We start from the raw sequence: 112,048 nt of genomic DNA, 5'->3' as shown, positions 1-112,048 counted from the left end.
TGAATACCGAATCGGCGCCCGCCTCCCAGGCAAGGAGCAGAGCGATGGCAAGAGAAAATGACCTGACGGACGCCCAAAAGCGCGCGTACAAGGAGAACGCTGCCGCCCTCGGCAAGGCCGAGGAGCACCTCCGGACGACCCAACAGGAGGCCCGTGCGAGGCTGAAGGAAGTGGGCATCGATGATGGCCCCACCTCGTGCATGAGTTGCGGATGTACGGCATACGTGTCGACACCCCACCAACCCGACGCCCCTTGCCCCAGAGAATTCTGCGGGCACGGCAAACTCTCGCATCAAGCGTGATAGAGGAGCCCCGCCGTGGGTCGCGAAGTGGAGAGCCTGATTTTTTATCTGGACCGAGAACGGCGGCGAGCTCGAAGCGCGTGGTCGAAGCGGTCTGCTTCGCTGCATCGTCCGCTTGGACCGGGTGGTACCTGTACTCAGTGAAGCGGACGACCCTGAGTACGGGCACCGCCTGCACGAGATGGCTCGCCTTTTCCCTCCTAAGACTCCGTCACCGGTGGAAACGCTGAGGCCGGGGTCTTCGCGTTTGTACCCGATGTTTCCGCAGGGGCGTCAGCCGGCGTCCGGCCATCGCTCGGGAGGCAGAGGCGGCTCCGGTTTGCTCTGGCGTTCTGTCTGCCGGGCGTTCTCCCTTCGCAGAATGGTCAACCACGGCCACAGGTCCGGCAGAGGCTGTTCCGGGCAACCGAGACGGTGCTCGATACGACACCGCTGGGACTGATCCGGCGGACACACCCCATAGACCGTCACCCGTCCGTCGGACAGCTCGATCCACCGGTACTCCGCCGGCACCGTGTGGGCCAGTGGATTCATGTCGGGCTCCAGCAGCACCCAGTCCTGCTCAAGCGTCGCCACCCGATCTTGCAGCAGTCCGCAGTACGGGCAGCGGGACTTCCCGCTCGGCAGACGACGCGGCCTCTCCTCCAAAACCCCCATACGGTGAGGGTCGCCAGCGCGTCCGTCCAGGCGTAGAGCGAAACCGGACGGAACACCTGAGGCAGGTGTCCATCATTGAGGCGAAACACGACGCGGCAGGTGCAGTCGGCAACCACCGGCCCTCCGCACTCGGCCGAGATGCGACGAAGCCCCCAACCCAGCGGGCTGAGGACCCTTGCGGTTGACGCTCACTCTCGTCCCGTCCGTCGATGCATTTCGCGTATCGCCCCCAGCAGGACCTCCAGACCCATTGCCCGCGCTTTGCGCGGGCACGCGCCGCCTCGGGGCCGGGCTCGCGTAGGGCCTGTCCGGCGTGTGCCCGCTCAGGTGGCGGGGCGTTCGCCGGACGGGTCGGCGACCATGATGCGGATGTGCGGGGGCGCGTACGTGCGGGCCTTGGTGACCATCTTCTGCAGGCTGAACTTCTCGCGCTGCACGGCGATGTGGACCGGCGCCGGCATGGCGGGGTGGTGCGGTGTGCCCGTGCCGGCGGGTACCTGGGCTCCGGGGTGGAGGCGGGCGCCTATCAGGGCCTTGCTCTCGTCGGGGGGTGTCGCCACGACGAACTCCGTGATGTCCGTCCACGGCAGCAGCACCTGTCCGAAGCGGACGCCTGCCGCGTCGAACTGGAAGGCGGTGCGGCGGTTCTCGAACCACGAGACGATGAAGGGCATCGCCAGGACGATCACGACGCCGCCCTTCATGTCGAGCGCCCAGCCGAGCAGGACGGCCAGCGCGACGACGCCGATGAGCGCGCCCCAGAGCCCGGCGAGGTCCTTCGGGGAGAACGGGTGGGTGACCCGGTAGCGCTCCCAGCGTCCGCGGCGGCCGTTCGGCCGGGGGACGGCGGTGCGGTTCCGCTGGTCGGTCATGGTGGGGTTTCCCTTCGTACGGGCATGACGTTTCGGTCGCACCCGAGAACCTGGACGGCACGGGGCCGGGCGCGACTGACACACTGAACCGCGATGCTCTGCAAGGGCGATGAAATCTCGATGATGCGGGGGCATGGGGAATGGCCGGTGAGGCGCGGGGGCTTCACATCGACCTGCTCGGGCCGGCACGGGGCCGCCGCGACACCGAGCCCCTCGACCTCGGCCCCGTACGGCGCCAGGCGCTGCTCGCCGCGCTCCTGCTGCGGGCGGGGACCGTGGTCTCGCACGAGCAGCTGCTGCGTGATGTCTGGGGGGACCAGCCTCCGGGGACGGGGCGCCGGGTGCTGCCGAGTTACGTGTACGCCTTGCGCAAGGCCCTCGACGCGGACGGCACCCGACCCGCCGCGTCCGTGATCCGGGGCGAGCGTTCCGGGTACCGCTTCCTCGACGGCACGGCGTGGACGGACGTCGGTGAGTTGGCCGGGCTCGCCGCCGAGGCCCGGCGCCTGCCGGCCGACGGAGACCTCGCCCGGCTTCCGGACGTCTGCGACCGGGGCCTGGCCCTGTTCCGCGGTGAGCCGCTGTCCGGCCTGCCCGGACCGCTCGCCGCCGCCGAGCGGCACCGACTGGCCCAGCAGCGGCGCACGTTGCACCGGCAGCGGACGGAGGCCCTGATCGGCCTGGGCCGGTACACCGACGCCCTCGACGGCCTCGCGACAGCCGGGGCTCAGCCCGACGACGAGGCGTTCGCCGCACTGCACATGCGGGCGCTGTACGCCAGCGGGCGCCAGGCCGAGGCGCTCGCCGTCTTCCAGCGGACCCGGGCCCGTCTCGTCGACGAGCTGGGCGTGGAGCCGGGGGAGGAACTGCAGCGCGTGCACCGGGGCGTGCTGCGCCAGGACACCGCGCTGCTGCTCGGCGCGGCGCCGTCCCGTACGAGCCCGTCCCCTGCGAGTACGAGTACGAGCCTGTCCCCTGCGAGTACGAGTACGAGCCTGTCCCCTGCGAGTACGAGTACGAGCCCTTCCCGTACGAGCCCCCGTACCGGCCCTCGTGCGGTGGCCGATAGCGCGCCCGCGGACCCGCCCGCCGCCGACGCCCCCCGCCCGCGCATCGACCTGCCCGGCGACACCACCCGCCTCGTCGGCCGCGAGCGGGAACTCGCCGTGCTCACCTCCCACGTCCCCGCGGACGCCGTGTCGGTCGTGACCGTGGACGGCACGGCGGGCGTCGGCAAGAGCGCGCTGGTGGTGCGCGCGGCCTGGCAGCTCCACGAGCGGTACCCGGACGGCTGCCTGTTCATCGACCTGCACGCGCACGCGGCCGCCCACGGGGCCGTCGGCCCGCGGCGGGCCCTCTACCGGCTGCTGCGCGCGCTCACCGGATCCGACGACGACCTGCCGGACGAGCTGGACGAGCTGGTCGCCGCCTGGCGCGCGGCCACCAGCGCGCTGCGGCTGCTCGTGGTCGTGGACGACGCCCCCGGCACGGCGGAGGTCCGCCCCCTGCTGCCCGCGGGTCCGGGCAGCACCCTCATGGTGGCGAGCCGCCGCCATCTGGCCGGCCTCGACGCCGACGTACGGCTCACGGTGGAGCCCCTCGGGCCGGACTCCGCGGTCGGCCTGCTGCGGCAGCTCCTCGGCCCGGAGCGCGCGGACCGCGAGCCCGAGGCCGCCCGGGAACTCGCCCGGCGCTGCGGCGGACTGCCGCTGGCGCTGCGGATCGCCGGGGCCCGGCTGCAGCACCGCGCATCCTGGACGACGGCCCACCTGGTGGGCCGGATGTCGCACGACGAGAGCAGTCTGCGTGAACTGAGCGCCGGGGACCGCAGCGTGGAGGCCGCCTTCCGGCAGTCGTACGACCAGCTCACCGCCGACCTGCAGCGCTGCTTCCGGGCGACGGGGCTGTCCCCGACGGCAGAGTTCGACGGACTGACCCCGGCCGCGATGCTCGGCTGCTCCCGCGGCCACGCCGAGCATCTCCTGGAGCAGCTGGTCGACGCGAGCCTGCTCCGGCAGCCGGAGCCCGGCCGCTACCGGCTGCACGATCTCGTCCGGGTCCACGCCGGCCAACTCGCGGCGGCGGCGCCCGAACAGGCCGCCGCGGACCGCGCCGCCGTCCTCGAGCTGTACACGGCCGCGGGCCGGATCTCCGCCGAGTGGGGCCCGGACGGTTTCCCGACCGGCCCGGACGTCGACGCCGCCGCGTCGCCCTTCGCCGACTGGAAGGACGCGGAGGCGTGGCTGAACGCCGCGGGCGCGGGCCTGGTCGACGTCGTGGCGTACGCGGCCGCCGCCGGGATGCACGACCACGCCTGCTGGATCGCCGAGGGCCTGTCCGACCACCTGCTCCGGCAGGGCCGCCACCACGAGTGCCGGACGGCCCTGGAGCTGGCGCTCGGCTGCGCGGACACGGCCACGGACGGCCGGATGGCGCCCTCGCTGCGCAACTATCTGGGCATGGCCGCCGTGCATCAGGGGCGGTTCGAGCAGGCGCGCGCCTGGTTCACCGACGCGCTGCGGCTCGCGAGCGGTCAGGGCGACCCGCGGGACCGGGCCCGGGCGATCGCCGGCCTCGGTGTCGCGGGGTGGCCCCTGGGCCGCGTCGACGAGGCCGTCGGCCGGCTGCACGAGGCGACGCGGCTGGCGGCCCGGCTCGGCGACGACTGGCTGGCCATGGTGTCGGCCAGCAACATGGGCGCCCTCCACGGCCTGCAGGACCGGCACGAGCAGGCGCTGGAGCACTACGCCGACGCGCTCGTGTACGCGGAGAAGACCGGCCGGCCGGGCGTCATCGGCAAGGCCCTGTGCTTCGCGGCCGACGCCCAGGTGGCCCTCGGCCGCCACACGGAGGCGACGGACCTGCTGCGCCGGGCGGCCGAACTGGCCCGGGAGGCCGGGGACGTCGCCCTGCTCATGCTGACCCTGTCCTCGCACGCCCTCGCGGAGGAGGGCCGGGGCGACACGCCCCGGGCCGTCGCCCTCCACCAGGAGGCCGTCCGCCTCCTCACCGGCCACACGAGCACCTGGCTCCAGATGCTGATCCGCACCCGCCTCGGCACGGCCTACACCACGGCGGGCCGCCACACCGAGGCCCGGGAACAGTTCCGCACCGCCCTCGCCCTGCCCGGCGCGGAGGACCATCCGCGCGAGCATGCGACGGCGCTGCAGGGGCTGAGGGACTAGGAGTTGCCGGTGCGGCGCAGGACAGGAGTGGTGTGCGGGGCGGGCGTCGTGGCGGCCGGCCTCCTTGCCGGTCACGGGCTCGTGCCCCAGACGGCGGTGCGGGCGGGGAGCCTGCTGGAGACGTTCCTGCCGTGGGTGGGCCTGGCGGTTCCGGTACTCCTGGTCGTCGCCGCAATCGTCCGCTCGTGGACCGCCCTCGCCGCAGCGCTCGTGCCGGCGGTGGTGTGGGCGGTGCTGTTCGGGCCGCTGCTGCTGCCGGCGGCGGACGCGCGGGGCGCCGGTCTGGTCGTCGCGCAGCACAACGTGAGCGACGAGAACGCGGACCCCGCCGGGACGGCACGGGCGCTGCGGGACGCCGGTCCGGATCTCGTCGCGCTGGAGGAGCTGACACCCGCGGCGCTGCCGGTCTACGAGGCGACGCTGGCGGACACGTACCCGCACCACGCCGTGGACGGCTCCGTCGGCCTGTGGTCCCGCCACCCCCTCCGGGACGTACGGCCGGTGGACCTCCGCCCCGCGGGACTCTCCGACCCGGGCTGGCGGCGCGGGCTGCGGGCGACGGCGGCCACGCCGCACGGCGACGTCGCGGTGTACGTGGCCCACCTGCCGTCCGTACGGATCGGGGCGAGCGGCCTCCGCTCCGCGTGGCGCGACGAGAGCGCCCGCAGGCTCGGCCGGGTCCTCGCGGCGGAACCCCTGGAGCGCGTCGTCCTCGCCGGCGACCTCAACAGCACCCTGGACGACCGTGCCCTCTCCCCCGTCACCGACCGCCTCACCGGCCCCCGCACCGGCCTCGCCTTCAGCTGGCCGGCGTCCCTGCCCCTGGCCCGCATCGACCAGATCCTGTCCCGCGGCGGCACGATCACCGGCGTCCGCACGCTGCCGGCCACGGGCAGCGACCATCTGCCGGTTGTCGCCCGCGTCGCGTTCCGGCAGGTGCGTTCTGCTTGACGGTCCTGACAAGATGCCCCGCATGAGCGAAAACGGCGGTGGGTCCCGGGGATCGATTCTGTACGTCACCGACCTGGGGTACGAGGCGCGCGGGCGGCGGTACTGCGACGAGGACATCTGGCTGAGCGGGCGGTTGCGGGAGGGGTTCGACGTCGCGTTGTGCCATCCGCGGGACGCCGCCGCGCTCATGGGGCGGTTCGACGCGGTCGTGGTGCGGAACAGCGGGCCGGTGATCCACTACCGGGAGGTGTACGAGGGGTTCCGGGAGGCGGTGCGCTCCGCCGGGGTGCGGCTGTTCAATCCGTTGACCGGGAAGGGGGACATGAGCGGGAAGGAGTACCTGTTCTCGCTCTTCCGGGAGGGGTATCCCGTCATCCCCAGCGTGGGGCGGCGCGAGGACTTCGGTCTGCTGCCGGATGCCGACGAATACGTCGTGAAGCCGGTGCTCGGGGCCGACTCGCTCGGGCTGCGGTTCGTGGGGCGGGAGGAGCTGGCGGGCGTGGACCCCGCCGGGATGCTCGTGCAGCCGCGGATTCCGTTCACGTACGAGGTGTCGTTCTACTTCGTCGGGCGGAGCTTCCAGTACGCCCTGTACGCGCCGCACCCCGAGGCGCGGTGGGTGCTCGAGCCGTACGAGCCGACCGCCGCGGACCTGGAGTTCGCGCAGCGGTTCGTGGACTGGAACGACCTGCCGTACGGCATCCAGCGCGTCGACGCCTGCCGGGCTCCGGACGGCGAGCTGCTGCTGGTGGAGCTGGAGGACCTCAATCCGTATCTGTCCCTCGACCTGGTGGGCGAGCGGGAGCGGGAGGGGTTCGTCACAGCCATGGCCGCGTCGTTGCGGGAGGTGGTGGGGTCGCCGGCCGTACGGTGAGCGCCGCCGTCAGCGCCTTGCCGACCTCCGTGGCGTACTCCCCCGGGTTCTCGTGCGGGAGGAAGTGGCCGCCGTCCAGCGACACCGGGGTGAAGCGGGCCGTCGTCTCCTCGCGCCAGGCCGCCGCGTCCCGCTCCGTCACGTGGGGGTCCTTGGTGCCGGTGAGGGCGGTGACGGGGCAGGCCAGGCGCGGGGTGGGGCGGTGCGTGTAGGTCCGTACGGCGTCGAAGTCCGCCCTGAGGGACGGGAGGGCGTCCCTCAGGACGTCCGGGTGGTCCAGGGCGCTCGTGCCGGGGCCGTCCAGGCGGCGGACCAGGGCCAGGATCGCGTCGTCGTCCAGTGGCTCGTGGCGGGGCAGACGCGGGACCGAGGGGGCCCGGCAACCCGAGACGACCAGGGCCGCGGGCGCCCGACGGCGGGCCGCCTCGTAGGCGACCAGAGCGCCCATGCTGTGGCCGAGCAGCACCACCGGGAGGTCGTCGGACGCGTGGGCCGCGAGCTCCCGCACCACCGCCTCCGCCAGTGCCTCGATCGTCGTCAGCGGGGGTTCCCCGCAGCGGTCCTGGCGGCCTGGGTACTGGACCGAGACCACCTCCACGTCCGCGGCGGCCTCCGGCGGGAGGTCCCTCGTCATGAGGCGGAACGCGGCCGCCGAGCCACCCGCGTAGGGGAGGCAGACGAGGCGGGCCGCGGGGGTCTCGGGGGCGTGGAAGACGCGTAACCAGTCCGTGCTCACCACTCGGTGCCTCTCCTCGCTCGCGCTCGGGCGTGATCGCCTTGACCGGCGTGCCCGGACCGCCTTGACCGGCGTGCCCGGACCTCAAGCCTTCTCCTCATGCGCTTCGTTTGCGCGGGGTCGCCTTCTTGGCCGTTTTCTTCGCCGTCGTCTTCTTCGCCGTCGTCGTCTTCTTCGCCGCGGTCTTCTTCGTCGACGTCGACTTCTTCGGTTCGGCCGCCTTCTTCGCCCGGGCCGTCGCCGTGGACTTCTTCCCGCCCGTCTCCTTCGGCGTGCTCCGCGCCGGCGCCGCCCGCTTGCGGGCCGACAGGTCCGTGACCGACGCCGCCTCCTCGCCGCGGGCCTCCTTCGCCGCTCGGACGCTGCTCTCCAGGGCCGCCATCAGGTCGATGACCCGGCCGCCGCCCTCCTCCGCCGGCGCGGACGGTGCCACCGCCGCGCCGCCCTCCGCCTTGGCGGCGATCATCTCCTCGACCGCCTCCCGGTAGTCGTCGTGCAGCGAGGTGATGTCGACCTCGCCCAGCGTCGCCATCAGCGCGTCCGCCAGGTCGAGCTCGGCGTCCCGCACCGTCACCGGGGTCTCCGGGGCGACGCCCTCCGGTTCGCGGATCTCGTCCGGCCAGAGCAGGCCGTGCATGGCGATCACGTCGCCGACCACCCGCAGCATCCCCAGCCGCTCCCGCCCCCGCAGCGCGTACTTCGCCACCGCGACCTTCTCGCTGCGCTTCAGCGCCTCGCGCAGCAGCGTGTACGGCTTCGCGGCCGGCACCCCGTTGGCGGAGAGGTAGTACGCCGCGTCCATCTGCATCGGGTCGATCTCGCCGGCCGGCACGAACGCCACGATCTCGATCGTCTTCGCGGTCGGCAGCGGCAGCGCGGCCAGATCCTCGTCCGTGATCGGGATCATGGAGCCGTCGGCGTCCTCGTACGCCTTGCCGATGTCCGCCGCCGTGAGCTCCTCGCCGTCGAGCTCGCAGACCTTGCGGTAGCGGATCCGGCCACCGTCCTCCGTGTGGATCTGCCGGAACGACACGGACCTGCTCTCGGTGGCGTTCACGAGCTTGATCGGGATGCTGACCAGCCCGAACGAGATGGCACCGTTCCAAATGGATCGCACGTTCATCCCTTTCGACGGCATAAGCGGGGGTCACTGCCGGTTTCGTGGGATTCTCATCGTATGTCGCCTCTCACCGAGGTGGAGGGGCGTCGACTGGCCCTGAGCAATCTGGACAAGGTCCTCCACCCCGCCACCGGCACCACCAAGGGCGAGCTGCTGCACTACTACGCGACCACGGCCGCCGCGATGCTCCCCCATCTGCGGGACCGGCCGGTCTCCTTCCTGCGCTACCCCGACGGTCCCGAGGGCCAGCAGTTCTTCACCAAGAACCCGCCGCCCGGCACGCCCGCATGGGTGACGACCGCGCCTGTGCCCCGCTCCGAGGACCCCCGGGCCCGGCAGCCGGTGATCCAGGACCTGCCGTCGCTCGTCTGGGCGGCGAACCTCGTCGTGGAGTTCCACACCCACCAGTGGCGGATGGAGACCCCGGCCGTCGCCGACCGGCTCGTGTTCGACCTCGACCCCGGGCCGCCCGCCACCGTCGTGCAGTGCTGCGCCGTCGCGCTGCGGCTGCGGGAGCGGCTGGCGGCGGACGGCCTGGAGGCGTACGCCAAGACCTCCGGCGCGAAGGGGCTGCACCTGTTGGTACCGATCGTCCCGACGCCGTCGGAGCAGGTCTCGGCGTACGCGCGCCGGCTCGCCGTCGAGGCGGAGGCGGAGGCTCCGGCGCAGGTCGTGCACCGGATGGCGAAGGCGCTGCGGCCCGGCAAGGTCTTCGTCGACCACAGCCAGAACGCCGCCGCGAAGACCACGGCCGCGCCGTACACGCTGCGCGCCCGGACGCTGCCGACCGTCTCCGCGCCGGTCACCTGGGACGAGGTGGCGGAGTGCCGGGATCCGGAGGCGCTGGTGTTCCTGATGGACGACATCGCGCCACGTCTGGAGCGGTACGGGGAGCTGCTCGCGCCGCTGAACGAGGCGGGGCGGGGCGGGAGGCTGCCATGAGCCCGGAGGACGCCGGCGACCCGGCGACCGTCCCCGCCGGTCTCACCCCGCCCGTCCGCGTCGCGCTGGCCCGGCCCGTGGACCGGATGCCGCGCGGCTCCGGGCTCGCGTACGAGCCGAAGTTCGACGGGCACCGGATGGTGATCCTGCGGTACGCGGGCGAGAAGGTGCTGCTCCAGGCCCGTTCCGGGCGGATCGTCACCGCCGCGTTCCCCGACCTGGCGGAGGCGGCGCGGCGGCTGCCGCCCGGGACGGTGCTCGACGGCGAGGTCGTGGTCTGGCACGAGGGCCGGACCGATTTCGCCGCCGTACAGACGCGCGCGATGGCGACGCCCGCCCGGGCCCCCGCCCTCGCGCGCCGGCTGCCCGCCTCGTACGCCGCCTTCGACCTGCTCGCGGAGGGCGGCACCGACCTGCGCGGGAAGCGGTACGCGGTACGGCGCGAGCGGCTCGTCGCGGTGCTCGGGCCCCTCGGGCCGCCGCTCCAGCCGGTGCCGATGACGACCGACCCGGAGGAGGCGGCGACCTGGTACGAGACCCTGCCCGCGTCCGGGGTCGAGGGGCTGGTCGTGAAACGGCTCGACCACACGTACCGGGGCGGGGTCCGGCACTGGGAGAAGCTGCGGCACACCGACACCCGGGACGCGGTCGTCGTCGGCTACACCGGGCCGCCGCAGCGGCCGTCCGCGCTGGTCGTGGTGGTACCGGACGACGACACGCCCCTCCTGTCCCAACCGCTCGCGCCGGCGCTGCGGATCACGGCGGGGAAGGCGATCGGCGAGGTGCCCCGGGAGGGGGCGGAGGAGGGGACGGTCACCGGGGCGGGCGTCGGCGAGGTGCCGTACACGCGCCTGGCGCCGGAGCTGACCGCGGAGGTGTCCTGGGGAACCACCCGGCTGCACCACCTCGTCACCGTCCTGCGGCTGCGCGCCGCCGAGTGACGCGAGGCCGGCCGGGCGGGCCGGGCCCCCTCGCACGCCCCTCGCGCGCTCCCCGTGTGGCGCAAAGCGAGCGGCCCGCGGGGCCGCGGGGAACCACGGCCTGTCGTCGGGTCCTCCTCGCGGTTCGGGTGGTGCACACTTGCCCCCTAGCACAGCGCGCTCATGGGGAGGTGGGGGCATGTTGGCCGGGATCGATGAGGTCGACTGGGCCTCGTTGGGACATGCGTACGGCCCTGCCGACGACGTGCCGGCGCTGCTGCGCGGACTGGCCTCGCCCGACCCCGAGGTGCGGGAGTCCGCGCTCGACGGCCTCTACGGAGCGGTGCACCACCAGGGCGACGTGTACGACTCCACGCTCGCCTGCATCCCCTTTCTGCTCGAACTGGTCGCGGACCCGGCGGTCCAGGACCGCGGCGGCATCGTCGAGTTACTCACCAGCATCGGCGGGATCGACCTCGACGGTGACGACGAACTGGACGAACTCGGCCTGGACGCCGAGGAGTTCGAGGACGCGGCGAACTACGCGATGGCGGCGGCGGGGGTCGCCGCCGGTGCGGAGGTGTTCTTCGGCCTGGTCTTCGACGCCGACCCGGAGGTGCGGCTCGCCGCGCCGTGCGCCCTCGCGTCGCTGCACCCGGAGCCGGCCCGGGTGCTGACGCTGCTGCGGGAACGGCTCACCGTGGAGACGGACACGCAGGTGCGGCTCGCGCTGGTGGAGGCGGTCGGGCGGATCGCGCTGCGGCACGAGTCGCTGCACGAGGAGACGGTGGACTGGCTGGCCCTGGTGGCGCAGGCGGCCCGCGCGCCCGGTCTGCGGCTCGCGGCGCTCGCGCAGCTCGCCCGCTGCGCGCCGGACCGGCTGCCGCCGGACGTGGTGGTGACGGTGACCGGGCTCCTGGAGGAGGTCCGGCAGGAGGGCCGCGCCGAGGCGGCACGGGCGACGCGAAGCGATGGGGGTCCCCCCGGACGAAGTCTGGCGGAGGACCGGGCGCCGTTCGCGGCGTACGGGGAGGTGCCGGAGGCTTACGCGGGGTACGACGGACGACCCGACGCGTACGACGGTTTCGGCGCCGAGCGCGACGATCCGGGCGAGCCGGCCGGACGAGCGGACGTGCGGATCGACTTCGGCGTGGGCATCGGCATGGACGTGGACGTGAACGTGGGCCCGGACGTCGACGCCGACCTCGACGCGGGCTTCGAGGCCGACCTCGACGCGGACACGGGCGTCGACATGGACGTCGACATGGAGAGGGACGTGGATGTCGTCGGGCACCCCACCCTCCTCGGCTATCTGCGCGCCCTCGACGGCGAGCGGCGCGACGGCCACATCACCCCCTGGACCGACGAGCTGCTCCGCACCCTGCACGCCGCCCTGGACGACCGGGTCGACGACCGCATCGCCCTGGTCGTGGCCCAGTTGCGCAGCCCCGACTGGGGGCAGCGGGCCGACGCGATCTGGATGTGCGGCGGGCTGATACGGGTGTGGCGCGGGCGGTACGAAGAGGTGGTCCGGCTGGTCGGCGAGCAGTTGGCGGACCCGGAGCCGCGGGTGCGGGAGGCCGCGGCGCAGTGGCTGGAGGAGCTGTTCGAGCTGGCCTGTCCGGCGGGCGACGCGCTGGCGGCGCGGGTCGCGGAGGAGGACCGGCCGTGGGTGCGGGAACGCCTCGGCGGGCGGATCGGGCTGGGCAGCGCGCTGCTCGCGCTGGCCCGGTCGGGCGATGCGCGGGCCGTACCGGCCATCGCCCGGGCGCTGGAGCAGCCGGACGTGCGCGACCAACTCCTCTACACCGTGCCGCTGCTCGGCCCGGCCGCCGCGCCGCTCGCGCCCGCGCTGCGCCGCCGGCTGGGCGAGGTGGAGCTGGACGACGCGGTGTACGACCACGCGGCACCGCTGCTGTACGCGCTGACCGCGCTGCGGGCCGGGCAGGCGGCTCCGGAGGTGCTGCGGGTGCTGCGGGGCGCGCCGGCGTACCGGCGGGACTGGGTGCAGGAGTCGGCGCTGCGGGCCCTTGCGGCGTTCGGTCCTGCGGCGCAGGAGGCCGTACCGGACCTGCGGCGGCTCCTCGAGAGCGGTACGGCTCCGGTGGCGACGGAGGCGGCGCGGGCGCTGTGGTCGGTGACGGGCGAGGCGGCGGCGGTGCTGCCGGTGCTCGAAGGGTGGCTGGCGCCGGAGCGCGACGGCGCGGACCGGCGGGCGGCTGCCGCGGCGCTCGGGGCGATCGGCCCGGCGGCGGGCGGGGCCGCGGCCGCGCTGCGCAGGTGCCTGACGGCGCGTGACCTGTGGCTGCGGGTGGACGGGGCGGCGGCGCTGTGGCGGGTCGCGGGCGATGCGCAGGCCGCACTGCCGGTGCTGCTCACGGCGTGGGAGCAGAACCGTCACACCCGGGTGACGGTGGCCGAATGCCTCGCGGAGATGGGCCCGGCGGCGATCGCGGCGGCGCCGCTGATCCGCGCGGAGCTGGCGCGCCGGCGCCGCCACAACGTGGTGGCGGGCGGCACGGGCAGCCACGACGTCCACGAGGACGAGCGGCTCCTCACCTTCTGCCGGGCCGCCCTCGCCCGGATGGAGCGGGCGGAGGGCACGGCGGGGCGGGGCGCAGGGGGCGCCTGAGCTGAGCGGCCCGGGAGCCCTCCACGTATGGTCGGTCGGAGAACCCGCCCCCGAGGAGTCACTTGCCACCGCCCTTCCGCGCGTCCGTCCGCGTCCCTGGCCTGCTGCCGTTGTTCCTGGTGGCGGGCCTTTCGGTCGTGGGGCTTTCGGTCGTGGGGTGTGACGATCCGGGGCGGTTGCGCAGCGCCGGGGCCACGCCCGCGGCGAGCGGGCCGGTACGGCTGTGGCCCGAACTGCCGCCCGCCACCGATCCGCCCGTCGACTACGGCGAGAGCGACACCGAGCGGGTGCCCGGCGTCGTCGCGCCGCACGACGACGTGCACGGCGTCGACGCCCTCGGCGTCGTCCGGGCCGAGGCGGCCGCGCACCCCGACACGGTCCCCGCCGCGACGCTCGCCCGGATCCGGGGCTGCGAGACGAAGCCGGCCGGCTGTCCGGTCCTGCGGCCCTACTACCGCGACCTCACCGGCGACGGACGGGACGAACTCATCGTCGGGATCCGGATGCCCGGGCAGCAGGTCGCCGTACTCGTCTACACCGCCGAGCGCGGCGGGCTGACCCGCATCATGTCCACCGCCGACCAGGTCCTCAGCGTGGAGCTCGCCGGGCGGAACCTGATCCTGCGGGTCAGCTCGGCCGGCATCCCCGGGTACGAGTACCGGACCGCGTGGTCCTGGAGCGCGGAGCAGGGCACGATGCTGCCGACCCGCGAACAGATCGTGCCCATCGGCCCGATCGGCACGATGACTCCGGCCCACCCCCGTCCCGCCCTGCCGATGCCGCCCGCGATCGGGATGCCGACCCCGAGGACGACACCGTGAGGGCCCGGCGGTCGTTCCCCCGCCGGCCCGCCTGGACCGCGACGCTCACCTGGAAGTCCGCGGTCTTCATCACCGTCATGTGCTGCGGGCTCGCGGCCATCCTGGGGACGCTCGTGCATGTCTCCGTCACCCGGCAGACCGTCGACATCGCCCGTGACCGGGCGCTCGGGCGGCTCACCGAGGTGACCCGGGCGTACGAGGCAGGCGATCCGCTGCCCCCGTTCGCCGGGATGGACCCGCGTGGACTGCCGCGCGCGCTGCGGGCGCTGGCGGAGCGCGGCGAGCGGGGTACCGAGCTGGCCGACTTCCGGGGCCGGCCGACCATGTGGGCCGCCGGCCCGGCCGACGGCCGCGCCCTCGCCGTCCGCGTGGACTACTCGCTCGGCGCCGGCACCCTCACCGGCCTCGACCGGTCGATCGTCGGCTCCTCGATCCTCGCCATCGGCCTCACCCTCGGCGCGGGCGCCTTCGCCGTCACCCGGGTCACCCGCCGGCTCCACCTCACCGCCCAGGTCGCGCGCCGCATCACCGCCGGTGACCTGGACGCCCGGGTCGACGACCCGCGCACCAAGGACCCCACCCGGCCGCAGGACGAGGTCGCCACGGTCTCCGGCGCCCTGGACACCATGGCCTCGTCCCTGCAGCACAAGCTGCAGAGCGAGCAGCGGTTCACCGCCGACGTCGCCCACGAGCTGCGCACCCCGCTGACCGGGCTGTCCGCGGCCGCCGAACTCCTGCCCCCGGGCCGCCCGTCCGAGCTGGTGCGCGACCGGGTGCGCGCGATGCGCGGGCTGACCGAGGACCTGCTGGAGATCTCCCGGCTCGACGCCCGTACCGAGACCGTGGACCTCGCCGTGCACGAACTCGGGCCGCTCGCCGAGCGCGTCGTCCGGGCCTCCGGCACGGACACGGAGGTGCGGATCGTGCGCGACGCCACCGTCGAGACCGACCGGCGCCGCCTCGAGCGGGTCCTCGGCAATCTGATCGGCAACGCCCACCGGCACGGCGCGCCGCCCGTCGTCCTCACCGTCGACGGGCCGGTGGCGACCGTGCGGGACCACGGTCCCGGCTATCCCGCGTACCTGCTGGAGTCCGGGCCGCAGCGGTTCCGGACCGAGGGCGGCGGCAAGGGGCACGGGCTCGGGCTGACCATCGCGCGGGGACAGGCACAGGTCATCGGCGCGGAGCTGGCCTTCGGGACGGCGCCCGGCGGCGGCGCCGAGGCCCGGCTCACGCTGCCGGAGTACGTGCGGTTCACGACGGACGAGGACACGGACGAGGATCAGCGCGCGGGCCCGGGCGACGACGCCCCCTGACGGCACACCGGACAGCACCCACAAAAGGGACATAGCGCCTACCGGTTGCTACGTTGCCGGGCATGACCGCAACGACGTCGCCGCCCCGGACCCCGTCCGGCGTGCGCGTCCCGAAGCGGCGCGGTGTGGAACTCTCGCTCCTGATCGGGGCGGTGCTCCTGTCCGTCTTCGGCTACCTGGAGGTCGGCCTGGCGCGCAGCGGCGCCGTGCCGCCCGACGCCGCCCGGTACGGGGCCGGGCTCGGGATGCTCGCGCTGCTCGCGCACCTCGCGGTCCGGTTCCGCGCTCCCTTCGCCGACCCGCTGCTGCTGCCGATCGCGGTGCTGCTCAACGGCCTCGGCCTCGTACTCATCTACCGCCTCGACCTGGAGACCCCCCGCGACCAGGCCGCGCCGACGCAGCTGGTCTGGTCGACGCTGGGCGTGGGGCTGTTCATCGTGGTCGTCGTGCTGCTGCGCGACCACCGGACGCTGCAGCGGTACGCGTACCTGTCCGTCGCCGCGGCGCTCGCGCTCATGATCGTGCCGATCTTCTTCCCCGCGGTGAACGGCGCGAAGATCTGGATCCGGCTCGGCGGACTCTCCTTCCAGCCGGGCGAGTTCGCGAAGATCCTGCTGGCCGTCTTCTTCGCCGCGTACCTCGCCGCCAACCGCAACGCGCTCGCCTACACCGGCCGCCGCATCTGGCGACGCCTCGACCGGCTGCAGCTGCCGCCGGGGAGGGTGCTCGGGCCGATCGTGGCGATCTGGCTGCTGAGCGTCGGGGTCCTCATCCTCGAACGGGACCTCGGCACCTCCCTGCTCTTCTTCGGCCTCTTCGTGGTCATGCTGTACGTGGCGACGGGGCGCACCGGCTGGATCGCGGTGGGGCTGCTGCTGGCCGGGCTCGGGGCGTTCGCGGTCGGCTCGCTCGAACCGCATGTGCACAGCCGGGTGGAGGACTGGCTGCACCCCTACGCCTCCATCGAGGCCGGCGACGGGCCGGGGCAGCTCGCCCAGTCGCTGTTCGCGTTCGGCGCGGGCGGGATGCTGGGCACCGGGCTCGGGCTCGGGCACTCGGTGCTCATCGGCTTCGCCGCCAAGTCGGACTTCATCCTCGCGACGGCCGGCGAGGAGCTGGGCCTGGTGGGGCTGACCGCGCTGTTCCTGCTGTACGCGCTGCTCGTGGCGCGCGGCTACCGGGCGGGGCTGGCGCTGCGGGACCCGTTCGGGCGGCTGCTCGCGATCGGTCTCGCGTCGATCCTGGCGCTCCAGGTGTTCGTGATCGCGGGCGGGGTGACCGGGCTGATCCCGCTGACCGGCATGCCGATGCCGTTCCTGGCGCAGGGCGGTTCGTCGGTGGTGACCAACTGGGTGATCGTGGCGCTGCTGATCCGGCTCAGCGACTCGGCCCGGATGCCCCGCCCGGAGACGGCCGAGCCGGGCGTCGTCGCGCCGGCGGGCGGGAGCGGCACGTGAGCGGCCAAACGCGGGATCCGCGGGGCGGGCGCTCCATGGTGCCGTACATCCGCCGGGCCGCCGGCCTGCTGCTCGTGCTGCTCGCCGCGCTGCTGGTCAACGCGGGGCGGGTGCAGGTGTGGGAGTCGGGCGGGCTGGACGCGAACCCGGGGAACAAGCGCGCGGCGATCGCCCGGTACGCCCAGCCGCGCGGCGACATCCTGGTGGACGGCAAGCCGGTGACCGGCTCGCGGGACAGCGGCGAGCAGCTGCGCTTCGAGCGCACGTACCCGAAGGGCCCGGTGTACGCGCCGGTGACGGGCTACTCGTCCCAGACGTACGGCACGACCCTGCTGGAGAACGCGGCGGACTCCGTCCTGGCGGGCACCGATCCGATGCTCGCGCCGCTGCCGTTCTGGAACGACCTGACCCGGGGCCGCGATCCGGGCGGGGACGCGGTGACGACGATCCGGGCGGCCGTGCAGGAGGCGGCGTACCGGGGCCTGGGCGGGAAGCGGGGCGCGGTCGCGGCGATCGAGCCGTCGAGCGGGCGGATCCTGGCGCTGGTGAGCAGCCCCTCGTACGACCCGGGGGTGCTGTCGGGGACGGGGCCGGTGGTGCGGGAGGCGTGGGCGCGGCTGAACCGCTCGCCGCACCAGCCGATGCTGAACCGGGCGATCCGTCAGACGTACCCGCCGGGCTCGACGTTCAAGATCGTGACGGCCGCGGCGGCGCTGGACGCGGGCGTGGTCACGGACGTCGACGCGCCGACGGACACCCCCGAGCCGTACGTCCTGCCGGGGACGCGCACCGTGCTGCCGAACGCGGCGCGGGGCTGCGAGGACGCCTCGCTGGCGGACGCGATCCGCTGGTCGTGCAACACCGTGATGGCGCAGTTGGGGGTGGAGGTGGGTCTGGAGGGGATGGTGGAGGCGGCGGAGCGGTTCGGCTTCCGCGATCCGGGGCTGCGGATCCCGTCCGGGGTGGCCGCGTCGAACTTCGACCGGGAGATGAGCGTGGACCAGCTGGCGCTGTCGTCGATCGGTCAGTTCGACACGCGGGCGACGCCGTTGCAGATGGCGATGGTGGCGGCGGCGGTCGCGAACAACGGCGAGGTCGCGTACCCGTACATGCTGGAGCGCACGACGACCGCGGGCGGCCGCACGGTGGACCGGACGGGCCGGCAGTACTACCGGCACGCGATGCGCCCGGGCACGGCGCTGCGGCTGCAGCGGCTGATGGAGGACGTGGTGACGCAGGGCACCGGCACGAACGCGGCGATCCCGGGCGCGCGGGTCGGCGGCAAGACGGGCACGGCCCAGCACGGCGTCGGCAACGCGGGCACCCCGTACGCCTGGTTCATCGCCTTCGCCCAGGCGGAGGACACCCCCCAGCCGGGCGTCGCGGTCGCCGTCGTCGTCGAGGACGCGGAGGCCCGCCGCACCGAGATCAGCGGCAACGGCATCGCGGCCCCCATCGCGAAGGCGGTCATGGAGGAGGCCCTCCGCACGGGCCCTCAGGGCAGATGAGGCGGGCGGGCGCGGACCGGTCGGGATCTCCCCCGACCGGTCACCGTCGTCCGTCAGCCGATCGGCTTGCGCATTTCGGTGCGGACCTCGGCCGTGGTCTCGGCGACCTTGGCGAGGTCGACCTTCTTCGGGTCCATCAGGGCGGTCTCGGCCGTCACGACGGCGACGAACGAGGCGGTGTTGTCGTCGCCCCAGGCGCACATCGGCAGCGTGGAGGTGACGCCGCCCTCCTTGGAGCGGGCGACCTGGCAGCTGATGGTGACGTCGCTGCCGGCCGGACGGAAGTCCTTGGCGGGCACGGCGATCGTCGTGTTCGGGTCGTCCGCGGCGCCGTCGAGGATCGCGGCACGGGTGCCGTCCGGGTCGCTGAGGCGGCCGTGGAAGCCGGAGACGACGAGCACGGAGGCGTTCTTGCCCTCGTACTGGGCGATCGCGGCCTTGGCGTCCCGCACGGTGGGGTCGATCGTCTCCTCGACCTCCTTGCCCTCCGTGGCGGACGAGTCGGTGACCAGCTTGTAGTCGCCGAGGAGCGTCTGCGGCACCGTCAGCTTGTACCTGGCCTCGGGGAACGACGACTCGACGCCCTCGACCAATGACTTGCCGAGGTACGCGAGGCCACCCACGAGCAGCACGCAGACGAGCAGGACGCCGCCGACGATCCCGAGGATCAGACCGGTCCGGTTCTTCTTCGGCGGCGGCACCGGCTGCCCGAAGGGTGCCTGCGGCTGCCCCCAGCCGCCGCCCTGCGGGTACTGCGGCGGGACGCCCTGCGGCGTGCCGTACGGGCCCTGGGGGGCGCTCGCGTACGGGTTGCCCGGCTGGGGCTGCTGCGGGTACTGCGGCGGCTGCGGTGGCGTGCTCATGCGGGGAACCGTACGACACCCCACCGACGACGGAGCCCCTGGGTCCGGTCTCGGTCCGGCCTCGGTCCGGACTCGGTCAGTCCCAGGTCCCGCCGAGCGGTTCCCGCCGCCGCAGCCACGCCGCCGGGACGTCGTCGACGCCGGTCGCCGCGCCGACGATCCCGCCGGTGATCGCGCAGGTGGTGTCCACGTCGCCGAGGCCCTCGGCGGTGGCCCACAGCGCGGCCACGAGGTCACCGGAGTGCCGGACCGCCGTCCAGACGGCGAACGGTTCCCCCCTAGGCCGACGAGCGCTCAGGCGCGCCGCTTGCCGACAGCGGTGAGGTCGATGTCGATGTCGAACGGAACCGTCAGCTTGAGCCGGTCGTGAAAGATGCCGCTCGGGACGTACGACTTGGTCGCGGGCTCCAGCTCGAAGACGTAGACGACCGGCAGACCGTCGTTCTCCTCCACCCGCCAGAAGTGCCGGATGCCCGCCTCAGCGTACTTGCGCGGCTTGACCTCGCGATCCCGTTCCTCCGACTCTTCGGACACGACCTCGATGGCGAGGACGACGTCCTCCGACTTGAACCAGGTCTGCCGGGGGCCCGTGTCGGCGCCGACCGGCACCACGAGAACGTCGGGCTCGGGACGATTGCGCTTGTCGAGCTTGATCGTCATCTCCCGGATGGCCTCCAGATGCTCCGGGGCTTGAGCCCACAGCTCGTTCTCCAGGAGACGCAATACGCGCGAGTGGAATCGAGTCTGCGGGCTCACGAAAACCAGGCTCCCGTCGATCAGCTCCGTGTGCGGAGGCAGGTTCGGAAGCCGGTCCAGGTCGTCCGCCGTCCATCCGCCGACCGGCGGACGAGGCCACTCGTAATCGTCGTCCAGCCCGTACTCGCGTGCGGCGCTCATGATTGCTCCCATGGGGCGGAGTCTGCCTGGCACAGTCAGGCTACCCACGGCGAACGCCCAGGCGCCCCTCTGACGGGCGAAGAGGCGTCCCGACATTGACGCTGGAATATGCCCCCCAGGGCACCCCCTACCCCTCCGCCCCCTCCGCGATCGCGTCCGTCACCTCCGCCACCCGCTCCCGCTCCTCCGCGGCGAAGCGTTCGCGGTCGAGGGCCTCCGCCATCTCCTCGTCCTGGGTCATCAGCAGGTCGAGGTTCGAGTCGCCGAGGTCGAAGACGCCCATGTCGAGGTACGCCTTCTGGAGCCGTTCGCCCCACAGGCCGATGTCCTTCACGCAGGGCACGATCCGGCTGAACAGCAGCTTGCGGAACAGGTGCAGGAACTCGTTGTTCTCCGAGTACTCCTCGGCCTCCTTCCTCGGGATGCCGAAGTTCTCCAGGACCTCGAGCCCGCGCAGCCGGTCCCGCATCAGGTAGCAGCCCTCGATCACGAACTCCTCGCGCTCGCGCAGTTCCGCGTCCGTGAGCTGCCGGTAGTAGTCCCGCAGCGCCATCCGGCCGAAGGCCACGTGCCGGGCCTCGTCCTGCATCACGTACGCCAGGATCTGCTTCGGCAGCGGCTTGTCGGTGGTGTCGCGGATCATGCCGAAGGCGGCGAGCGCGAGGCCCTCGATGAGCACCTGCATGCCGAGGTACGGCATGTCCCAGCGGGAGTCGCGCAGGGTGTCGCCGAGCAGGGACTGGAGGTTGTCGTTGATCGGGTAGAGCATCCCGATCTTCTCGTGCAGGAACCGGCCGTAGATCTCCGCGTGCCGGGCCTCGTCCATGGTCTGCGTCGCGGAGTAGAACTTGGCGTCGAGGTCGGGCACCGACTCCACGATCCGCGCGGCGCAGATCATCGCGCCCTGCTCGCCGTGCAGGAACTGGCTGAACTGCCAGGCGGCGTAGTGCCGGCGCAGGTCGCCCTTGTCCTTCTCGGTCATCCTGGCCCAGTGCCGCGTGCCGTGCAGGGTCAGCACGTCGTCGGGGGTGCCGAGGGGGTCGTACGGGTCGACCTCCAGGTCCCAGTCGATGCGCTTGGCGCCGTCCCACTGCTTGTCCTTGCCCTTCTGGTACAGGGCGAGGAGACGGTCGCGGCCGTCTTCGTACTCCCAGGTGAAGCGGGCCGAGCCGCCGGCCGGCACCTGCCAGACCTGGTCTCCCGGAGCGTTCGCGTACAGGTCGTGCGTCGACACCGACGCCTCCTCACACCGTTGTACGGGGCGGTCGGGGAGCAGGCTCTCGCGTGGTAGACACCGAGTCAACAAGTCGCGCACAGGGGATTGACGGCAGGCTTGCTGACGCACAGTCTCGTAAGCGGGAAGCGACAACTCGTCGGCGAGCACAGTGAGGTGCGAGGTGCGCACGGCCATGAAGACTCTCTCCGAACCGGACTTCACCCTGCTGCGCGACGCGCTCGGCCCGCTGCGGGACCGCGAGCAACTCGCCGAGCGGCTGCTCGAATCGTCGCTCAAGCACTCCTTCGATCCTGACAAGGAGCTCGACTGGGAGGCGCCGTTCGAGGACGGCAAGTGGTTCTGGCCGCCGGAGCTGGTGTCCCTGTACGACACCCCGCTGTGGCGGCGGATGGGCGAGGAGCAGCGGTTCGACCTGGCCCGGCACGAGGCGGCCTCGCTGGCCTCGCTGGGCATCTGGTTCGAGATCATCCTGATGCAGCTGCTCGTCCGGCACATCTACGACAAGTCCCTGACCAGCCATCATGTCCGCTACGCGCTCACCGAGATCGCGGACGAGTGCCGGCACTCGATGATGTTCGCCCGGCTGATCCGCCAGGGCGGCACCCCGGACTACCCGGTGCCGCGGATCTACCACAACCTCGCCCGCGTCCTGAAGACCGTCTCCACGACGCCGGGCTCGTTCGCGGCGACGCTGCTCGGCGAGGAGATCCTGGACTGGATGCAGCGGCTGACCTTCCCGGACGAGCGGGTCCAGACCCTGGTCCGCGGCGTCACCCGCATCCACGTGGTCGAGGAGGCCCGTCACGTCCGCTACGCCCGCGAGGAGCTGCGCCGCCAGATGGTGACGGCGCCCCGCTGGGAGCAGGAGTTCACCCGCCTCAGCTGCGGCGAGGCGGCGCGGGTCTTCTCGGTCTGCTTCGTCAACCCGAAGGTCTACGAGAACGTGGGCCTCGACCGCCGCGAGGCCGTCGCCCAGGTACGGGCGAGCGGCCACCGCCGCGAGGTCATGCAGACCGGTGCGAAGCGCCTCACCGACTTCCTGGACGACATCGGCCTCCTCCGCGGGCCCGGCCGGGCCCTGTGGCGTGCGTCGGGGCTCCTGGCATAGCGGGCCCGGGTTCATACGGGCGGGTTACGCTGCGTGGCATGACCAGTGCCGCCTCGCCCGCGTACCGCAGGCTCAGCGTCGAGGAGCGTCGCGTCCAGCTGCTCGGCGCGGCCCTCACGCTCTTCGCGCACCGCAGCCCGGACGAGGTCTCGCTCGACGACGTCGCCGAGACGGCCGGGGTCTCGCGGCCGCTCGTGTACCGGTACTTCCCGGGCGGCAAGCAGCAGCTGTACGAGGCCGCGCTGCGGTCCGCCGCCGACGAGCTGGAGGACTGCTTCGGCGAGCCGGCCGACGGGCCGCCGACCGAGCGGCTCGCCCGGGTCCTCGACCGGTACCTCGCCTTCGTCGACGAGCACGACGCCGGCTTCAGCGCGCTGCTGCGCGGCGGCAGCGTCGTCGAGACCTCCCGCACCTCGGCCATCGTCGACGAGGTGCGGCGGTCCGCCGCCGACCAGATCCAGCGGCATCTGGGCGTGGACCGGCCCGGCCCCCGGCTGCGCATGATGATCCGCACCTGGATCGCCGCCGTCGAGGCCGCCTCTCTGATCTGGCTCGACCAGGACAAGCAGCCGGCCGTCGGCGAGCTCCGCGACTGGCTCGTCGACCACCTCGTCGCCCTCCTCACCGCCACCGCCGCCACCGACCCCGAGACGGCCGAGGCCGTCGAGGCGCTGCTCGCCCAGGAGTCCTCGTCCGGACCCGTCGGCACCCTCGCCCGCCGCGTCATGCCGGTGGTCGGGCACGCCGCCCACCTGCTCTCCGACGACTCCGGGTGACACTGGTCCCGTGCGAAGCGAGAACACCCCCTTTCACGGCGGCCCCCTCGACGGCGAGGTCCTGCCGATCCTCCTCGGCCCGACCGGCCACCCCCCGAAGTGGTACGAGGTCCCGGTCCCGGACGACGCCGGCGGCCCGCCGGCCGTGTACGCGTACCACCGCGAGCCGGCCGGGCACACCAAGCGCCTCGGACTTCCGCGCGGCTGGAAGTACGTGTACGTCCCCGAGGGCCGCGAGCGCCCCCGGTGGCCCTGGTCGAAGCCGCCCCGGCCGCTCGACTGAGCCTGACCGGGAGGAGTGAGGGCGTTGGGCCGATTCGCCCACCCGTGAGGTGACCTCTCCCCCTCCCCCGCATCATCGCGGGTGGAGGTGATGACGTGTCAGGAAAGCTGCTGCGCACGGTCTGCACGGGGATGCTCGCCGCGGCCACCGCCCTGGCCCCGACCCCGGCCGCGACCGCCGACGACCCGCCCGCGACGGAGGAGACGACGGCGACGGAGGAGGTGGCCGGCGAGGACGGTACGGAGACTCCCGTCCTGCCCGGTGACGTACCGGACGAGACCGAGCCGTCCACCGACCCGACCGACACGGCAGCCGACGCCGCGGACCCGGAGCTTCCCGACTCCTCCGACGAACTCGACCTCCCCGGTACCGCCGACGCCTCCGAGCTGCCCGAACCCGTCGCCGGCGCGCCCTCCTCCGTCTCCCAGCTGCTCACCCGGCTGCAGACGCTCTACCAGGAGGCCGAGGAGGCCACCGAGACCTACAACGCCACCGCCGAGGAGCTGAAGGCCAAGGCCGCCGAGACCAAGAGCGTCACCGCCCGTCTCACCGCCGCCCGGACCGCGCTGGCGCGCAGCCGGGACGACGCGGGGCGGCTGGCGCGGGAGCAGTACCGGGGCAGCAGCGAGTTCTCCTCGTATCTGCGGCTGCTGCTCGCCCGCAACCCGCAGCAGGCCCTGGACCAGAGGCATCTGATGGAGCGTGCGGCACGCGGCCGGGCCTCGACGATCGCCCGGCTCGCGGGCGGCGAGAAGCAGGCGGACGAGCTGGCGACCGCCTCCCGCAAGGCGCTGGACCGGCAGCAGGTGCTGACCGCGCGGCAGCAGAAGGCGCGCGCCGCGGTGGAGACGAAGCTGAAGGAGGTCCAGCGGATGCTGGCCGGGCTCTCCCCCGAGGAGCTGACCGCGCTGTCCGAGCTGGAGCGCAGGGGCACGGCGGGAGCGCAGCGCGAACTGCTGGGCTCCGGAGTGCTCGACGGCCCGCGCACCCCGTCCCGGGAGGGCGGCGAGGCGCTGCGGTTCGCGGTGGAGCAGATCGGCAAGCCGTACGTGTGGGGCGCGGAGGGGCCCGAGTCGTACGACTGTTCCGGGCTGACCCAGCAGGCGTGGGCGAGCGCCGGCCGGGAGATCCCGCGCACCAGCCAGGAGCAGTGGCGCACCCTGCCGAAGGTGTCGCTGCGCGAGCTGCGCCCCGGTGACCTGGTGGTGTACTTCCCGGGCGCCACGCATGTGGCGATCTACCTGGGCGAGGGCCTGGTGGTGCAGGCCCCGCGCCCGGGCGGCAAGGTCAAGGTCTCACCGATCGCGGCGAACCCGCTCCTCGGCGCCGTCCGCCCGGACCCGGCGGGCCCCGCACTCCCCTCGTACACGCCGCCCCCGCTCCCGGAGGGCGCGAGGGACGGCACGGACGACGGCTACGACGCGAGCGGAGCGGATCAGACGCCGGCGACCGAGGCCAGGTAGGCGTTCGTCTTCTCGGGGTCGTAGAAGAAGTTCTCGAAGTCGGCCGGGTCGTTGAAGCCGTTGGCGAAGCGGTCGGCGACCGGCTGCATCTGGCCCGCCGCGCCGATCAGGTCGAGGACGTGCTCCGGCGGGACGCCCAGCATGGCGTTCGTCCACTTGGTGACGTGCTGCGCGGTGTCCCAGTACCGGTCGAAGGCCGACTGCATCCACTCCTCGTCGAACGGCTTCTCGCCGTGCTCGACGATGGAGGCGAGGTACGAGGCGGCGCACTTGGACGCCGAGTTGGAGCCCTGGCCGGTGATCGGGTCGTTGGCCACGACCACGTCGGCGACGCCGAGGACCAGCCCGCCGCCGGGCAGCCGGCCGATCGGATTGCGGACGGTGGGGGCGTAGCGGCCGGCCAGCGTGCCGTTGGCGTCGGTCAGTTCGACCTTGGTGGCGCGCGCGTACTCCCAGGGCGTGAACTTCTCCATCAGCTCCAGCGTGAGCGACAGGTGTTCCGCCGGGTCCTTGACCCCCTTGAACGCGTCGAGAGGGCCGCCGGGTATGCCCTCCCAGAAGAGTATGTCGGCGCGGCCGGACGTGGTGAGCGTCGGCATCACGAACAGCTCGCCGACGCCGGGCACCAGGTTGCACCGGACCGCGTCGAACTCGGGGTGCTCGGGGCGCGGGCCGAGGCCGTGCACGTACGCGACGGCCAGCGCGCGCTGCGGCTCGCTGTACGGCGAACGGTCGGCGTCCCGGCCGAACATGGAGACCAGCTCGCCCTTGCCCGCGGAGACGAGCACCAGGTCGTAGGTGCGGGAGAAGTAGTCCAGGTCGGAGACGGCCGCGCCGTGTATGACGAGCTGGCCGCCGCGCTGGGCGAAGGTCTCCATCCAGCCCGCCATCTTCACGCGCTGGTCGACGGACTGGGCGTAGCCGTCCAGCTTGCCGACCCAGTCGATGACACGCTGGGATTCAGGACCGGCCACGGAGACGCCGAGGCCCTTGATCTGCGGGGCCTGGGACTCCCAGAAGTTGATGCCGAGGTCGCGCTCGTGCTGCAGCGCGGTGTCGAACATGCACTGCGTGGACATGACCCGGCCGGACCGGATCTCGTCCGCCGTGCGGTTGGACATCAGGGTGACCTCGTACCCCTGCGACTGGAGGCCGAGGGCGAGCTGGAGACCGGACTGGCCGGCTCCGACGATGAGTATCTTCCGCATGGCGGAGTCTCCTAGGCGATGCGTGCGTGGTGGGACGGAGGCGGCAGCGTACTGCGGTTGCTGCTACGGCTGTTCGGGGGTGGCCTGAAGCGCCTGCCCGACCATGGCGAGCAGGGTCTCGACGACGCTGTACCGCTTGCGCGCGTCCATGATCACCACAGGTACGTGCGGCGGGACCGTCAGGGCCTCCCGGACGTCCTCGGCCTCGAACCGCTCGGTCCCCTCGAAGTGGTTGACCGCGACGATGTACGGCAGTCCGCAGCTCTCGAAGTAGTCGAGCGCGGGGAAGCAGTCGGTGAGCCGGCGGGTGTCGGCGAGCACCACCGCGCCGATCGCGCCGCGCACCAGGTCGTCCCACATGAACCAGAACCGCTGCTGGCCGGGCGTGCCGAACAGGTACAGGACGAGGTCGTCGTCCAGCGTGATCCGGCCGAAGTCCATCGCCACGGTCGTGGTGAGCTTGCCGGGCGTGGCGGAGAGATCGTCGGTCTCCTCGCTCGCCCGGGTCATCAGCGCCTCGGTCTGCAACGGAGTGATCTCCGAGACGGACCGGACGAAGGTCGTCTTGCCGACGCCGAAGCCGCCGGCGACGACTATCTTCGTCGCGATCGGCGCGCGGGTGTGGTCCAGCTGCCAGTCCCGGGCGCCGTCCTCCGGTTCCGGCAGCGGATCGGACAGTTCGGCAGAAGGCTTCGGCTGCGCGGGGATTCCGGCCGTGAGGGCCGGTTCGGTGGTGACGTCAGAGACGACGGAGTCCACTCAGCACCCTTTCGAGGAGCGCGCGGTCGGGCTGGCCGGTGCCGTGACCGGTCCCGTACACACGGATCTTTCCCTGGTCGGCCAGGTCGCTGAGCAGCACCCGGACGACACCCAATGGCATCTTGAGGAGTGCCGAGATCTCCGCGACGGTACGCATCCGCCGGCAGACCTCGACGATGGCGCGCAGCTCCGGCATGAGCCGGGCGCCGATCCCGCCGTTGGTGAGCTCCTTGCGCGGCTCGGGGGCTTCGAGCGCGGCGACGAAGGTCTCCACGAGCAGGACGTGACCGAAGCGGGTGCGGCCGCCGGTGAGCGAGTACGGGCGGACCCGCGCGGGCCGGCGCCCGTCGCCTCGTACCGGCAGCCTGCGGGGGTGCGGGACGGACGCGGTGGTCACAGGGCGCTCTCCATCGATTTGCGCAGCTCGCTGCGGAGTTCGGGGGTGAGGACGTGTCCGGCGCGTCCGACGAAGAGCGCCATGTGGTACGCGACGACGCTCATGTCGCAGTCGGGCTCGGCGTGCACGCCGAGCAGGGAGCCGTCGCTGATGGACATGACGAAGACGCTGCCCTCGTCCATGTTCACCATGGTCTGCTTGACGCCGCCGCCGTCCATCAGCTGCGCGGCGCCGATGGTGAGGCTGCCGATGCCGGAGACGATGGTGGCCAGGTCCGCGCTGGAGCCGCGCGGACCGCCGTGGCGGGCGGGACCGGCGGGGGCGGCGGCGGTCAGTGCCGGGTCGGAGGAGAGCAGGAGCAGTCCGTCGGACGAGACGACGGCGACGGAACGGAGCCCTGGCACCTCCTCGACGAGGTTGCCCAGGAGCCACTGCAGATTGCGGGCCTCCGTGCTCAGTCCGAATGTTCCGGTCGCAGTCAACTGCGTGCCTCCTCGACTGTCTCCCCCGTCGACTCCTCGGTTGTGCTGCGTGCGTGGTGTGCGTCGGCGGACGCGTCGTCGCGCCCGTCGAGTTCCGCCGCGACGTCGCGGCGGCCGTCCTTGGCGCCCTGGTGGAAGCCGCCGAGCCGGGCGCGCAGCGCGTCGGCGTCGACACCTCCCGCGGAGCGCGGGGCGGGCACGTCGGCCGGCTTGACGATCCGGGGCGTGCGCTTGGGCAGCCCCTTGTCGGTCAGCCGGGGCTCGTCCGCACGCTCGTGGGCGTCCGGACCGATGGCGTACGGGTTGGGGGCGGGAGCTTCGGGGGTGGGGGTGGGGACGGGAAGGGAAGTGGTCTGGGGGGCGGCCGGAGCCGCGGTCTCGCCGGCCGCGCCGGTCGCCTCGTCCTCGGCCTGGGCCGACTCCCCGACGAGCGGGAGGCGCACCTGGAGCGTCGTCTCGGCGGGGGACTCCGCGGGAACGGAGGGGGTGGCCGGGGCGTCGGGGCCGGAGGTCTCGGCGACGGCTCGGGGCACGGCAGCGGGGTCGACGTCGGGCTCGGGCGCCGCGGCGGCAGGGGGCTGGGCGCCGAACTCGGGTGCGGCAGCGGGCCCGGCGTCCAACTCGGACGCGGCAGCGGGCTCGAACCCGGAGCCGGGCTCGGACGAGGCTGCGGGCTCGGCGCCGAACTCAGGCGCGGCAATGTGCTCGGGCTCGGTGCCGGGCCAGGACTCGGCGCGGGGTTCGGCGGTGGCCGCAGGTGCGTACTCGGGCTCGGATGCGTACTCCGACCCGGCGCCGGACTCGACCCCGGCTACGGGCCCCGCGCCGGTCGGCGGTTCGTCGTAGGCGTCGGTCGCGGTGGCGCGTACGGTCTCGGCGCCGGCGGCCGCCGGGGTCTGCCCGGCCTGGGCGTCCGGGGCCGTCGGGGGCGCGTCCGCGGCCTTCGGCGTGGTGGGTGTCTCCGCCTGTTCCGCGGCCTGCTCCGCCAGGGCGATGAGCGGGTCGCGAGGGCGCTCCGGGAGGGTGTTGGAGTTCGCCTCGGCCACCGAGCCGGGGAGGTTCAGGGTGGGCGCCGCGCCCCCGGCGACCGGGACCTTCGGCGGGACGGCGGTCGGCGGGGCCTCGGGGAGCAGCGGCAGGGGCAGGACGACGACCGCCGCCACACCGCCCTGCTTCTGCTCCCGCAGCGTCACGCGCACGCCGAGCCGCGCCGCGAGCAGCGCGGCGACGCGGATGCCCAGGCCCTCGCCCTCCAGGTCGGCGTCGCCGTCCTGCTCGGGCTCGGCCAGCCGGGCGTTGAGCTCGGCGAGCCGGCCCTCGGTCATGCCGATGCCCTCGTCCTGGACGGAGAGCATGACCTCGCCGGTCTCCAGGAGCCAGCCGGAGAGCTGGACCTGCGCGTCCGGCGGCGAGAACGAGGTCGCGTTCTCCAGGAGTTCGGCGACCAGGTGGCTCAGGTCGTCCGCCGCGAAGCCGGCGATCTGCGCGTGGGGCGGCAGGGACTGGATGGTGACCCGCTCGTACCGCTCGATCTCGCTGACCGCGGCGCGCAGCACGTCGACCAGCGGCACCGCGCCGGGGTGGCCGTGGATGTGCTCGTGACCGGCGAGGACGAGCAGGTTCTCGCTGTGCCGCCGCATGACGGTGGCCATGTGGTCGAGCTTGAAGAGCGTGGCGAGCCGGTCCGGGTCCTGCTCGCGCTCCTCCAGCTTCTCGATGACGCCGAGCTGGCGCTCGACGAGCCCGAGGGTGCGCAGCGAGAGGTTGACGAAGGTGTGCCGGACGGTGTGCCGGAGCTGCTCCAGCTCGGCGGTGAGCCGGGCGGTCTGGTCCTGGAGCTCGGCCCGCTGCGCGGTGAACTCGGCGGCGAGCGCCTCCCGGGCGCCGGCGAGATCGGCCCGGTCCTCGTCGAGCGCGGAGACCTGTCCGGCGAGGCCGGCCAGCCGGTGCTGCAGGGTGTTGAGGGACCGTACGACCTGGGCGAACTCGTCGTTGCGCCCGGTGAAGCGCACCGGCTCCTCGGTCTGCGGCTGGTCCGACCCGGCCAGCCGGGCGGCGCCGATGCGCAGGACAGCGAGCGGGCGGGTGAGGGTGCGGGCGACGGCGGCGGAGACGCCGACGGCGAGCAGCACGCAGCCGCCGAGGTAGCCGATGCCGAGTTCGAGCGAGGTGAACGCGTCGTCGCGGACCGTCTCCAGGCGTTCGACCTGCGCCGTGGCGAGCGCGGACTCGACGCCGCGCATCTGCTCGATGCGGGCGGAGAGCGCGGCGTCGAGCCGGGCGGGGTCGGTGCGCCGTTCGGCCCGGGTGAGCTCGGGCTCGTCGGTGAGCTTGGCGAGGAGTCCCTCGGCCTGCTTGACCTCGGGGCCGGTGACGGTGGACGCGAGGGAGTCGCGCGCGGTCGAGGAGGCGGCCTGGTCGAAGTCGGCGAGCCCGGTGAGCTCGCGGACCCGGGCCTGCTGGGCGGCCGCGCTGAGGGCGGTACGGCTGCGCTCGGCGTCGGCGGTCTCGTCGTTCTCGTCGGGGACCATCGTGCCGGTGATGGGGTCGAAGTGGCTGCCGCCGGACTTCGGCTCGGGCACGGCGAGCGCGGCGAGCAGCAGCGCGCGGGTGGCGGAGGCCTGTTCGACGGCGCGGCCGAGGGCGGCGGGGGCCCGGGTGGCCTCGGCGACGTCCGGCGGGGTGCGCTCGGCGAGCCGGTCGGCGAGGGCCTGGAGCTTGGTGATGACGTCCGTGTACGCCTTGAAGGTCTCCAGGGCGGTGCCCTCGCCGGTGAGGGCGGCACGGCGTACGGAGGGGACGGTGGCGAGCTCGCGGCGGAGCTGGGCGGGGGCGTCGGCGCGGATCTCGTCGATCTGCCGGTCGACGCGGGCGGCCCGGGCGGGGGTGATCTTCCGCTTCTTCTTGGCGGGGCCGCTCTGGTCGTCGCGGCCGGCGGCGACGTACGCGACGACCTCGTCGCGCTCGTCGGCGAGGGAGTGGGCGAGGGTGACGGCCTGCCGGTCGAGCGCGGCGAGGTCGACCAGCGACTGGGCGTCCTTGAGCTCGGCGGAGGCGCCGAGGACCGCGGGGGCGCCGGCCGCGAGGACGGTCAGGGAGACGAGGGCGACACCGCCGACGAGCCGGGTGCGCACGCGGGCGGACCGCTTGGCCGGCACGGCGTCCGGGGCCGGCGTCCCGCCCGGGTTCTGCGGATCACCGGGGGACTCCACGTGCGTGCCGTTCTTGCTCCCAGGCCGCTTCTTCTGCACCGGTGCTCGCATTCTTGACTCGTCCGCCCATGAAGCAGAGGTGACGACCGGTCACACTGCAGAAGGCCCCCACCCCTGGATACGGCTTCCGACCATTCCAGTGCTTTTGGGAAGGGGACGCGCATCGGCCGCTCCGCCACCCGAACGAGTGAACAACACTCCCAAGCGGCCGAACAACTCCCCGCGTTACGGATCGGAGTCTGTTTCGGAGCGCCGGTTGGATCTTCCGGGCGGGCTTTGGCAGGATGCGCGCCCGCAGATTCCCGGACGTTCCGCTTCCGTCCTTTCGGGGCCTCTCCGCCGCGTGGTTCAGGCCAATTTCGGCTTTCGGGAGGCGGTGTGAAGGACTGATGCAGACGGAGATGCAGACTGGCGGCATGCGCACCGATCTCCTCTCCGCCCCCGGCAGCCCCGAACGCCCCAATGAGGACTGGGCAGCCGCTGTTCGCCCCGCGGCGGGCGCGGGCGGGGCGGTGGTGGTCCTGGACGGGGTGACCCCGCCGGCCGGTGATGTCGGTTGTGTGCACACCGTGCCCTGGTTCACCGCCCGGCTCGGCGGCGCACTGACCGAACTGTCCGGTTCGCGGCGAGACATGACCCTGACCGAGATCCTGTCCTCCGCCATCGAGCGCACCGCAAACCACCACCGGGACACGTGTGACCTTTCTCACGTCCGTACGCCGCAGGCCACGGTGGCCCTCGCGCGGTGGGACGAGGAGACGGTGGAGCACCTGGTCCTGTCGGACGCGGTCCTGCTCCTGGAGTCCCCGGCGGGCGGGGTGACGGCGGTGCGCGACGACCGGCTGGACCGGATCCCCCGCGAGATCCTGCGTTCCCACGAGGCGACGGACCGGCTGCGCAACCGGGAGGGCGGCTTCTTCACCGCCGCGGCGGACCCGTCGGTCGCGGCGCGCGCGGTCACCGGGACGACGCCGAGGGCGCGGGTACGGGCGCTGGCGGCGCTCACCGACGGGGCGGCCCGCTGGGTGGAGCTGTTCGGGGCCGGCGACTGGGCGGACTGCTGCGCGCTGCTCGCGAAGGAGGGGCCGCGGGGGCTGGTCGACCGGGTGCGGGCGCGGGAGGCGGCCGACGCGGCGGCCGGGGGCGTACGGCGCTGGAAGCTCCACGACGACGCGACGGCGGTGTGGGCGGAGCTGTAGCCGCGGGCGGCCTCCGGCGGCTCAGTCGCTCTCGGCACGGGTGTTGAGCTGGTGCAGCAGCCGGGCCAGTTCGGCGACCTCGCCTCGGTCCCAGTCGGCGAGCTTGCGCACGTACCGCTCGCGCCGGGCGTCGCGGACGCTGCGGAAGCGGATCCTGCCCTCGTCGGTGATCCGGACGAGCCACGCGCGGCCGTCGGCCGGGTCGGGGTCGCGGGCGATGAGCCCGAGGTCGTCCAGGGCGCGCAGCTGGCGGCTCATGGTCGCCTTGCCGACGCCGATGTACGCGGCGAGTTCGGTGGCGCGCTGCGGGCCGGCCTCGTCGAGCCGGACGAGCAGTCCGTAGGCGGCGGGCTCCAGTTCGGGGTGGACCTCGCGGGCCATCTCGCCGGAGGAGGCGCGGGCGCGGCGCAGGAAGACGGACAATTCCCGTTCGAGAGCGAGGAATTCCCGGTCCACACCACTCCCGGCGGTGGGATCGACTTCACTCCCCGTACCGCTTCCGTGCACGTCAGCACCCCTCGCGCGCTTTCCGATCCCTGAAAGTTTCCTTCAGCGGCCGACATCGCCGCAGCTCCTCCAGTATTTCGCAGGCGTAGACCATCGGCAGCACCCGGGCCCCCTTCCACCGGGAGGTCTACGTGCGTAGCGTCATTTATGGCATGTCCACACCATGACATGACGCAGGTCCCCCCACCGAGCCTTTCGGAGGCACGCAATGTCCGTGCACAGATCCGGAAAGACCCGCACCCGATCCAGATCCCTCGCCGGCCGCCCCGCCCTGATCACCGCGTTATGCGCGGCGCTGGCCCTCCTCCTGTCCCTGCCCGGCGCGGCGAGCGCCGCCCAGGTGCCCGAGCGCGGCACCGCGTACATGGGCATGGGCGTCGTGAAACACGACGGCCGTGACGGCAAGCCCGGCGGCATCGTGACCCAGGCCGTTCAGACCGAAGGCGTGGACGTCTCCAGCCACCAGGGGAACGTCGCCTGGCAGACCCTGTGGAACAGCGGGGTCCGGTGGGCCTACGTCAAGGCCACCGAGGGCACGTACTACAAGAACACGTACTTCACCCAGCAGTACAACGGCTCCTACAACGTCGGCATGATCCGCGGCTCGTACCACTTCGCGACCCCCGACACGACGTCGGGCGCGGCGCAGGCGGACTACTTCGTGAACAACGGCGGCGGCTGGTCCAAGGACGGCAAGACGCTCCCGGGCGCGCTCGACATCGAGTGGAACCCGTACGGCGCGACCTGCTACGGCAAGACGCAGTCCGGGATGGTCAGCTGGATCCGCGACTTCGTGAACCGGTACAAGTACCGGACCGGACGCGACCCGGTGATCTACACCGCGACGAGCTGGTGGAAGCAGTGCACCGGCAACTACGGCGGCTTCGCCACCACCAACCCGCTGTGGATCGCGCGGTACGCGTCCACGGTCGGCGAACTCCCCGCCGGCTGGGCGTACTACACGATGTGGCAGTACACCTCGACCGGCCCGACGGTCGGCGACCACAACCACTTCAACGGCGACATCACGCGCGTACGGGCGCTGGCCAACGGCTGAGCCGACGGCCGGACCGGCCGTCGGGCGACGGCCGGTCCGACGGCGATCCCGCCGCGGCGGCACATGACTGACAACGACCCCCCGGGCGTGCGGCGGCACGCCCGGGGGGTTGCCCATTGGTATGGACCAATGCGAAGCTCTCCGGCGGCGTCCCGCAGGCAGCCACAACTCCTGCGTGCCGCCTGCTCGTTCCTGCTCGTTCCGTCCTCCCCCACGTACGAGAGAGAGCCCCGCATGCCGTCCCACACCACTCGCACCGCCTCCCTGGCCGGGGTCGCGGCCCTGTCCGCCGCCGTCCTCGTCCCGCTGCTCCCCGCCACGGCCGCCGCGCACGGCGCGGTGTTCAACCCGGTCGGCCGGGTCGCCGCCTGCTACGCGGAGGGCCCGGAGACCCCCAAGTCCCAGGTCTGCAAGGACCTGGTGGCCGACTCCGGTACCCAGCCGCTGTACGACTGGAACGAGGTCAACATCGCGAACGCGGACGGCCGCCACCAGCAGGTCATCCCCGACGGCAAGCTCTGTTCGGCCAACCGCGAGAAGTACCGCGCCCTGGACTGGGCCCGCACCGACTGGCCGGCGACGGCGGTCGCGACGGGCTCCTTCGACTTCAGGATCCGCGTGACGGCCCCGCACTCGGGCACGATGACGATGTACATCACCAAGCAGGGCTTCGACCCGACGCAGCCCCTGAAGTGGTCCGACCTGGACACCACTCCGGTCGCCACGTACGCCACCACCCGCACGGCGACGGACGGGTACTACGCCTTCACCGGCAACCTCCCCGCCCGCACCGGCCGCCACATCGTGTACCAGGTCTGGCAGCGCAACGACTCCCCCGAGGCGTTCTACAGCTGCTCGGACGTCACCTTCGGCGGCGCGACGGCCACCGCGGCCACCGCCCCCACCGAGGCGAAGATCGCCGCGGGCGCCGACCAGTCGACCGTCAGCCACGCCGGCCACGGCGGCGACGAGCAGCCTCCGGCGCTCTCCGCCGACACGACCACGGCCCCGGACTCCCCCCTGGTCCCGGCCCTCGCGGGCGCCGGCGCCCTGACCGCCTTCGCGGTCGGCAGCCTGTTCCTCGGCCGCCGGCGCCGGACGTCCTGACGCACGGCGTGGGGCGCCCTCCGTCCGGAGGGCGCCCCACGCCGTTCGCACGAGCCGTTACGCCGCCACGCCCACCGCGATCTCCGCCGGGGCGAGGGCCAGGTCCAGGACCTGGCGGACGTCGGTCACCGGGTGGACGTCCAGCTTCTCGAGGATCTCCGCCGGGACGTCGTCCAGGTCGGCCTCGTTCCGCTTGGGGATCACGACGGTCGTGATGCCCGCCCGGTGGGCGGCCAGCAGCTTCTGCTTCAGGCCGCCGATCGGCAGCACCCGGCCGGTCAGCGAGACCTCACCGGTCATCGCCACGTCCGTCCGGACCTGGCGGCCCGAGAGCAGCGAGGCAAGCGCCGTCGTCATCGTGATGCCGGCGCTCGGGCCGTCCTTCGGGACCGCGCCCGCCGGGAAGTGGATGTGCACGCCCCGGTCCTTCAGACCGGTGACGGGCAGCTCCAGCTCCGCGCCGTGCGAGCGGAGGAAGGAGAGCGCGATCTGCGCGGACTCCTTCATCACGTCGCCCAGCTGACCGGTGAGCGTCAGACCCGCCGCGCCCGTCTCCGGGTCGGCCAGCGACGCCTCGACGAACAGCACGTCGCCGCCCGCTCCGGTCACCGCGAGCCCGGTCGCCACGCCGGGCACCGCGGTACGGCGCTCCGCGGGGTCCTGGGCGGACTCGGGCACGTGGTGCGGCCGGCCGATCAGGGCCCGCAGGTCGTCCGCGCCGACCGTGAACGGCAGCTCGCGGTCGCCGAGTTCGTGCTGGGCCGTGACCTTGCGCAGCAGCCGGGCGATCGAGCGCTCCAGGGTGCGGACACCGGCCTCCCGGGTGTACTCGCCGGCCAGCTTCCGCAGCGCGGCCTCGTCGATGGTCACCTCGCCGGACTGCAGGCCGGCCCGCTCCAGCTGCCGGGGCAGCAGGTGGTCGCGGGCGATGACGACCTTCTCGTCCTCGGTGTAGCCGTCCAGGCGGACCAGCTCCATGCGGTCGAGCAGGGCCTCCGGGATGGCCTCCAGGACGTTCGCCGTCGCGAGGAACACGACGTCGCTCAGGTCGAGCTCGACCTCCAGGTAGTGGTCGCGGAAGGTGTGGTTCTGCGCCGGGTCCAGGACCTCGAGCAGCGCCGCGGCCGGGTCGCCGCGGAAGTCGGAGCCGACCTTGTCGATCTCGTCGAGCAGGACCACCGGGTTCATGGACCCGGCCTCCTTGATCGCCCGCACGATCCGGCCGGGCAGCGCGCCGACGTACGTACGCCGGTGGCCGCGGATCTCCGCCTCGTCCCGTACGCCGCCGAGGGCCACGCGGACGAACTTGCGTCCCATCGCGTGCGCGACGGACTCGCCCAGCGAGGTCTTGCCGACGCCGGGCGGGCCGACGAGGGCCAGCACCGCGCCGCCGCGACGGCCGCCGACCACGCCGAGCCCGCGCTCGGAGCGCCGCTTGCGCACGGCCAGGTACTCGGTGATCCGCTCCTTCACGTCCTCCAGGCCCGCGTGCTCGGCGTCCAGGACGGCCTGGGCGCCGGGGATGTCGTACCGGTCCTCGGTGCGTTCGTTCCAGGGGAGTTCGAGGACGGTGTCGAGCCAGGTGCGGATCCAGGAGCCCTCCGGGGACTGGTCGCTGGACCGCTCCAGCTTCTCGACCTCCTTGAGGGCGGCCTCGCGGACGCTCTCCGGCAGGTCGGCGGCCTCCACGCGGGTGCGGTAGTCGTCGGACTCGTCGCCCTCGGACTCGCCGTTCAGCTCGCGCAGCTCCTTGCGGACGGCGTCCAGCTGACGGCGGAGCAGGAACTCGCGCTGCTGCTTGTCGACGCCCTCCTGGACGTCCTTGGCGATGGTCTCCGCCACGTCCTGCTCGGCCAGGTGCTCGCGCAGCTGCGCGGTGGCCAGCTTCAGCCGGGCGACCGGGTCGGCGGTCTCCAGGAGCTCGACCTTCTGCTCCAGGGTGAGGAACGGGGAGTAGCCGGAGTTGTCGGCGAGCGCGGAGACGCCGTCGATCTGCTGGACGCGGTCCACGACCTGCCAGGCGCCGCGCTTCTTCAGCCAGCTGGTGGCGAGGGCCTTGTACTCCTTGACCAGCTCGGCGACGGCACCGGGCAGCGGCTCGGGGACCGTCTCCTCGACCACGGAGCCCTCGACCCAGAGGGCACCCCCGGGGCCGGTGGTGCCGGCGCCGATGCGGACGCGGCCGCGGCCGCGGATCAGCGCGCCGGGGTCGCCGTCGGACAGCCGCCCCACCTGCTCGACCGTGCCGAGGACGCCGGTGGCGGCGTACGCGCCGTCGATCCGGGGCACGAGCAGCACCTGCGGCTTGCGGCCCGCCGTACGGGCGGCGACCTGGGCGGCCTCCACCGCGGCGCGCACGTCCGGGTCGGACAGGTCGAGAGGCACCACCATTCCGGGCAGCACGACCTCGTCGTCAAGGGGCAGCACAGGCAGAGTGAGCGGTGAAGACGTCGAAGCCATGATCTTCCCTCCGGCATTCAAGTTGAGTTATGCCGACTCAATGCATGTGAGCGGAGGAATGTTCCCCGGTTGCTGTTCGCTGTGAGCGATGCCACCCGGGGGCGTGCGACCGGCGCGCGATTGTGGCGAATGCGCCCTGGGTGCGACGGCCGGTCCCGGCCCGGCTCCCTGGAACGCAACCTTCCGGCGGACCCCGTGCGTTCCCTTCCCGTGACGACCGGTTATCCCGGGTACGCGCGGTGCGCGGGTCCGCCACCCGACGAGACGGCGGGGTCCCGCTGCGACACCCATCTGGTGCATGCCGTCGCCGGCGGCGACAAGGACGCGCTGTCGCGGCTCTTCGCCCGGCACGCCGGGCCTCTCTTCGCGTACCTGCTGAACCGGGGCTTCCCCGCGCAGGCCGTGGACGACGCCGTGCAGGAGACCTTCCTGACCGTGTGGAAGAGCGCCTCGGGCTTCCACGCCGGCAGCGTGCCGGCCTGGCTGCGCTCGATCGCCCGCAGCCGCGCGATCGACCTCGAACGGGCGGCGGGCCGCCAGCGGACCCTCGCCGACCGGGCCCGCGAGCACACGCCCGCCTCCGCCGGGATCGCGCCGTCCGCGGAGGAGTGCCTGCTCGGCTCCGCCCCGCGGTACGCGGCGATCGCGGTCGCGCTGGCGGGGCTGCCCGCGGCGCAGCGCGAGGTGATCGAGCTGCGGTACCTGCGGCAGTGCAGCGTCCGCGAGACCGCGGAGCGGCTCCGGGTGCCCGAGGGCACGGTGAAGGCGCGTGCCGCCCGGGGCTGCGCGCGGCTGCGCGAATGGATCGTGGCGCAGCGCGCGTCGGACGACGCGGGAGGTGACGACGATGCCCGCGACCGGGTCCCCCACGCCCGTCCCTAGGCCCGTCCCGAAAGCCGCGTCCGCTCCCCCCGCACCCGAAAGAAGCGAAGCCGCCGTGCCCGACACCTCCCCCCTGCTCCGCGCCGATCCGCGGCACATGCCCGGCCACTGGATCGCCGCGTACGCCCGCGGGGAGCTCTCCCCCGAGCTGCTGGCGCACGCGGAGGCGCACCTCGGCGTCTGCCGGGCCTGCGCCGACGCCGTCGACCTGGCCGTCCGCGGCGGCCCGCACGGTCCGCGGCTCGCGGCGCTGCACGACACCCTGTTCGAACGGATCGGCTGCGCGCGGGAGGAGGGACCGGGCATGCTCGGCGCATGAGACGAGGACGCAAGCACCTGGGCGTGGGCATCGCGACCGTCGCGGCGACGGCCGCCCTGACGGCATGCGGGCAGCAGCCGCCCCTGCCGCCGGACGGGGCCGGCCCCGCCACGACGTCCGCCGCGCCCCGGGCCGAACCGCGCGCCGACGAGGTCCTGGTCGAGGTCAACGTGAGCGGCGGGCTCGCCGGCGTCGCGAACCAGCTCCTGGTGTACGGCGACGGCCGCTACACCCTGCGCCGGGGCCTGAAGGCGCCGCGCACCAGCGAGGGCCGCATGAAGGCCGCCGAACTCACCGAGCTGCGCACCGCGCTGGAGTCGCCGCAGTACGCGGCGGTGCCCGTACGGGTGGACCCCGGCACGGTGGCCGACGGGTTCCAGTACGTCGTCTCGTACGACCACCGGGTCGTCGTCGCCGGTGACGGCGACCGGCCGCAGGCCCTGGACCGGGTGTTCGCCGCGCTGCCCGACGGCGGTCCGCCGACGGGTAGGTGAAAATTCCGGTTCGGCCCCGCCGCCCGGTCCGGCAGGATGGCCGGACAGGCCCGTACCCGAGACACCGTCAGGGAGGGATCATGTCCGGCCCCGTCACTCTCGACCGGCGCGAGGGACCGTACGGAGAAGTCGTACTGCGGCGGCGCGAGGAGCACTTCGAGATCATCGCCAACGGCACGTTCCTGATGGACACGTCCGACGGCCGCTCGGAGCGGCTCCTGGTCGACGCGGCGCGCGACGCGCTCCCCGCCGACCGCCCCGCCCCCGCCGTGCTCATCGGCGGCCTCGGCGTCGGCTTCTCCCTCGCGCACGCCGCCGCCGACCCCCGCTGGGGCCGGATCACGGTCGTCGAGCGCGAGGCGGCGATCATCGACTGGCACCGCACCGGCCCGCTCGCCCCGCTCAGCGCCGCCTCGCTGGCCGACCCGCGCAGTACCGTGCTGCACGCCGATCTGGTCGCCCACCTGCACACAAGCGCCGAGTGGTACGACGCGCTCTGCCTCGACATCGACAACGGACCGGACTGGACCGTCACCGAGGACAACCGAAGTCTTTACTCTCCGGCCGGTCTTGCCGCCTGCAAGGATCGGCTGAACCCCGGCGGCGTGCTCGCGGTGTGGTCCGCGCAGCCGTCCGCCACTTTTGAAGACTCGTTGCGGAATGCCGGATTCAGCGGGGTAAGAACCGAAGAGATCCGCGTTGCCCGAGGCGTTCCCGATGTGGTGCACCTCGGCGTACGACCTGCGTAGCCGGGACGTGCCGACTGCCTTTACGCTGCTGACCGACACGTAAGGATCACTGCCGCAAACGAACCGGCGGCACGAACCACAGCACACGCGGCAACGCGACAGGGGCGGGCGATGGAGCAGACACACACCACTCACAACGGTGCGGCGGCCACCCCCGGTGCGCAGCGTCGGGTACTCGTCGTCGAGGACGACGCCACGATCCTGGACGCGGTCTCGGCGCGACTGCGCGCCGAGGGCTTCCTGGTGCAGACCGCGGGAGACGGGCCGGCCGCGGTGGACGCGGCCGAGGCCTGGCAGCCGGACCTGATGGTCCTGGACGTGATGCTGCCGGGCTTCGACGGCCTGGAGGTCTGCCGCCGCGTGCAGTCCCAGCGTCCGGTCCCGGTCCTGATGCTCACGGCACGGGACGACGAGACCGACATGCTGGTCGGCCTCGGGGTCGGCGCGGACGACTACATGACGAAGCCCTTCTCCATGCGGGAGCTGGCCGCCCGGGTGCACGTGCTGCTGCGCCGCGTGGAGCGGGCCGCGCTCGCGGCGGTGACCCCGCGCAGCGGGATCCTGCGGCTCGGCGAGCTGGAGATCGACCACGCGCAGCGCCGGGTCCGGGTGAAGGCGGAGGACGTCCACCTGACGCCGACCGAGTTCGACCTGCTGGTCTGCCTGGCGAACACGCCCCGCGCGGTGCTCTCCCGCGAGCAGCTGCTCGCCGAGGTGTGGGACTGGGCGGACGCCTCGGGCACCCGGACGGTCGACAGCCACATCAAGGCGCTGCGCCGGAAGATCGGCGCGGAGCGCATCCGTACCGTGCACGGCGTCGGCTACGCCCTGGAGACCCCGGCGTCATGACCCAGCCGGGTCGTCCCGGCGCCCGCCGCGGCCGCCGGATCGTGATCTCGATCAAGACGAAGCTGGGGGCCCTGGTCGTCGGGGCGGTCCTGCTGACCTCCGGTCTGGCCCTGGTGGCCATCCGGACGTCCACCGAGTTCCGGTACATCACGATCTTCGCGATGATCGCCACCCTGCTGATCACACAGTTCGTGGCGCACGGCCTGACCGCCCCGCTGGACGAGATGACGACGGTGGCGGGCGCGATCTCGCGCGGCGACCTCGGCAGACGGGTGCAGGGCGCGGACCGGCGCGACGAGCTGGGCGGCCTGGCCCGGACGATCAACCGCATGGCGGACGACCTGGAGGCCGAGGACCAGCACCGCAAGGAGCTGGTGGCCAATGTCTCGCACGAGCTGCGCACGCCCATCGCGGCGCTGCGGGCGGTCCTGGAGAACGTGGTCGACGGGGTCTCGGAGGCCGATCCGGAGACCATGCGCACCGCCCTGAAGCAGACCGAACGGCTCGGCCGGCTGGTGGAGACGCTGCTCGACCTGTCACGGCTCGACAACGGTGTCGTCACGCTCAGGGCACGCCGTTTCGAGGTCTGGCCCTACCTCTCGGGGGTGCTGCGGGAGGCCAATCTGGCGGCCTCGCAGCGCGGCCTCGACTCCACGTCCGGGCTGCACAACCGCACCGACGTCCATCTCCACCTGGATGTCTCGCCGCCGGAGCTCACCGCGCACGCGGACGCCGAGCGGCTGCACCAGGTGATGGCGAACCTGATCGACAACGCGGTGAAGCACTCCCCGGCGCACGGCCGGGTCACGGTACGGGCCCGGCGCGGCCCGCTGCCGGACTCGCTGGAGCTGGAGGTCGAGGACGAGGGCCCCGGCATCCCGGAGTCGGAGCGGCACAAGGTCTTCGAGCGCTTCAACCGGGGCGCCGTCCCCGGTCAGGGCGGCAAGGGCAGCGACGGCGGCACGGGGCTGGGCCTGGCGATCGCCCGCTGGGCGGTGGATCTGCACGGCGGCCGCATCGGGGTGGCCGAATCGTCACGCGGCTGCCGTATCCGGGTCACCCTCCCGGGAAGCCTTCCGGCGTGATGTTGACCTGCGGGTTGACGTAGGGTCGAACCGGAAGCACGCGTTCTGCGTGAATGCGTGTGGCGGCTCCTGTTGGATGTACGAGCAGGAGCTGCACTGCACGTGGCCGTGTGATGGCCAGAGTGTGAGTAGGGCTGCGGGCCGGATGCGGGCGCGGCCGCGGTTCTCCGTACCCTCACAGAGGCGGAACCCCGGTTGTTTCCCGCCATTCACAGCGCCGAAACACCTCGTCAAGTGTGACTTGCGCGACGTTGGAGCGCCTGGCCTGCACCTCCCGGCCGGGGAGGCGTAGCCTTTATTTCCGCTGTCCATCACCTTGTGAAGCGGAAGAGGGCGGTTACCGCCGTGTCGTCTCAGTCCCCCAGTACCCCGAGTACCTCCACCGACCAAGACGGGCAGGGAAAGAACCCTGCGACCGCCTTCGGCGCCAATGAGTGGCTCGTCGACGAGATCTACCAGCAGTACCTCCAGGACCCGAATTCGGTCGACCGTGCCTGGTGGGACTTCTTCGCCGACTACAAGCCCGGTGCCACGGAGACGCCGGCGGCGGCGCAGGTGAGCCCCGCACAGGCCGCACCTGCCGCTCCGGCCGCCCCCGCCGCCCCGGCCACTCCGGCTCCCGCCGCCCCGGCTCCCGCGCCGGCGAAGCCCGCCGCTGCCGCCCCGGCCCCGGCGAAGCCCGCTGCCGCCGCCCCGGCCCCGGCGAAGCCCGCCGCCGCGCCCGCCAAGGCCGCCCCGGCGACCCCGGCCGCCGCCGACGGCCCGGAGCTGATCACGCTCCGCGGTCCCGCCGCCGCCGTCGCGAAGAACATGAACGCCTCGCTGGAGATGCCGACGGCCACGTCCGTCCGCGCCGTCCCGGTGAAGCTGCTCTTCGACAACCGGATCGTCATCAACAACCACCTGAAGCGTGCCCGGGGCGGGAAGATCTCCTTCACCCACCTCATCGGCTACGCGATGGTGCAGGCGATCAAGGCCATGCCGTCGATGAACTACTCCTTCGCGGAGAAGGACGGCAAGCCGACGCTGGTCAAGCCGGAGCACGTGAACTTCGGTCTGGCCATCGACCTGGTGAAGCCGAACGGCGACCGCCAGCTCGTCGTCGCCGGCATCAAGAAGGCCGAGACGCTGAACTTCTTCGAGTTCTGGCAGGCCTACGAGGACATCGTCAAGCGCGCCCGCGTCGGCAAGCTGACGATGGAGGACTTCACCGGCGTCACGGTCTCCCTGACCAACCCCGGCGGCCTCGGCACCGTCCACTCCGTGCCGCGCCTGATGCCCGGACAGTCGGTCATCATGGGCGTCGGCTCGATGGACTACCCGGCCGAGTTCCAGGGCACCAGCCAGGACACCCTCAACAAGCTCGGCATCTCGAAGGTCATGACGCTCACGTCGACCTACGACCACCGGGTCATCCAGGGCGCCGCCTCCGGCGAGTTCCTGCGCATCGTCTCGAACCTGCTCCTCGGCGAGGACGGCTTCTACGACGAGGTCTTCAAGGCCCTGCGCATCCCCTACGAGCCGGTCCGCTGGCTCAAGGACATCGACACCTCGCACGACGACGACGTCACGAAGGCCGCCCGGGTCTTCGAGCTGATCCACTCCTACCGGGTCCGCGGCCACGTCATGGCCGACACCGACCCGCTGGAGTACCGCCAGCGCAAGCACCCCGACCTGGACATCACCGAACACGGCCTCACCCTGTGGGACCTGGAGCGAGAGTTCGCGGTCGGCGGCTTCGCCGGCAAGTCGATGATGAAGCTGCGCGACATCCTCGGCGTGCTGCGCGACTCGTACTGCCGCACCACCGGCGTCGAGTTCATGCACATCCAGGACCCGAAGCAGCGCAAGTGGATCCAGGACCGCGTCGAGCGCGCGCACTCCAAGCCGGAGCGCGAGGAGCAGCTGCGGATCCTGCGCCGGCTCAACGCCGCCGAGGCGTTCGAGACCTTCCTGCAGACCAAGTACGTCGGTCAGAAGCGGTTCTCCCTGGAGGGCGGCGAGTCCGTCATCCCGCTGCTCGACGCGGTGCTCGACTCCGCCGCCGAGGCCCGCCTCGACGAGGTCGTCATCGGCATGGCCCACCGCGGCCGCCTGAACGTCCTGGCGAACATCGTCGGCAAGTCGTACGCCCAGATCTTCCGCGAGTTCGAGGGCAACCTCGACCCGAAGTCGATGCACGGCTCCGGCGACGTGAAGTACCACCTGGGCGCCGAGGGCACCTTCACCGGCCTGGACGGCGAGCAGATCAAGGTCTCGCTGGTCGCCAACCCCTCGCACCTGGAGGCGGTCGACCCGGTCCTGGAGGGTGTCGTCCGCGCCAAGCAGGACGTCATCAACAAGGGCGGCACGGACTTCACCGTCCTGCCGGTCGCCCTGCACGGCGACGCGGCCTTCGCGGGCCAGGGCGTCGTGGCCGAGACGCTGAACATGTCGCAGCTGCGCGGCTACCGCACCGGCGGCACGGTCCACATCGTCATCAACAACCAGGTCGGCTTCACCGCCGCCCCGGAGTCCTCGCGTTCGTCGATGTACGCGACCGACGTGGCCCGCATGATCGAGGCGCCGATCTTCCACGTGAACGGCGACGACCCGGAGGCCGTGGTCCGCGTCGCGCGGCTCGCCTTCGAGTTCCGCCAGGCGTTCAACAAGGACGTCGTGATCGACCTCATCTGCTACCGCCGCCGCGGTCACAACGAGGGCGACAACCCGCAGTTCACCAACCCGCAGATGTACAACCTGATCGACAAGAAGCGTTCGGTGCGCAAGCTGTACACCGAGTCGCTGATCGGTCGTGGCGACATCACGCTGGAAGAGGCGGAGCAGGCGCTCCAGGACTTCCAGGGCCAGCTGGAGAAGGTCTTCGCGGAGGTCCGCGAGGCCACCTCGGCGCCGGCCCCGGTGCATGTCCCGGACACGCAGGCCGAGTTCCCGGTGACCGTGAGCACCGCGGTCTCCCAGGAGGTCGTGAAGCGGATCGCCGAGTCCCAGGTCAACATCCCCGAGCGGATCACCGTCCACCCGCGTCTGATGCCGCAGATGCAGCGTCGCGCGGCCTCGATCGACGACGGCACGATCGACTGGGGCATGGGCGAGACCCTGGCCATCGGTTCGCTGCTGATGGAGGGCACCACGGTCCGGCTCGCCGGCCAGGACTCCCGCCGCGGCACGTTCGGCCAGCGCCACGCGGTCCTGGTCGACCAGGAGACCGGCGAGGACTACACCCCGCTGCTCTACCTGACCGAGGAGCAGGCCCGGTACAACGTCTACGACTCGCTGCTCAGCGAGTACGCGGCGATGGGCTTCGAGTACGGCTACTCGCTGGCCCGCCCGGACGCGCTGGTCATGTGGGAGGCCCAGTTCGGTGACTTCGTCAACGGCGCGCAGACCGTCGTCGACGAGTTCATCTCCTCGGCCGAGCAGAAGTGGGGCCAGACCTCCGGCGTCACGCTGCTGCTGCCGCACGGCTACGAGGGCCAGGGCCCGGACCACTCGTCCGCCCGCCCGGAGCGCTTCCTCCAGATGTGCGCGCAGGACAACATGACGGTCGCCATGCCGACCCTGCCGTCGAACTACTTCCACCTGCTGCGCTGGCAGGTCCACAACCCGCACCACAAGCCGCTGATCGTCTTCACCCCGAAGTCGATGCTGCGTCTGAAGGCCGCGGCGTCGAAGATGGAGGAGTTCACCACCGGCGGCTTCCGCCCGGTGATCGGCGACGATTCGGTGAACCCGGCGGACGTCCGCAAGGTCGTCTTCTGCGCGGGCAAGGTCTACTACGACCTGGAGGCCGAGCGGCAGAAGCGCGGCGTCACGGACACCGCGATCATCCGTGTGGAGCGCCTGTACCCGCTGCCGGGCAAGGAGCTGCAGGCCGAGATCGCCAAGTACCCGAACGCGGCGAAGTACATCTGGGCGCAGGAGGAGCCGGCGAACCAGGGTGCCTGGCCGTTCATCGCGCTCAACCTGATCGACCACCTGGACCTGGCGGTCGGCGCGGACCTGCCCCCGGCGGAGCGGCTGCGGCGCATCTCGCGCCCGCACTCCTCCTCGCCGGCGGTCGGCTCGGCCAAGCGTCACCAGGCGGAGCAGCAGCAGCTGTGCAACGAGGTCTTCGAGGCGTAGTCCCGAAGGCTCTCGGCCAGGCCGGAGGCCCGGCGCCCCTGTCGAGGGGGTGCCGGGCCTCCGGCCTATCCTGGTCGCATGTACTTCACGGACCGTGGCATCGAGGAGCTGGAGAAGCGGCGTGGCGAGGAGGAGGTCACCTTCGAGTGGCTCGCCGAGCAGCTGCGGACGTTCGTCGATCTGAACCCCGACTTCGAGGTGCCGGTGGAGCGGCTGGCGACGTGGCTGGCGCGGCTGGACGACGAGGACGACGACGAGTAGGCGTCAGCCGTCCGGCCGTCAGCCGTCGCCGTTCCTGAGCCGGTCGTAGGCCAGGCCCACGAGCCCCTCGGCGACGAGCAGAAGGCCCGCCGCGGTCCAGCCGCCGCTGCGGCGGGCGATCCCCCAGGCGGTGAGCGGGAGTCCGGCGGCGATCAGTCCGGCCGCGAGGGCGCGGGCCCCCGGCCCGTGGAACAGGTACGGGCCGAGGGGGCCGCTCTCGACGACGTCGAGCTCGGTGGCGACGGCGTCCTTCCAGCCGGACCAGGCGAGTTCCTCCGCCCCGAGGGCCTCGGCGGCGGCGTGGAGGGCTTCGGCGGAGTCGCCGGGGTGGAGCCCGGGCGGCAGGTCGAGCCCGGTGCGGGCGAGGACCGCGGTGAGGCCGACGAGCCGGGCGCGGGCGTCGGCATCGGGGTCGGGTTCGGTGAGCGGTTCCAGGGCCTGGACGTCCAGGACGGGGTCGAGGGCCAGCCGGTCGGCGAAGGTGCGCATCGCCTCGTGCTCGCCGGCCGGGGTGCCGTCGGCGAGCCAGGTGTACCCCACGGGGCGGCGGAAGCCGGAGGCGAGCGTGAGGCCGGCGCGGTCGGCGTCCCACCAGAGGCCCAGGACGGGCCAGGTGGCGCCGACGGCGAGCGCGGTGGCCCACCCGGTCACGACCCGGTCGACGGGCTCCCCGTCGTCGAGCCAGGGCTTCCCCTCGGGCACGAGGACGCTCCAGTCCGTCCCGGCCGGGGCGAGCAGCAGCTGCTCGCGGAGGAGCTGGGCGGGCCCGCGGACGGCGGGCGGTGCGGCACGGCAGAGCAGGAGGGCGTTCACGCACCACACGCTAGGTCAATTTGTCGGGGTTTGCAGGGGTATCGGTGGCGACCGCGCGCCACGGGGCCTTGACGTCACCGGTACGCGATATATCGTGCTTCCGAGAGACGCGATATGTTGCGTCATGCGTGATGCCACGACACGGGAGGTCAGCCGATGACAGAGTGGTCCGTCGCCGAGCCCGGAGAACTCACGCTGGACGAGCCCGTACGGCATCTGCAGATCCGCCTCGTCAACGGCACGGTCAACGTGGTAGGGACGGACGAGGCGGCCACGCGGGTGGAGTTCGCGGAGGTCGAGGGCCCGCCACTGGTCGTGACGCAGGAGGGCTCGACGCTGACGATCAGCTACGAGGACCTGCACTGGAAGGGCCTGCTGAAGTGGCTGGACCCGAAGGGCCGGCGGCGCCGGGCCGTGGTCTCGGTCGCGGTGCCGGCGGGTGCGGACGTCGAGGTCGGGACGATCGCCGCGGAGGCGGTGATCTCCGGGATCCGTGGCCGGACGGACGTGCGCGGCGTCTCCGGCGACACCACGCTCGTGGGCCTGTCGGGCCCGGTGCGGGCGGAGAGCGTCTCGGGCGGCCTCGAGGCCCAGTCGGTGACGGGCGCGCTGCGGGCGAACTCGGTGTCGGGCGACGTGACGCTGGTCGAGGGCGCGGGCGCGTCGGTGAAGGCGGACACGGTGAGCGGGGCGCTGGTCATCGACCTGGACCCGCAGCGCCTGGACGGGCCGCCCGCGGACATCCGGCTCACCAGCGTCTCCGGCGAGGTGGCGATCCGGCTCGCGGACCCGGCGGACGCGACGGTGCAGGCGAGCACGACGGGCGGTTCGGTCGCCAACGCCTTCGACGATCTGCGCGTCGCGGGCCAGTGGGGCACGAAGAGCATCACCGGCACGCTGGGCGCGGGCCGCGGCTCGCTCAAGGCCACGACGGTGTCGGGGTCGATCGCCCTGCTGCGCCGCCCGGACGAGACCCCCCACGAGAAGGTGGTGTGACATGCCCCCCGTCTTCGCCCACGGCCGGCTCCGCCTCTACCTGCTGAAGCTCCTCGACGAGGCGCCGCGGCACGGGTACGAGGTGATCCGGCTCCTGGAGGAACGCTTCCAGGGCCTGTACGCCCCCTCGGCGGGCACGGTCTACCCGCGCCTGGCCAAGCTGGAGGCGGAGGGCCTGGTCACCCACGCCACCGAGGGCGGCCGGAAGGTGTATTCGATCACCGAGGCGGGCCGCGGGGAGCTGGCCGACCGGGTCGGCGAACTCGCGGACCTGGAGCAGGAGATCCGCGACTCGGTCTCGGAGCTCGCCGCCGAGATCCGCGCCGACGTGCGCGGCGCGGCGGGCCGGCTGCGCAGCGAGATGCGCGCGGCGGCGGGCGCGCAGACCCGGCAGACCCGGGAGCAGGCCCGGTCGGCGCGCCGCCAGGCCAAGGAGTTCCAGCGCATCGCCCAGCAGGTGCAGGACCAGGTCCAGTCCCACTTCACCGCCGGCGACTGGCCGACGGGCGTCCGCGAGGGCCTGACCGAGCTCACCACCCACCTGTCCGGCCTCCTGAACGCCCCGGGCACCCCGTGGGCACCCCCCACGCCGCCCCCGGCGGACGTACCCGGGCGACGCGACGCCACCCCGGCCCCCGCCGACGCGGCCGCGACGGCTCAGGGCGCCCGGGAGGTCCCGGAGGCCCCCGCCACGGAGGCCGCCCCTGCCTGGGAGCCCGACATGGTCGAGAGCGGGGATCCGCTGCGGGATCTTGACCGCCTGCTCGACCGGTTCCGGGACGACGTGCGGGACGCCGCGCGGGACCACGGGGTCGACGCCGAACAGTTCGCCGAGGCACGGACGCAACTGGGTGCCGCGGCCGGGCAGTTGCTGGGGCTGCTGCGGCGGTCAGGCTGAGCGCTGGGCGACCGCGTCCTCCACGGACGCGTACGTCACTCCGTGGTCGGCCAGGGCCTCCGCCACGACTCCCCCGCCCGTGGTGAGCGCGAGGAGCAGGTGCTCGTCGCCGATCTCCCGGTCCTTCCGGGCCAGGGCCACCCGGAGGGACCGCTCCAGGACGGACTTGGCGTCCTTGGAGAAGGACGGCCGGCCCGACCACCGGCCGGCGCCCTTGCGGTCGCCGGCCAGCGCGCCCGCGCCGTGGGTCTCCTCGACCCGCGCCACGATCGCCCCGACGTCGATGCCGAGGTCCGCCAGGGCCTCCGCGTCCGCGCGGGACAGCCCCGCCCGCCGCCGGGCGTCGGCGAGGTCGGCCGCCAGGGAGGCCCGCCGGTCCGGCGGGCACAGCTCGCCCAGGGCGGCCGCCGCCCGGGTGCCCTCCCGGTCCAGCAGGGACAGCAGCAGGTGCTCCTCGGTGACGACCTCCGCGCCGTCCTCCTCGGCCCGCTCGACCGCCCCCTTCACCACGGCCCGCGCGGCCTTCGTGAACCGTTCGAACATCACTGCCTCCCGTGCTTCTTGTGGACGGCCTGCCGGCTGACCCCCAGTTCGGCCGCGATCTCCTGCCACGACCAGCCCTGGGCACGCGCACTGCGCACCTGGACGGCCTCCAGCTGTTCCAGCAGTCGCCGCAGCGCGGAGACGGCCCGCAGCCCGACCCGGGGGTCGCGGTCGCCCGCCCGCGCGGCGAGCTCGGTCGCATCGCTCATGGTGTCAACTTACGTTGACACCATCCCGGCGTCAACCACGGTTGACAGTGACCGTGACCCGCGCCCCCGGCGCCGCGTACACCGAGACCCGCTGCCCCTTCCGGACGACCGCCGCCGCTCCCGTCGCCGCGACCTTCCACTCACCCCCCGGAAGCGCCAGCTCGGTGACGCGGGAGCCCCGACGACCCGCGGCCTCGTACTCCAGGCGGTAGACGCCGGCCGCCGCGTCGTACGCGGTGGAGCGCACCCGGCCCGCGACGGCCTCCGCGTACGGCTCGGCGGTCAGCTCCTTGTTGGTACGGAAGGCTCCGGCGGCGTCCACGGCGCAGTAGCCGCCGCCGTAGCACCATTCCCAGCCGGTCCAGCCGGAGCCGTAGCGGCCGAGCGAGGCCATGGCCTCGCGGTAGAAGCGGTTCATGTTCGGCAGGGAGTTGTTGAGCGGCCCCCACTCCCCCACGATCACGGGCACCTTGTACTCCTTGGGGTACACGGTGACCGCGGCCTCGTAGTTCTCGATCCAGCGGGCCGACGGGTCGTAGTCGCCGCCCGCCTCCATCGCGCCGTTGTAGAAGTGCGGGGCGTAGACCACCTTCGGGTCGTCGATCCTCCCCAGTCCCGTCGGCACTCCCTCGCCGACGATCGGGGTCGGCTCGACGAAGATCCAGGAGTCCCGGTCGACCTGGCGGATCGCGTCCGCGATCCGGTTGTACATCGGGGTGATCTGCTCCCGCTCGATGCGCCGCGCGGCCGTCGCCAGGTCCTCGCCCTCGCGCAGCTCGCCCATCGGCTCGTTGATCAGGTCGTAGCCGAGCACGGCCGGGTGGTCCTCGAAGCGGTCGGCGAGCACCCGCCACATGCGGGCCTGGGCGCGCCGCAGGTCCTCGTCCTCGTAAAGGTGGGTGAAGGCCCGCTGGACGGCGGGCTCGAAGTACTCGGAGAACCAGTCGTCGGGGTGCGGGGTGAAGGGCAGTCCGTCGGTCCTGGTGGCCCAGGCGGGGATGCCGCGGTGGTCGAAGGCGGGGCCGAAGACGTCCTGGTGGGCGTCGAGGACGACCTGGACATCATGCTTCGCGGCCCAGTCCAGGACGCGTTCGACCTTGCGGAGGTACGTCTGGCTGTACCTGCCGGGACGCGGCTCCAGGTCGTCCCAGAAGACCAGCACCCGGGCCGTGTTGTAGCCCTTGGCCCGCATGTCGCGGAAATGCTTCTCGGTGATCGAGGACAGGGCGGCGTCGCCGCTGTGCGCCTTGTCCCCGACGTTCCAGCCGCGCAGGGTGAGGACCCGGCCGCGATCGTCGGTGAGGGCGGGTATCGCGTCGCCGCCCGCCTCGGCCCCGGCGGCGGTCGGGGCGAGCAGCGAGGCGACGACGAGGGTCGCCGCGAGGGTGGTTCGCAACAAGGAGGACCTCCGGCACGACAAAGTGAGTGATGTTCACGTTCGCGTGCCGGAGATCCCATCAGGTCAACTGACCGGTATCAAGAGGTCGTTCACGAGGTCTTGAGGACGATCTTCCCGAAGAGCTCGCCGGAGGCCATCTTCTCGAAGCCCTCGCGTGCCCGGTCCAGCGGCAGCACCTCGTCGATCACCGGCCGCAGCCCGGTCTCCGCGCAGAACGACAGCAGGTCCTCCAGCTCGTCCTTGGAGCCCATCGTCGAACCCACGACCTTCAGCTCCAGGAAGAAGATCCGGGTCAGCTCCGCGTGCGAGGGCCGGTCGCCGCTGGTCGCGCCGGAGATCACCACCGTGCCGCCGGGCCGCAGCGACTTGACCGAGTGCGACCACGTGGCGGCGCCGACCGTCTCGATGACCGCGTCCACCCGCTTCGGCAGCCGCGCGCCCGGCTCGAACACCTCGGCCGCGCCCAGCTCCAGCGCCCGCTTGCGCTTCGCCTCGTCGCGGCTGGTGGCGTACACCCGCAGGCCGGCGGCCTTGCCGAGGGCGATCGCCGCGGTGGCGACGCCGCCGCCCGCGCCCTGGACCAGGATCGAATCGCCGGGCCGCACGCCCGCGTTGGTGAAGATCATCCGGTACGCGGTGAGCCACGCCGTCGGCAGACAGGCGGCCTCCTCGAAGGAGAGCTCCTTCGGCTTGGGCAGCACGTTCCAGCGCGGCACGGTCACCCGCTCGGCGAAGGTGCCCTGGTAATGCTCGGTGAGGATGGAGCGCGGCTCGTCCGGCCCGACGCCGTGGCCGGACTGGCCGATGACGGAGTGCAGGACGACCTCGTTGCCGTCCTCGTCGATGCCCGCGGCGTCGCAGCCGAGGATCATCGGAAGCTTCTCCTCCGGCAGGCCCACGCCGCGCAGCGACCACAGGTCGTGGTGGTTGAGCGAGGCGGCCTTGACGGTGACGGTGGTCCAGCCGGGACGCGCCTCGGGTTCCGGGCGTTCGCCCAGCTCAAGGCCGTTCAACGGCTGGTCGCGGTCGATTCGGGCGGCGTAGGCAGCGAACATGGCCCGAGCCTAGGGCGGCACGCGTACGGGACGGAACCGCGCACCGGTGTGACTCAGGCCCTATGGCGCCCTCGGGCACCCCAGGGCAGCCCGTACGCGCGAGGGGCCCCGACCTGGTGCAGGTCGGGGCCCCTCGCGCGTACTCGGCCGGGTCAGCGGCGGGCGACGCCCTCCGCGCGCGCGGCGGCCGCGACCGCGGCGGCGACGGCCGGGGCGACCCGCTCGTCGAACGGCGACGGGATCACGCAGTCGGCGGACAGCTCGTCGCCGACCACGTCCGCGATCGCGTTCGCCGCGGCGATCTTCATGCCCTCGGTGATCCGGGAGGCCCGGACCTGGAGGGCGCCCGCGAAGATGCCGGGGAAGGCGAGCACGTTGTTGATCTGGTTCGGGTAGTCCGAACGGCCGGTCGCGACGACCGCGGCGTACTTGTGCGCCACGTCCGGGTGGACCTCGGGGTTCGGGTTGGCCATGGCGAAGACGAAGGACTTCGGCGCCATGGACGCGACCGCGGCCTCGGGGACCGTACCGCCGGAGACGCCGATGAAGACGTCGGCGCCGGCCAGGGCGGTCTCCAGGGAGCCGGAGAGGCCCGCCTTGTTGGTGAGCCCGGCGATCTCGCGCTTGACGTCGGTGAGGTCCTCGCGGTCCGAGCTGACGACGCCCTTGCGGTCCGCGACGGCGACGTCGCCGATGCCGGCCTCGAGCAGGAACTTGGCGATGGCCACACCGGCCGCGCCGGCGCCGGAGATGACCGCGCGCAGATCGCCCAGGGTCCGGCCGGTCAGCTTCGCGGCGTTGCGGAGCGCGGCGAGGGTGACGATGGCGGTGCCGTGCTGGTCGTCGTGGAAGACGGGGATGTCGAGGCGCTCCTGGAGCTTGCGCTCGATCTCGAAGCACCGCGGCGCCGAGATGTCCTCCAGGTTCACCCCACCGAAGGACGGGGCGAGCCGGACGACGGTCTCCACGATCTCGTCGGTGTCGGTTGTCGCGAGCGCGATCGGCACGGCGTCGACGCCGCCGAACTGCTTGAACAGGATCGCCTTGCCCTCCATGACGGGGAGCGAGGCCTCCGGGCCGATGTCACCGAGTCCGAGGACCGCCGTGCCGTCCGTCACGACCGCCACGACCTGGGACTTCCAGGTGTAGTCGTTGACGAGCTCGGGCTGCTCGGCGATGGCGCTGCACACCTTGGCGACACCGGGTGTGTACGCGAGGGACAGGTCGTCCTTGTCGCGCAGGGGCACGGTGGCCTGGATGGCCATCTTGCCGCCGCGGTGCAGGGCGAAGGCCGGATCGAAGGGCTCCTCCTGAGTCCCTTCCGTGTCCGTGCCGCTCGCGCTGAGAGGGTTGACGATCTCCGCTGCCATTTGGGTTGACCCCTTAAGTCTTCTTCATTTGAGGGTGGCCACTCCCGGTTGAGGAGGGGTGGGCGGGTCCCGCGGCCGCCGTGTCTGGCAGCCGCGCGGGCGCGCCGCACAACGCGCCCTGAGCCCCGGATGAGGGGTGTAAGGATCCTTCTTACCGGACGAACAGCACCGCAGACGAGTCCATTCCGGCTCGGTGACGAGGCTCATAGACGCGCGACACGGTCACTCAGAGGGCCGACTGGTCACCGAATGTCCGGACAGATGCCTGAGCAAACCGAATTACGCACTTCGAGACGTCCGAATGACGAGATCAACCGGAGATTTTCCGGCCTGATGGAGCAATCCCCGCAGAAGGTTCGGCCTAGTCAGGTGGGGTGGGAGGGGTTCGGGGGTCACCCGTTATCCGATTTTGACATTTGTGCCCCCCTGAATCGGGCCGTCCGAATGGCAAGATGCGGTAATCACACGAGGTCGCGACACCCGAAGGTGCGTGCGCGGCCAAGGCAACTCCCGAAACGCCGGAGGAACCCGACCATGACCGCAAGCACCACGCGCAGCAGGACCGCCAAGACCCGCACCACCCGTCTTGCAGCGGTCGCCGCCGTCGCGGTCGCCGGCTCCATGCTGCTGACCGCCTGCGGCGACCAGACGGAGGGCGCGAACACGCCGGCGGAGGGCACGAAGTCTGCCGCGGGCTCCGCCGCCCCCCTGTTCTCCAAGCTGCCCGCCGACATCCAGAAGGCCGGCGTCATCAAGGTCGGCACGGACGCCACCTACGCCCCGATGGAGTTCAAGCAGGGCGAGAAGATCGTCGGCGTCGACCCGGACATCGCCGCGGCGCTCAGCAAGCAGCTCGGCGTGACGTTCCAGTTCGAGAGCGGAACGTTCAACACGCTCCTGACCTCGCTGCCGACCGGCCGTACCGACATCGTGATGTCCTCGATGACTGACACCAAGGCTCGCCAGGAAGGTCTGGACGAGAAGGGCCAGAAGACCGGCTCGGGTGTCGACTTCGTCGACTACTTCACCGCCTCCACCGGCATCCTGGTGAAGAAGGGCAACCCGGAGGGCATCAAGTCGCTCGACGACCTGTGCGGCAAGAAGCTGGCCGTCCAGCGCGGCACCACGTACGAGCAGGCCGCCAAGGACCAGGCCGAGAAGTGCAAGAAGGACGGCAAGCCCGCTCTCACCTTCGAGTCCTTCGACTCCGACGCGGAGGCGCAGACCCGCGTGAAGGCCGGCGGCGCCGTCGCCGACCTGAACGACTCCCCGGTCGCCGCGTACATCGCGCAGACGGCGGGCGGTGGCAACGACTTCGAGGCCATCGCCAACAAGTCGGACGCCGGCTTCTTCGGCATCGCGGTCGACAAGAAGAACACGCAGCTCCGCGACGCGCTGAAGGAAGCCCTGGACGCGATCATCAAGGACGGAACGTACAAGACTGCCCTGGACAAGTGGAACGCCGGTTCCGGCGCGATCCCCGCGGCCAAGATCAACGGCGGCTCCTGATCCCTCCCCGCGTCACTGAAGGGCAGTCGTTGTGACTGACAAGCTCGACAAAGTCCCCGGCGGGGCGTCGCCCGCGCCGTCGGGGCTCCCCCCGGAGGCCATCAAGGCCATTCCGGTCCGCCACTACGGTCGCTGGGTCGCCGGCGTCGTGGTGGTCGCCGTCCTCGGCCTGCTGGTGTACGCCTTCTCGCAGGGAAACGTCCGCTGGGCGACCGTTCCGGAGAAGCTGTTCGACCCCAGCATCCTGACGGGTCTGTGGCACACCATCCTGATCAGCGTCCTGTCGATGGCGCTCGGCCTGGTGCTCGGCGTGCTGTTCGCCGTCATGCGCCTGTCGAAGAACCCCGTGACCAGCACGGTCGCCTGGCTGTACATCTGGATCTTCCGCGGCACACCGGTCTACGTGCAGCTGCTGATCTGGTTCAACCTCGCCCTGATCTTCCCGATCTTCAACATCGGGTTCTACAAGGACGAGATGACGGACGTCATGACCCCGTTCCTGGCCGCCCTGCTGGGCCTCGGCCTGAACGAGGGCGCGTACATGGCGGAGATCGTCCGCGCCGGCATCCAGTCGGTCGACGAGGGCCAGACCGAGGCGTCGCACGCGCTCGGCATGACCCAGAGCCAGACCATGCGCCGGGTCGTGCTCCCCCAGTCGATGCGGGTGATCATCCCGCCGACGGGGAACGAGTTCATCAACATGCTGAAGACGTCGTCGCTGGTCGTCGCCGTCCAGTACCAGGATCTGCTCCGCAGCGCCCAGGACATCGCCTCGACCTCGTTCGCGGTGATGGAGATGTTCTTCGTCGCCTCGATCTGGTACCTGGCGCTCACCTCGGTGTTCAGCGTCGGCCAGTACTACCTGGAGCGGCGTTACGCGCGCGGCTCGCTGCGCTCCCTGCCGCCCACGCCGTGGCAGAAGGTGAAGGCGAACCTGCTGTCTCTGAGGTCCGAATCGCGCGGAGGTGCGGCATGACCCCCATGGTGAAGGCCGAGGGCGTCCACAAGTCCTACGGCCCCGCGCACATCCTCAAGGGCATCGACCTCGAGGTGAACAACGGCGAGGTGTTCTGCCTGATCGGCCCGTCCGGTTCCGGCAAGTCCACCTTCCTCCGGTGCATCAACCACCTGGAGAAGATCAACGCCGGCCGGCTCTACGTCGACGGCGAGCTGGTGGGCTACCGCCAGAAGGGCGACAAGCTCTACGAGCTGAAGGACAGCGAGGTCGCGGCGCAGCGCCGGGACATCGGCATGGTCTTCCAGCGCTTCAACCTGTTCCCGCACATGACGGCGCTCGAGAACGTCATGGAGGCGCCGGTCCAGGTCAAGGGCGAGTCGAAGTCCGTGGCCCGGGAGCGGGCCGCGGCGCTGCTCGACCGGGTGGGCCTGGGCGACAAGGCCGGGAACTACCCCACGCAGCTCTCCGGCGGCCAGCAGCAGCGTGTCGCCATCGCCCGCGCGCTGGCGATGGAGCCGAAGCTGATGCTGTTCGACGAGCCGACCTCGGCTCTCGACCCGGAGCTGGTCGGCGACGTCCTGGACGTCATGCGGGACCTGGCCGAGTCGGGCATGACGATGGTCGTCGTCACCCACGAGATGGGCTTCGCCCGCGAGGTCGGCGACTCGCTGGTCTTCATGGACGGCGGCGTGGTGGTCGAGTCCGGCCACCCGCGCGAGGTCCTGACGAACCCGCAGCACGACCGCACGAAGGCGTTCCTGTCGAAGGTGCTGTAGTCCTGTGAAACGGGGGTGCCCCCGAGCCAAACGGCTCGGGGGCACCCCCGTTTCCGGTTACCAGCCCCAGCGGGCCTTCCACTGCCCGTTTTCGTAGACGTCCCAGCCTCGATCGGTGGGCATCGTGTTGCGCGAGCAGAGCGTCTTACTGACTCCGCTCGTGACCACGGGGCCACGCGAGATCCCGCCGACACCGAACGCGGCCCGACAGTCCATGATCGCGCGCACCGGGCGGTTGCACCGATTGCGTGCAACCGTGACCTGGAACTCCCGCTCACCGATACGCTTGGCGTAGACGTCCATGGCACACGGCGGGTCCGCTGCGGCTGGGGCCGCCGACAAGGGCACGATGGAGGCGGCGGCCAGCACGGCAGGTGCAAGGACTCCGAACAGCTTCTTACGCAATGCGATTCCCCTCTTGAACATGGCGGCGTGCCGGACTGGTCAGGTGCGGCGCTGCAATCCGCCAAGAAAGCGAACGCATGTTTCGTTCGCCACTCGGAGGTTACGAGTGGCCGCGTGGGCGATCAAGAGGCCTGTGGCGACCACCACTTGAGGCGGAATCCACTCAACTCGCCGTACCTGAGCTGATACAGGGGAGAGACGAGCGGCGGGTGAAGAACACCAGGCCATCACCACCCTCGCCGGCAAGACCCGCTTGCGCGGTTGCCCCTACCTCACCGCAAGCACGAGCGTGTCCGAGGGCGAGCACCACACCGGGCGGGCCTCGGCGAAGCCGGCGGTGCGCAGGGTGTCGGCGTGCCAGCGGGCGGAGGGCATGTCGCCGTCGGCGTGCTCGCCGTAGATCTCGAAGCGGCGGGCGGTGGGCTCGGCGAGGACCGGGTCCTTCGCGGCGAGGGCCCACCAGTCGGCCCAGTCGAGGACCCCGGCGGCCTTCTCCTCGTCCATGCGGGCGTGCCGCTGCGCGCGCTCGGCGGCGTTGATGCGCGGGGTGGCCTCATCGATCATGTGGTCGGCGTTCATGAAGACGCCGCCTTCGCGGACGAGTCCGGCGAGCTGTCCGTACAGCGCGGTGAGGGGCTCCTCGTGGAGCCAGTGGAGGGCCGTGGCGGTGAGCACGGCGTCGTACGGGCCGGGCGGCAGGGCCGCGGTCCACTCCGGGTCCTTGAGGTCGGCGGTCACGAAGGTGACTCTCCTGTCCCCCGCGAAGGAGCCGCGGGCGATGGCGAGGAGCGCGGGGTCGAGGTCCACGCCGACGCTGGTCGCCCCCGGGAACCTCTTCAGGAGCCGGTTCGTGATACTTCCCGTACCGCACGCGAGGTCGAGGACCCGGGGCTCCGGCCCCACCACGGCCTCGACCATGTCCAGCATCACGCGGAACCGCTCCTCGCGGTCCGGCATGTACCACTCCTGCTGGCGGTCCCAGCTGTCCTGCCAGGCCTGCCAGTCGGTTCCGGTCACGGCTGCGTCGGTCATGACTTCTGCTCCCTAGAACCCGACGATACGACGATTTCGTAATACCCTCGAAGGGCAAGCGTCTCTTACCCCTCGCGTCACCGACCCTAGACCGTCGCAGTAAGGACTACAAGTGGAACTGGCCTATTACTCGGATTACGCCGTGCGTCTGGTCAACACCGAGGAGCCGGCCCGCAACAAGGACTCCCTGACCACGGTGGAAGCGGTCCGCGAACTCTTCGGCCCGGCCACGCAGATGGCCCGCCGGGCGACCGACGCGGACGTCACGCGCTTCCGCTCGATCCGCTCCCGGCTGCGCGCGGTGTTCGCGGCCGCGGACGAGGGCGACCAGACGACGGCGGTGGACCTGCTGAACTCACTGCTCCTGGAGTTCCCGGTCAGCCCGCAGATCTCCGGGCACGACCACCTCGACGAGGAGGGCCGGCCGCGGTGGCACATGCACCTTGCGGACCACCCTTCGAACGCGACTGCGGGCTACGCGGCCATCGCGGCGATGGGACTCGCCTTCCACCTGACGGAGTTCGGCGCGGACCGCCTGGGCCTGTGCCAGGCCCCGCCGTGCCGCAACGCGTACCTCGACACGTCCACCAACCGCTCCCGCCGCTACTGCTCCGACCGCTGCGCGACGCGCGCCAACGTGGCCGCGTACCGCGCACGGAAGCGCCAGGAGGCGCAGGAGGCGACACAGGGCGCACAGAAGGCGTAGGGAGCCCTCTGGGGCCTCTGGGCTCCCACGAGCCGCCCGAGAAGCCCGTCAGGCGGGCGAGCGGCGCGAGAGCACGGGCCTTACGGCCGAGAAGAGCCACGCCAGCAGCACCCCGGCCGACCGCCGGCGCCCGGGCGTGACGGGCCGGTACCGGAGCCGTACGCGCCCGAGCACCAGCTCCGCCGGCACGACGCCGAACACCCGGCTGTCCCCCTCGGCGCCGGGGTTGTCGCCGAGCACCCACCAGCCGCCGCCGCGTCGCTCGACCAGCCGCTTGACGATGAGCAGATCCTGCCGCAGCGGATGCCGCATCACGGCCACGTCACCGGCCTTCAACCGACCCGCGTAATGGACCAGCAGCTGGTCCCCGTGCAGCAGCGTGGGCACCATCGAAGGCCCCGTCACCTCGGCGAACCCGAACGGCTGCGACGCTTCCCGCCCCGGACCCGTCATCCGGCACCTCCCTGGTCCGATCGTCCGCGAGTCCCATCCTGACCCTGGACTTTTGTCCTAAGCACCCGGGCCCCCTCGCGAAAAGAACCTTCTCACCGAGTAATCTCCCACTTGAGAAGACGATCACGAGGAAGGACAGCTGCATGCTTTCCCGCCTGTTCGCCCCCAAGGTGAAGGTCAGCGCCCACTGCGACCTGCCCTGCGGCGTGTACGACCCGGCCCAGGCCCGCATCGAGGCGGAGTCGGTCAAGGCCGTGCAGGAGAAGTACCAGGCCAACGAGGACGCGGACTTCCGCACCCGCGCCCTGATCATCAAGGAGCAGCGCGCGGAGCTCGCCAAGCACCACGTGTCGGTGCTCTGGAGCGACTACTTCAAGCCCCCGCACTTCGAGAAGTACCCCCAGCTCCACCAGCTGGTCAACGACACCCTGAAGGCCCTCTCGGCCGCCAAGGCGTCCAACGACCCGAAGACCGGCGAGAAGGCCCTCGAGCTCATCGCCGAGATCGACCGCATCTTCTGGGAGACGAAGAAGGCCTGACCTTCCTCACCACCCGACGAACGGCCCGCCCGGATGCCCCCGGACGGGCCGTTTCGTTCTGCTTACGCGGAGACCGTCGCCCTGCCCGCGAATTCCGTGCCGGGCGGGAGTTGGGCGTGGACGCGGTTCAGGGCTTCGGTGAAGTCGGGGCCGGCCAGGCCGGATTCGAAGGCGGCGCCGGCGTAGTGGAGGGTGAGGTTGAGGTCGGTTCGCTCACCCAGGGTCAGGAGGCAGCTCAGGGTGGCCTGTTTGGTGGCGCCCTCGCTGACCACCGGGAGCGGCAGGTCCCACTCCAGTACGCAGCCGGTCAGCGTCTCCCCGGCGCCGTCGTCCGCGCGCAGCGAGTCGAAGCTCGCGCCCGTGTACTCGATTCCCCTGATACGGGTGGCCAGTTGGCCCCCGCCGGCCGTGATGACGATCGCTTCCGCTCCGCCGCGGTCCCGGTACCAGCCGGTCCATACTTCCGTCGACTCCGATGACATGCGCGGACTGTAGCGGGATCTTGGGTTCCGCGGTGCGGCCGGTCACCCCGCGGCCGGACTTCTCCCGGTCTCGTCCGTTGTGCCTGGTGAGGAGTCCTGCTCCGCGGCGGGCGCCGCCTCGCCCAGATGGCCCTCCTGGCGCCGGCCGAAGAGTTCGCACTCCGGGTTGTGGCACGGCAGCGCCACCCAGACCGGGACCCAGGCACCCATGATCTTGTGCCGCTCCACGCCGGTCCCGACGGCCTTGCCGCAGGCGGGGCAGACCGTCTCGGACTCGGGGCCGGGGAGCGTACGACGTCCTTCGCTGGCCATACCTCAAGGGTAGGCGGGGGCCGGGGTCACCGCTTCCTGGTGTACGTGCGGACGACCACGCCGTTCCCGAAGGTGCGGACGTCGTCCAGGACGAAGTCGCGCGGCTCGAAGGCGGCGTCGCCGAACATCGGCATGCCCGAGCCGTAGATCTGCGGGTACGACTTGATCACCAGCTCGTCGACCTCCTCGATCAGGGCGCCGGCCACCGTGGCACCGCCGCAGAGCCAGATGTCCTTGTCGCCGTCCTCGGCCTTCAGGGCGCGGACGCGGCCGACCAGGTCCTCCGCGATCAGTTCCACGTCCGGGCTCGGCGACTCCCTCAGCGAGCGGGTCGCCACGTACTGGCGCAGGTGCGCGTACGGGCTGGTGTTGCCCTCGTCGAGGGCGAGCCGGTACGAGGCCAGGCCCTGGATCACCGTGTCGAAGCGCTTGTTGGGCGCGTCGATGCCGAGGTGGTTCCGTGCCAGGGTCGGCACCGTCTCCGGGTATTCGGCGTTCATGAACGCCAGGTACTCCTCGTCGATGAACGCCATCATCGACGTGGCGTCGCCCTTCGGGTCGCCGATGAAGCCGTCGAGCGAGCAGGCGACGTAGTAGGTGAGCTTGCGCAAACCGGGTCCTCTTTCGGTTCGGGATTCTTTCCGGGAGCGGCCGCTTCCCCGCGACCACGACGGCTATAGTGCTTCATGTGTAGTGGTTGCGCAAGGGATATTGTCCGAGAAGAAGTGGAACCAGGAGGTCCGGGTGGCTAGGAATCCCGCACGTCGAGCCGCACTGCTGGACGCGGCGATCGAGGTACTGGCGGACGAAGGGGCCCGCGGGCTGACCTTCCGGGCGGTCGACGCCCGGGCGGCCGTGCCCACGGGCACGGCGTCCAACTACTTCACCGACCGCGACCAGTTGCTCTCCCAGGTCGCGGAGCGCATCTTCGTGCGGCTCACCCCGGAGGCGGGCTCGGTCGACACCGCGATGGCACCCGAGCCCTCACGCGAACTGGTCGTCGAGCTGATGCAGTGGATGGCCCGGCGGCTGACGGCTCAGCGCTCCTGCTACCTCGGGCTGTTCGAGCTGCGCCTGGAGGCCACCCGGCGTCCCGATCTGCGCGCGCGGCTCACCGAGGTACTGAAGTCCGACCTCGATGCCAACATCCGGCTGCACCTCACCGCGCACATGCCCGGCGACGCCGACACGGTCCGGCTGCTCTACTTCGCCCTCACCGGTCTGCTCATGGACCATCTCACCGTGCCGGGGATGCACGACGAGCGGGCGCTGGACTCGATCATCGAGATGGTCGTCCGGCGCGTCGTGCCCGAGCGGTAAGCGCCAGTCGTGCCCGAGCGGTAGCCGTACCCCAGCGCCTGCGGCTCAGCGGCTTCTTCTCGTCACGAACTCCGCCAGCGCCAGCAGGTCCCCCGCCGCCTCCAGGTCCGGCACCGCCAGGGACAGCTCATGCACCGCGCGGGCCATCCGGTCGGCCGCCTCGGTCTGCGCCCAGTCGCGGGCGCCGGCCCGCTCCACCGCGTCCGCCGCCGCCCGCACGCCGGCCTCGTCCAGGGCCGGCTCCGCGTACAGGCCGGCCAGCTCCGCCCCGGCGACCGTGCCCGAGGTGAGCGCGGCGACCACCGGCAGCGACTTCTTGTGGGCGACCAGATCCGCGCCGGCGGGCTTGCCAGTGCGGTCGGGGTCGCCCCAGATGCCGATCAGGTCGTCGATCAACTGAAAGGCGAGCCCGGCCTCCCGCCCGAACGCGTCCAGCGCCGCGACCTCGCGCTCCCCCGCCCCCGCGTACAGCGCCCCGAGCGCGCAGGAACAGCCGAGCAGCGCGCCGGTCTTGGCCGTGGCCATCGCCAGGCACTCGTCGAGGGTCACCTCCTGCGGCGGGCGCTGCTCGAAGGCGCAGTCCGCCTGCTGCCCGGCGCACAGTTCGATGACGCATGCGGCGAGCCGGGCCGAGGCCGCGGCGGAGGCCGGATGGCCGTCCTCGGCGAGCAGCCGCAGCGCGAGCGCGAGCATGGCGTCGCCGGTCATCAGCGCGTCGGGAACGCCGAACACGTTCCAGGCGGTGGGTCGGTGACGGCGCGTCGGGTCCTCGTCGACGATGTCGTCGTGGAGCAGCGTGAAGTTGTGCGCCAGCTCGACGGCGGTCGCCGCGCGCACCGCCGGGGCCGGGTCGCCGCCGAGGGCCCGCGCCGCGGCCAGCACCAGGGCGGGGCGGATGGCCTTGCCGGCCTGCCCGGTGGCGGGCGTGCCGTCGGCCTCCTCCCAGCCGAAGTGGTACATCGCGACCCTCCGTATGGAGCCGGGCAGGGTCTCGACGGTGGAGCGGAGCCGCGGGTCGACGACGGCCCGCGTCCGGTCCAGCAGCGCCACGGCCCCCTGACCGCCGGTCGTGGCACCGGCACGAGCATGGGCATGGGTCATGGTCACGGTCACTCCTCTGCGACGGTCCGTACGGGGCGGCGGTACGGGGGTAGGGCGGTACGGGGCGGTGCGGCCGGCGGGGGCCCCGGAACCCCCGCCGCCCGTCACGGCCTCAGCGCCAGCGGCTGACCTCGACGTTCTCGAGCACGCCGAGCGCGTCCGGGACGAGGACGGCGGCCGAGTAGTAGGCCGTGACCAGGTACGAGATGATCGCCTGCTCGTCGATGCCCATGAAGCGGACCGAGAGGCTCGGCTCGATCTCGTCCGGCAGGCCGGTCTGGTGCAGGCCGATGACGCCCTGGTCCGCCTCGCCGGTACGCATGCAGATGATCGACGTCGTACGGGCGTCGGAGACCGGGATCTTGTTGCACGGGAAGATCGGCACCCCGCGCCAGGTCGTGATCCGGTCACCGTCGACCTCGACGGACTCGAGCGCCAGGCCGCGCCGGCTGCACTCGCGGCCGAAGGCGGCGATGGCACGCGGGTGGGCCAGGAACAGCTTGGAGCCGCGGCGGCGGGACAGCAGCTCGTCCATGTCGTCGGGGCTGGGGACGCCGTCGTGCGGCTGGAGCCGCTGCCCGTAGTCGCAGTTGGCGAGGAGGCCGAACTCCCGGTTGTTGACGAGCTCGTGCTCCTGGCGCTCGCGCAGCGCCTCGACCGTGAGCCGCAACTGCTGCTCGGTCTGGTTCATCGGCTGGTTGTAGAGGTCGGCGACCCGGGAGTGCACCTTGAGGACGGTCTGGGCGACGCTCAGCTCGTACTGGCGGGGCGAGGCGTCGTAGTCGACGTACGTGTGCGGGACGACGGCCTCGCCGACGTGGCCGGCGGAGAGGTCGATGGCGGCCTCGCCGTACGTGTTGGTGCGCTGCTCCGGCAGGGCGGCGACGACGGCGAGGTGGGCGCGGAGCGAGACGGCCCGCTCCGCCAGGTTGCGCACGTCGTCGCGGGTGAGCTCCAGGACGGTGCAGGCGGTGGACGCGCGGGCGGTCCACTCCCAGATGGCGTCGGGGTCGGTGAGCGAGGCGTCGCCGAAGTACGCGCCGTCGGCGAGGACGCCGAGCACCGCCTCGTCGCCGTACGGGCCCTCGCCGACCTGCTCGACCTTGCCGTGCGCGAGCAGGAAGACCCGGTCTGTGGCCGCGCCGGAGACGGCGATGATCTCGCCGGCCGCGAACTCGCGCTGCCGGCAGCGGGCCGCCAGCTCCGTGAGTGCCTCCTCGTCCTCGTAGCCGCGCAGCGCGGGAAGCTCCCCGAGCTCGGCCGGGATGACCGCGACCCGCGCGCCGGTCTGGACGAAGGTGACCCGGCCGTCGCCGACGGAGTAGCTGAGCCTCCGGTTCACCCGGTAGGTGCCGCCCTGCACCTGCACCCAGGGCAGCTTCCGCAGCAGCCACCGGCTGGTGATCTCCTGCATCTGCGGGGCCGACTTGGTGGTGGTCGCCAGGTTCCGCGCGGCGGCGGTACCGAGACTCTGCTGCGGGGACGCCTGTTCCCCGCGGACCTCGTCGCCGACCGAACCAACCGAACCAACCGACATGGGACTTCCTCTCGATCACGTGGACCTGCGTGCGGAAGCCTTTCAGCACGCTGAGTGAGCGAGCCATTACACGAATGAGTGGGCATGATCCCCGCGCCACGGGGGCATGCCATCAGGTTTCCACCCGGCCGGCCCAGCGAGCCGCCGCCGACCGGTCCCACGGGTGTCCGGATCGGCTCGCACACCGGCTCGCACACGGATCGAACGACTCAGGGCGCGGCGTCGTACTCCGATACATCCGGTAGGAGCACTTCCGGTATGACGAGACGAAGAGGAGGCGGTCATGGCGACACCCATGTCCGCGAGCAGGTTTCTCTCCGCGCTCCGCGCAGAGGGCCTGACGGTCGTCCAGGTCGGCGACTGGCGCACCCACAACCGCAACCACAAGGGCCCTTGGGGGCCGGTGCACGGCGTGATGATCCACCACACGGCCACCCGGGGCACCGCGGCCACCGTACGGCTCTGCCGCGACGGCCACAGCGCGCTGCCGGGACCGCTGTGCCATGGCGTGATCGCCAAGGACGGCAAGGTCCACCTCGTCGGCTACGGCCGCGCCAACCACGCGGGCGCCGGGGACGACGACGTGCTGCGAGCAGTGATCGCCGAGCAGCGGCTGCCGCCCGACAACGAGGCCACGACGGACGGCAACCGGCACTTCTACGGCTTCGAGTGCGAGAACCTCGGCGACGGCAAGGACCCGTGGCCCAAGGTCCAGCTGGAGGCCATCGAGAAGGCCGCCGCGGCCGTCTGCCGGGTCCACGGCTGGACCCACCGCTCGGTGATCGGCCACCTGGAGTGGCAGCCGGGCAAGGTGGACCCGCGCGGCTTCACCATGGCGTCGATGCGGTCGCGGATCGCGGACCGCCTGCGGTAGCCCGGCCCGCGCGGCGGGGCGGACGGCCGTCCCGCCACAATGAGCGGGTGACCGTCTCCCGCCTGCGACCCCGCCTCCCTTCCCCGCTGGAGGCGGTCGTGGACGAGCGCTTCGAGCGGCACGGCGTACGGCTGCTGCTGAAGCGGGACGACCTGATCCACCCGGACCTGCCGGGCAACAAGTGGCGCAAGCTGGCGCTCAACCTGGAGGCCGCCGCCGGGCGGCCGGTGCTCACGTTCGGCGGGGCGTACTCGAACCACCTGCGCGCGACCGCCGCCGCCGGCCGGCTGCTCGGCTTCGCCACGACCGGCGTGGTCCGCGGCGACGAACTGGCGGAACGGCCGCTCAACCCGTCGCTGGCCCGCTGCGCGGCCGACGGGATGCGGCTGGTGTTCGTGGCCCGGAGCACGTACCGCGCCAAGGACGACCCGGCGGTCCTGGCGGAGCTGCTGCGGGACGCGCCGCCGGGGACGTACGTGGTCCCCGAGGGCGGCAGCAACGCGCTCGCCGTACGGGGCTGCCTGGAGCTGGGCCGGGAGCTTGCCGAGGCGCCCGTCGACGTGGCCGCGGTGGCCTGCGGGACCGGTGGCACCCTGGCCGGCCTGGCGGCCGGGCTCGGCACGGAGCAGCGCGCGCTCGGCGTCCCCGTCCTCAGGGGCGGCTTCCTGGGTGCGGCGGTGGAGGAGCTGCAGGAGGCGGCCCTCGGCGGGCGCAGGGGCGCGTGGAGCCTGGACGAGCGGTTCCACTTCGGCGGCTACGCGCGGACGGACCCGGCGCTCGACGCGTTCGCACGGGACTTCGAAGCGCGGCACGGGCTCGTCGTCGAGCGTCTGTATGTCGCCAAAATGTTGTACGGCCTCCTGGCGCTCGCCGAGGAGGGCGCGTTCCCGTCCGGGACCCGGCTGGCCGCCGTGATCACCGGTTCGGGGGATGGCTCGAACGTCCGCGCACTCACCGGCGAGGGTGATCGTCGCGGCGAGTGACCGCCACCGAGGCTGCTCGCCGCCGGTCGATCAGTCCGCCGTCTCCTCCCGGTAGGCCGCCGCCTCCTCCAGGTCCAGCCGGCGCAGCAGCGTGCGCATCATCTCGTCGTCGATCCGGCGCGTGTCCCGCAGTTGCACGAAGACCTCCCGCTCGGCCTCGATGACCTCGCGGGACAGCCGCCGGTAGGTGTCGTCCACGGTCTCGCCGGTGACCGGGTTGGCCTGGCCGAGCCGCTCCCACACCGCGTTCCGGCGCCGCTCCACGACGGTCCTGAGCCGGTCGGCGAGCGGCTGCGGCAGCGCGTTGCGCTCGTCGGCGAGCAGCGCCTCCAGACGTTCCTCGGCGGCCCGGGACGCCTCGCTCTGCGCCTGCGCCTCGGCCAGCGTCTCCGCCCGCACGTCGCGGGCGGGCAGCTTCACGGCCCGGATCAGCGGCGGCAGCGTGAGCCCCTGCACCACGAGGGTGCCGATGACGGTGGTGAAGGTCAGGAAGAGGACGAGGTTGCGGGCCGGGAAGGGCTCGCCGTCGGTCATCACCGGGATGGAGAACGCGATCGCCAGCGAGACCACCCCGCGCATCCCGGCCCATCCGACGATCACCGGCGCGGTCCAGTTCACCCCGGGCTCCCGCTCCCGGATCCGCGGCGAGATCCAGCGCGGCAGATAGGTCGCCGGGAAGACCCAGACGAACCGCACCGCCACGACGGCGAGGAAGACCCCGAGCGCGTACCAGGCGGCCTCGCCGATCCCGTACGGGCCGAGCTCCTGGACGACGTACGGCAGCTGGAGGCCGATCAGCGCGAAGACGGTGGACTCCAGGATGAACGCGACCATCTTCCACACCGCCTCCTCCTGGAGCCGGGTCGCGAAGTCCACCTGCCAGGCCCGGTGCCCGAGGTACAGGGCGACCACGACGACGGCGAGGACGCCGGAGGCGTGGACCTCCTCGGCGGCCGCGTAGGCGACGAAGGGGATCAGCAGGGACATGGTGTTCTGCAGCAGTGGGTCGTTCAGCTTGCAGCGCAGCCAGTGGATCGGCGCCATCAGGACCAGTCCGACGCCCACGCCGCCGACGGCGGCCAGCGCGAACTCGCCGAGCCCGCCGGCCCAGCTCACGCCCTCGCCGACGGCGGCCGCCAGGGCGACCTTGTAGGCGGTGATCGCGGTGGCGTCGTTCACCAGGGACTCGCCCTGCAGGATCGTGGTGATCCGGTTGGGCAGCCCGAGCCGGCGGGCGATCGCGGTGGCGGCCACCGCGTCCGGCGGGGCGACGACCGCGCCGAGGACCAGCGCCGCGGTCAGCGGCAGCTCGGGGATCAGGACGTAGGCGAGCCAGCCGACGGCGAAGGTCGCGAAGAGCACGTAGCCGACCGACAGCAGCGCGATGGGCCGGATGTTCGCCCGCAGGTCGAGGTACGAGGAGTCCACCGCGGCGGTGTAGAGAAGCGGCGGCAGGATCAGCGGCAGCACGATGTGCGGGTCCAGGGCGTACTCCGGCACCCCGGGGATGTACGAGGCGACCAGCCCCGCCGCCACCAGGAGCAGCGGTGCGGCCACCGGCGTCCTGCGCGCCGCCCCCGCCACCACGGCGCTGACCGCCACCAGTCCCACCAGCTCCAGTGCGTCCATCTCTCCCGTCCCCGCAGTCCCACGTGCCACGTAACCTGGCCATCATGAGCGAGTGTCCGCACGTTGCCGAACTGCCGCGCCCCGAGCCGCCGCCCCTGAGCCCGACCTGTCCGGAGTGCCTGGCCACCGGGGCGCACCCGGTGCAGCTGCGGCTCTGCCTGCACTGCGGGCACGTGGGCTGCTGCGACTCGTCGGCGGGGCGGCACGCGACCGCGCACTTCACCGTCAGCGGGCACGCGGTGATGCGCACCTTCGAACCCGAGGAGAGCTGGCGGTGGTGCTTCGTGGACGGTTCGATCGTCTGAGGCCTGGGTACGTCACCCCGGTCAAAGGACTGCCGGTTCCTCGCAATTGGGCGCCGCCGACCTCTAGCCACTTTCCGTACTCGTGGACTTACCATGAGTGACACTCGGTGGGGAACGGCCGGACGGGGACCCACGGCGACACGGGACCACGGATCGCGATAGTTTCACGGCGGACCAGTGACCGACTGCGTACCGCCCGGTCCGGAGGAGCCCCGCTCCCCCGGGCCCCGAATGAGCTTGTGCCACCTTGGAGGTGAGGGTGTCCCAGATCGCAGGCGAGCCCGGGACCCAGGACTTCGTGGAAGTCCGGCTGCCCGCTGCGGGCGCCTATCTGTCCGTGCTGCGTACGGCCACGGCGGGTCTGGCCGCACGCTTGGACTTCACCCTCGACGAGATCGAGGACTTGCGCATCGCGGTCGACGAGGCCTGCGCGATCCTGCTCCAGCAGGCCGTGCCCGGCTCCGTCCTCAGCTGCGTGTTCCGTCTCGTCGACGACTCGCTCGACGTGACGGTCTCGGCCCCGACGACCGACGGCCGCGCCCCGGAGCGGGACACCTTCGCCTGGACGGTGCTCTCCGCGCTGGCCGGCAAGGTCGAGTCCTCCGTCGCGGAGGACCGTACGGTCTCCATCAGCCTGTACAAACAGCGCGGCGCCGGACCAGGCCCGGCGTGAGCGACGAGCGCGCCACGGCGGGCATCCCTGGACAGCAAGCTACCGAGCAGGCGCAGGTTGGGGGTACCTCCCAGGCGGAGCCCTGGGGGAGGGCGGTCCATATGAGCGAGCACGAGCAGCAGGAACAGAAAGAACAGCAGGACCGGAACGAGGGCCCCGATCCGCAGGAGGCCCCCTCGACGGGGCAGGACCGGAGCGGCGCCCGGGCGATGTTCGTGGAGCTGCGCGGCCTGCCGGAGGGATCGGCGGAGAAGGCGGAGCTGCGCAACCAGCTGGTGCGGATGCACCTGCCGCTGGTGGAGCATCTGGCCCGCCGGTTCCGCAACCGCGGCGAGCCGCTCGACGACCTGACGCAGGTCGCCACGATCGGCCTGATCAAGTCGGTGGACCGGTTCGACCCGGACCGCGGTGTCGAGTTCTCGACGTACGCGACGCCCACGGTCGTCGGCGAGATCAAGCGGCACTTCCGCGACAAGGGCTGGGCGGTGCGGGTGCCGCGTCGGCTCCAGGAGCTGCGGCTCGCGCTGACCACCGCGACGGCGGAGCTGTCCCAGCGGCACGGCCGTTCCCCCACGGTGCACGAGCTGGCCGAGAAGCTGGGGATCTCGGAGGAGGAGGTCCTGGAGGGCCTGGAGTCCGCGAACGCGTACTCGACGCTCTCGCTGGACGTCCCGGACACCGACGACGAGTCGCCGGCGGTGGCGGACACGCTGGGCGCGGAGGACGAGGCGCTGGAGGGCGTCGAGTACCGCGAGTCCCTGAAGCCGCTGCTCGAGGACCTTCCGCCGCGTGAGAAGCGGATCCTGCTGCTGCGCTTCTTCGGGAACATGACCCAGTCGCAGATCGCGCAGGAGGTCGGCATCTCGCAGATGCACGTCTCCCGGCTGCTCGCCCGCACGCTGGCGCAGCTGCGGGAGAAGCTGCTCGTCGAGGAGTGACGCGGCCCTGAGCGAAGCCCGCGTTACGAGGCGTCCTGGCCCGGGCGCCGGATCCCGAGCGCCTGGGTCGTCGCCGGGCTGATCAGCAGCGTCAGTCCGGTGACGGCCAGCACGGCGAGGGCGATGCCGCCCGGGATGAGCACGCTGTCCGCCTGGAGCAGCTGCCAGGCCACCGGGAGCGCCAGGATCTGGGTGATGATCGCCGGCCCCCGGCTCCAGGAGCGGAGCAGCCACAGGCCGCGGGCGGCGGCGAGCGGGATGAGACCGAGGGCGATCAGCGTCGCCCCGCCGGTGACGGCCTGGGTGAGGCCGTCGGGCTTTCCGGTCAGGGCGGTCACCAGGAGGTAGAGGCCGCCGACCACGAGGGCGAGGGCCTCGATGCCGGCCACCGCGGCGGCGGCGGCGATGCGCCCGGGACGGGTGGGGGTCTGCTCCGTACTGCTCATGCAGGCAGGGTAGCCGGGGCCCGGAGGGGCCCGGTCGGCAGCGTCCCGGCCCGCGGACCGGACTGGGACGAGTACCGAACGGTAGGTACCCTGGCCGCCATGCGCGCACTTCTCGTGGTCAATCCGGCAGCCACCACCACCAGTGCGCGGACCCGTGACGTGCTGATCCGTGCGCTGGCCAGCGAGATGAAGCTGGAGGCGGTGACCACCGAGTACCGGGGGCACGCCCGCGACCTGGCCCGGCGGGCCGCCGAGGGCGGGGAGACCGAGCTGGTGGTCGCGCTGGGCGGCGACGGGACGGTCAACGAGGTGGTGAACGGGCTGCTGCACGGCGGCCCGGATCCGGACCGGCTGCCCGGCCTGGCGGTGGTCCCGGGCGGGTCGACGAACGTGTTCGCCCGCGCGCTCGGACTGCCGAACGACGCGGTCGAGGCGACCGGCGCCCTGCTCGACGCGGTGCGTGAGGAGCGGACACGCACGGTGAGCCTCGGTCTGGCGTCGGGGACGCCGGGCACGGAGGACGAAGCGGTGCCGGCCCGCTGGTTCACCTTCTGCGCCGGGTACGGCTTCGACGCCGGCGTGATCGGCCGGGTCGAACAGCAGCGCGAACGGGGCAGGCGTTCGACGCACGCCCTCTATCTGCGCCAGGCGTTCCGCCAGTTCCTGGAGGAGCCGCATCGCCGGCAGGGGACGATCACCCTGGAGCGGCCGGGTCAGGACCCCGTCGAGGACCTGGTCCTGTCCATAATCTGCAACACGTCCCCCTGGACCTACCTGGGCAATCGTCCGGTGTACGCGTCTCCGGGGGCGTCCTTCGAGACGGCCCTCGACGTGCTCGGACTGAGCCGTCTGTCGGCCCCCGCGATGGCCCGGTACGCCACTCAGCTGCTCACTTCGTCGCCGGAGCGCGGCCCACACGGCAGGCATGCACGGTCCCTGCACGATCTGACGGACTTCACCTTGCATTCGAAGGTGCCGCTCCCCCTTCAGATGGACGGAGACCACCTCGGCCTGCGTACGAGCGTGACGTTCACAGGCGTACGCCGTGCACTGCGTGTGATTGTGTGACCAGAAGGACCGAAAGTCCTTCCAGTCGAACGTTTAGGCTGCCATCCACCCCCTAGAAGTACGGCTGTGACCTAGCCGACACCGAGGAATCAAAAAAAACTTTCCGGAAGGGGTTGTATCCGCAGCCGAGGTTTGCGAATCTCTACATGGCGATCGGGACGGCCCGCAACACCGGCCTCCACTGAGAGCCAGAACCCCTCCTCATTCCAAGGACCACACCAGTTCAACTGGCAGTCGGCCCTTCCCTTGCGGGGGGATTCGTGAAAGCGTTCACATTCACAAGCAACCTGCACGTAATACCAAGAGAGGTAGCAGCCATGGACTGGCGTCACAACGCCGTTTGCCGCGAGGAAGACCCCGAGCTGTTCTTCCCCATCGGCAACACCGGTCCTGCGCTGCTGCAGATCGAGGAAGCCAAGGCCGTCTGCCGTCGCTGCCCCGTGATGGAGCAGTGCCTGCAGTGGGCGCTCGAGTCCGGCCAGGACTCCGGCGTCTGGGGTGGCCTCAGCGAGGACGAGCGCCGCGCGATGAAGCGCCGCGCCGCTCGCAACCGGGCGCGCAACGCGAGCGCCTGACGCCACCTGTGACACGAGTCTGAGGCGAGCGGCGCGTACACCGAGTACGCAATCACCGCCCTCGAGCCGCAGCGCGCAGCAGTAACCCACAGCATTCGAGCCCCGGACCGATCGATTCGGTCCGGGGCTCGCGGCTGTTCAGAGGCGGTTTCGGCTACGAGCCGTCACATCTGCCGCTGTCCCTGCCGCGGCCGTGACTCCTGCGGGCTGTCACTTCTGCGGCTGGACCGGGACGTCGAGGACGACGCGGGTGCCGCGGCCGGTGGCCGGCTGCATGTCGAACGTGCCGCCCAACTCCCCCTCCACCAGCGTCCGTACGATCTGCAGGCCGAGGTTGCCGGCGCGCTTCGGGTCGAAGCCCTCGGGCAGTCCGCGGCCGTCGTCGGTGACGGTGATCAGCAGCCGGGCGTCGGCGCGGGGCTCGCCGCGGACGGCGGTGACGTCGACCGTGCCGGTCTCGCCGGGGGCGAACGCGTGCTCCAGGGCGTTCTGCAGGACCTCGGTGAGCACCATGGACAGCGGGGTGGCGACCTCGGCGTCGAGGATGCCGAAGCGGCCGTTGCGCCGACAGGTCACCTTGCCCGGGGAGATCTCCGCCACCATCGCGATGACCCGGTCGGCGATCTCGTCGAACTCCACCCGCTCGTCCAGGTTCTGGGAGAGCGTCTCGTGCACGATCGCGATGGAGCCCACGCGGCGGACGGCCTCGTTCAGCGCCTCGCGGCCGCTGACCGACTCCATCCGGCGGGCCTGCAGGCGCAACAGGGCCGCGACGGTCTGGAGGTTGTTCTTCACCCGGTGGTGGATCTCCCGGATCGTGGCGTCCTTGGTGATCAACTCCCGCTCGCGGCGGCGCAGTTCGGTGACGTCGCGGAGGAGTACCAGGGAGCCGATGCGGGTGCCCTTGGGCTTCAGCGGGATGGCGCGGAACTGGATCACGCCGCCGTTGCCCTCGACCTCGGCCTCGCGGGGCGCGTAGCCGGAGGCCAGCTTGACCAGGGCCTCGTCGACCGGGCCGCGGGAGGGGGCGAGTTCGGCGGTGATCTGGCCGAGGTGCTGGCCGACGAGGTCGGCGGCGAGGCCGAGCCGGTGGTACGCGGAGAGCGCGTTGGGCGAGGCGTACTGGACGATGCCCTCGGCGTCGAGGCGGATCAGGCCGTCGCCGGCACGCGGGGCGGAGTCCATGTCGACCTGCTCGCCGGGGAACGGGAAGGAGCCGGCTGCGATCATCTGGGCCAGGTCGGAGGCGGACTGGAGGTAGGTCAGCTCCAGGCGCGAAGGGGTCCGCACGGTGAGCAGGTTGGTGTTGCGGGCGATCACGCCGAGGACCCGGCCCTCGCGGCGCACGGGGATCGACTCGACCCGTACGGGGACCTCCTCGCGCCACTCCGGGTCGCCCTCGCGCACGATCCGGCCCTCGTCGAGGGCGGCGTCGAGCAGCGGGCGGCGGCCGCGCGGGACGAGGTGGCCGACCATGTCGTCCTGGTAGGAGGTGGGTCCGGTGTTCGGGCGCATCTGCGCGACGGAGACGTACCGGGTGCCGTCCAGGGTGGGCACCCACAGGACCAGGTCGGCGAAGGAGAGGTCGGAGAGCAGCTGCCACTCCGAGACCAGCAGGTGGAGCCACTCGAGGTCGGACTCGCTCAGAGCGGTGTGCTGGCGTACGAGGTCGTTCATGGAGGGCACGTGTGCGAGCGTACCCGTGGAATTCACGGCCGGTGAACCTGGATCTCAGGGGCGTGGTGTTGGAGGATGGACCGGGAACGGCCTGCTTCCGATGGATGGACACACAGATTGGTCTAGTCCACAATGGCAGGTGGATGACCTCCGCCCTCCCCGCACAGGAGGACGGACGAGGTACCCGGCGCTCTCTGCCCTGACTGCGCCGAGACCTCCCCCAACGGCCGCGGGGCCGCACACCCCCGGCCGGCGCAACTCCGGGCTGCGGTGCCGGACGGGCTGAGGGTCCCGTCGGGCGCCGCGGCCCGCGGGCGCCCCTCCCTTTTCGCCGCCCTCGCGGCGCTCGGCCCCAGAGGGCCTCACGAGCTTCGACCGGCCGGCCGCGCCCCGCGGATCTTCCGGGCCGCTTCCGCGCCGCGACTCCCCCCGCTCCCCCGCCCGCCCCGGGACCTCCCGGCCACCGGGCCGCCCGGTGGCCGGGGACGGGGTTCCGATCGACGATGAGAGGGGTTCCGCCCGCCCCCTGGAAGGGGCCTGAAACGACAGGGTCCGCTCTGCTAGATTGGGCTTCAATTGGTCTATACCACCAGTCCACACCAGCCCCTCGGCAGAACGGCAGGCACAGCGTGGAAGTCATCATCGTCCCGGACGCCCGGGCGGGCGGCGAACTCATCGCGGAGGGCATCGCGGACCTGCTGTGGCGCAAGCCCGACGCGCTGCTCGGCGTGGCCACCGGTTCGACTCCGCTGCCCATCTACGAAGCCCTGATCGCCAAGGTCCGGTCCGGTTCCGTGGACGCCTCGCGCGCCCGGGTCGCCCAGCTGGACGAGTACGTCGGCCTGCCCGCCGGGCACCCCGAGTCGTACCGCTCGACGGTGCTGCGCCAGGTCGTCGAGCCGCTCGGACTCTCCCCGGACGCCTTCATCGGCCCGGACGGCTCCGCGTCGGACGTCCAGGCGGCCTGCACGGCGTACGACCGGGAGCTCGCCGCCGCCGGCGGGGTCGACCTGCAGATCCTCGGCATCGGCACCGACGGCCACATCGGCTTCAACGAGCCCTGCTCCTCGCTCGCCTCGCGGACCCGGATCAAGACGCTCACCGAGCAGACCCGGGTCGACAACGCGCGCTTCTTCGACAACGACATCGACCAGGTGCCGCACCACGTCATCACCCAGGGCATCGGCACCATCCTGGAGGCCCGTCACCTCGTGCTGCTCGCCACCGGCGAGGGCAAGGCGGACGCGGTGGCCGCCACCGTCGAGGGCCCGGTGGCCGCGCTCGTACCGGCCTCCGCGCTGCAGCTCCATCCGCACGCCACGGTGGTCGTGGACGAGGCCGCCGCGTCCAAGCTGAAGCTCGCCGACTACTTCCGGCACACCTACGCGAACAAGCCCTCCTGGCAGGGCCTGTAGGCGGTACGGACACCCGGAAGGGCCCGGCACCCCATCGAGGTGCCGGGCCCTTCCGCTTCCCCTCCTCGGGGTCTCAGGCGCCGGTGATCCGCTCCGCGGCCGCCCGGCCGCAGACCCGGGCCGCGCCGTACGTGGCGATGTGCAGCGCCCCGCGGGGCTCCGCCTCGGGCAGGCCCATCTCGACCACCACCGTGTCCGGACGGGCCGCCAGCAGGCCGTCCAGGGCCTCCGTCATCCACGCGTGCCGGTGCGCGTCGCGGACCACGGCGACGATCCGCCGCTCGCCCGCGGCAGCCAGCACGTCCGCCACGGCCGGCTCGGCGTACGAGCCCGACGCGGTGCCCGGCAGCAGCCGGCCCAGCTCGGCGGCGACGCCCCACGGCGTCTCGTCGCCGACCGCGATGTTGGCCTCGGGCGTGAAGGAGGCGACGTACGGCGCCTCGATGAGCGGCCGGAACGGGAACTCCCCCGGCGTGACGCGAACGGCGCGGCGGGCCGCCACCAGTCCGATGTCGGTGCCGGGCGCGGTCCCCTCCTGCACTGCCGCGCCCGGCCCCGAAACAGCCCCCCTGACCCGGTGCGCCTGGGTCCAGGACGCGAGGGCACGCACGCGCGCCGCCGCATCCGCCAGCCGCTCCTCGGGCAGTTCGCCGGACCGTACCGCCGTCACCAGCGCGTCGCGCAGCCGCAGTACGGTCTCCTCGTCGGCCAGGCCGCCACCGACGCAGATCGCGTCGGCTCCGGCGGCGATGGCCAGGACGGAGCCGCGCTCGATCCCGTAGACGGAGGAGATGGCCTGCATCTCCATGCCGTCCGTGACGATCAGGCCGTCGTAGCCCAGCTCCCGGCGCAACAGACCGGTGAGGATCCGCGGGCTCAGGGTGGCCGGACGATCGGTGTCGAGCGCGGGCAGCAGGATATGCGCGCTCATCACCGCTTTGGAACCCGCTGCGACGGCCGCACGGAAAGGCACCAGCTCACGGGCGTGCAGTGTGTCCGGATCCACATCGATGCGGGGCATCGCGTGGTGCGAGTCGACGTTGGTGTCGCCGTGTCCGGGGAAGTGCTTGGTGCACGCCGCGACGCCCGCCGCCTGGAGCCCCTCGATGTACGCGACGGTGTGCCGGGCGACGAGTTGCGGGTCGGGTCCGAAGGAGCGGACACCGATGACCGGATTGTCTGGGTTCGAGTTGACGTCGGCGGACGGGGCCCAGTTGAGGTCAACGCCGCAGGCCGCGAGCCGGCGGCCCAGTTCGTGGGCGACGGCCCGGGTCAGTTCGACGTCGTCGACGGAGCCGAGCGCGTAGTTGCCGGGGAACGAGGAGCCCTCGCGGACCTCCAGGCGGGTGACGTCGCCGCCCTCCTCGTCGATGGCGACGAGGACGTCGTCCCGCTCGGCGCGCAGCCGGGCGGTGAGCGCGGCGAGTTGTGCCGGGTCGGTGATGTTGCGGCCGAAGAGCCCCACCGAGGAGAGGCCCTCGCCGATCCGCCGGAGCAGCCAGTCGGGTGCGGTGGTCCCGAGGAAGCCGGGCTGCAGGACGGTCAGGGCGTCGCGGGTCAGGGTGTCCGACCCGGTCAGGAGCGTCGTCATGGAAGCCGTTATCCCTTCACCGCGCCGGCGGTCATGCCGCCGACGGCCTTGCGCTGCAGGAAGAGGAAGACGATGAGCACGGGGAGGGCGAAGAGCGTGGACGCGGCCATGGTCGCGCCCCAGTCGTTGCCGAACGCGGTCTGGAACTGGGTGAGCCAGAGCGTCAGGGTCTGCGACTCCTTCTCCTTGTTGAGCATCAGGATCATCGCGAACTCGTTCCAGGCGGTGATGAAGCCGAAGAGCGAGGTCGACATCAGACCGGGCGCGAGCAGCGGGAAGATCACCTTGCGGAAGGCCTGGCCGCGGGTGCAGCCGTCGATCTGCGCGGCCTCCTCCAGCTCCGCCGGGACCGCGGCGATGAAGCCGCGCAGGGTCCAGATGGTGAAGGGCAGCACCATCACGAAGTAGACGAGGGTGAGCAGCGGGATGCTGTTCAGCATCTCGCCCTCCCGGGCGATCATGTACATCGCGATGACCATGACCTCCCAGGGGGCCATCTGAGCCATCATCACGACGAGCACGATGCCCTTGCGGCCCCTGAACTTCATGCGGGCGAGCGCGAAGCTCGCCGCGAGGGCGACCAGCAGGGCCAGGATCACGGCGCCGAGGGTGACCACGAGGCTGTTCGTGACGTACGTCCAGAACAGGTCGATGCCGGTGGCGGTCGCGTAGTTCTCGAAGGTCGGGGTGAAGACGAAGACCGGGTCCTTGGCGAGGATCTCGTGCTGCGGCTTCAGCGAGGACGAGAACATCCAGTAGACCGGGAAGACGAACAGCAGCGCGAGGACCAGCGCGGTGAGGTTCTTGAGGACCGCGCCGGGCCTCAGCGGCTTCCTGGTGCGCAGCTTCTGCGGGGCCGGGGTGGTGCCGGTGGTGGTGCTCACAGCTCCTCCTCCTGCTTCAGGATCAGGCGGAAGTAGAAGGACATGGCCGCGAGGAGCAGCACGATCGTCAGGACGGAGGTCGCCGCGGCCATGCCGTAGTGGAACTGGCCGACGCCCTCGATGTAGGCGAAGACGGGCAGCGTCTCGGAGGCGCGGTCGGGTCCGCCGGCGTTCATCGCGTAGACCTGCGCGAACGCCTTGAAGATCCAGATGATCTCCAGGAACGTGGTGATCATGAAGAACGGCTTGAGGTTCGGGAAGACCACGGCCCAGAAGGTGCGCCAGCCGTTCGCGCCGTCCATCTTCGCGGCCTCGTACAGCTCGGTGCCGATGGTGGTGAGGCCGGCGTACATGTTGAGGGCGACGAACGGGATCGAGCCCCAGACGAGCAGCACGGCGATGATCGTCAGGGTGGACAGGCCGGTCTCGAACCAGTTGTGCTGCTCGTAGCCGGAGAAGCCGAGCGTCCGCATCAGCCAGTTGACGACGCCGAACTGCTCGTCGAAGAGCCACCGGAAGACGGTCACGGAGGCGACGATCGGCATGGCCCAGGCGAGCATCAGCGACAGCGAGAGCACCAGCCGCATCTTCTTGCCGAGGCGGTTGAGCAGCAGTCCGATGCCGGTGCCGAGCACCATGATCAGGAAGACGTTGGCGCCGGTGAACAGGACGCTGCGGACGACCACGGTCCAGAAGTCGGGGTCGGTGAGCAGCTTCGTGTAGTTGTCGAACCCGGTCCAGACCGTCTCGCGGGTGATGAACTCCTTCCGGTCCAGCTGCTGGAAGGAGAGGATCACATTGCGGATCAGCGGATAGAGCAGCAGCGCCGCCATGGACAGCAGCGCGGGGGCGACGAGCAGATACGGCAACACCCCGGCGGGCAGGGAGCGTCTGCCGCGCGGAGGCTGAAGGACTTCCTCGGGGCCGGAAGGGGGTGGCTGCCCCTTCTGTGTATTCGGCATCTCCGCCGCCCTCCCGGGCGCGTCCTGAGGAGCGGCTGCCGCCGTCCCCTGGGAGTCCACGGTCATGGTCTTCTTCCTCGCGGTTCTGGGGCTCCCGCGCCCACCGGGGCGCGGCCCGGGCGAACCGGGCCGCTGGTCACTGCGACGTCCCGGCAGTGCGGCCGGCCGGAGCCGGACCGCACTGCCGGGCGACGTGCCTACTGCTGGTTGATGCGCTCGTTGATGACCTTGTCGGCGGCCTCGCCGGCCTTGGCCGGGTCCTCGCCCTTCAGGACCTTGGTCATGTAGTCCTTGATCGGGTTCGGGGCGGTCTCGACGTTCGCCCAGCCGGCGGTGACCGGGGTGATGCGGCCGGTGCCGGAGGCCTGGACCATGGCCTCGGCGAAGGAGCCGGCGGCCGGCTGGAACTGCGCGGCCGGGATGTTCGGGATCAGACCACCCTGCACGGCCTCGCCGTACTTGGTCATCTGGGCCTTGCCGGCGGCGAGGGCCAGCCACTCCTTGGCGAGGTCCTTGTTGGCGGAGCGCTCGGCGATCGCGAGGTTCGAGCCGCCGAAGAACACCGAGCCCGGCTTGTCGGCGGTCTTGCCCGGGATCGGGAAGTAGCCGAAGTCGGCGGTCTTGCCGGCCTTCTTCATCGCGTCGATCGCGCCGCCGGCCTCCCAGCCGAGACCGATCCAGGACGCCACGCCGCCCTTGGGGACGATGTCGGTGGACTGCTGCGGGGTGGCCTCGTCCTTGTCCTTCGGCGCGGTGGAGTAGGAGGCGAGCTCCTTGTAGAAGTTCATGCCGGCTGCGGCCTGCGGAGTGGCGAGGGCGCCCTTCCACTTGTCGCCGTCCTTGACGGCCAGGTCGCCGCCCTCGTCCCAGACGAAGCCGGCGAGCACGTACCAGCTCTGGCCGGGCAGGTAGATCGGCTGGGTCTTCGGGTCGGAGGCCTTGAGCTTCTTCAGGCCGTCGATCCACTCCTGGCGGGTCTTCGGCGGGGTGACGCCCGCCTTCTTGTACGCGGCCTTGTCGTAGACGACGACGCGGCTGGCGGCCCACCACGGGGCGGCGTACAGCTTTCCGTCGAGCTCGGCCGACGGCAGGATGCCCTTGTTCCAGGCGTCGTAGCCCAGCTTGGCCTTGTCGCCGGTCAGGTCGGCGAGACCGCCGGTGGCGGCGTAGCCGGTGGTCTGGGTGTTGCCGAGCTCCAGGACGTCAGGGGCGTTGTCCTCGGAGAGGGCCGCGGTCACCTTCTCCTGGATGCCGTTCCACTGCTGCTTCTCGACCTTGACCTTGACGCCCTTGTGGGCGGCCTCGAACTCCTTGTTGACGGCCGCCATCCAGGCGTCCGGAGCCGAACCGTCCATCACCCAGACGGTCAGGGTCTTGTTGCCGGACGCGTCCGTCTTGCCCCCCTTGTCGCCGTCCGAAGAACCACACGCAGCGACCGAGACCATCATGCCCGCGACGCCGACCGCCGCGATGAGCTTGCGCTTCACGCCACCCTCCTCAGGGATGCCTGCAACCCCTGCCCACCGCGCGAAGTCATTCGACGAGTCATGCTTGTAGGGCTGGGACCTGGTCTTTAATGGTTTAGACCAGTACCCGGAGCTTGGCCTAGACCTTTAGGGGTGTCAAGGGTGTATAAGAAGGGCTGTCGGCTCCGTTATCGGACCGACACCTGAGGCAGGGCGACGACCCGTGACCGGTCCGTGCCACCATGTGAGCCGCTATATACGGAGGAGCCGGTGACGGCAGCAGCACAGGAGTCGGAAAGGCAGGCCATGGCCACGGACGCGGGCAGCACGGAGACAGAGGGCGGCGGCGCCGCCACCCGGACCGCGCGCGTGCCCAAGTACTACCGACTCAAGCGGCACTTGCTCGACATGACCGAGACCCAGGCGCCCGGCACGCCGGTCCCGCCGGAGCGGACGCTCGCCGCGGAGTTCGACACCTCGCGCACCACCGTGCGCCAGGCCCTGCAGGAACTGGTCGTCGAGGGCCGGCTGGAGCGGATCCAGGGCAAGGGCACGTTCGTGGCCAAGCCCAAGGTCTCGCAGGCCCTGCAGCTCACCTCGTACACCGAGGACATGCGGGCCCAGGGCCTGGAGCCCACCTCGCAGCTGCTCGACATCGGGTACGTCACCGCCGACGACACCCTGGCCGGACTGCTCGACATCTCCACCGGCGGCCGGGTGCTGCGGATCGAGCGGCTCCGACTGGCCAGCGGCGAGCCGATGGCCATCGAGACCACGCACCTGTCGGCCAAGCGCTTCCCGGCGCTGCGGCGGTCGCTGGTCAAGTACACCTCGCTCTACACCGCGCTGGCAGAGGTGTACGACGTGCACCTCGCCGAGGCCGAGGAGACCATCGAGACCTCCCTGGCCACCCCGCGCGAGGCCGGACTGCTCGGCACCGACGTCGGCCTGCCGATGCTGATGCTCTCCCGCCACTCGAAGGACGCCGACGGCGAACCGGTCGAGTGGGTGCGGTCGGTGTACCGCGGCGACCGCTACAAGTTCGTCGCGAGGCTGCAGCGGCCCAACGGCTGAGCCCGACGGCTGAAAATCGATCTGAACCTTTGCCCCGACGCATCCGTGAGGTGTGTCGGGGCATTGGTGTTCCCGGGGCGCGGTGCACTCCGAGACCAGCCCGATACACGTCCGTTATTCGGACCAGGGTTCCAAAATGCGGGACAGTCCCCTAGATTTCGTGCCCATTACACGGGTGATCACTGAGGGGACGGTTCGCCGTATGTCAGAAGTGACGCAACAACAGCAACAAGAAAAGCAGCCAACTGTGACACCGGTGCGGGTGGTTGTGGCACTCTGCCTCGTCGCGCCGTTCGTGGCCATGCTCTGGGTGAGCTCGTACGCGAAGACCGAGCCGTACCTCGCGGGCATCCCGTTCTTCTACTGGTACCAGATGGCCTGGGTGGTCCTGTCGACCGCGCTCACCATGGTCGCGTTCAAGCTGTGGCAGCGCGACCAGCGCGCCCGCAAGGGGGGTGAGCAGCAGTGAAGGAAGGCGTGAACGGCGTCGCACTCGCCGTCTTCATCTTCTTCTTCCTGGCCGTCACGGTCATGGGCTTCTGGGCCGCGAAGTGGCGCAAGGCGGAGAACGAGAACAGCCTCGACGAATGGGGCCTCGGCGGCCGCTCGTTCGGCACCTGGGTGACCTGGTTCCTGCTCGGCGGCGACCTCTACACCGCGTACACCTTCGTCGCCGTCCCTGCGGCCATCTACGCGGCGGGCGCGGCCGGTTTCTTCGCCGTCCCGTACACGATCCTCGTGTACCCGCTGATCTTCACCTTCCTGCCCCGCCTGTGGTCGGTCTCCCACAAGCACGGCTACGTCACCACCTCGGACTTCGTCCGCGGCCGCTTCGGCTCCAAGGGCCTGTCGCTGGCGGTCGCCGTCACCGGCATCCTGGCCACGATGCCGTACATCGCGCTCCAGCTGGTCGGCATCCAGGCCGTCCTGGACGTGATGGGCGTCGGCGGCGGCGAGAGCACGCACTGGTTCATCAAGGACCTGCCGCTGCTCATCGCCTTCGGTGTGCTCGCCGCGTACACGTACTCCTCGGGTCTGCGCGCTCCCGCGCTCATCGCCTTCGTCAAGGACACCCTGATCTACATCGTGATCGCGGTGGCGATCATCTACATCCCGATCAAGCTCGGCGGCTTCGACGTCATCTTCAGCAAGGCCGGCGAGGCGTACGCGGAGATCAACCCGGCGACCGACAAGCCGCGCGGCGCGCTGGTCCCGGGCGAGGCGGGCCAGTGGACGTACGCCACGCTGGCGCTCGGCTCGGCGCTGGCGCTGTTCATGTACCCGCACTCGATCACGGCGACGCTCTCCTCGAAGAGCCGTGAGGTCATCCGCCGCAACACCACGATCCTGCCGCTGTACTCGCTGATGCTGGGCCTGCTCGCGCTCCTCGGCTTCATGGCGATCGCGGCCGGGGTGAAGGTGGCCAACGGCCAGCTCGCCATCCCGCAGCTGTTCGAGAACATGTTCCCGGACTGGTTCACCGGTGTGGCCTTCGCCGCGATCGGCATCGGCGCGCTGGTGCCGGCGGCGATCATGTCGATCGCCGCGGCGAACCTCTTCACCCGCAACATCTACAAGGACTTCCTGAAGCCGGACGCCACGCCGGAGCAGGAGACCAAGGTGTCCAAGCTGGTGTCGCTCCTGGTCAAGGTCGGCGCGCTGGCCTTCGTCCTCACCATGGACAAGACCGTCGCCATCAACTTCCAGCTGCTCGGCGGCATCTGGATCCTGCAGACCTTCCCGGCCCTGGTCGGCGGCCTGTTCACCCGCTGGTTCCACCGCTGGGCGCTGCTGGCCGGCTGGGCGGTCGGCATGATCTACGGCACCGCCGCGGCGTACGGCGTGGCCAGCCCGACGCAGAAGCACTTCGGAGGGTCCGCCGCGGAGATCCCGGGCATCGGCGAGATCGGCTACATCGGTCTCACGGCGTTCGTGCTCAACGTGGTGGTGACGGTGGTCCTCACCTTCGTCCTGAAGGCGCTCAAGGCCCCCGAGGGCATCGACGAGACCTCCCCGTCGGACTACACGGCGGACGCCGGCGACAAGGGCGTCCAGACCGACCTCCCGAAGGTCGGCGCGGGCCACTGACGCCGCCGCCGACCTGACGAAGGCCGCCGCACTCCCCTACCGGGACATCGCGGCGGCCTTCGCCGTCGCCCGGGCGAGGGCGCCCCGGGGGAGACTGCCGGTATGGACTTCACGATCAGGGTGGTGCGGAGGCAGGAGCACGCGGAGCTGGGGGAGGTCGTCGCACAGGCGTATCTCGCCGACGGGTTGCTGGCGTTCGGGGAGGCGGACTGGTACCTCGGCGAGTTGCGTGACGTGGGCAAGCGGGCCGCGTCGGCCGAGGTGCTGGTGGCCGTCGACGGGGAGGGCACGGTCCTCGGCGGGGTGACGTTCGTCCCCTCCCCCGGGCCGATGGCCGATCTGGCCCGTGCCGGCGAGGCCGAGATCCGGATGCTGGCGGTCGACCGCGCGGCCCGGGGCCGGGGCGTCGGCGAGGCGCTCGTGCGGGACTGTGTCGAGCGAGCGCGGGGCGTCGAGGGCTGCGTGCGGATCGTGTTGTCCACGCAGCCCGCCATGCGCGGCGCGCACCGCATCTACGAACGGCTGGGCTTCCGGCGCACGCCGGAGCGGGACTGGAGCCCGATCCCCGAGCACCCCGAATTCGTCCTGCTCAGCTACGCGCTGGAGTGGTAGGGGGTTCCACGCGACACAACATGTGGGGGGTGCTTCGAGGAGCGCCCCCCACATGTATGCTCTAGCTCGCTGTCGCCGCAGGGGAATCCGGTGCGAATCCGGAACTGTCCCGCAACGGTGTGCTTCGTGCGCGTTCGCGCACAGCCGAGTCCGAGGACCTGCCGACGGTGCGCCCGGTCCGTCCGTTCCGGGTGCCGACTGACGTCCGGGCCTCGCGGAGTGGGCCGGTGGACGCGGGCCCCCGTGCGTACGGCCGCCCGCCCGCCCTCCCTCCCCGCGCCGGCCACGAGCGCCGAGCGAGGGAGAGCCCCCACCGTGACCATCGCGCCCGCCGATCCGGCCGCAGGCGTCGAGAGCGACGGCCCCGGGACCGCACTGCTGCGGACCCTGACCGACCTCACCGCCGATCTCCCCGACACCGACCCCGGCCGGGTCGCCGCCGCCGCACTGCGCGGCCGGCACCCCGGGTCGGACGAGGCGGAGCTGCGCGAGCTGGCCACCGAGGCCGCCGCCGGCCTGATCGCGGAGGACCCCGCGTACTCCCGGCTCGCCGCCCGGCTGCTCACCCTGACGATCGCCCAGGAGGCCGCCGGCCAGGGCGCGGTGTCGTACTCCGCCTCCGTGGCCACCGGCCACCGCGAGGGCCTGATCGCGGACCGCACCGCGGAGTTCGTCGCCCGGCACGCCGCCCGTCTGGACGCGCTGATCGACGCCGGCGCCGACGACCGCTTCGGGTACTTCGGGCTGCGGACGCTGTACTCGCGGTACCTGCTGCGCCACCCCCTCACCCGCAAGGTCGTCGAGACCCCGCAGCACTTCATGCTCCGCGTCGCCTGCGGCCTCGCCGAGGACGACTCCACCCGCGCGCTCGACGAAGTCGCCGCGCTGTACGGGCTGATGAGCCGGCTCGACTACCTGCCCTCCTCCCCCACCCTGTTCAACTCCGGCACCCGCCACCCGCAGATGTCGTCCTGCTACCTGCTGGACTCCCCGCAGGACGAGCTGGACTCGATCTACGACCGGTACCACCAGGTCGCCCGGCTCTCGAAGCACGCCGGCGGCATCGGCCTGTCGTACTCCCGCATCCGCGCCCGCGGTTCGCTGATCCGCGGCACCAACGGGCACTCCAACGGCATCGTGCCGTTCCTGAAGACCCTCGACGCCTCCGTCGCCGCCGTGAACCAGGGCGGCCGCCGCAAGGGCGCGGCCGCGGTCTACCTGGAGACCTGGCACGCGGACATCGAGGAGTTCCTGGAGCTCCGCGACAACACCGGCGAGGACGCCCGCCGCACCCACAACCTGAACCTGGCGCACTGGATCCCGGACGAGTTCATGCGCCGGGTCAACGCGGACGCCGAGTGGTCGCTGTTCTCCCCGGCGGACGTGCCCGAGCTGGTCGACCTGTGGGGCGACGCGTTCGACGCCGCGTACCGCAAGGCCGAGGCGGCGGGCCTGGCCCGCAAGACGATGCCGGCCCGCGACCTGTACGGCCGGATGATGCGGACCCTCGCGCAGACCGGCAACGGCTGGATGACCTTCAAGGACGCCTCCAACCGCACCGCCAACCAGACCGCCGAGCCCGGCACGGTCGTGCACTCCTCGAACCTGTGCACCGAGATCATCGAGGTCACGAACGACGGCGAGACCGCCGTCTGCAACCTCGGCTCGGTCAACCTGGGCGCGTTCGTCGACACGGCGGCCGGCGACATCGACTGGGAGCGGCTGGACGCGACCGTCCATACCGCCGTCACCTTCCTCGACCGGGTCGTCGACATCAACTTCTACCCGACCGAGCAGGCCGGCCGCTCCAACGCCCGCTGGCGTCCGGTGGGTCTGGGCGCGATGGGCCTCCAGGACGTCTTCTTCCGGCTGCGGCTGCCGTTCGAATCGGCGGAGGCGCGCGCCCTGTCGACCCGGATCGCCGAGCGGATCATGCTCGCGGCGTACGAGGCGTCCGCCGACCTCGCCGAGCGCAACGGCCCGCTCCCCGCCTGGGAGAAGACCCGTACCGCGCAGGGCGTGCTGCACCCCGACCACTACGGCGTCGAGCTGAACTGGCCCGAGCGCTGGGCCGCGCTGCGCGAGCGGATCGCGTCGACCGGCATGCGCAACAGCCTGCTCCTCGCGATCGCCCCGACCGCGACGATCGCCTCGATCGCCGGCGTGTACGAGTGCATCGAGCCGCAGGTCTCCAACCTGTTCAAGCGCGAGACGCTGTCCGGAGAGTTCCTGCAGGTCAACTCGTACCTGGTGGCGGACCTGAAGGAGCTGGGCGTCTGGGACGCGCAGACCCGCGAGGCGCTGCGCGAGTCCAACGGCTCGGTGCAGGGCTTCTCCTGGGTGCCGGCAGAGGTGCGCGAGCTGTACCGCACGGCGTGGGAGATCCCGCAGCGCGGCCTGATCGACATGGCGGCGGAGCGCACCCCGTTCCTGGACCAGTCTCAGTCCCTGAACCTGTTCATGGAGACCCCGACCATCGGCAAGCTGTCGTCGATGTACGCGTACGCCTGGAAGCAGGGCCTGAAGACCACGTACTACCTGCGTTCCCGCCCGGCGACGAGGATCGCCCGCGCGGCGAAGGCCGCCACTGTTCCCGTGCAGCAGGTCGCCGACCCCGAGGCCGTCGCCTGCTCCCTCGAAAACCCCGAGTCCTGCGAGGCCTGCCAGTAATGTCCACGTCCGCCAAGAAGAACCTCCTGGACCCGGGCTTCGAGCTCACCCTCCGCCCCATGCGCTACCCGGACTTCTACGAGCGCTACCGGGACGCGATCAAGAACACCTGGACCGTGGAGGAGGTCGACCTCCACTCGGACGTCGCCGACCTCGCGAAGCTGACGCCGGGCGAGCAGCACATGATCGGCCGGCTGGTCGCGTTCTTCGCGACGGGCGACTCGATCGTGGCGAACAACCTGGTCCTGACGCTGTACAAGCACATCAACTCCCCCGAGGCGCGCCTGTACCTGTCGCGCCAGCTCTTCGAGGAGGCCGTGCACGTCCAGTTCTACCTGACCCTCCTGGACACGTACCTGCCCGACCCGGACGACCGCGCGGCGGCCTTCGCCGCGGTGGAGAACATCCCGTCGATCCGCGAGAAGGCGCAGTTCTGCTTCACATGGATGGACTCGGTCGAGAAGATCGAGAAGCTGGAGACGGCCGCCGACCGCCGCCGCTTCCTCCTCAACCTCATCTGCTTCGCCGCGTGCATCGAGGGCCTGTTCTTCTACGGCGCCTTCGCGTACGTCTACTGGTTCCGCTCCCGCGGCCTGCTGCACGGCCTGGCGACCGGCACCAACTGGGTGTTCCGCGACGAGACCATGCACATGAACTTCGCCTTCGAGGTCGTGGACACCGTCCGCAAGGAGGAGCCGGAGCTCTTCGACGACGCGCTGCAGGAGCAGGTCACCGCCATGCTGAAGGAGGCGGTGGAGGCGGAGCTCCAGTTCGGCCGCGACCTGTGCGGCGACGGCCTGCCGGGCATGAACACCGAGTCGATGCGCGAGTACCTCCAGTGCGTCGCCGACCAGCGCCTCCAGCGTCTCGGCTTCGCCCCGGTGTACGGCTCGGAGAACCCGTTCTCCTTCATGGAACTCCAGGGCGTCCAGGAGCTCACCAACTTCTTCGAACGCCGCCCGTCCGCGTACCAGGTGGCGGTGGAGGGCTCGGTCGACCTCGACGAGGACTTCTGATCCGTCGGAACACGAGTGCCATGCCCCTCACCGTGTGCGGTGAGGGGCATGGCTGCTCACGCCGAGAGCACAGCCCTTCAGCGCCGTGACCTGCCAGGCGACCATGCCCGATGATCCCGGCCAGACCTTAAAGTGCCTGGCATGGGGGATCTTGTGCGGGTGGGGGTGCGGGTGCGGGTCTGGGTCGGGGGTGTTGCCCTGGGTGTCGTCGCCGCCGGGCTCGGTGTCCGAGCCGTGGCGTCGGGGGACTTCGCCAAGTACGCGGGGGACGCGCTCTACACGGTGTTGGTGCTGACTCTGGTGGTGCTGGTGGCGCCTCGGGTGCGGCCGGTCGTGGCGGCGGGGAGTGCGCTGGCGTTCAGTTGGGCCGTGGAGGTGTTCCAGTTGAGCGGGGTGCCGGCGGAGTTGGCCGTGCACAGCACTGTCGCGCGGCTGGTGCTCGGGACGTCGTTCAACGCGCCGGATCTGTTCTGGTACGCGATCGGCGCGGTGGTCGGCTGGGCCGTCCACCGCGCCGTGCGTGCGCGAGGCAGAGAACGTCAGGCGTTGGGGACCGTCTCGTAGCGCGGGGTGCCCTCTTCCATCTGGCGGAGGGCGTCCTTGCGGTCGCGCTTGGAGAGACGGTCGATGTACAGGTAGCCGTACAGGTGGTCCGTCTCGTGCTGCAGGCAGCGGGCGAAGTAGCCGGTGCCGCGGACCTTGATCGGGTTGCCCTGGGCGTCCTGGCCGTGGACCTCGGCGTAGTCCGGGCGAGCCAGCGAGGCGTACGCGGTGGGGACCGAGAGGCAGCCCTCGTTGGAGTCGTCCAGGTGACGGGCCTCGGCCGGGAGGTCCTGGAGGACCGGGTTGACGACCACGCCGGTGTGGCGGACGCCCTCGTCGTCGGGGCAGTCGTAGACGAAGACCTTGAGGTCCACACCGATCTGGTTGGCGGCGAGGCCCACGCCCTCCGCCGCCTTCTGGCTGGCGAACATGTCGTCGATCAGGGTCGCGAGCTCGTCGCCGAACTCGGTGACGTCCTTGCACTCCTTGTGCAGCACCGGGTTGCCGACGACCGTGATCGGACGCACCGTGCCCCGCTCGCGGTACGCGAGCTCACGCGCCTCGCAGTCCTCCGTGTCGACGACGAACCCGTCGTTCACCTGTTCGCCCGTCTCCTGCTGCGCCATGTTGCCGCCGCGCCTTCCTGCACCTGAAAACCCGATTCCGTCGGGGACAGACTACGGGGCGGTGGCGGAAGCCTCAGCAGACCTCTTCGAGATCACGCCATTCACGGGTCTCCGGGCTGTCCGCGACCCAGCCGTCGAGCAGCCCGCGGACCAGGCCGGCGGGGGCCGCTATGCCGCACTCGCGCTCGGGGACCCACAGTTCGCCGGGCGAGCGGTGGCCGAGGGGCCCCGGGTGGCCGGGCTCGCTGTGGTCGTGCGGGTCCAGGTGCTCGCCCTCGCCCTCGGCACTGGGCATCGAGGACTCGGAGCAGGCACGGCAGAGCAGCCGTACGGAGGACGACCAGTCCTCGGCGGCGAAGCCGGCGTCCGCGGCGAGCTGTTCCAGGGCGTCCCGGTCGTCCTCGGTGGCGGCCTCGAGGAGGACGACCCAGGTGGGGACGGGCGAGGGGGCCCACAGTTCGATCTCGTCGAAGACCGGGTACGACGGGCCGGCGCTGGTCGTCCGCTCCCCGTTGGGCACGCCGTCGTGCAGCACGACCTCGCCCCAGCGGCGGCCGGAGGACGGCAGCGGGATGGACAGGACCTCTATCCGGGCCGGGTCGAGCCGCCGGCCCCACACCACCTCGGCCTCGCCCTCGGGCGAGAGTCGTACGGCGGCGCTGCCGAGCTCCATGCCGGCCGGCTCACCGGTGCCGGCGGAGGCGCCGGGGACCTTCAGCCCGTACGCCTGCCAGGCGCGGCGGGCCAGCGGCCAGTCCTGCAGGGCGGTCGCGGCGATGCCGACGTTCCACCAGTCCGGGGCACCGGTCTCCTTGTCCAGCAGGGCGACCGCGCGCAGCCCGGCGGCCCGGGCCTGCTCCCAGTCGTGCCGGAACTTGTGCAGCAGCGCGAGGTTGAACCAGGACTCGGAGAGCCAGGGCTCCAGGTCCGCCGCGCGGGTGAGCAGCGCGCCCGCGTCCTCGTACCGGCCGTCGCCGATCAGCGTGAACGCGCGGTCGGTGGCCTGCCGCCACGAGGCGGAGGGCCGATGCCGTACCTTCCCGAAGATCCTCACGATTCCCGCCTGCCGGTCGCTTCACCCTCTTGTTCGCATCCAACCATGCCCGGTCGGACGCGCGCTCATTACCCATGGGTTACCCAGTCCGACGAGGGGCGACGCCGCCCCCCGACGCCTTCACCTGCGCCGCCACTCGCCAGGACGCGGGCCAGCGCCTCGACGACCTCGGGGCTGTGGTCGCGGGCGGTCCCGAGCCGCAGCAGCTCCAGGGCGTCGAGCGCCCCGCCGGGCCCGTCCCCGGCCAGGTCGTCGTACGCGTTGACGGTGCGGACGATCCGCGCGGGCAGCGGCTGCTCGCGGTACGGGTCGGCCTGCCGTTCCACGACGACGGCGACGGCCTCCTGGACGCCGGTGCGGCGGACCACCGCCCCGCCGAGCAGGGCGATCCGGCGCTGTTCCTCGGGCGGGAGCCCGGCGGTCGCGCCGGACGGGACCGGGTCGACGAGGGAGAGCTGGCCGATGTCGTGCATCAGGGCCGCGTACTCCAGGACGGTCAGTTCGGGTCCGGGCAGGCCGAGGTCGCGTCCCACGGCGGTGCTGAGCGCGGCGACCCGGCGCGCATGCCCCGCCGGGGTGTATCCGGCGATCTCGGTGGCGCGGGCGAGGGAGGCGATGGTCTGGCCGTTGGTGACGCGCGCCGCGGTGTAGCGGCGGTAGGAGACCTGGGTGAGCAGCAGCGGCAGGCAGAGCACGGGCAGCGCCCACAGTCCGGCGGCGGCCACGCCGAGGGCGGTCACAGCGCCGGTCGCCCCGACGGCGGAGCCGATGCCGAGCAGTCCGCGCAGCTCGTCGCGGAGGAGGGGGCCGTACGGGGGGCGGGTACCGGCCCGGGCGCGCAGCAGCAGGGCGGCGAGGACGGCGTCGCAGAGCGCGATGAGCACGATCAGGAGCAGCAGGAACAGGGCGTGGCCGGCTCCCCGGCCGAGGTACCGGTCGAGCAGGCCGGCGTTGTAGAGGGGCTGGAAGCAGAGGGCGGCGAAGCCGACGGTGAGGAGGCGCCGGGCCAGGTGGTCGAGGTCGGGTCCGCCGCCGCGGGCCAGGTGCGGGACGGCGCCGGCCAGCCCGGCGGCCACGACGACGGCGACGATCTGCGGGACGTCGTGCGTGGTGGCGCGGCCGCCGCTGTCGCCGAGCAGCGCGTACGCGAGCGCGCCGGCGGCGGCGAGCGGCGCGGGCTCCCGGTCCCGGAGCGCTGCGGTGCGGGGGCCGCGCCACCCGGAGAGCTCGCCGAGGGCGATGAGCAGCCCGAAGGCGAGGGCGTTCCCGGGTTCGGCGACACCGGTCCGGAGGGTCTGCACGACGGCGACGACGGTCAGGGCCAGCGCGGCGCCGTGGACGGCGAGGAGCACGGCGCGGGAGCCGTTCACGGACCGGTCCGGGGCGCCGGCCGCGGCCCGGCCGCCCGGTCCGCGTACGGGCGGGGCGCGGGCAGCGCGCCGGCGGGCGTCGGTGCCGCCGGGGCGGGTTCGTCGGAGGTGACCGCCGTCTGCCAGCCGTGCCGGTCGAGGGCCCGGGCCAGGGCGTGGACCATGCGGGGGTCGAACTGGGTGCCCGCGCAGCGGCGGAGTTCGGTCAGGGCGGTGTCGACGGGGCGGGCCCTGCTGTACGAGCGGGTGGAGGTCATCGCGTCGAAGGCGTCGGCGACGGCGACGACCCGGGCGAACTCGGGAATGCCGTCGCCGCGGAGCCCGTACGGGTATCCGCTGCCGTCCATCCGCTCGTGGTGGTGCAGGATCGCCGCGCGTGCCTCGCCGAGGAAGCCGATGCCGCGGACGATCTCGTGCCCGTACTCGGGGTGGAGTTCGATGACCCGGCGTTCCTCTGGGGTGAGGGGGCCGTCCTTGCGCAGCACGCGGGTGGGCACGCCCAGCTTGCCGATGTCGTGGAGGATCCCGGCGAACCGGAGGATCTCCACCCGGTCCTCGGCCATCCCCAGCTCACGGGCGATCAGCACCGAGGCACGGCCGACGCGTTCGCTGTGTCCGCGGGTGTACGTGTCCTTCAGGTCCACGGCCTGCACGAGCGCCCGGATGGTGCCCTGGTGGGCGGCGCGCTCGCGGTGGTACTGGGCGAAGACCCAGCAGGAGATGTACATGGGGAGCAGGACGAACAGCGCGGCCGCCGGGCCGTACGCGCTGCGCCAGAGGACGGCCGTCATCAGCCCGGCGAGGCCGTGCACGGTGTGCGCGGCGAGGGCGGGCGCGAGCAGTCCGCGCCAGGCGGTCCGGGCCGGCCGGCGTTCGGCGGCTACGCGGATGGCGCCGTCGAGGGCGGTGAGGACGAGGCTGAAGACGGCCGCGGCGGCGAGCGCGACGAGCAGGATCCGGGGGAATTGCGCGGGTGCCAGGGCGGCGGGCCCGCCGAGGAGTTCGGCGGTGCGGGCGGCGGCCCAGACGGCGAGGGCGAGCTGTGCCGCGCGCCAGACGCGGCGCGGCCCGGCGGGGCGCTGCTCGACGCGGGCGGCGAGCGCGCCGGGCAGCGCGGCGAGCGCGGCGGCGGCCGGCGGCAGGAGCAGGGCGGCGGCGAGGAGTACGGGGAAGAACGTCCCGGCGCCCAGGGGCGCGGCGCCGCCGAGCGCCCGGCCGAGGAGCCGGCAGCGGGCGGGCAGTTCGCAGCACGCGTACAGCGCGGCGAGCAGCGCGAGCGTGGTCCACGGGGTGTGCGCGCCGGGGCGCAGCGCGGGCGCGGCGAGCGCGGCGGCGCACAGGGCGGCGCACACGAGCGTGCCGCGTGCCGCTGCCGGGAGTGCCATCACGCCGGTCACGCTAGCGAGTCGGCGGGGGCCGGTCGGGGGACTGCGGACCGATTCGCACCATCGGGTGATACAAGCCGATGGTCACATCACCGAACGCAGCGGACCGCCGCAGGTCACGGCGGTCCGATGATGGTGTGCCCCGGTCTGTCCTACTGCTCCTGCGGCGCGGGGGTGACGTCGTGCGAGGCTGTCACGTCGTGTTCCGGCACGGCCTGGCCGGCGCGGATCAGGTCGATCCGGCCCATCACCTTGGCCCGCAGGTCGGTGGGCACGTCGTCACTGCCGCAGCAGCGCTTGACGAGCTTCTTCACGGCCTGCTCCAGGCCGTACTTCTCCAGGCACGGGGAGCACTCCTCGAAGTGCACCTCGAACTTGGTGCAGTCGCTGTCGGGCATCTCGCGGTCGAGGAACTCGTAGAGATGATCCAGGACCTCTGAGCAGTCCGTCTCGTGCGGCTCTCCGCAGCTCATGAGCCCGAGCCTTTCCGATCGTTCGACGACTCTCCGGCGCCCGCGGGTACCAGCCCGCGCTCACGGGCGTAGTCCTCGAGCATGCCGCGCAACTGGCGGCGGCCCCGGTGCAGTCGGGACATCACCGTACCGATGGGTGTACCCATGATGTCCGCGATCTCCTTGTACGCAAAGCCCTCGACGTCCGCGAGATAGACGGCGATGCGGAACTCCTCGGGAATCGCCTGGAGCGCTTCCTTCACGTCGGAGTCCGGCAGGTGGTCGAGGGCCTGCGACTCGGCGGACCGCAGTCCGGTCGACATGTGCGACTCGGCGCGGGCGAGCTGCCAGTCCTCGATCTCCTCGGCGGCGCTGCGCTGCGGCTCACGCTGCTTCTTGCGGTACGAGTTGATGAAGGTGTTGGTCAGGATCCGGTACAGCCAGGCCTTCAGGTTGGTGCCCTCGCGGAACTGGTGGAAGGAGCCGTACGCCTTGGCATAGGTCTCCTGCACCAGGTCCTCCGCGTCCGCGGGGTTGCGCGTCATGCGCAGCGCGGCGGAGTACATCTGGTCGAGGAATCCGAGGGCGTCCCGCTCGAAGCGCGCGTTGCGCTCCGAGGTCGTCTCCTCGGGGCCGTCGTCGGTCCCTGTGTCGGTCCCAGTGACAGGACCCACCTCCTCCAGCGATGGGGCGGGTTCGATCGCGACCCCGCTCGTTTCGGAGGATAGACGAGGAACCGCACCGCCCGCCGCCCGAATAGGGGCGCGCTTGGGCGCAGGCAGGACCGTCCAGTCGAGGTCAGCGGCCTGCGAGCGCTGGGGGCAGATGGTCGATCCCATGCGACGGACTTCCTCTCCTTGACTCTCTTCTTACCGACGCCCGTCACAACACGGGGCGCGTGCGCAACATTCCCGGGGTGGCGAGCCACGCGGTGACGGCGTCGGTGAGGAGCGTCACGGCCTCCGACTCCGTCAGGTCGGCGCGCTTGGGGACGGCGAAGGAGTGATCGCCGTACGGGATCCCGACGAGTTCGTGGTCGCCCTCCGGGAACTCCTCCGGCCTGCCGAACGGGTCGTTGCCGCCCTGGACGACGAGCGTGGGCAGGCCCGCGCCGAGCAGTTCGTCGGCGCGGGACTTCTCGGGGCGGCCGGGCGGGTGGAGGGGGAAGCTGAGCGCGAGCACGGCGGCGGCGCCGAGCTCGGCGGAGGTCCGGCAGGCGACGCGGGCGCCGGCGCTGCGGCCGCCGGCGACGACGGGCAGCTCCGGCCGGGCGAGGGCCGGCCAGATCTCGCGCCATCCGGTGTCGAGGGTCTTCGGCGCCGGTGCGACCTTCTTGCCGGCGAACCGCCACGGCATCTCGACCAGCGCCACGGTGAACCCCTGCTCCGGCAGGACACGCGCCAGCGCGGCGAGGTCCCGGGCCCCGATGCCGCCGCCGGCACCGTGCGACAGCGCCACGACCGCCCGGGGCTTCTCCGCCGCGTACCAATGCACCCGCGCCGGCCCGGTCGCGGTCTCCACCGTCTCGATCTTCGTCACGCCCCCATCCTGCCGCGCGCGGCGGTCAGAACAGGGTCGCCACCTCCGGGCCCGAGAGCTCGGTGAGGAGTTCGGGGCCGTTGTTGCGGACGTTGCTGACGGCGGTGGGGACGGGATAGGCGCGCATCAGGCCCCCCGGGGGCGGGGTGAGCAGCCCGCGCAGCTCGTCGAGATCCGTGGTGCGCGGGTCCAGCCAGGCGTCCCAGCGGTCCGGGGTCAGCATCAGCGGCATCCGCGGGTGGATGTCCGCGAGCGAGCCCGGGCCCTCCGCCGGGGCCACGCCGAGCGGTCCGGTCTCCGCCTCCGTGGTCACGACGGAGCACGTCACCCACCACGCCGAGGGGTGGTCGTCCGGCAGGGTGCGGTCGCGCCAGAACTCGTAGAGACCGGCCATGGCGAAGACCGAGCCGTCCGCCGGGGTGACGAAGTAGGGCTGCTTCCGCGGCCGCTTCTTCCTGCCCTCGACCTCCAGGTCCCGCTCCTCGACGCCGGTGACCCATTCGTAGTAGCCGTCCGCCGGCAGGATGCACCGCCGGGCCGCGAACGCCCGCCGGAACGACGGCTTCTCGTGGACCGTCTCCGCCCGCGCGTTGATCATCCGGGCCGCGCCCTCGGGGTTCTTGGCCCATGACGGCACCAGGCCCCACTTCAGCTTCCGCAGCTGGCGAACCGGACGCTTCGATTCGGCGTCCTTCAGAGGGCGTTCGAGGACCGCGTAGACCTCCTTCGTCGGAGCCACGTTCCAGTCGGGCGCCAGCGTCTCCTCCGGCTCCCACTTCTCGATCTCGAAGGTCCCCACGAGATCCTCGGGCCCTCGACTCGCTGCATACCGTCCGCACATACGTGCCACACTGCCACTCCCTCCCGCCGCCCGACCACCACCCCTCAACGACGGTGCTGCGCACCTGCACCTTCTTGATCTACCAGCGAGGAGCCGATCCCCGAAATGAGCGAAGTCCTGGGCACCCAGCCCGCGCCCGAGCTGTGGATCGTCATAGCCACCGCCGTCGTCGCGCTGCTCGCCGTCGCCCCGCGCCCGGCCTGGCGGCTCTCGCGCAACGCCGTCACGATCGCCCACGAGGGCGGCCACGGCCTGATCGCCCTGCTCAGCGGCCGCCGCCTCGAAGGCATCCGGCTGCACTCCGACACCAGCGGCCTCACCGTCAGCCGCGGCAGGCCCTCGGGGATCGGCATGATCCTCACCGCGGCCGCCGGCTACACCGCCCCGCCGCTCCTCGGCCTCGGCGGCGCCTGGCTGCTCACCCAGCACCGCGTCACCCTGCTGCTGTGGCTGGCCACGGCACTCCTGCTCGTCATGCTGGTGATGATCCGCAACGCGTACGGGGTACTCACCGTCGTCCTCACCGGCGCGGCGTTCCTGCTGGTCTCCTGGCTCACCGACCCGGCCGTCCAGTCGGCGTTCGCGTACACCGTCGTGTGGTTCCTGCTCCTCGGCGGCGTCCGTCCGGCCTTCGAACTGCAGGCCAAGCGCCGGCACGGCGGCGCGCCGGACTCCGACGCCGACCAGCTCTCGCGGCTCACCCACGTCCCCGCCGCACTCTGGCTCTTCATGTTCCACGCGGTCTCGCTGTGCTCGCTGATCGGCGGCGGGCGCTGGCTGCTGGGGCTGTAGCCGGTGCGTGCCCCACTAAAGTGAGGGCATGACCGAAAGTTCCGTACCCACCACCGACCTGCCGTCCGACCTCTGGCCCGCTCCCTATGCCGGCGGGGCCGTCGACGCGACCGTCACGGTGCCCGGATCGAAGTCGGTCACCAACCGCGGCCTGGTCCTGGCCGCCCTCGCCGCCGAGCCGGGCTGGCTGCGCCGCCCGCTCCGCTCCCGCGACACGCTCCTGATGGCCCAGGCCCTGCGCACCCTGGGCGTCCGCATCGAAGAGGGCGTGGGGCCGGACGGTACGGGCGAGGCCTGGCGCGTCATCCCCGCCCCGCTGCGCGGCGACGCGTCCGTCGACGTCGGCAACGCCGGCACCGTGATGCGCTTCCTGCCCCCGGTCACCACCCTCGCCGACGGCCCGGTCCGCTTCGACGGCGATCCCCGCTCCCACGAGCGCCCGCTGCACGGCGTCATCGACGCGCTGCGCGCGCTCGGCGCCCGGATCGACGACGGCGGCCGCGGCGCGCTGCCGATGACCGTGCACGGCGCGGGCGCCCTGGAGGGCGGCCGGGTCGAGATCGACGCCTCGTCCTCGTCCCAGTTCGTCTCCGCGCTGCTGCTGTCCGCGCCCCGCTTCAACCAGGGTGTCGAGGTCCGGCACGTGGGCGCGAAGCTGCCCTCCCTGCCGCACATCCGGATGACCGTCGACATGCTCCGCGTGGTCGGCGCCCAGGTCGACGAGCCGGAGACCGGCGGCGAGCCGAACGTCTGGCGGGTCTCCCCGTCCGCGCTGCTCGGCCGCGACCTGACCGTCGAGCCGGACCTGTCCAACGCCCAGCCGTTCCTGGCCGCGGCCCTGGTCACCGGCGGCCGGGTGACGATCCCCGACTGGCCGTCGCGGACCACTCAGCCCGGTGACGCGCTGCGCGAGATCTTCACCGCGATGGGCGGTTCCTGCGAACTGACCGAGCGCGGTCTGACCTTCACCGGCACCGGCCGGATCCACGGCATCGACGTGGACCTGAGCGAGGTCGGCGAGCTGACCCCGGGCATCGCCGCGGTCGCCGCCCTCGCCGACTCCCCGTCCACCCTGCGCGGCGTCGCCCATCTGCGGCTGCACGAGACGGACCGCCTGGCGGCGCTCACCAAGGAGATCAACGAGCTCGGCGGCGACGTCACCGAGACCGAGGACGGCCTCCACATCCGCCCCCGCCCGCTGCACGGCGGGATCTTCCACACCTACGACGACCACCGGATGGCGACGGCCGGCTCGATCATCGGCCTCGCGGTCGAGGGCGTGCAGATCGAGAACGTGGCGACGACCGCCAAGACCTTGCCGGACTTCCCGAGGATGTGGACCGAAATGCTCGAGGGCTGACGACATGCGGCGCTACGGGAAGCACACCGACGAGGACGACATCCGCCAGCGGCCCAACCCCAAGGGCAACCGGCCCCGGACCAACATCCGGCCGAAGCACGAGGACGCCGCCGAGGGCATGGTCCTCACCGTCGACCGCGGCCGGCTGACCTGCCTGGTCGACGACACCGTGATCATGGCGATGAAGGCCCGCGAGCTGGGCCGCAAGGCCGCGGTCGTGGGCGACCGGGTGCAGCTCGTCGGCGATCTGTCCGGCAAGAAGGACACCCTGGCCCGCATCGTCCGGATCGGCGAGCGCAGCTCCGTGCTGCGCCGGACGGCCGACGACGACGACCCGTTCGAGCGGGTGGTCGTCGCCAACGCCGACCAGCTCGCGATCGTCACCGCGCTGGCCGACCCCGAGCCGCGGCCCCGGCTCATCGACCGCTGCCTGGTCGCCGCGTACGACGGCGGTCTGGAGCCGCTGCTCGTGCTCACCAAGTCCGACCTCGCCCCGCCGGACGAGATGCTCGACCTGTACGGCGCGCTGGGCGTCCCGTACGTGGTCACCTCGCGCGACGAGCTGTACGACGGCGGGGCCGCGGACCGGGTCCGCGAGTACCTCGACGGCCGGGTCACCGCCTTCGTCGGGCACTCCGGCGTCGGCAAGACGACGCTGGTCAACGCGCTGGTCCCGGAGGAACGCCGCCGCTCCACCGGTCATGTCAACGCGGTCACGGGGCGCGGCCGGCACACCACGACGTCGGCGCTGGCGCTGCCGCTGGAGTCGGTGGACGGCTGGGTGATCGACACCCCGGGCGTCCGGTCGTTCGGCCTCAACCACATCGACCCGTCGCGCGTGATCCACGCCTTCCCCGACCTGGAGCCGGGCACCGAGAACTGTCCGCGGGCCTGCAGCCACGACGAACCGGACTGCGCGCTGGACGACTGGGTGGCCGAGGGCCATGCCGATCCTGCCCGGCTGTACTCGCTGCGGCGGCTGCTCGCCACCCGCGAGCGACGCGAAGGCGACTGATCACGTCCGTTTCAGACTGGTGTCCACCGGTAAGTGCATAATCGCACCGAGTGAGACGAAGCAGTCACCGACGGCGTGGGAGGCACTGACGATGGCGTGGCTGCTGGTGGTGCTCGCCGGGTTCCTCGAAACCGGCTTCGCGGTGTGCCTGAAGCTGTCGCACGGCTTCACGCGACTCTGGCCGACCATCGCCTTCGCGATCTTCGCCCTGGGCAGCTTCGGTCTGCTCACCCTCGCGCTGCGGAAGCTGGACGTGGGTCCGGCGTACGCGGTGTGGACGGGGATCGGCGCGGCCGGCACCGCCGTCTACGGGATGATCTTCCTCGGCGACGTGGTCTCCACGCTGAAGATCGTGTCGATCTCGCTGGTGATCATCGGGGTCATCGGTCTCCAGCTGTCCGGCTCCTCGCACTGAGCGCGGCGCGGACCGCCTGGCCGACGCCCTGCGGACCGGGCGCGACGATGTGGGACAGGGCGAGCCGGACGGCGAGCTCGCAGGACAGCACGGTCTTGGCGTCGGCGTGCGCGAGCGTCGCTGCGACCAGTTCGGCCGGGGCTGGCGCGCCGGCGTCGGCCCGCCGCTGGGCCGGGAGCGCGGAGGCGAGGGACGCGGAGCGGGCCGGCCGGGGCGCGGGCAGCCGCTCGGTCCAGCCGCCGGTGAGCAGGGCGCGCAGCAGGGGCCGGTCGGCGGCCTGGGCGACGATCCACTCGGCCACCATCGCGAGCCGCTCGGGGTTGAGGGGCGGCGGGCCGAGCAGATCGGGCCCGTGGTGCCGGTCGATCCGGGCCTGCGGCGGGCGGCGGCCGGTGAGGAGCCGCTCCACGCCGAGCAGATAGGCGTCCGCCTCGCGCCGGACGAGGGCGCGGGCCAGGCCCTCCTTGCTGCCGAACTCGTTGTAGAGCGTCTGCCGGGACACCCCCGCGGCAGCCGCGACGTCGACCATGCGGACCGCGGACCAGGGCAGCCGCCCGAGGGCCGCGAGCGCCGCGTCCAGCAGGGCCTCGCGCGCTGCGGGCATCGTCGCCTCCCGTCCTCGCCGTTCCTTCGCACAGAGTTGACGGGCCACCACACACTGTCAAGGGGCTCCGCGGAGCACCGCCCTCAGGGAGGATAGAGTTCCGAACATGGCCGATTACCACGACGACCTGCGCCTCGCCCACGTCCTCGCGGACGCCGCCGACGCCGCCACCATGGAGCGCTTCAAGGCTCTCGACCTGAAGGTCGAGACGAAGCCCGACATGACGCCGGTGAGCGAGGCGGACAAGGCCGCCGAGGAACTGATCCGGGCTCAGCTGCAGCGGGCGCGGCCGCGGGACGCGATCCTCGGCGAGGAGTACGGCGTGCAGGGCTCCGGGCCCCGGCGCTGGGTGATCGACCCGATCGACGGCACCAAGAACTACGTCCGCGGGGTGCCGGTGTGGGCCACCCTGATCGCGCTGATGGAGGCCGGGGACACCGGGTTCCAGCCGGTGGTGGGCGTGGTGTCGGCGCCGGCGCTCGGCCGGCGCTGGTGGGCGGCGAAGGGCCTGGGCGCGTACACCGGGCGCAGCCTGGCGTCGGCGTCGCGGATCGGTGTCTCGCAGGTGGCGGAGCTGTCCGACGCCTCGTTCGCGTACTCCTCGCTGAGCGGCTGGGAGGAGCAGGACCGGCTCGACGGCTTCCTGGACCTGACCCGGGCCTGCTGGCGGACCCGCGCGTACGGGGACTTCTGGCCGTACATGATGGTCGCCGAGGGCTCGGTGGACATCTGTGCGGAGCCGGAGCTGTCGCTGTGGGACATGGCGGCGACGGCGATCGTCGTCCAGGAGGCGGGCGGCACGTTCACCGGCCTCGACGGCCGCCACGGTCCCCACAGCGGAAACGCCGCCGCGTCGAACGGCCTCCTCCACGGCGAACTGCTGAGCTACCTGAACCAGCAGTAGCGACGGGGGCGCGCGGCGGCAGAAGCCCCGCAGGACGCGACCCGCGCCCCTCGCGCGCCCTCTTGTCGGCTCCCCTCACCGCTGCCACTCTGAGAGTCCCCCCGATTGTGAACTTGTGAAACGGTTCTCGTTGAAGATTGAAGCGGGGACCGTTCACCGAGGAGGTGGCTGCCTTCATGCTCGTCCGTGACGCCATGAGCACCGTGATCCTGACCATCGGACCCGCCCACACTCTCCGCCAGGCCGCCCGGCTGATGGCGGCGCGCCGTATCGGCGCGGCCGTCGTCATGAACGCCGACCACAGCGGCATCGGCATTCTGACCGAGCGCGACATCCTCAACTCCCTCGGCTCCGACCAGAACCCCGACTACGAGACCGCCGGCTCCCACACCACCACCGACGTCGTCTTCGCCGCACCCGGCTGGACCCTGGAGGAGGCCGCGGAGGCCATGACGCGCGGCGGCTTCCGCCATCTCATCGTCCTGGACGAGGACGGCGGCCCGATGGGCATCGTGTCGGTCCGCGACATCATCCGGTGCTGGACCCCGGCACTCCGGCACGAAGGGACGCTGGCCCGCTGAGTTAGGCTGACCCCCATGAGTGACCTGTTGGAACGACTGCGCGGCCGCGGCTGGCGAATGACCGCGCAGCGGCGTGTCGTGGCCGAAGTCCTCGACGGGGACCACGTCCACCTCACCGCCGACGAGGTGCACGCCCGCGCCGTGCAGAAACTGCCGGAGATCTCCCGGGCCACCGTCTACAACACGCTGGGCGAGATGGTGTCGCTCGGCGAGGTCATGGAAGTCAGCACCGACCACCGCGCCAAGCGCTACGACCCGAACGCGCACCGGCCGCACCAGCACCTGGTCTGCGCGCGCTGCGGGGCGATCCGCGACGTCCACCCGGCGGGGAACCCGCTGAAGGACCTCCCGGACTCGGAGCGCTTCGGCTTCACGGTCTCGGACGTCGAGGTCACGTACCGGGGCATCTGCCCGGACTGCGCGTAGGTCGGCGGAAGCCCCTTCGGGGGCTTCTTTCGTACCGCACGCTCCGTGCATGCACGAAGGCCCGGATCCAATGGATCCGGGCCTTCGTTTCAGTAGCGGGGACAGGATTTGAACCTGCGACCTCTGGGTTATGAGCCCAGCGAGCTACCGAGCTGCTCCACCCCGCGTCGGTGAACACAACCTTACGGTACCCCTGCGACCAGCGCAAATCCTCAGGCCGTGAGCTCCTGGTGCAGCGCCTCGCTCAGCCGCGCCGCCCGCTCCGCCACCTCCGCCGGACCGAGCTCGACCGCGCGGGCGCACCAGCGGCGGCCCTCGGTGAGCTCGCCGCGGCGCGCCGCGAGCAGCGCGAGCCGGAGCGCGGCGCGGCCGTGGCCCGCGTGCGCGGCACGGGTCCACCAGAGCGCGGCCTCCCGCTCGTTGCCCTCGCGGGCGAGCAGCAGCCCGAGGTTGAACGCCCCGTTCCGGCTGCCCGCCTCGGCCGCCTCCCGGTACCAGTGCGCGGCGTCCGCGATGTCGCCGCGCGCGGCGGCCAGCATGCCGACCCGTACCTGCGCACGGCGGTGGCCCTGCTCGGCGGCCCGCTCGTACCACTCCTCGCACTCGGTCTTCTCGGCCTGCGGCGCCCCGAGCGCGGTCGGGCCGGGCTCGGGCCGACGGGCGTCGAGGACGGTGGCCAGCCGGTACGCCGCCTCCGCGCTGCCGCCGCCCGCGGCGCACCGCAGATGGCGCTCGGCGCTCTGCTCGTCGCCGTCGCGCAGGCAGGCCATGCCGACCTGGAGCGCGGCCTCGGTGTGCCCGGCGGCGGCGGCCCGCTCGTACCAGCCGAGCGCGGCACGGTCGTCGTCGCGGCCGGCGTGGATGATGCCCAGGTTGAACGCGGCGTCCACGCTGCCGGCCTCGGCGGCCTTGGAGAACCAGGGCTCCGCGCCCTTCGCGTCGCCGGCCTGCAGCAGCAGGACGGCCAGCGCGTTCGCGGCCTCGCGGTGTCCGGCGTACGCGGCCTGCCGGTACCACTGCTCTGCCTGCGGGATGCGGTCCTGGGCGGCGCAGAGCAGCCCGAGGTTGTACGCCCCGTTCACGTCGCCGGCGTCCATGGCGGCGCGGTACCAGCGCTCGGCGGTCTGCTGCTCGCCGCGGGCGGCGTGCAGCGCGCCGAGCGCGTTGGCGGCATTGCCATCGCCCTCCTGGGCGGCGCGCAGCCACCACACGGCGGCACTCTCCTCGTCGCCGGCGTCGCGCAGCAGGAAGCCCAGCGCGCAGGCGGCCTTGGCCTCGCCGTCCTTGGCCGAGGTCAGGTACCAGCGGCCGGCCTCCTTGCGCTCGCCGCGGCGCTCCAGGATCGCGCCGAGGTGCAGCGCGGCGCGCCGGTGTCCGCGGGCGGCGGCCTGGCGGTACCACTGCTCGGCCTCGGCGAGGGTGCCGCCGGGCTCGCCGGCTGCCTCCGGGCCGTCGGTGCGGTCGCGGGCGGCGCGCAGCCGGGCGCCGGTCTCGTAGGCGAGCGCCTCGCGGGCCGAACGGCCGGTGCCGGTCTCGTACGCGGCGGCGTCGCGCGGGCGGCGCCGGGCGGCGGCGGGGCCGTCGGTCGCGGCGGAGCCGGTGCTCTGCGCGGCGCGCTTCTCCAGGGCGCGGGCGAGGCGGTAAGCGGCCTCGCGGTGGCCCTGCTCGGCGGCGACGCGCAGCCAGCGCTCGGCGCCGACGTCACTGTGGTGCTCCAGGAGGTCGGCGAGGGCGTACGCGCCGAGGGCGTGGCCCTGCTCGGCGGACTGGCGCAGCCAGTACTCGGCCGCCGGCTCGTCGCCGCGCTCGCGGTGGTGGCGGCCGAGGGCGTGGGCGGCCGCGGCGGAACCGGCGACGGCTGCGATGCGCCACCAGCCGGCCGCCTCGTCGGCGTACCCGCGCTGGTGCAGCAGCACGCCGAGGTTGTTCGCGGCGGCCCGGTCGCCCTCCGCGGTGGCACCGCGGAGGTACGGCTCGGCGCCGTCGAGGTCGCCGCGGCGCAGCAGCAGCGCGCCGAGGACGCTCATCGACGCGGCGTCACCGTTCTCCGCGGCACGGCGGTGACGCGCCTCGGTCTCGGCGCTGTCGGTGTACTCGGCGGTCGTCTCGACCACGTCCGCGGCGTCCGAAACGGCATTGGTCGTGTGCCGTTGTACAAACCGCCCTGTCTCCAACAGAGTTGCCCTGTCCCCCATAAATTCCATCGTCGCACCACCCGCAACCCGCGTACACCTGGTATACCGCAGCCAGTGAGGTCACTTCAGCGTTTTGTCGACATGCCCACAGGGAGACAAGTCAAACACGAGTTGCGCATCCACACACGATGAGGGCCCGGATCCTGTTGGATCCGGGCCCTCATCTTCAGTAGCGGGGACAGGATTTGAACCTGCGACCTCTGGGTTATGAGCCCAGCGAGCTACCGAGCTGCTCCACCCCGCGTCGGTGTGTCACCACATTATCACGACGCGGGGTGGAGTCGATCAGCCGCTGGGGCTGGGGCTCGCGCTCGTGCTCGGCGAACCGCTCGGCTTGGCCGCGGGCGGCTTCTGATCCGCCTTCAGCTTGGCGCTCGCGTCCGCCGCCTTCTGCAGCGCCTCCTGCAGGGCCTGCTGGGCCTTGCCGTAGGCGACCCAGTCGGGCTGGGGCTTGGCCAGCGCCGCCTGCGCGTCGTCGTACGCCTTCTGCGCGTCGGCGATGGCCTGCTTCAGCGCCGCGTCGTCCGTCGCCGGCGGAGGCGGCGTGGTCGTACCCGGCGGGGTGGTCGGCGGCGGGGTGGTCCCCTCGACTCCGAACACCGCGTTGAGCGCCTTGGCGAGGTTGTCCTCGAACACCGTGGTGTCCTTGGTCGTGTCGCCGTTGGGCTGGTCCGCGTCCACGTACGAGACCGCGACCTTCTTCAGCAGCGGGTACTGCGCGTTGCGGCCCTGGGCGTACACCGGCTCCACGTACAGGAACCCGCCGTCGAGCGGCACCGTGAGCAGGTTGCCGTAGAGGATGTCGGAGTCCGCGCCCTTCATGTCCCGGACGAAGGTCGCCACGGACGGAAGGCTGTTCAGCTTGTTCTGCACCTGTTGGGGTCCGGGGACGTCCGAGGTGACCCGCAGCAGCCTTATCCGGCCGTAGTCCTTGCTCGCGGCGTCCGCGTCGACCGCCATGAAGCCGCCCAGGTTGGGCCGGCCGTTGGGGGTGAACGTGGTCGTCAGCGAGAACTTCTGCGCCGTGTCCCCGGGCATCTTCACGCTCAGGTAGTACGGCGGGACCGCGTTGCCGTCCTTGTTGGTCGGGTCGTCCGGCACCTGCCACGCGTCGGAACCGCTGTAGAACTGCGTCGGGTTCGTCACGTGGTAGCGGGTCAGCAGCTCGCGCTGGACCTTGAACATGTCCTGCGGGTAGCGCAGGTGCTGGAGCAGGCTCGGCTTGATGGAGGACTTCTTCTCCACCGTGCCGGGGAACGACTTCATCCAGGTCTTGAGGACGGGGTCCTCGGTGTCCCACTGGTAGAGCTTGACGGTGCCGTCGTACGCGTCGACCGTCGCCTTCACCGAGTTGCGGATGTAGTTGACCTGGTTCTGCTGCGCCACCACCGCGCGCTGCTGGTTGCCCACGGTCAGCGCGTCGGCCGTCGTCTCGCCCAGGGTGGTGCGCGAGGCGTACGGGTAGCCGTTGGTCGTCGTGTACGCGTCGACGATCCACTGGATCCGGCCGTCGACGACCACCGGGTAGGCGTCGCCGTCGATGGTCAGCCACGGGGCGACCGCCTCGACGCGCTCCTTGGGCGTGCGGTTGTACAGGATCCGCGAGCCCTCGCCGATCGCTCCCGAGTACAGGATCTGCGGCTCGCTGAACGCGACCGCGTACGCGGCGCGGTTGAAGGTGTTGGAGAGGTTGACTCCGCTCCTGCCTTCGTAGCTGGTGGTCTTCTCGCCGTTCTCCTCGTAGTCCAGCTCCTTCTGCGGGCCGCCCACGATCGAGTACTGGTCGGTCTTCTCGCCGTAGTAGATCCGCTGCTGGTACGTGGGGAGCATGCCGGTGGTCGGCAGGCCGGACTCGGTGAATACCGGGGAGCCGTTGGCGTCCGTCGTCGTGCCCGCGGCCATGATCGCGCCGTAGCCGTGGGTGTACGTGAAGTGGTCGTTGATCCAGTTCCGCTTCGGGATGCCCTTGATGTTCAGCTCACGCAGGCCGACGACGGTGTCCTGGCCCTTGTAGCGGTCCACGTCCAGCGTGGTGGGGAACTGGTAGTACTTCCGCTTCTGCTCCAGCTGCTGGAACGTCGGCGACACGATGTTCGGGTCGACCAGCCGGTAGCTGGCCGCCGTGTCGGCGTCGCCCCGCAGCTTGCCCTTGTCCTTGACGGTCGACTTGCCCGAGTAGTTCTCGAGCGTGGTCGTGTCGATGTCGTAGGCCTTGCGCGTGGCGTCGATGTTCTTCTGGATGTACGGCGCTTCCTTGGCCTGCTCGTTCGGCTGGACCTGGAACTTCTGCACGATCGCCGGGTAGAGCCCGCCGATCAGGATGGCCGACAGGACCATCAGGCCGAAGCCGATCACCGGGAGCTGCCAGGTGCGCCGCCACAGGGTGGCGAAGAACAGCACGGCGCAGATGACGGCGATGCAGAACAGGATCGTCTTGGCCGGCAGGTACGCGTTGGCGTCGACGTACCGCAGGCCCGTCCAGTTGCCCGTCGCCTTGAAGTCGCTGGACTTCACGGCCAGGCCGTACCGGTCCAGCCAGTACGCCACGGCCTTCAGCGAGACGAAGACGCCGAGGAGCACCGACAGGTGGCCGGTGGCGGCGGCGGTCGCGCGGGCGCCCGGGCTGGTGATCCGCAGCCCGCCGTACAGGTAGTGCGTCACCGTGGCGGCGATCAGCGAGAGCACCGTGGCGGCGAAGCCGAAGGCCAGCAGGAAGCGGTACCAGGGCAGGTCGAAGGCGTAGAACGACACGTCCAGCTGGAACTGGGGGTCCTTCTGGCCGAACGACACGCCGTTGACCCACATGAGCCAGGTGCGCCACTGGCCGGACGCGGACGCGCCGGCGATCAGCCCGACGAGGGCGGTGATCGCGAGCAGCACCCACTTCTTGAAGGGGGCGACGCCCATCCGGTACCGGTCGAGGCTCTGCTGCTCCATCGACATCGCGCTCAGCGGCGGCCGCAGCCGGTGCGCCAGCCAGATGTTGAACCCGACGGCCAGGCCCATCAGCAGTCCGAAGACGGCGAACAGGCCGATCTTGGTCCACAGAGTGGTGGTGAAGACGGACGAGTAGTGGACCGAGCGGTACCAGAGCCAGTCCGTCCAGAACCCGGCGAACATGACGAACGCCATGGCCAGCACGGCCAGCACGCCCAGCGTCATGAGCAGGGTCCGGGCACGCCGGGACGGCCGGCCGACTCTGATCCTTGGCCCGGACGGGCCGCCCCCGCCACGGTCCGGCATCTGGAAAGCCAACGTGCGCCCCTCGAGGTTGATGCGTCGTAAAGCAGGCCCCGCGATCGTAGAGCCCACTGATGCAACTTACTGAGGCTTTACCTAGTTCCCGTCTCCGGGGGCGAAGGAGGCAGGATGTTCACCATGTCCAACGTTTCCCCCTCCGGCCCGCCGATGGCCGCGAGCCCCCTCACCCGCGCCGTGCTCGAGATCGACGAGTACGCCTCGGGTCTCGGCTGGGACCGGCCGGCCCGTCTGTTCGCCCTCGTCGACACCGCCCGGCTGCGCGCCCAGGAGCCCGGTCTGGCCTCCCAGCTGGGCCTGGCGGGCGACGAGAACGCCGCCCAGTACACCCCGATCGAGCAGGAGGAGCTGCCGCGCGGCAAGCCCCTCGACGAGTTCCTCGGCACGATCGCCTGGCCGGACGCGGTGGCCGGCTGCGCCCTGACCGTGGAGCGGCTGATGCTGCCGCCGTCGGCGGAGACGTCCGTGCCGGAGGGGCTGAGCGAGGCCGCGCTGGCGAAGTGGGTGGCGAAGCACCCGGACCGGCAGGAGGTCCGCATGACGGTCGCGGTGCTGCGCGACGGGGCGCGCGAGTCCGCGGTGCGGCTGCGCGAGAAGGACTCCCCCACCGAGGTGCTGACCGGGCCCGACCTGGTGCCGGGCCTGGCGGACGCGCTGGCGGCGACCTTCGAGTCCTGAGGCCCTCGCGTACGGGTCCCGTACGGTCCGCCTGCGCCCGGTCAGCCCTTGGCGCAGGCGGGCAGGCCCTTGACGTCGCCCTTGGTGATCTTCTCCAGCGACTTCGTGGCGTCGGCGATGGTGTCGACCTTGATCAGGGTGAGCCCGTCCGGGGTGTCGGAGGCGGCGGCCGCGCAGTTCTCGGCCGGGGTGAGGAAGTACTGCGCCCCGGCGTTCCGCGCGCCGACCAGCTTCATCTCGATGCCGCCGATCGGGCCGACCTTGCCCTTGTCGTCGATGGTGCCGGTGCCGGCGACGAACCGGCCGTCGGTGAGGCTGCCCGGGGTGAGCTTGTCGACGATGCCGAGCGCAAACATCAGGCCGGCGCTGGGGCCGCCGACGTCCGCCAGCTTGATGTCGATGGTGAACGGGAAGACGTGGTCGGTGCCGGCCTGGATGCCGACGATGGCCCGGTCGTCGTCCTTCGCCTTCGCCGTGGTGATGACGACCTTCTGGGTGACGGTCGGCTCCTTGCCGGCCTTCTCCGCGGCGGCCGCCTCCTTGGCGGGGACGATCGTGAACACGACCTTCTCGCCGGGCTTCCGCTTGGTGACCTGCGCGGCGACGTCGCCGGGCTCCTTGACCTCTGCCCCGTCGACCGAGCGGATCACGTCGCCGGCGTGCAGCCGGCCCTCGGCGGGGCTGCCCTTGACCACGGTGGCGACGACGACCCGGGAGGTGACCGGGATGTCCAGCTCGCCGAGCGCGGCGACCTTGGCGCTCTCCTGCGACTGGCTGAACTCCTCGGCGTTCTCCTGGCTCGACTCCTCCTCGGTCTTGCCGTCCGGGTAGAGGGTGTCGTGCGGGACCACCACGTTGTCGTGCGCCAGCCAGCCGTAGACGGCCTCGACCAGGTTCATCCGGTAGTCCGCCCCGGTGACGCGGACCGTCGTCATGTTGAGGTGACCGGTGGTGGGATAGGTCCGGCGGCCGGAGATCTGCAGCACCGGCTCGCCGGCGGCCTCGCCGAGGGTGTTGACCGTGGGCCCGGGGCTCATCTCGGAGTACGGCACCGGAAGGATGACGCCCACACAGAGCAGCGAGATGAGGACCAGGGTGGAGGCGAGCATCGTCGCGGTGCGGCGTGGCATGGAACGACAGTACGGGACCAGCCTGTCAGTGCACCGCTCGGGCGGGGGCTTGGCTACTGCGTATGGTGCGCGAGCGGCGCCGCCGACGCCGGGGACGTCTCCAGCGGCTCCGTAACGGAACCGACGGTGGCGTGCTGGCGCTCCATGGCGTCCCGGAACCGGGCGTAGCCCGCGAGTTCGGCGACGTCGCCGATCGTGCGGTTCCTCGAGACCCAGCCGGCCCATATCGCCGCGCCGACGACTGCGAAAAGCGGAATCAGCAACCAGGCAAGCGCTGCCATCCCGACCTCCCATCCCCAATGAGCGACCGCAATTGATGGTTGAGCAGATGATCGTTGAGCAGACTAGCCATCCGCTGCTTCAACGCTGCGGTCAGGGGGGCGGTTACGCAAATCGGGGCGAACGACTACAGGAGGTCGGCGCGTCGCTGGACAAACCGAAGAAAGGCCGTGGACTGCACGAATCGCGGTCACGAAGAGTCACAGGGCGCTAGCGGACCCCGACGCTCCCCCCGGCTGGGGGCCGAGGCTCAACAGGCGCCGACCCACTCCTCGGTGCCGTCCGAGAACCTCTGGTGCTTCCAGATCGGGACCTCGTGCTTGAGGTCGTCGATCAGCTTGCGGCAGGCCTCGAAGGCCTCCCCGCGGTGCGGGCAGGAGACCGCGACGACGACCGCGAGATCGCCGACCTCCAGATCGCCCACCCGGTGGACCGCCGCCAGGGCACGGACCGGGTAGTCGGCCACGACCTTCTCCGCGACGCGGCGCAGCTCGGCCTCCGCGGACGGGTGGCAGGAGTACCCGAGGGCGTCCACGTCCGCCCCGCCGTCGTGGTTGCGCACCGTGCCGACGAAGAGTGCCGTGCCGCCGGCCGCGTCGTCCCCGACGGCCCGGAAGACCTCGTCGACGGAGAGCGGGGTCTCACGGATCGCGAGCAGCCTGATCGGATCGTTGGCGGCCAGCTCTCCGGGGTGGTCAAAGGTGCGTGCCATGGGCCCCATGGTGCCGTACGGCACCGACATCCCGGAATGGCATGTTCGACCGGTGGACGGGACCCTCCGTAGGAGGGTCCTACAGTCCGCGCCGCTTCCGCATCTGCCGCACCAGTGCCGCCGTGCCGAGCAGGGCCACCGTCGCGCCCGCCGCTCCGGCCGCCGTGGCGTCCTTGCGGCCCAGCCGGCGGCCCGCCACCGTGTGCCGTCCCTGGACCTCGTCCAGGAGCGCCGAGAGCACCTCCTCGTTGGTCCACTGCGGCCGCCAGCCCGCGTCGTGCAGCCGGCCGACGCTGACCACCCAGGGGTGCATCGTGTACGCGAGGTCGCCCGCCGGGGACGGGGTCAGTCCGATGCGGTGCAGCCGTGCGGCGGCGCCCAGGGCGACGGCGGAGGGCAGCTCCATGCGCCGGATGCCGCTCAGCTCCTCGACCTCCTCCTGCTCCAGCCAGCCGTCGCAGCCGACCGCGAACTCGCCGTCGACCTTCTCCAGGGCCGCGTACTCCAGGGCGCTGACCAGGTCCTCGACGTGGCAGAACTGCCAGGTGGGGCGGGAGCCGGCGACGACGAGCAGCCGCGGCGACTCGAAGTAGCGGGTCAGGGCGGTGTCCGTGCCGCCGACCAGGACGGCGGGCCGGACCACGGTCACGTTGAGGCCGGGGTGGGCGCGCGGCGCCCGTCGGCCGAGCCGCTCGATCTCCAGCATGTCGCCGACGCCGGTGGCCTCGGCGGTGGCGCGCAGCTCGGCGTCCTCGGAGAGCGGGATGTCGTTGTCCGGCAGCGCGCCGTAGACCATGGCCGAGGTGCACAGCACGACACGCCGGACGCCCGCGGCCGCGGAGGCCGTGAGGACGGTCTGCGCGCCGCGCACGTTGTACGCGGTCCGGGCGGCGGCGTCGGTCTCCAGGTCGAGGTCGACGGCGAGGTGCACGACGACGTCGGCGCCGCGCAGCTTCTCGGCGATCGCCGGGTCCCGCACGTCGAGGATGTGCCACTCCGCCTCGGGCACCTCGCCGCGCCGCTCGTCGATCGCGACGACCCGCCTGACCTCCTCGGAGGCGGCGAGGCGCCTGGTCAGAAGGTCGCCGACGCCGGTCGCGGCACCGGTGACCGCGACGACGGGCCCGCGCGCGGCGGATCTGGTCGATTGGTTTCGCGCTCCGCGAACCTGAGGATCTGGGGAACTCACCGGGCGTCTCCAGCGGTTGTCTTCAGTACGCAAGCGAATGACGCGTACGTACCAGGTGGCGTCCATCCTGCCGCAGGCGGCGAGACGGCGAAGCACTGAGGCCTAGTCCGCCCTCGATGTCTAGGCTTGGTGGTGTTGTCGGGCAGTCGCCGCCGGCGGAGAGCCGGCGGCCCTACGAGCCGAGGAAACCCGTGAGTGACACCCCATTCGGATTCGGCCTTCCGCCGGAGGAGCCGGAGAACGGCGACGAGGGCAAGAAGAAGGACCCTGCCGGAGGTGGTCAGGGTCCTGGCAACCCCTTCGGCTTCGGAGGCCTGCCGGGCGGCGGCGACAATCCGTTCGCCGCGATGTTCGGCAACCTGAACCCCAACGACCTGGGGGCGGCCTTCCAGCAGCTCGGCCAGATGCTGAGCTACGAGGGCGGTCCCGTGAACTGGGACATGGCCAAGCAGATCGCCCGCCAGGTGGTCGCGCAGGGCACCCCGGACGGCGTGAAGGACGCCAGCGTCGGCGCGTCGGAGAAGTCCGCCGTCGAGGAGGCCGTGCGCCTGGCCGACCTGTGGCTGGACCAGGTGACCTCGCTGCCCTCCGGCGCGAACACCGCTGTGGCGTGGAGCCGCGCCGAGTGGGTCGAGGCGACCCTCCCGGCCTGGCAGCAGCTGGTCGACCCGGTCGCCGAGCGGGTCGGCACGGCGATGGGCGACGTGCTGCCCGAGGAGATGCAGGCCATGGCCGGCCCGCTGATCGGCATGATGCGCTCCATGGGCGGCGCGATGTTCGGCCAGCAGATCGGGCAGGCCGTGGGCGCGCTGGCGGGCGAGGTGGTCGGTTCGACCGACATCGGCCTGCCGCTCGGCCCGGCCGGGAAGGCTGCGCTGCTGCCGCTGAACGTGGCGGCGCTCGGCAAGGACCTGAGCGTGCCGATGGACGAGGTGCGGCTGTACCTGGCGCTGCGCGAGGCCGCCCACCAGCGGCTCTTCGCCCACGTGCCGTGGCTGCGCTCGCACCTCTTCGGCGCGGTCGAGGGCTACGCCCGCGGGATCAAGGTCGACACCTCCAAGCTGGAGGACGCGGTCGGCAATCTGGACCCGACGCACCCGGAGCAGCTGCAGGAGGCACTGCAGCAGGGCATGTTCCAGCCGGAGGACACCCCGGAGCAGAAGGCCGCCCTGGCCCGCCTCGAGACGGCGCTCGCGCTGGTCGAGGGCTGGGTGGACGCGGTGGTCCACGAGGCCGCGAAGTCCAGGCTGACCTCGGCGGACGCGCTGC

General features: G+C 72.0%; 107 protein-coding genes, 2 tRNA genes, 1 pseudogene and 1 riboswitch (1 of these 111 cut by a window edge). Of the genes and pseudogenes, 57 read left to right on the top strand and 53 right to left on the bottom strand.

Annotated features, from left to right (window positions below):
• Positions 1–575: 575 nt before the first annotated feature.
• Both ABZO31_RS22835 and ABZO31_RS22830 read right to left on the bottom strand, forming a co-directional pair.
• A complete protein-coding gene (locus ABZO31_RS22835) occupies positions 576–959 on the bottom strand; it encodes a DUF6083 domain-containing protein (protein WP_406863125.1) in 384 nt (127 codons plus the stop codon).
• Positions 960–1,282: 323 nt separating this feature from the next.
• Entirely contained in the window at positions 1,283–1,831 is a 549-nt protein-coding gene (locus ABZO31_RS22830) for a hypothetical protein (RefSeq protein WP_406863124.1), read from the bottom strand.
• Between the two features lie 140 nt (positions 1,832–1,971).
• Here ABZO31_RS22830 and ABZO31_RS22825 point away from each other — a divergent pair, with 140 nt between their 5' ends.
• The 3 genes from ABZO31_RS22825 to ABZO31_RS22815 are packed head-to-tail and all read left to right on the top strand — an operon-like array spanning position 1,972 to position 6,841.
• Positions 1,972–5,016, top strand: a complete 3,045-nt coding sequence (locus ABZO31_RS22825; protein WP_406863123.1) for an AfsR/SARP family transcriptional regulator — start codon at positions 1,972–1,974, stop codon at positions 5,014–5,016.
• Between the two features lie 3 nt (positions 5,017–5,019).
• Positions 5,020–5,967: an endonuclease/exonuclease/phosphatase family protein gene (locus ABZO31_RS22820; protein ID WP_406863122.1), complete on the top strand. Its 948-nt coding sequence runs from the start codon at positions 5,020–5,022 to the stop codon at positions 5,965–5,967.
• Between the two features lie 22 nt (positions 5,968–5,989).
• Positions 5,990–6,841: a hypothetical protein gene (locus tag ABZO31_RS22815; RefSeq protein ID WP_406863121.1), complete on the top strand. Its 852-nt coding sequence runs from the start codon at positions 5,990–5,992 to the stop codon at positions 6,839–6,841.
• Here ABZO31_RS22815 and ABZO31_RS22810 read toward each other — a convergent pair.
• On the bottom strand, positions 6,786–7,580 hold the full coding sequence (locus ABZO31_RS22810) for a thioesterase II family protein (RefSeq protein ID WP_406863120.1): 795 nt from the start codon (positions 7,578–7,580) through the stop codon (positions 6,786–6,788). The genes ABZO31_RS22815 and ABZO31_RS22810 overlap by 56 nt on opposite strands.
• 94 nt (positions 7,581–7,674) lie before the next feature.
• Complete coding sequence (locus ABZO31_RS22805; RefSeq protein ID WP_406863119.1) at positions 7,675–8,694, bottom strand: Ku protein; 1,020 nt, start codon at positions 8,692–8,694, stop codon at positions 7,675–7,677.
• Between the two features lie 60 nt (positions 8,695–8,754).
• Here ABZO31_RS22805 and ligD point away from each other — a divergent pair, with 60 nt between their 5' ends.
• The 7 genes from ligD (at position 8,755) to ABZO31_RS22770 (ending at position 18,293) form a co-directional block, all read left to right on the top strand.
• A complete protein-coding gene (gene ligD / locus ABZO31_RS22800) occupies positions 8,755–9,639 on the top strand; it encodes a non-homologous end-joining DNA ligase (RefSeq protein ID WP_406863118.1) in 885 nt (294 codons plus the stop codon).
• Positions 9,636–10,580, top strand: coding sequence for an ATP-dependent DNA ligase (locus tag ABZO31_RS22795; protein ID WP_406863117.1), 945 nt, complete (start codon positions 9,636–9,638; stop codon positions 10,578–10,580). Before ligD ends, ABZO31_RS22795 begins: the two co-directional genes overlap by 4 nt.
• Before the next feature lie 178 nt (positions 10,581–10,758).
• Positions 10,759–13,191: a PBS lyase gene (locus ABZO31_RS22790; RefSeq protein WP_406863116.1), complete on the top strand. Its 2,433-nt coding sequence runs from the start codon at positions 10,759–10,761 to the stop codon at positions 13,189–13,191.
• 176 nt (positions 13,192–13,367) lie between these two features.
• A complete protein-coding gene (locus tag ABZO31_RS22785; RefSeq protein WP_406863115.1) occupies positions 13,368–14,012 on the top strand; it encodes a hypothetical protein in 645 nt (214 codons plus the stop codon).
• Positions 14,009–15,328: an ATP-binding protein gene (locus ABZO31_RS22780; RefSeq protein ID WP_406863114.1), complete on the top strand. Its 1,320-nt coding sequence runs from the start codon at positions 14,009–14,011 to the stop codon at positions 15,326–15,328. Before ABZO31_RS22785 ends, ABZO31_RS22780 begins: the two co-directional genes overlap by 4 nt.
• 62 nt (positions 15,329–15,390) lie before the next feature.
• Positions 15,391–16,785 carry an FtsW/RodA/SpoVE family cell cycle protein gene (locus ABZO31_RS22775; RefSeq protein WP_406863113.1) on the top strand — a complete coding sequence of 465 codons (1,395 nt, stop codon included), beginning with the start codon at positions 15,391–15,393 and terminating at the stop codon, positions 16,783–16,785.
• Between the two features lie 35 nt (positions 16,786–16,820).
• Positions 16,821–18,293 carry a penicillin-binding transpeptidase domain-containing protein gene (locus ABZO31_RS22770; RefSeq protein WP_406865438.1) on the top strand — a complete coding sequence of 491 codons (1,473 nt, stop codon included), beginning with the start codon at positions 16,821–16,823 and terminating at the stop codon, positions 18,291–18,293.
• A 53-nt stretch (positions 18,294–18,346) separates the two neighbouring features.
• Here ABZO31_RS22770 and ABZO31_RS22765 read toward each other — a convergent pair whose 3' ends face one another.
• The 4 genes and pseudogenes from ABZO31_RS22765 to ABZO31_RS22750 all read right to left on the bottom strand — a co-directional run bounded on the left by ABZO31_RS22765 (position 18,347) and on the right by ABZO31_RS22750 (position 21,287).
• On the bottom strand, positions 18,347–19,156 hold the full coding sequence (locus tag ABZO31_RS22765; protein ID WP_406863112.1) for a hypothetical protein: 810 nt from the start codon (positions 19,154–19,156) through the stop codon (positions 18,347–18,349).
• Positions 19,157–19,232: 76 nt separating this feature from the next.
• Positions 19,233–19,427: pseudogene (locus ABZO31_RS22760) on the bottom strand (ADP-ribosylglycohydrolase family protein); the annotation flags it as partial.
• A gap of 23 nt (positions 19,428–19,450) precedes the next feature.
• On the bottom strand, positions 19,451–20,053 hold the full coding sequence (locus ABZO31_RS22755) for a Uma2 family endonuclease (RefSeq protein ID WP_406863111.1): 603 nt from the start codon (positions 20,051–20,053) through the stop codon (positions 19,451–19,453).
• A gap of 127 nt (positions 20,054–20,180) precedes the next feature.
• On the bottom strand, positions 20,181–21,287 hold the full coding sequence (locus tag ABZO31_RS22750) for a ferritin-like domain-containing protein (RefSeq protein ID WP_406863110.1): 1,107 nt from the start codon (positions 21,285–21,287) through the stop codon (positions 20,181–20,183).
• Positions 21,288–21,462: 175 nt separating this feature from the next.
• Between ABZO31_RS22750 and ABZO31_RS22745 the strand changes: the two genes are divergently transcribed.
• From ABZO31_RS22745 to ABZO31_RS22730, 4 genes are all read left to right on the top strand, one after another.
• A complete protein-coding gene (locus tag ABZO31_RS22745; RefSeq protein WP_406863109.1) occupies positions 21,463–22,398 on the top strand; it encodes an AurF N-oxygenase family protein in 936 nt (311 codons plus the stop codon).
• Between the two features lie 38 nt (positions 22,399–22,436).
• Positions 22,437–23,174, top strand: coding sequence for a TetR/AcrR family transcriptional regulator (locus ABZO31_RS22740; protein ID WP_406863108.1), 738 nt, complete (start codon positions 22,437–22,439; stop codon positions 23,172–23,174).
• 10 nt (positions 23,175–23,184) lie between these two features.
• A complete protein-coding gene (locus tag ABZO31_RS22735) occupies positions 23,185–23,457 on the top strand; it encodes a hypothetical protein (RefSeq protein WP_406863107.1) in 273 nt (90 codons plus the stop codon).
• Positions 23,458–23,552: 95 nt separating this feature from the next.
• Positions 23,553–24,920 carry a C40 family peptidase gene (locus tag ABZO31_RS22730; RefSeq protein WP_406863106.1) on the top strand — a complete coding sequence of 456 codons (1,368 nt, stop codon included), beginning with the start codon at positions 23,553–23,555 and terminating at the stop codon, positions 24,918–24,920.
• On the opposite strand, the gene ABZO31_RS22725 is transcribed toward ABZO31_RS22730, so the two are convergent.
• The 5 genes from ABZO31_RS22725 to ABZO31_RS22705 all read right to left on the bottom strand — a co-directional run bounded on the left by ABZO31_RS22725 (position 24,893) and on the right by ABZO31_RS22705 (position 31,029).
• On the bottom strand, positions 24,893–26,128 hold the full coding sequence (locus tag ABZO31_RS22725; protein WP_406863105.1) for a styrene monooxygenase/indole monooxygenase family protein: 1,236 nt from the start codon (positions 26,126–26,128) through the stop codon (positions 24,893–24,895). The genes ABZO31_RS22730 and ABZO31_RS22725 overlap by 28 nt on opposite strands.
• Before the next feature lie 63 nt (positions 26,129–26,191).
• Complete coding sequence (locus ABZO31_RS22720) at positions 26,192–26,887, bottom strand: GTP-binding protein (protein WP_406863104.1); 696 nt, start codon at positions 26,885–26,887, stop codon at positions 26,192–26,194.
• Positions 26,868–27,284, bottom strand: a complete 417-nt coding sequence (locus tag ABZO31_RS22715; RefSeq protein ID WP_406863103.1) for a DUF742 domain-containing protein — start codon at positions 27,282–27,284, stop codon at positions 26,868–26,870. The genes ABZO31_RS22720 and ABZO31_RS22715 overlap by 20 nt, the downstream gene beginning before the upstream one ends.
• Positions 27,281–27,766 carry a roadblock/LC7 domain-containing protein gene (locus tag ABZO31_RS22710; protein ID WP_406863102.1) on the bottom strand — a complete coding sequence of 162 codons (486 nt, stop codon included), beginning with the start codon at positions 27,764–27,766 and terminating at the stop codon, positions 27,281–27,283. The genes ABZO31_RS22715 and ABZO31_RS22710 overlap by 4 nt, the downstream gene beginning before the upstream one ends.
• Positions 27,763–31,029, bottom strand: coding sequence for a nitrate- and nitrite sensing domain-containing protein (locus tag ABZO31_RS22705; RefSeq protein WP_406863101.1), 3,267 nt, complete (start codon positions 31,027–31,029; stop codon positions 27,763–27,765). Before ABZO31_RS22705 ends, ABZO31_RS22710 begins: the two co-directional genes overlap by 4 nt.
• A 365-nt stretch (positions 31,030–31,394) precedes the next feature.
• On the opposite strand from ABZO31_RS22705, the gene ABZO31_RS22700 reads away from it, so the two are divergent.
• Positions 31,395–32,177 carry a hypothetical protein gene (locus ABZO31_RS22700; protein ID WP_406863100.1) on the top strand — a complete coding sequence of 261 codons (783 nt, stop codon included), beginning with the start codon at positions 31,395–31,397 and terminating at the stop codon, positions 32,175–32,177.
• 21 nt (positions 32,178–32,198) lie between these two features.
• Here ABZO31_RS22700 and ABZO31_RS22695 read toward each other — a convergent pair whose 3' ends face one another.
• Positions 32,199–32,684 carry a MarR family winged helix-turn-helix transcriptional regulator gene (locus tag ABZO31_RS22695; RefSeq protein ID WP_406863099.1) on the bottom strand — a complete coding sequence of 162 codons (486 nt, stop codon included), beginning with the start codon at positions 32,682–32,684 and terminating at the stop codon, positions 32,199–32,201.
• Between the two features lie 208 nt (positions 32,685–32,892).
• Between ABZO31_RS22695 and ABZO31_RS22690 the strand changes: the two genes are divergently transcribed.
• Together ABZO31_RS22690 and ABZO31_RS22685 are read left to right on the top strand one after the other, a co-directional pair.
• Complete coding sequence (locus ABZO31_RS22690; RefSeq protein ID WP_406863098.1) at positions 32,893–33,741, top strand: lysozyme; 849 nt, start codon at positions 32,893–32,895, stop codon at positions 33,739–33,741.
• 234 nt (positions 33,742–33,975) lie between these two features.
• Positions 33,976–34,848, top strand: coding sequence for a lytic polysaccharide monooxygenase auxiliary activity family 9 protein (locus tag ABZO31_RS22685; protein WP_406863097.1), 873 nt, complete (start codon positions 33,976–33,978; stop codon positions 34,846–34,848).
• 57 nt (positions 34,849–34,905) lie between these two features.
• Here ABZO31_RS22685 and lon read toward each other — a convergent pair whose 3' ends face one another.
• Complete coding sequence (gene lon / locus ABZO31_RS22680) at positions 34,906–37,308, bottom strand: endopeptidase La (protein WP_406863096.1); 2,403 nt, start codon at positions 37,306–37,308, stop codon at positions 34,906–34,908.
• Positions 37,309–37,518: 210 nt separating this feature from the next.
• Between lon and ABZO31_RS22675 the strand changes: the two genes are divergently transcribed.
• From ABZO31_RS22675 to ABZO31_RS22640, 8 genes are all read left to right on the top strand, one after another.
• A complete protein-coding gene (locus tag ABZO31_RS22675; protein ID WP_406863095.1) occupies positions 37,519–38,190 on the top strand; it encodes an RNA polymerase sigma factor in 672 nt (223 codons plus the stop codon).
• 55 nt (positions 38,191–38,245) lie between these two features.
• Complete coding sequence (locus ABZO31_RS22670; RefSeq protein ID WP_406863094.1) at positions 38,246–38,509, top strand: zf-HC2 domain-containing protein; 264 nt, start codon at positions 38,246–38,248, stop codon at positions 38,507–38,509.
• Positions 38,506–39,003, top strand: a complete 498-nt coding sequence (locus ABZO31_RS22665) for a hypothetical protein (protein ID WP_406863093.1) — start codon at positions 38,506–38,508, stop codon at positions 39,001–39,003. The genes ABZO31_RS22670 and ABZO31_RS22665 overlap by 4 nt, the downstream gene beginning before the upstream one ends.
• A gap of 80 nt (positions 39,004–39,083) precedes the next feature.
• Entirely contained in the window at positions 39,084–39,752 is a 669-nt protein-coding gene (locus ABZO31_RS22660) for a spermidine synthase (protein ID WP_406863092.1), read from the top strand.
• 111 nt (positions 39,753–39,863) lie between these two features.
• On the top strand, positions 39,864–40,601 hold the full coding sequence (locus tag ABZO31_RS22655) for a response regulator transcription factor (protein ID WP_406863091.1): 738 nt from the start codon (positions 39,864–39,866) through the stop codon (positions 40,599–40,601).
• Positions 40,598–41,686 (top strand): HAMP domain-containing sensor histidine kinase, encoded by a 1,089-nt coding sequence (locus ABZO31_RS22650; protein ID WP_406863090.1) that lies wholly within the window; start codon positions 40,598–40,600, stop codon positions 41,684–41,686. Before ABZO31_RS22655 ends, ABZO31_RS22650 begins: the two co-directional genes overlap by 4 nt.
• 345 nt (positions 41,687–42,031) lie before the next feature.
• Entirely contained in the window at positions 42,032–45,811 is a 3,780-nt protein-coding gene (locus tag ABZO31_RS22645; protein ID WP_406863089.1) for a multifunctional oxoglutarate decarboxylase/oxoglutarate dehydrogenase thiamine pyrophosphate-binding subunit/dihydrolipoyllysine-residue succinyltransferase subunit, read from the top strand.
• Positions 45,812–45,889: 78 nt separating this feature from the next.
• Positions 45,890–46,072 carry a DUF6104 family protein gene (locus tag ABZO31_RS22640; protein ID WP_019075209.1) on the top strand — a complete coding sequence of 61 codons (183 nt, stop codon included), beginning with the start codon at positions 45,890–45,892 and terminating at the stop codon, positions 46,070–46,072.
• A gap of 18 nt (positions 46,073–46,090) precedes the next feature.
• Here ABZO31_RS22640 and ABZO31_RS22635 read toward each other — a convergent pair whose 3' ends face one another.
• Positions 46,091–46,885, bottom strand: coding sequence for a hypothetical protein (locus ABZO31_RS22635; protein WP_406863088.1), 795 nt, complete (start codon positions 46,883–46,885; stop codon positions 46,091–46,093).
• 156 nt (positions 46,886–47,041) lie between these two features.
• Between ABZO31_RS22635 and ABZO31_RS22630 the strand changes: the two genes are divergently transcribed.
• Positions 47,042–47,881, top strand: a complete 840-nt coding sequence (locus ABZO31_RS22630) for a DUF4097 family beta strand repeat-containing protein (RefSeq protein ID WP_406863087.1) — start codon at positions 47,042–47,044, stop codon at positions 47,879–47,881.
• 1 nt (position 47,882) lies between these two features.
• Positions 47,883–48,779, top strand: coding sequence for a PadR family transcriptional regulator (locus tag ABZO31_RS22625; protein WP_406863086.1), 897 nt, complete (start codon positions 47,883–47,885; stop codon positions 48,777–48,779).
• On the opposite strand, the gene ABZO31_RS22620 is transcribed toward ABZO31_RS22625, so the two are convergent.
• The 5 genes from ABZO31_RS22620 to ABZO31_RS22600 all read right to left on the bottom strand — a co-directional run bounded on the left by ABZO31_RS22620 (position 48,771) and on the right by ABZO31_RS22600 (position 53,355).
• Positions 48,771–49,322, bottom strand: coding sequence for a Clp protease N-terminal domain-containing protein (locus tag ABZO31_RS22620; RefSeq protein ID WP_406863085.1), 552 nt, complete (start codon positions 49,320–49,322; stop codon positions 48,771–48,773). The two genes, ABZO31_RS22625 and ABZO31_RS22620, sit on opposite strands and share 9 nt — an antisense overlap.
• Complete coding sequence (locus ABZO31_RS22615; protein ID WP_406863083.1) at positions 49,322–49,531, bottom strand: helix-turn-helix domain-containing protein; 210 nt, start codon at positions 49,529–49,531, stop codon at positions 49,322–49,324. The genes ABZO31_RS22620 and ABZO31_RS22615 overlap by 1 nt, the downstream gene beginning before the upstream one ends.
• Positions 49,532–49,562: 31 nt before the next feature.
• A complete protein-coding gene (locus tag ABZO31_RS22610; protein WP_406863082.1) occupies positions 49,563–50,930 on the bottom strand; it encodes a cellulase family glycosylhydrolase in 1,368 nt (455 codons plus the stop codon).
• Positions 50,931–51,019: 89 nt separating this feature from the next.
• A complete protein-coding gene (locus ABZO31_RS22605) occupies positions 51,020–51,985 on the bottom strand; it encodes a zinc-binding dehydrogenase (protein WP_406863081.1) in 966 nt (321 codons plus the stop codon).
• Between the two features lie 152 nt (positions 51,986–52,137).
• Complete coding sequence (locus ABZO31_RS22600) at positions 52,138–53,355, bottom strand: NAD(P)-dependent malic enzyme (RefSeq protein WP_406863080.1); 1,218 nt, start codon at positions 53,353–53,355, stop codon at positions 52,138–52,140.
• A 534-nt stretch (positions 53,356–53,889) separates the two neighbouring features.
• Here ABZO31_RS22600 and ABZO31_RS22595 point away from each other — a divergent pair.
• The 3 genes from ABZO31_RS22595 to ABZO31_RS22585 are packed head-to-tail and all read left to right on the top strand — an operon-like array spanning position 53,890 to position 56,598.
• Entirely contained in the window at positions 53,890–54,864 is a 975-nt protein-coding gene (locus ABZO31_RS22595; RefSeq protein WP_406863079.1) for an ABC transporter substrate-binding protein, read from the top strand.
• Between the two features lie 31 nt (positions 54,865–54,895).
• Positions 54,896–55,840, top strand: a complete 945-nt coding sequence (locus tag ABZO31_RS22590) for an amino acid ABC transporter permease (protein WP_406863078.1) — start codon at positions 54,896–54,898, stop codon at positions 55,838–55,840.
• Positions 55,837–56,598 (top strand): amino acid ABC transporter ATP-binding protein, encoded by a 762-nt coding sequence (locus ABZO31_RS22585; protein ID WP_406863077.1) that lies wholly within the window; start codon positions 55,837–55,839, stop codon positions 56,596–56,598. The genes ABZO31_RS22590 and ABZO31_RS22585 overlap by 4 nt, the downstream gene beginning before the upstream one ends.
• A gap of 57 nt (positions 56,599–56,655) precedes the next feature.
• Here the strand turns inward: ABZO31_RS22585 and ABZO31_RS22580 are convergent, their stop codons facing one another.
• A complete protein-coding gene (locus ABZO31_RS22580) occupies positions 56,656–57,003 on the bottom strand; it encodes a hypothetical protein (RefSeq protein ID WP_406863076.1) in 348 nt (115 codons plus the stop codon).
• Between the two features lie 267 nt (positions 57,004–57,270).
• A complete protein-coding gene (locus tag ABZO31_RS22575) occupies positions 57,271–58,035 on the bottom strand; it encodes a class I SAM-dependent methyltransferase (protein WP_406863075.1) in 765 nt (254 codons plus the stop codon).
• A gap of 112 nt (positions 58,036–58,147) precedes the next feature.
• On the opposite strand from ABZO31_RS22575, the gene ABZO31_RS22570 reads away from it, so the two are divergent.
• On the top strand, positions 58,148–58,741 hold the full coding sequence (locus ABZO31_RS22570; protein WP_406863074.1) for a CGNR zinc finger domain-containing protein: 594 nt from the start codon (positions 58,148–58,150) through the stop codon (positions 58,739–58,741).
• Between the two features lie 48 nt (positions 58,742–58,789).
• Here ABZO31_RS22570 and sodX read toward each other — a convergent pair whose 3' ends face one another.
• The gene (gene sodX / locus ABZO31_RS22565) at positions 58,790–59,194 is read right to left on the bottom strand and encodes a nickel-type superoxide dismutase maturation protease (protein ID WP_406863073.1); all 405 of its coding nucleotides are present in this window, start codon (positions 59,192–59,194) and stop codon (positions 58,790–58,792) included.
• 143 nt (positions 59,195–59,337) lie between these two features.
• Here sodX and sodN point away from each other — a divergent pair, with 143 nt between their 5' ends.
• Positions 59,338–59,733: a superoxide dismutase, Ni gene (gene sodN, locus ABZO31_RS22560; protein WP_406863072.1), complete on the top strand. Its 396-nt coding sequence runs from the start codon at positions 59,338–59,340 to the stop codon at positions 59,731–59,733.
• 62 nt (positions 59,734–59,795) lie between these two features.
• Here the strand turns inward: sodN and ABZO31_RS22555 are convergent, their stop codons facing one another.
• From ABZO31_RS22555 to ABZO31_RS22545, 3 genes are read right to left on the bottom strand one after another with little or no spacing between them, the layout of a single operon-like run.
• Positions 59,796–60,215 (bottom strand): DUF6304 family protein, encoded by a 420-nt coding sequence (locus ABZO31_RS22555; protein WP_406863071.1) that lies wholly within the window; start codon positions 60,213–60,215, stop codon positions 59,796–59,798.
• A gap of 42 nt (positions 60,216–60,257) precedes the next feature.
• A complete protein-coding gene (locus ABZO31_RS22550) occupies positions 60,258–60,527 on the bottom strand; it encodes a hypothetical protein (RefSeq protein ID WP_406863070.1) in 270 nt (89 codons plus the stop codon).
• Between the two features lie 26 nt (positions 60,528–60,553).
• The gene (locus ABZO31_RS22545) at positions 60,554–61,138 is read right to left on the bottom strand and encodes a dihydrofolate reductase family protein (protein ID WP_406863069.1); all 585 of its coding nucleotides are present in this window, start codon (positions 61,136–61,138) and stop codon (positions 60,554–60,556) included.
• A 133-nt stretch (positions 61,139–61,271) separates the two neighbouring features.
• Here ABZO31_RS22545 and ABZO31_RS22540 point away from each other — a divergent pair, with 133 nt between their 5' ends.
• Positions 61,272–61,847 (top strand): TetR/AcrR family transcriptional regulator, encoded by a 576-nt coding sequence (locus tag ABZO31_RS22540; RefSeq protein WP_406863068.1) that lies wholly within the window; start codon positions 61,272–61,274, stop codon positions 61,845–61,847.
• Between the two features lie 45 nt (positions 61,848–61,892).
• Here ABZO31_RS22540 and ABZO31_RS22535 read toward each other — a convergent pair whose 3' ends face one another.
• Both ABZO31_RS22535 and ABZO31_RS22530 read right to left on the bottom strand, forming a co-directional pair.
• Positions 61,893–62,948, bottom strand: coding sequence for a family 2 encapsulin nanocompartment cargo protein polyprenyl transferase (locus tag ABZO31_RS22535; RefSeq protein ID WP_406865436.1), 1,056 nt, complete (start codon positions 62,946–62,948; stop codon positions 61,893–61,895).
• 112 nt (positions 62,949–63,060) lie between these two features.
• The gene (locus ABZO31_RS22530) at positions 63,061–64,485 is read right to left on the bottom strand and encodes a family 2B encapsulin nanocompartment shell protein (protein WP_406863067.1); all 1,425 of its coding nucleotides are present in this window, start codon (positions 64,483–64,485) and stop codon (positions 63,061–63,063) included.
• A 283-nt stretch (positions 64,486–64,768) separates the two neighbouring features.
• On the opposite strand from ABZO31_RS22530, the gene ABZO31_RS22525 reads away from it, so the two are divergent.
• Together ABZO31_RS22525 and ABZO31_RS22520 are read left to right on the top strand one after the other, a co-directional pair.
• Positions 64,769–65,359 carry an N-acetylmuramoyl-L-alanine amidase gene (locus ABZO31_RS22525; protein ID WP_406863066.1) on the top strand — a complete coding sequence of 197 codons (591 nt, stop codon included), beginning with the start codon at positions 64,769–64,771 and terminating at the stop codon, positions 65,357–65,359.
• Positions 65,360–65,406: 47 nt separating this feature from the next.
• Positions 65,407–66,342: a 1-aminocyclopropane-1-carboxylate deaminase/D-cysteine desulfhydrase gene (locus ABZO31_RS22520; protein WP_406863065.1), complete on the top strand. Its 936-nt coding sequence runs from the start codon at positions 65,407–65,409 to the stop codon at positions 66,340–66,342.
• Positions 66,343–66,372: 30 nt separating this feature from the next.
• Here ABZO31_RS22520 and ABZO31_RS22515 read toward each other — a convergent pair whose 3' ends face one another.
• The gene (locus tag ABZO31_RS22515) at positions 66,373–67,971 is read right to left on the bottom strand and encodes a Na+/H+ antiporter (protein WP_406863064.1); all 1,599 of its coding nucleotides are present in this window, start codon (positions 67,969–67,971) and stop codon (positions 66,373–66,375) included.
• Between the two features lie 44 nt (positions 67,972–68,015).
• Here ABZO31_RS22515 and ABZO31_RS22510 point away from each other — a divergent pair, with 44 nt between their 5' ends.
• The 3 genes from ABZO31_RS22510 to ABZO31_RS22500 all read left to right on the top strand — a co-directional run bounded on the left by ABZO31_RS22510 (position 68,016) and on the right by ABZO31_RS22500 (position 69,887).
• Positions 68,016–68,276, top strand: coding sequence for a UBP-type zinc finger domain-containing protein (locus tag ABZO31_RS22510; protein ID WP_406863063.1), 261 nt, complete (start codon positions 68,016–68,018; stop codon positions 68,274–68,276).
• Between the two features lie 259 nt (positions 68,277–68,535).
• Positions 68,536–68,949 (top strand): anti-sigma regulatory factor, encoded by a 414-nt coding sequence (locus tag ABZO31_RS22505; RefSeq protein ID WP_015036094.1) that lies wholly within the window; start codon positions 68,536–68,538, stop codon positions 68,947–68,949.
• Positions 68,838–69,887 carry an RNA polymerase sigma factor SigF gene (locus ABZO31_RS22500; RefSeq protein WP_406865435.1) on the top strand — a complete coding sequence of 350 codons (1,050 nt, stop codon included), beginning with the start codon at positions 68,838–68,840 and terminating at the stop codon, positions 69,885–69,887. Before ABZO31_RS22505 ends, ABZO31_RS22500 begins: the two co-directional genes overlap by 112 nt.
• A gap of 23 nt (positions 69,888–69,910) precedes the next feature.
• Here the strand turns inward: ABZO31_RS22500 and ABZO31_RS22495 are convergent, their stop codons facing one another.
• On the bottom strand, positions 69,911–70,333 hold the full coding sequence (locus tag ABZO31_RS22495) for a hypothetical protein (protein WP_406863062.1): 423 nt from the start codon (positions 70,331–70,333) through the stop codon (positions 69,911–69,913).
• Between the two features lie 99 nt (positions 70,334–70,432).
• Between ABZO31_RS22495 and ABZO31_RS22490 the strand changes: the two genes are divergently transcribed.
• Positions 70,433–71,401, top strand: a complete 969-nt coding sequence (locus tag ABZO31_RS22490) for a diacylglycerol/lipid kinase family protein (RefSeq protein ID WP_406863061.1) — start codon at positions 70,433–70,435, stop codon at positions 71,399–71,401.
• 317 nt (positions 71,402–71,718) lie between these two features.
• A complete protein-coding gene (locus ABZO31_RS22485) occupies positions 71,719–71,976 on the top strand; it encodes a WhiB family transcriptional regulator (RefSeq protein WP_003953983.1) in 258 nt (85 codons plus the stop codon).
• 210 nt (positions 71,977–72,186) lie between these two features.
• On the opposite strand, the gene ABZO31_RS22480 is transcribed toward ABZO31_RS22485, so the two are convergent.
• Complete coding sequence (locus tag ABZO31_RS22480) at positions 72,187–73,653, bottom strand: sensor histidine kinase (protein WP_406865434.1); 1,467 nt, start codon at positions 73,651–73,653, stop codon at positions 72,187–72,189.
• Between the two features lie 629 nt (positions 73,654–74,282).
• On the opposite strand from ABZO31_RS22480, the gene nagB reads away from it, so the two are divergent.
• Positions 74,283–75,068, top strand: coding sequence for a glucosamine-6-phosphate deaminase (nagB, locus tag ABZO31_RS22475; RefSeq protein ID WP_406863060.1), 786 nt, complete (start codon positions 74,283–74,285; stop codon positions 75,066–75,068).
• A 73-nt stretch (positions 75,069–75,141) separates the two neighbouring features.
• On the opposite strand, the gene ABZO31_RS22470 is transcribed toward nagB, so the two are convergent.
• The 4 genes from ABZO31_RS22470 to ABZO31_RS22455 form a co-directional block, all read right to left on the bottom strand.
• Complete coding sequence (locus ABZO31_RS22470) at positions 75,142–76,659, bottom strand: glycoside hydrolase family 3 protein (RefSeq protein WP_406863059.1); 1,518 nt, start codon at positions 76,657–76,659, stop codon at positions 75,142–75,144.
• Between the two features lie 8 nt (positions 76,660–76,667).
• Positions 76,668–77,504 (bottom strand): carbohydrate ABC transporter permease, encoded by an 837-nt coding sequence (locus tag ABZO31_RS22465; protein ID WP_406865433.1) that lies wholly within the window; start codon positions 77,502–77,504, stop codon positions 76,668–76,670.
• 35 nt (positions 77,505–77,539) lie between these two features.
• The gene (locus tag ABZO31_RS22460; protein ID WP_406863058.1) at positions 77,540–78,571 is read right to left on the bottom strand and encodes a carbohydrate ABC transporter permease; all 1,032 of its coding nucleotides are present in this window, start codon (positions 78,569–78,571) and stop codon (positions 77,540–77,542) included.
• A gap of 131 nt (positions 78,572–78,702) precedes the next feature.
• Positions 78,703–79,992 carry an extracellular solute-binding protein gene (locus tag ABZO31_RS22455; protein ID WP_406863057.1) on the bottom strand — a complete coding sequence of 430 codons (1,290 nt, stop codon included), beginning with the start codon at positions 79,990–79,992 and terminating at the stop codon, positions 78,703–78,705.
• 285 nt (positions 79,993–80,277) lie between these two features.
• On the opposite strand from ABZO31_RS22455, the gene ABZO31_RS22450 reads away from it, so the two are divergent.
• The 7 genes from ABZO31_RS22450 (at position 80,278) to ABZO31_RS22420 (ending at position 87,995) form a co-directional block, all read left to right on the top strand.
• The gene (locus ABZO31_RS22450; protein ID WP_406865432.1) at positions 80,278–81,045 is read left to right on the top strand and encodes a GntR family transcriptional regulator; all 768 of its coding nucleotides are present in this window, start codon (positions 80,278–80,280) and stop codon (positions 81,043–81,045) included.
• A gap of 202 nt (positions 81,046–81,247) precedes the next feature.
• Positions 81,248–81,514, top strand: coding sequence for a DUF3311 domain-containing protein (locus ABZO31_RS22445; RefSeq protein ID WP_406863056.1), 267 nt, complete (start codon positions 81,248–81,250; stop codon positions 81,512–81,514).
• A complete protein-coding gene (gene mctP, locus ABZO31_RS22440) occupies positions 81,511–83,133 on the top strand; it encodes a monocarboxylate uptake permease MctP (protein ID WP_406863055.1) in 1,623 nt (540 codons plus the stop codon). Before ABZO31_RS22445 ends, mctP begins: the two co-directional genes overlap by 4 nt.
• A 102-nt stretch (positions 83,134–83,235) precedes the next feature.
• Positions 83,236–83,745, top strand: coding sequence for a GNAT family N-acetyltransferase (locus ABZO31_RS22435; RefSeq protein ID WP_406863054.1), 510 nt, complete (start codon positions 83,236–83,238; stop codon positions 83,743–83,745).
• Between the two features lie 81 nt (positions 83,746–83,826).
• Positions 83,827–83,904: riboswitch (cobalamin riboswitch) on the top strand.
• Positions 83,905–84,060: 156 nt separating this feature from the next.
• On the top strand, positions 84,061–86,415 hold the full coding sequence (locus ABZO31_RS22430; protein ID WP_406863053.1) for a ribonucleoside-diphosphate reductase subunit alpha: 2,355 nt from the start codon (positions 84,061–84,063) through the stop codon (positions 86,413–86,415).
• Complete coding sequence (locus ABZO31_RS22425; RefSeq protein WP_406863052.1) at positions 86,415–87,431, top strand: ribonucleotide-diphosphate reductase subunit beta; 1,017 nt, start codon at positions 86,415–86,417, stop codon at positions 87,429–87,431. The genes ABZO31_RS22430 and ABZO31_RS22425 overlap by 1 nt, the downstream gene beginning before the upstream one ends.
• 141 nt (positions 87,432–87,572) lie before the next feature.
• A complete protein-coding gene (locus ABZO31_RS22420) occupies positions 87,573–87,995 on the top strand; it encodes a DUF2809 domain-containing protein (protein ID WP_406863051.1) in 423 nt (140 codons plus the stop codon).
• On the opposite strand, the gene def is transcribed toward ABZO31_RS22420, so the two are convergent.
• From def to ABZO31_RS22380, 8 genes are all read right to left on the bottom strand, one after another.
• Positions 87,971–88,600 carry a peptide deformylase gene (gene def, locus ABZO31_RS22415; RefSeq protein WP_406863050.1) on the bottom strand — a complete coding sequence of 210 codons (630 nt, stop codon included), beginning with the start codon at positions 88,598–88,600 and terminating at the stop codon, positions 87,971–87,973. The two genes, ABZO31_RS22420 and def, sit on opposite strands and share 25 nt — an antisense overlap.
• Positions 88,601–88,673: 73 nt before the next feature.
• On the bottom strand, positions 88,674–89,654 hold the full coding sequence (locus ABZO31_RS22410) for a tetratricopeptide repeat protein (RefSeq protein ID WP_406863049.1): 981 nt from the start codon (positions 89,652–89,654) through the stop codon (positions 88,674–88,676).
• A gap of 68 nt (positions 89,655–89,722) precedes the next feature.
• Positions 89,723–91,024 carry an HD-GYP domain-containing protein gene (locus ABZO31_RS22405; protein WP_406863048.1) on the bottom strand — a complete coding sequence of 434 codons (1,302 nt, stop codon included), beginning with the start codon at positions 91,022–91,024 and terminating at the stop codon, positions 89,723–89,725.
• A complete protein-coding gene (locus ABZO31_RS22400; protein ID WP_406863047.1) occupies positions 91,021–92,412 on the bottom strand; it encodes an HD-GYP domain-containing protein in 1,392 nt (463 codons plus the stop codon). The genes ABZO31_RS22405 and ABZO31_RS22400 overlap by 4 nt, the downstream gene beginning before the upstream one ends.
• Before the next feature lie 149 nt (positions 92,413–92,561).
• Positions 92,562–92,882: a mycothiol system anti-sigma-R factor gene (gene rsrA, locus ABZO31_RS22395; protein WP_406863046.1), complete on the bottom strand. Its 321-nt coding sequence runs from the start codon at positions 92,880–92,882 to the stop codon at positions 92,562–92,564.
• A complete protein-coding gene (locus ABZO31_RS22390) occupies positions 92,879–93,535 on the bottom strand; it encodes a sigma-70 family RNA polymerase sigma factor (protein WP_406863045.1) in 657 nt (218 codons plus the stop codon). Before ABZO31_RS22390 ends, rsrA begins: the two co-directional genes overlap by 4 nt.
• A 208-nt stretch (positions 93,536–93,743) precedes the next feature.
• The gene (locus ABZO31_RS22385; protein WP_406863044.1) at positions 93,744–94,400 is read right to left on the bottom strand and encodes an alpha/beta family hydrolase; all 657 of its coding nucleotides are present in this window, start codon (positions 94,398–94,400) and stop codon (positions 93,744–93,746) included.
• Between the two features lie 25 nt (positions 94,401–94,425).
• Entirely contained in the window at positions 94,426–95,241 is an 816-nt protein-coding gene (locus tag ABZO31_RS22380; protein ID WP_406863043.1) for an SOS response-associated peptidase, read from the bottom strand.
• 105 nt (positions 95,242–95,346) lie between these two features.
• Between ABZO31_RS22380 and ABZO31_RS22375 the strand changes: the two genes are divergently transcribed.
• The 4 genes from ABZO31_RS22375 to ABZO31_RS22360 all read left to right on the top strand — a co-directional run bounded on the left by ABZO31_RS22375 (position 95,347) and on the right by ABZO31_RS22360 (position 98,823).
• Positions 95,347–96,033, top strand: coding sequence for a M50 family metallopeptidase (locus ABZO31_RS22375; RefSeq protein ID WP_406863041.1), 687 nt, complete (start codon positions 95,347–95,349; stop codon positions 96,031–96,033).
• A gap of 28 nt (positions 96,034–96,061) precedes the next feature.
• The gene (aroA, locus tag ABZO31_RS22370) at positions 96,062–97,393 is read left to right on the top strand and encodes a 3-phosphoshikimate 1-carboxyvinyltransferase (RefSeq protein WP_406863040.1); all 1,332 of its coding nucleotides are present in this window, start codon (positions 96,062–96,064) and stop codon (positions 97,391–97,393) included.
• A gap of 4 nt (positions 97,394–97,397) precedes the next feature.
• Positions 97,398–98,408, top strand: coding sequence for a ribosome small subunit-dependent GTPase A (gene rsgA, locus ABZO31_RS22365; RefSeq protein ID WP_406863039.1), 1,011 nt, complete (start codon positions 97,398–97,400; stop codon positions 98,406–98,408).
• 91 nt (positions 98,409–98,499) lie between these two features.
• Positions 98,500–98,823: a DMT family transporter gene (locus ABZO31_RS22360; protein WP_406863038.1), complete on the top strand. Its 324-nt coding sequence runs from the start codon at positions 98,500–98,502 to the stop codon at positions 98,821–98,823.
• On the opposite strand, the gene ABZO31_RS22355 is transcribed toward ABZO31_RS22360, so the two are convergent.
• Entirely contained in the window at positions 98,789–99,427 is a 639-nt protein-coding gene (locus tag ABZO31_RS22355; protein ID WP_406863037.1) for a TetR/AcrR family transcriptional regulator, read from the bottom strand. The genes ABZO31_RS22360 and ABZO31_RS22355 overlap by 35 nt on opposite strands.
• Before the next feature lie 106 nt (positions 99,428–99,533).
• On the opposite strand from ABZO31_RS22355, the gene hisN reads away from it, so the two are divergent.
• The 3 genes from hisN to ABZO31_RS22340 all read left to right on the top strand — a co-directional run bounded on the left by hisN (position 99,534) and on the right by ABZO31_RS22340 (position 101,338).
• Entirely contained in the window at positions 99,534–100,331 is a 798-nt protein-coding gene (hisN, locus tag ABZO31_RS22350) for a histidinol-phosphatase (protein WP_406863036.1), read from the top strand.
• A gap of 176 nt (positions 100,332–100,507) precedes the next feature.
• Complete coding sequence (locus ABZO31_RS22345) at positions 100,508–100,912, top strand: CBS domain-containing protein (RefSeq protein WP_406863035.1); 405 nt, start codon at positions 100,508–100,510, stop codon at positions 100,910–100,912.
• 15 nt (positions 100,913–100,927) lie between these two features.
• Positions 100,928–101,338 (top strand): Fur family transcriptional regulator, encoded by a 411-nt coding sequence (locus ABZO31_RS22340; RefSeq protein WP_406863034.1) that lies wholly within the window; start codon positions 100,928–100,930, stop codon positions 101,336–101,338.
• 93 nt (positions 101,339–101,431) lie between these two features.
• On the opposite strand, the gene ABZO31_RS22335 is transcribed toward ABZO31_RS22340, so the two are convergent.
• The 4 genes from ABZO31_RS22335 to ABZO31_RS22320 all read right to left on the bottom strand — a co-directional run bounded on the left by ABZO31_RS22335 (position 101,432) and on the right by ABZO31_RS22320 (position 106,776).
• A tRNA-Met gene (locus ABZO31_RS22335) sits at positions 101,432–101,505 on the bottom strand.
• 45 nt (positions 101,506–101,550) lie between these two features.
• The gene (locus ABZO31_RS22330; protein ID WP_406863033.1) at positions 101,551–103,542 is read right to left on the bottom strand and encodes a tetratricopeptide repeat protein; all 1,992 of its coding nucleotides are present in this window, start codon (positions 103,540–103,542) and stop codon (positions 101,551–101,553) included.
• 161 nt (positions 103,543–103,703) lie between these two features.
• Positions 103,704–103,777 (bottom strand) — tRNA-Met (locus ABZO31_RS22325).
• Between the two features lie 41 nt (positions 103,778–103,818).
• Positions 103,819–106,776 (bottom strand): UPF0182 family protein, encoded by a 2,958-nt coding sequence (locus ABZO31_RS22320; RefSeq protein ID WP_406865431.1) that lies wholly within the window; start codon positions 106,774–106,776, stop codon positions 103,819–103,821.
• 135 nt (positions 106,777–106,911) lie between these two features.
• Here ABZO31_RS22320 and ABZO31_RS22315 point away from each other — a divergent pair, with 135 nt between their 5' ends.
• The gene (locus tag ABZO31_RS22315; RefSeq protein ID WP_406863032.1) at positions 106,912–107,469 is read left to right on the top strand and encodes a PPA1309 family protein; all 558 of its coding nucleotides are present in this window, start codon (positions 106,912–106,914) and stop codon (positions 107,467–107,469) included.
• 41 nt (positions 107,470–107,510) lie between these two features.
• Here the strand turns inward: ABZO31_RS22315 and ABZO31_RS22310 are convergent, their stop codons facing one another.
• The 4 genes from ABZO31_RS22310 to ABZO31_RS22295 all read right to left on the bottom strand — a co-directional run bounded on the left by ABZO31_RS22310 (position 107,511) and on the right by ABZO31_RS22295 (position 110,779).
• Positions 107,511–108,599: a PDZ domain-containing protein gene (locus ABZO31_RS22310; RefSeq protein ID WP_406863031.1), complete on the bottom strand. Its 1,089-nt coding sequence runs from the start codon at positions 108,597–108,599 to the stop codon at positions 107,511–107,513.
• A 53-nt stretch (positions 108,600–108,652) separates the two neighbouring features.
• Complete coding sequence (locus tag ABZO31_RS22305) at positions 108,653–108,880, bottom strand: hypothetical protein (RefSeq protein WP_406865575.1); 228 nt, start codon at positions 108,878–108,880, stop codon at positions 108,653–108,655.
• A gap of 248 nt (positions 108,881–109,128) precedes the next feature.
• Positions 109,129–109,590, bottom strand: a complete 462-nt coding sequence (locus tag ABZO31_RS22300; RefSeq protein ID WP_406863030.1) for a molybdenum cofactor biosynthesis protein MoaE — start codon at positions 109,588–109,590, stop codon at positions 109,129–109,131.
• Between the two features lie 79 nt (positions 109,591–109,669).
• A complete protein-coding gene (locus tag ABZO31_RS22295; RefSeq protein WP_406863029.1) occupies positions 109,670–110,779 on the bottom strand; it encodes an SDR family oxidoreductase in 1,110 nt (369 codons plus the stop codon).
• 191 nt (positions 110,780–110,970) lie between these two features.
• Here ABZO31_RS22295 and ABZO31_RS22290 point away from each other — a divergent pair, with 191 nt between their 5' ends.
• Positions 110,971–112,048 carry the 5' portion of a zinc-dependent metalloprotease gene (locus ABZO31_RS22290; protein WP_406863028.1) on the top strand. The gene runs 353 nt beyond the window's last position, so the window shows 1,078 of its 1,431 coding nt (coding positions 1–1,078); its start codon is at positions 110,971–110,973; its stop codon lies beyond the right edge, outside the window.

The organism is Streptomyces solicamelliae, assembly GCF_045348655.1.
In the GTDB taxonomy this organism is placed as follows: domain Bacteria; phylum Actinomycetota; class Actinomycetes; order Streptomycetales; family Streptomycetaceae; genus Streptomyces; species Streptomyces solicamelliae.
The sequence above is the reverse complement of the archived record's forward strand: the minus strand, read 5'-3'. Positions and strand labels throughout refer to the sequence as shown.

Excerpts from the sequence above, each read along its gene's own strand:
- ABZO31_RS22665 (WP_406863093.1), top strand. The coding sequence starts at position 38,506 with ATGAGACGAGGACGCAAGCACCTGGGCGTGGGCATCGCGACCGTCGCG.
- ABZO31_RS22380 (WP_406863043.1), bottom strand. The coding sequence starts at position 95,241 with ATGTGCGGACGGTATGCAGCGAGTCGAGGGCCCGAGGATCTCGTGGGG.
- ABZO31_RS22310 (WP_406863031.1), bottom strand. The coding sequence starts at position 108,599 with ATGCCACGCCGCACCGCGACGATGCTCGCCTCCACCCTGGTCCTCATC.
- ABZO31_RS22790 (WP_406863116.1), top strand. The coding sequence starts at position 10,759 with ATGTTGGCCGGGATCGATGAGGTCGACTGGGCCTCGTTGGGACATGCG.
- ABZO31_RS22595 (WP_406863079.1), top strand. The coding sequence starts at position 53,890 with ATGACCGCAAGCACCACGCGCAGCAGGACCGCCAAGACCCGCACCACC.
- ABZO31_RS22615 (WP_406863083.1), bottom strand. The coding sequence starts at position 49,531 with ATGAGCGATGCGACCGAGCTCGCCGCGCGGGCGGGCGACCGCGACCCC.
- ABZO31_RS22535 (WP_406865436.1), bottom strand. The coding sequence starts at position 62,948 with ATGACCCATGCCCATGCTCGTGCCGGTGCCACGACCGGCGGTCAGGGG.
- ABZO31_RS22620 (WP_406863085.1), bottom strand. The coding sequence starts at position 49,322 with ATGTTCGAACGGTTCACGAAGGCCGCGCGGGCCGTGGTGAAGGGGGCG.
- ABZO31_RS22495 (WP_406863062.1), bottom strand. The coding sequence starts at position 70,333 with ATGAGCAGTACGGAGCAGACCCCCACCCGTCCCGGGCGCATCGCCGCC.
- hisN (WP_406863036.1), top strand. The coding sequence starts at position 99,534 with ATGGCCGATTACCACGACGACCTGCGCCTCGCCCACGTCCTCGCGGAC.
- ABZO31_RS22480 (WP_406865434.1), bottom strand. The coding sequence starts at position 73,653 with ATGAACGACCTCGTACGCCAGCACACCGCTCTGAGCGAGTCCGACCTC.
- ABZO31_RS22705 (WP_406863101.1), bottom strand. The coding sequence starts at position 31,029 with ATGCGAGCACCGGTGCAGAAGAAGCGGCCTGGGAGCAAGAACGGCACG.
- ABZO31_RS22755 (WP_406863111.1), bottom strand. The coding sequence starts at position 20,053 with ATGAGCGCCGCACGCGAGTACGGGCTGGACGACGATTACGAGTGGCCT.
- ABZO31_RS22555 (WP_406863071.1), bottom strand. The coding sequence starts at position 60,215 with ATGTCATCGGAGTCGACGGAAGTATGGACCGGCTGGTACCGGGACCGC.
- ABZO31_RS22660 (WP_406863092.1), top strand. The coding sequence starts at position 39,084 with ATGTCCGGCCCCGTCACTCTCGACCGGCGCGAGGGACCGTACGGAGAA.
- ABZO31_RS22685 (WP_406863097.1), top strand. The coding sequence starts at position 33,976 with ATGCCGTCCCACACCACTCGCACCGCCTCCCTGGCCGGGGTCGCGGCC.
- lon (WP_406863096.1), bottom strand. The coding sequence starts at position 37,308 with ATGGCTTCGACGTCTTCACCGCTCACTCTGCCTGTGCTGCCCCTTGAC.
- ABZO31_RS22775 (WP_406863113.1), top strand. The coding sequence starts at position 15,391 with ATGACCGCAACGACGTCGCCGCCCCGGACCCCGTCCGGCGTGCGCGTC.
- ABZO31_RS22315 (WP_406863032.1), top strand. The coding sequence starts at position 106,912 with ATGTCCAACGTTTCCCCCTCCGGCCCGCCGATGGCCGCGAGCCCCCTC.
- ABZO31_RS22600 (WP_406863080.1), bottom strand. The coding sequence starts at position 53,355 with ATGGCAGCGGAGATCGTCAACCCTCTCAGCGCGAGCGGCACGGACACG.
- sodX (WP_406863073.1), bottom strand. The coding sequence starts at position 59,194 with ATGACGGGTCCGGGGCGGGAAGCGTCGCAGCCGTTCGGGTTCGCCGAG.
- ABZO31_RS22300 (WP_406863030.1), bottom strand. The coding sequence starts at position 109,590 with ATGGCACGCACCTTTGACCACCCCGGAGAGCTGGCCGCCAACGATCCG.
- ABZO31_RS22490 (WP_406863061.1), top strand. The coding sequence starts at position 70,433 with ATGCGCGCACTTCTCGTGGTCAATCCGGCAGCCACCACCACCAGTGCG.
- sodN (WP_406863072.1), top strand. The coding sequence starts at position 59,338 with ATGCTTTCCCGCCTGTTCGCCCCCAAGGTGAAGGTCAGCGCCCACTGC.
- ABZO31_RS22605 (WP_406863081.1), bottom strand. The coding sequence starts at position 51,985 with ATGTTCGCTGCCTACGCCGCCCGAATCGACCGCGACCAGCCGTTGAAC.
- rsgA (WP_406863039.1), top strand. The coding sequence starts at position 97,398 with ATGCGGCGCTACGGGAAGCACACCGACGAGGACGACATCCGCCAGCGG.
- ABZO31_RS22690 (WP_406863098.1), top strand. The coding sequence starts at position 32,893 with ATGTCCGTGCACAGATCCGGAAAGACCCGCACCCGATCCAGATCCCTC.
- ABZO31_RS22650 (WP_406863090.1), top strand. The coding sequence starts at position 40,598 with ATGACCCAGCCGGGTCGTCCCGGCGCCCGCCGCGGCCGCCGGATCGTG.
- ABZO31_RS22485 (WP_003953983.1), top strand. The coding sequence starts at position 71,719 with ATGGACTGGCGTCACAACGCCGTTTGCCGCGAGGAAGACCCCGAGCTG.
- ABZO31_RS22740 (WP_406863108.1), top strand. The coding sequence starts at position 22,437 with ATGACCAGTGCCGCCTCGCCCGCGTACCGCAGGCTCAGCGTCGAGGAG.
- ABZO31_RS22525 (WP_406863066.1), top strand. The coding sequence starts at position 64,769 with ATGGCGACACCCATGTCCGCGAGCAGGTTTCTCTCCGCGCTCCGCGCA.
- ABZO31_RS22630 (WP_406863087.1), top strand. The coding sequence starts at position 47,042 with ATGACAGAGTGGTCCGTCGCCGAGCCCGGAGAACTCACGCTGGACGAG.
- ABZO31_RS22345 (WP_406863035.1), top strand. The coding sequence starts at position 100,508 with ATGCTCGTCCGTGACGCCATGAGCACCGTGATCCTGACCATCGGACCC.
- ABZO31_RS22360 (WP_406863038.1), top strand. The coding sequence starts at position 98,500 with ATGGCGTGGCTGCTGGTGGTGCTCGCCGGGTTCCTCGAAACCGGCTTC.
- ABZO31_RS22420 (WP_406863051.1), top strand. The coding sequence starts at position 87,573 with ATGGGGGATCTTGTGCGGGTGGGGGTGCGGGTGCGGGTCTGGGTCGGG.
- ABZO31_RS22515 (WP_406863064.1), bottom strand. The coding sequence starts at position 67,971 with ATGGACGCACTGGAGCTGGTGGGACTGGTGGCGGTCAGCGCCGTGGTG.
- ligD (WP_406863118.1), top strand. The coding sequence starts at position 8,755 with ATGTCGCCTCTCACCGAGGTGGAGGGGCGTCGACTGGCCCTGAGCAAT.
- ABZO31_RS22825 (WP_406863123.1), top strand. The coding sequence starts at position 1,972 with ATGGCCGGTGAGGCGCGGGGGCTTCACATCGACCTGCTCGGGCCGGCA.
- ABZO31_RS22640 (WP_019075209.1), top strand. The coding sequence starts at position 45,890 with ATGTACTTCACGGACCGTGGCATCGAGGAGCTGGAGAAGCGGCGTGGC.
- ABZO31_RS22460 (WP_406863058.1), bottom strand. The coding sequence starts at position 78,571 with ATGACCGTGGACTCCCAGGGGACGGCGGCAGCCGCTCCTCAGGACGCG.
- ABZO31_RS22375 (WP_406863041.1), top strand. The coding sequence starts at position 95,347 with ATGAGCGAAGTCCTGGGCACCCAGCCCGCGCCCGAGCTGTGGATCGTC.
- ABZO31_RS22470 (WP_406863059.1), bottom strand. The coding sequence starts at position 76,659 with ATGACGACGCTCCTGACCGGGTCGGACACCCTGACCCGCGACGCCCTG.
- ABZO31_RS22425 (WP_406863052.1), top strand. The coding sequence starts at position 86,415 with ATGTCCACGTCCGCCAAGAAGAACCTCCTGGACCCGGGCTTCGAGCTC.
- aroA (WP_406863040.1), top strand. The coding sequence starts at position 96,062 with ATGACCGAAAGTTCCGTACCCACCACCGACCTGCCGTCCGACCTCTGG.
- ABZO31_RS22770 (WP_406865438.1), top strand. The coding sequence starts at position 16,821 with ATGGTGCCGTACATCCGCCGGGCCGCCGGCCTGCTGCTCGTGCTGCTC.
- ABZO31_RS22815 (WP_406863121.1), top strand. The coding sequence starts at position 5,990 with ATGAGCGAAAACGGCGGTGGGTCCCGGGGATCGATTCTGTACGTCACC.
- ABZO31_RS22795 (WP_406863117.1), top strand. The coding sequence starts at position 9,636 with ATGAGCCCGGAGGACGCCGGCGACCCGGCGACCGTCCCCGCCGGTCTC.
- ABZO31_RS22305 (WP_406865575.1), bottom strand. The coding sequence starts at position 108,880 with ATGGCAGCGCTTGCCTGGTTGCTGATTCCGCTTTTCGCAGTCGTCGGC.
- ABZO31_RS22725 (WP_406863105.1), bottom strand. The coding sequence starts at position 26,128 with ATGCGGAAGATACTCATCGTCGGAGCCGGCCAGTCCGGTCTCCAGCTC.
- ABZO31_RS22320 (WP_406865431.1), bottom strand. The coding sequence starts at position 106,776 with ATGCCGGACCGTGGCGGGGGCGGCCCGTCCGGGCCAAGGATCAGAGTC.
- ABZO31_RS22835 (WP_406863125.1), bottom strand. The coding sequence starts at position 959 with ATGGGGGTTTTGGAGGAGAGGCCGCGTCGTCTGCCGAGCGGGAAGTCC.
- ABZO31_RS22575 (WP_406863075.1), bottom strand. The coding sequence starts at position 58,035 with ATGACCGACGCAGCCGTGACCGGAACCGACTGGCAGGCCTGGCAGGAC.
- ABZO31_RS22550 (WP_406863070.1), bottom strand. The coding sequence starts at position 60,527 with ATGGCCAGCGAAGGACGTCGTACGCTCCCCGGCCCCGAGTCCGAGACG.
- ABZO31_RS22700 (WP_406863100.1), top strand. The coding sequence starts at position 31,395 with ATGCGCACCGATCTCCTCTCCGCCCCCGGCAGCCCCGAACGCCCCAAT.
- ABZO31_RS22510 (WP_406863063.1), top strand. The coding sequence starts at position 68,016 with ATGAGCGAGTGTCCGCACGTTGCCGAACTGCCGCGCCCCGAGCCGCCG.
- ABZO31_RS22625 (WP_406863086.1), top strand. The coding sequence starts at position 47,883 with ATGCCCCCCGTCTTCGCCCACGGCCGGCTCCGCCTCTACCTGCTGAAG.
- ABZO31_RS22585 (WP_406863077.1), top strand. The coding sequence starts at position 55,837 with ATGACCCCCATGGTGAAGGCCGAGGGCGTCCACAAGTCCTACGGCCCC.
- ABZO31_RS22765 (WP_406863112.1), bottom strand. The coding sequence starts at position 19,156 with ATGAGCACGCCACCGCAGCCGCCGCAGTACCCGCAGCAGCCCCAGCCG.
- ABZO31_RS22330 (WP_406863033.1), bottom strand. The coding sequence starts at position 103,542 with ATGGAATTTATGGGGGACAGGGCAACTCTGTTGGAGACAGGGCGGTTT.
- ABZO31_RS22450 (WP_406865432.1), top strand. The coding sequence starts at position 80,278 with ATGGCCACGGACGCGGGCAGCACGGAGACAGAGGGCGGCGGCGCCGCC.
- ABZO31_RS22530 (WP_406863067.1), bottom strand. The coding sequence starts at position 64,485 with ATGTCGGTTGGTTCGGTTGGTTCGGTCGGCGACGAGGTCCGCGGGGAA.
- ABZO31_RS22655 (WP_406863091.1), top strand. The coding sequence starts at position 39,864 with ATGGAGCAGACACACACCACTCACAACGGTGCGGCGGCCACCCCCGGT.
- ABZO31_RS22340 (WP_406863034.1), top strand. The coding sequence starts at position 100,928 with ATGAGTGACCTGTTGGAACGACTGCGCGGCCGCGGCTGGCGAATGACC.
- ABZO31_RS22830 (WP_406863124.1), bottom strand. The coding sequence starts at position 1,831 with ATGACCGACCAGCGGAACCGCACCGCCGTCCCCCGGCCGAACGGCCGC.
- def (WP_406863050.1), bottom strand. The coding sequence starts at position 88,600 with ATGGCGCAGCAGGAGACGGGCGAACAGGTGAACGACGGGTTCGTCGTC.
- ABZO31_RS22435 (WP_406863054.1), top strand. The coding sequence starts at position 83,236 with ATGGACTTCACGATCAGGGTGGTGCGGAGGCAGGAGCACGCGGAGCTG.
- rsrA (WP_406863046.1), bottom strand. The coding sequence starts at position 92,882 with ATGAGCTGCGGAGAGCCGCACGAGACGGACTGCTCAGAGGTCCTGGAT.
- ABZO31_RS22355 (WP_406863037.1), bottom strand. The coding sequence starts at position 99,427 with ATGCCCGCAGCGCGCGAGGCCCTGCTGGACGCGGCGCTCGCGGCCCTC.
- ABZO31_RS22745 (WP_406863109.1), top strand. The coding sequence starts at position 21,463 with ATGAAGACTCTCTCCGAACCGGACTTCACCCTGCTGCGCGACGCGCTC.
- ABZO31_RS22445 (WP_406863056.1), top strand. The coding sequence starts at position 81,248 with ATGTCAGAAGTGACGCAACAACAGCAACAAGAAAAGCAGCCAACTGTG.